The sequence below is a fragment of the Flavobacterium magnesitis genome (assembly GCF_041729735.1).
In the GTDB taxonomy this organism is placed as follows: Bacteria; Bacteroidota; Bacteroidia; order Flavobacteriales; family Flavobacteriaceae; genus Flavobacterium; species Flavobacterium magnesitis.
On sequence record NZ_JBCFQK010000003.1, the window covers coordinates 1 to 115,343 of the forward strand.

At 34.0% G+C, this 115,343-nt stretch carries 90 protein-coding genes and 1 tRNA gene (1 of these 91 running past the window's edge); 48 read left to right on the forward strand and 43 right to left on the reverse strand.

Translation table 11 applies throughout. The annotated features are described in order from the left end of the window. The first annotated feature begins 279 nt into the window (after nt 1-279). The 23 genes from AAGV33_RS02985 (at nt 280) to AAGV33_RS03095 (ending at nt 40,856) form a co-directional block, all read left to right on the forward strand. Complete coding sequence (locus tag AAGV33_RS02985) at nt 280-3,483, forward strand: SusC/RagA family TonB-linked outer membrane protein (RefSeq protein ID WP_373390462.1); 3,204 nt, start codon at nt 280-282, stop codon at nt 3,481-3,483. 17 nt (nt 3,484-3,500) lie between these two features. Beyond that, complete coding sequence (locus tag AAGV33_RS02990; protein WP_373390464.1) at nt 3,501-5,279, forward strand: RagB/SusD family nutrient uptake outer membrane protein; 1,779 nt, start codon at nt 3,501-3,503, stop codon at nt 5,277-5,279. Between the two features lie 25 nt (nt 5,280-5,304). After that, nucleotides 5,305-6,474: an IPT/TIG domain-containing protein gene (locus AAGV33_RS02995; RefSeq protein WP_373390466.1), complete on the forward strand. Its 1,170-nt coding sequence runs from the start codon at nt 5,305-5,307 to the stop codon at nt 6,472-6,474. A gap of 84 nt (nt 6,475-6,558) precedes the next feature. Beyond that, complete coding sequence (locus AAGV33_RS03000) at nt 6,559-7,830, forward strand: alginate lyase family protein (RefSeq protein WP_373390468.1); 1,272 nt, start codon at nt 6,559-6,561, stop codon at nt 7,828-7,830. 94 nt (nt 7,831-7,924) lie between these two features. Continuing rightward, complete coding sequence (locus tag AAGV33_RS03005; RefSeq protein ID WP_373390469.1) at nt 7,925-9,331, forward strand: glycosyl hydrolase family 28 protein; 1,407 nt, start codon at nt 7,925-7,927, stop codon at nt 9,329-9,331. Between the two features lie 469 nt (nt 9,332-9,800). Next, nucleotides 9,801-14,084 (forward strand): DUF4979 domain-containing protein, encoded by a 4,284-nt coding sequence (locus tag AAGV33_RS03010; RefSeq protein ID WP_373390470.1) that lies wholly within the window; start codon nt 9,801-9,803, stop codon nt 14,082-14,084. A 578-nt stretch (nt 14,085-14,662) separates the two neighbouring features. After that, nucleotides 14,663-17,449, forward strand: a complete 2,787-nt coding sequence (locus tag AAGV33_RS03015) for a heparinase II/III domain-containing protein (RefSeq protein ID WP_373390471.1) — start codon at nt 14,663-14,665, stop codon at nt 17,447-17,449. Continuing rightward, nucleotides 17,449-19,380 (forward strand): alpha/beta fold hydrolase, encoded by a 1,932-nt coding sequence (locus tag AAGV33_RS03020; RefSeq protein ID WP_373390472.1) that lies wholly within the window; start codon nt 17,449-17,451, stop codon nt 19,378-19,380. The genes AAGV33_RS03015 and AAGV33_RS03020 overlap by 1 nt, the downstream gene beginning before the upstream one ends. Nucleotides 19,381-19,423: 43 nt before the next feature. Then, nucleotides 19,424-20,836 carry a glycosyl hydrolase family 28 protein gene (locus AAGV33_RS03025; RefSeq protein ID WP_373390473.1) on the forward strand — a complete coding sequence of 471 codons (1,413 nt, stop codon included), beginning with the start codon at nt 19,424-19,426 and terminating at the stop codon, nt 20,834-20,836. A gap of 9 nt (nt 20,837-20,845) precedes the next feature. Beyond that, nucleotides 20,846-22,042, forward strand: a complete 1,197-nt coding sequence (locus AAGV33_RS03030; protein WP_373390474.1) for a DUF4861 family protein — start codon at nt 20,846-20,848, stop codon at nt 22,040-22,042. Nucleotides 22,043-22,103: 61 nt separating this feature from the next. Next, nucleotides 22,104-23,699: a glycoside hydrolase family 43 protein gene (locus AAGV33_RS03035; protein ID WP_373390475.1), complete on the forward strand. Its 1,596-nt coding sequence runs from the start codon at nt 22,104-22,106 to the stop codon at nt 23,697-23,699. 236 nt (nt 23,700-23,935) lie between these two features. Next, nucleotides 23,936-25,216, forward strand: coding sequence for a hypothetical protein (locus AAGV33_RS03040; protein WP_373390476.1), 1,281 nt, complete (start codon nt 23,936-23,938; stop codon nt 25,214-25,216). Nucleotides 25,217-25,322: 106 nt separating this feature from the next. After that, nucleotides 25,323-27,272 (forward strand): glycoside hydrolase family 97 protein, encoded by a 1,950-nt coding sequence (locus AAGV33_RS03045; RefSeq protein ID WP_373390477.1) that lies wholly within the window; start codon nt 25,323-25,325, stop codon nt 27,270-27,272. 11 nt (nt 27,273-27,283) lie between these two features. Beyond that, a complete protein-coding gene (locus AAGV33_RS03050) occupies nt 27,284-28,885 on the forward strand; it encodes a hypothetical protein (protein WP_373390478.1) in 1,602 nt (533 codons plus the stop codon). A 436-nt stretch (nt 28,886-29,321) separates the two neighbouring features. After that, nucleotides 29,322-31,253 carry a glycoside hydrolase family 127 protein gene (locus tag AAGV33_RS03055; protein WP_373390479.1) on the forward strand — a complete coding sequence of 644 codons (1,932 nt, stop codon included), beginning with the start codon at nt 29,322-29,324 and terminating at the stop codon, nt 31,251-31,253. Nucleotides 31,254-31,273: 20 nt separating this feature from the next. Further along, nucleotides 31,274-32,515: a glycoside hydrolase family 88 protein gene (locus AAGV33_RS03060; RefSeq protein WP_373390480.1), complete on the forward strand. Its 1,242-nt coding sequence runs from the start codon at nt 31,274-31,276 to the stop codon at nt 32,513-32,515. A gap of 32 nt (nt 32,516-32,547) precedes the next feature. Then, a complete protein-coding gene (locus AAGV33_RS03065) occupies nt 32,548-33,873 on the forward strand; it encodes a sugar porter family MFS transporter (protein ID WP_373390481.1) in 1,326 nt (441 codons plus the stop codon). Between the two features lie 28 nt (nt 33,874-33,901). Further along, on the forward strand, nt 33,902-34,690 hold the full coding sequence (locus tag AAGV33_RS03070; protein WP_373390482.1) for a gluconate 5-dehydrogenase: 789 nt from the start codon (nt 33,902-33,904) through the stop codon (nt 34,688-34,690). A 47-nt stretch (nt 34,691-34,737) separates the two neighbouring features. Then, nucleotides 34,738-35,253, forward strand: coding sequence for a cupin domain-containing protein (locus AAGV33_RS03075; protein ID WP_373390483.1), 516 nt, complete (start codon nt 34,738-34,740; stop codon nt 35,251-35,253). A 577-nt stretch (nt 35,254-35,830) separates the two neighbouring features. Further along, entirely contained in the window at nt 35,831-36,676 is an 846-nt protein-coding gene (locus AAGV33_RS03080; RefSeq protein WP_373390484.1) for an RteC domain-containing protein, read from the forward strand. Between the two features lie 260 nt (nt 36,677-36,936). Next, nucleotides 36,937-37,230 (forward strand): helix-turn-helix domain-containing protein, encoded by a 294-nt coding sequence (locus AAGV33_RS03085; RefSeq protein ID WP_373390485.1) that lies wholly within the window; start codon nt 36,937-36,939, stop codon nt 37,228-37,230. 99 nt (nt 37,231-37,329) lie between these two features. Continuing rightward, nucleotides 37,330-38,754, forward strand: coding sequence for a DUF3945 domain-containing protein (locus AAGV33_RS03090; protein ID WP_373390486.1), 1,425 nt, complete (start codon nt 37,330-37,332; stop codon nt 38,752-38,754). 20 nt (nt 38,755-38,774) lie between these two features. After that, on the forward strand, nt 38,775-40,856 hold the full coding sequence (locus AAGV33_RS03095; RefSeq protein ID WP_373390487.1) for a type IA DNA topoisomerase: 2,082 nt from the start codon (nt 38,775-38,777) through the stop codon (nt 40,854-40,856). Nucleotides 40,857-40,968: 112 nt separating this feature from the next. Here AAGV33_RS03095 and AAGV33_RS03100 read toward each other — a convergent pair whose 3' ends face one another. Continuing rightward, nucleotides 40,969-41,145 carry a histone H1 gene (locus AAGV33_RS03100; RefSeq protein WP_373390488.1) on the reverse strand — a complete coding sequence of 59 codons (177 nt, stop codon included), beginning with the start codon at nt 41,143-41,145 and terminating at the stop codon, nt 40,969-40,971. Nucleotides 41,146-41,349: 204 nt separating this feature from the next. Between AAGV33_RS03100 and AAGV33_RS03105 the strand changes: the two genes are divergently transcribed. After that, nucleotides 41,350-41,481: a hypothetical protein gene (locus AAGV33_RS03105; protein WP_373390489.1), complete on the forward strand. Its 132-nt coding sequence runs from the start codon at nt 41,350-41,352 to the stop codon at nt 41,479-41,481. A 142-nt stretch (nt 41,482-41,623) separates the two neighbouring features. On the opposite strand, the gene mobC is transcribed toward AAGV33_RS03105, so the two are convergent. The 3 genes from mobC to mobA all read right to left on the reverse strand — a co-directional run bounded on the left by mobC (nt 41,624) and on the right by mobA (nt 45,514). Further along, nucleotides 41,624-43,624 carry a conjugal transfer protein MobC gene (mobC, locus tag AAGV33_RS03110; RefSeq protein ID WP_373390490.1) on the reverse strand — a complete coding sequence of 667 codons (2,001 nt, stop codon included), beginning with the start codon at nt 43,622-43,624 and terminating at the stop codon, nt 41,624-41,626. 133 nt (nt 43,625-43,757) lie between these two features. Beyond that, nucleotides 43,758-45,074 (reverse strand): conjugal transfer protein MobB, encoded by a 1,317-nt coding sequence (gene mobB / locus AAGV33_RS03115; RefSeq protein ID WP_373390491.1) that lies wholly within the window; start codon nt 45,072-45,074, stop codon nt 43,758-43,760. Next, nucleotides 45,071-45,514: a conjugal transfer protein MobA gene (mobA, locus tag AAGV33_RS03120; RefSeq protein WP_373390649.1), complete on the reverse strand. Its 444-nt coding sequence runs from the start codon at nt 45,512-45,514 to the stop codon at nt 45,071-45,073. Before mobA ends, mobB begins: the two co-directional genes overlap by 4 nt. Before the next feature lie 665 nt (nt 45,515-46,179). Between mobA and AAGV33_RS03125 the strand changes: the two genes are divergently transcribed. From AAGV33_RS03125 to AAGV33_RS03135, 3 genes are read left to right on the forward strand one after another with little or no spacing between them, the layout of a single operon-like run. After that, a complete protein-coding gene (locus AAGV33_RS03125; RefSeq protein ID WP_373390492.1) occupies nt 46,180-46,947 on the forward strand; it encodes a ParA family protein in 768 nt (255 codons plus the stop codon). A gap of 3 nt (nt 46,948-46,950) precedes the next feature. Further along, nucleotides 46,951-47,388: a DUF3408 domain-containing protein gene (locus AAGV33_RS03130; RefSeq protein WP_373390493.1), complete on the forward strand. Its 438-nt coding sequence runs from the start codon at nt 46,951-46,953 to the stop codon at nt 47,386-47,388. 3 nt (nt 47,389-47,391) lie between these two features. Further along, nucleotides 47,392-48,018 (forward strand): conjugal transfer protein TraD, encoded by a 627-nt coding sequence (locus tag AAGV33_RS03135; protein ID WP_373390494.1) that lies wholly within the window; start codon nt 47,392-47,394, stop codon nt 48,016-48,018. A 13-nt stretch (nt 48,019-48,031) separates the two neighbouring features. On the opposite strand, the gene AAGV33_RS03140 is transcribed toward AAGV33_RS03135, so the two are convergent. The 11 genes from AAGV33_RS03140 to AAGV33_RS03190 all read right to left on the reverse strand — a co-directional run bounded on the left by AAGV33_RS03140 (nt 48,032) and on the right by AAGV33_RS03190 (nt 65,491). After that, nucleotides 48,032-48,832 (reverse strand): TIGR02391 family protein, encoded by an 801-nt coding sequence (locus AAGV33_RS03140; protein ID WP_373390495.1) that lies wholly within the window; start codon nt 48,830-48,832, stop codon nt 48,032-48,034. Continuing rightward, nucleotides 48,825-48,962, reverse strand: a complete 138-nt coding sequence (locus AAGV33_RS03145; RefSeq protein ID WP_373390496.1) for a hypothetical protein — start codon at nt 48,960-48,962, stop codon at nt 48,825-48,827. Before AAGV33_RS03145 ends, AAGV33_RS03140 begins: the two co-directional genes overlap by 8 nt. An 84-nt stretch (nt 48,963-49,046) precedes the next feature. Further along, a complete protein-coding gene (locus AAGV33_RS03150; protein WP_373390497.1) occupies nt 49,047-49,460 on the reverse strand; it encodes a hypothetical protein in 414 nt (137 codons plus the stop codon). Nucleotides 49,461-49,483: 23 nt separating this feature from the next. Beyond that, a complete protein-coding gene (locus tag AAGV33_RS03155; protein ID WP_373390498.1) occupies nt 49,484-51,043 on the reverse strand; it encodes a nucleotidyltransferase in 1,560 nt (519 codons plus the stop codon). Nucleotides 51,044-51,045: 2 nt separating this feature from the next. Next, nucleotides 51,046-52,200 carry an SAVED domain-containing protein gene (locus AAGV33_RS03160; RefSeq protein ID WP_373390499.1) on the reverse strand — a complete coding sequence of 385 codons (1,155 nt, stop codon included), beginning with the start codon at nt 52,198-52,200 and terminating at the stop codon, nt 51,046-51,048. A gap of 90 nt (nt 52,201-52,290) precedes the next feature. Then, complete coding sequence (locus tag AAGV33_RS03165; RefSeq protein WP_373390500.1) at nt 52,291-55,746, reverse strand: DEAD/DEAH box helicase family protein; 3,456 nt, start codon at nt 55,744-55,746, stop codon at nt 52,291-52,293. A 33-nt stretch (nt 55,747-55,779) separates the two neighbouring features. Then, on the reverse strand, nt 55,780-57,453 hold the full coding sequence (locus AAGV33_RS03170) for an ATP-binding protein (RefSeq protein WP_373390501.1): 1,674 nt from the start codon (nt 57,451-57,453) through the stop codon (nt 55,780-55,782). A 47-nt stretch (nt 57,454-57,500) separates the two neighbouring features. Continuing rightward, nucleotides 57,501-61,322 (reverse strand): YobI family P-loop NTPase, encoded by a 3,822-nt coding sequence (locus AAGV33_RS03175; protein WP_373390502.1) that lies wholly within the window; start codon nt 61,320-61,322, stop codon nt 57,501-57,503. Between the two features lie 42 nt (nt 61,323-61,364). Then, nucleotides 61,365-62,558, reverse strand: a complete 1,194-nt coding sequence (locus AAGV33_RS03180) for a restriction endonuclease subunit S (protein ID WP_373390503.1) — start codon at nt 62,556-62,558, stop codon at nt 61,365-61,367. A gap of 317 nt (nt 62,559-62,875) precedes the next feature. Next, nucleotides 62,876-64,429, reverse strand: coding sequence for a class I SAM-dependent DNA methyltransferase (locus tag AAGV33_RS03185; RefSeq protein WP_373390504.1), 1,554 nt, complete (start codon nt 64,427-64,429; stop codon nt 62,876-62,878). A 60-nt stretch (nt 64,430-64,489) separates the two neighbouring features. Further along, nucleotides 64,490-65,491 carry a helix-turn-helix transcriptional regulator gene (locus AAGV33_RS03190; RefSeq protein WP_373390505.1) on the reverse strand — a complete coding sequence of 334 codons (1,002 nt, stop codon included), beginning with the start codon at nt 65,489-65,491 and terminating at the stop codon, nt 64,490-64,492. Nucleotides 65,492-65,871: 380 nt separating this feature from the next. Here AAGV33_RS03190 and AAGV33_RS03195 point away from each other — a divergent pair, with 380 nt between their 5' ends. The 11 genes from AAGV33_RS03195 (at nt 65,872) to AAGV33_RS03245 (ending at nt 74,743) form a co-directional block, all read left to right on the forward strand. Next, a complete protein-coding gene (locus AAGV33_RS03195) occupies nt 65,872-66,177 on the forward strand; it encodes a DUF4134 domain-containing protein (protein WP_373390506.1) in 306 nt (101 codons plus the stop codon). 11 nt (nt 66,178-66,188) lie between these two features. Further along, complete coding sequence (locus AAGV33_RS03200; protein ID WP_373390507.1) at nt 66,189-66,521, forward strand: DUF4133 domain-containing protein; 333 nt, start codon at nt 66,189-66,191, stop codon at nt 66,519-66,521. After that, nucleotides 66,518-69,016, forward strand: a complete 2,499-nt coding sequence (locus AAGV33_RS03205) for a TraG family conjugative transposon ATPase (protein ID WP_373390508.1) — start codon at nt 66,518-66,520, stop codon at nt 69,014-69,016. The genes AAGV33_RS03200 and AAGV33_RS03205 overlap by 4 nt, the downstream gene beginning before the upstream one ends. A gap of 24 nt (nt 69,017-69,040) precedes the next feature. Then, nucleotides 69,041-69,673, forward strand: a complete 633-nt coding sequence (locus tag AAGV33_RS03210; RefSeq protein WP_373390509.1) for a DUF4141 domain-containing protein — start codon at nt 69,041-69,043, stop codon at nt 69,671-69,673. 2 nt (nt 69,674-69,675) lie between these two features. Continuing rightward, nucleotides 69,676-70,668, forward strand: a complete 993-nt coding sequence (traJ, locus tag AAGV33_RS03215; RefSeq protein WP_373390510.1) for a conjugative transposon protein TraJ — start codon at nt 69,676-69,678, stop codon at nt 70,666-70,668. Between the two features lie 20 nt (nt 70,669-70,688). Continuing rightward, nucleotides 70,689-71,312, forward strand: coding sequence for a conjugative transposon protein TraK (gene traK / locus AAGV33_RS03220; RefSeq protein ID WP_373390511.1), 624 nt, complete (start codon nt 70,689-70,691; stop codon nt 71,310-71,312). A gap of 11 nt (nt 71,313-71,323) precedes the next feature. Continuing rightward, entirely contained in the window at nt 71,324-71,761 is a 438-nt protein-coding gene (locus AAGV33_RS03225) for a hypothetical protein (protein WP_373390512.1), read from the forward strand. A gap of 20 nt (nt 71,762-71,781) precedes the next feature. Next, nucleotides 71,782-72,069 carry a nitrogen regulatory IIA protein gene (locus tag AAGV33_RS03230; RefSeq protein ID WP_373390513.1) on the forward strand — a complete coding sequence of 96 codons (288 nt, stop codon included), beginning with the start codon at nt 71,782-71,784 and terminating at the stop codon, nt 72,067-72,069. Then, nucleotides 72,056-73,375, forward strand: coding sequence for a conjugative transposon protein TraM (traM, locus tag AAGV33_RS03235; RefSeq protein WP_373390514.1), 1,320 nt, complete (start codon nt 72,056-72,058; stop codon nt 73,373-73,375). The genes AAGV33_RS03230 and traM overlap by 14 nt, the downstream gene beginning before the upstream one ends. Before the next feature lie 41 nt (nt 73,376-73,416). Further along, nucleotides 73,417-74,310 (forward strand): conjugative transposon protein TraN, encoded by an 894-nt coding sequence (gene traN, locus AAGV33_RS03240; RefSeq protein WP_373390650.1) that lies wholly within the window; start codon nt 73,417-73,419, stop codon nt 74,308-74,310. A 157-nt stretch (nt 74,311-74,467) separates the two neighbouring features. Continuing rightward, nucleotides 74,468-74,743 carry a molybdenum ABC transporter permease gene (locus AAGV33_RS03245; RefSeq protein ID WP_373390515.1) on the forward strand — a complete coding sequence of 92 codons (276 nt, stop codon included), beginning with the start codon at nt 74,468-74,470 and terminating at the stop codon, nt 74,741-74,743. Between the two features lie 695 nt (nt 74,744-75,438). Here AAGV33_RS03245 and AAGV33_RS03250 read toward each other — a convergent pair. The 8 genes from AAGV33_RS03250 to AAGV33_RS03285 are packed head-to-tail and all read right to left on the reverse strand — an operon-like array spanning nt 75,439 to nt 80,641. Continuing rightward, nucleotides 75,439-76,245 (reverse strand): PRTRC system ThiF family protein, encoded by an 807-nt coding sequence (locus AAGV33_RS03250; protein WP_373390516.1) that lies wholly within the window; start codon nt 76,243-76,245, stop codon nt 75,439-75,441. Continuing rightward, on the reverse strand, nt 76,242-76,955 hold the full coding sequence (locus AAGV33_RS03255; RefSeq protein ID WP_373390517.1) for a PRTRC system protein B: 714 nt from the start codon (nt 76,953-76,955) through the stop codon (nt 76,242-76,244). Before AAGV33_RS03255 ends, AAGV33_RS03250 begins: the two co-directional genes overlap by 4 nt. A 10-nt stretch (nt 76,956-76,965) precedes the next feature. Next, complete coding sequence (locus AAGV33_RS03260) at nt 76,966-78,126, reverse strand: hypothetical protein (RefSeq protein WP_373390518.1); 1,161 nt, start codon at nt 78,124-78,126, stop codon at nt 76,966-76,968. Between the two features lie 17 nt (nt 78,127-78,143). Then, a complete protein-coding gene (locus tag AAGV33_RS03265; RefSeq protein ID WP_373390519.1) occupies nt 78,144-78,362 on the reverse strand; it encodes a PRTRC system protein C in 219 nt (72 codons plus the stop codon). Nucleotides 78,363-78,380: 18 nt separating this feature from the next. Beyond that, the gene (locus AAGV33_RS03270) at nt 78,381-78,917 is read right to left on the reverse strand and encodes a PRTRC system protein E (RefSeq protein WP_373390520.1); all 537 of its coding nucleotides are present in this window, start codon (nt 78,915-78,917) and stop codon (nt 78,381-78,383) included. 3 nt (nt 78,918-78,920) lie between these two features. Next, nucleotides 78,921-79,124 (reverse strand): hypothetical protein, encoded by a 204-nt coding sequence (locus AAGV33_RS03275; protein ID WP_373390521.1) that lies wholly within the window; start codon nt 79,122-79,124, stop codon nt 78,921-78,923. Beyond that, nucleotides 79,111-80,205: a DUF932 domain-containing protein gene (locus tag AAGV33_RS03280; RefSeq protein WP_373390522.1), complete on the reverse strand. Its 1,095-nt coding sequence runs from the start codon at nt 80,203-80,205 to the stop codon at nt 79,111-79,113. Before AAGV33_RS03280 ends, AAGV33_RS03275 begins: the two co-directional genes overlap by 14 nt. A 43-nt stretch (nt 80,206-80,248) precedes the next feature. Then, nucleotides 80,249-80,641, reverse strand: coding sequence for a single-stranded DNA-binding protein (locus tag AAGV33_RS03285; protein ID WP_373390523.1), 393 nt, complete (start codon nt 80,639-80,641; stop codon nt 80,249-80,251). 758 nt (nt 80,642-81,399) lie between these two features. On the opposite strand from AAGV33_RS03285, the gene AAGV33_RS03290 reads away from it, so the two are divergent. Both AAGV33_RS03290 and AAGV33_RS03295 read left to right on the forward strand, forming a co-directional pair. Then, nucleotides 81,400-81,678, forward strand: coding sequence for a DNA-binding protein (locus tag AAGV33_RS03290; RefSeq protein ID WP_140487007.1), 279 nt, complete (start codon nt 81,400-81,402; stop codon nt 81,676-81,678). Further along, nucleotides 81,662-81,979 carry a hypothetical protein gene (locus AAGV33_RS03295; RefSeq protein WP_026713440.1) on the forward strand — a complete coding sequence of 106 codons (318 nt, stop codon included), beginning with the start codon at nt 81,662-81,664 and terminating at the stop codon, nt 81,977-81,979. The genes AAGV33_RS03290 and AAGV33_RS03295 overlap by 17 nt, the downstream gene beginning before the upstream one ends. 13 nt (nt 81,980-81,992) lie before the next feature. Here AAGV33_RS03295 and AAGV33_RS03300 read toward each other — a convergent pair whose 3' ends face one another. From AAGV33_RS03300 to AAGV33_RS03370, 15 genes are all read right to left on the reverse strand, one after another. Beyond that, a complete protein-coding gene (locus AAGV33_RS03300) occupies nt 81,993-83,306 on the reverse strand; it encodes a site-specific integrase (RefSeq protein ID WP_373390524.1) in 1,314 nt (437 codons plus the stop codon). A 281-nt stretch (nt 83,307-83,587) separates the two neighbouring features. Beyond that, nucleotides 83,588-83,672 (reverse strand) — tRNA-Ser (locus tag AAGV33_RS03305). 168 nt (nt 83,673-83,840) lie between these two features. Further along, the gene (gene ribB / locus AAGV33_RS03310) at nt 83,841-84,974 is read right to left on the reverse strand and encodes a 3,4-dihydroxy-2-butanone-4-phosphate synthase (RefSeq protein ID WP_373390525.1); all 1,134 of its coding nucleotides are present in this window, start codon (nt 84,972-84,974) and stop codon (nt 83,841-83,843) included. Then, nucleotides 84,961-86,433: an LptF/LptG family permease gene (locus AAGV33_RS03315; RefSeq protein WP_373390526.1), complete on the reverse strand. Its 1,473-nt coding sequence runs from the start codon at nt 86,431-86,433 to the stop codon at nt 84,961-84,963. Before AAGV33_RS03315 ends, ribB begins: the two co-directional genes overlap by 14 nt. A gap of 8 nt (nt 86,434-86,441) precedes the next feature. After that, nucleotides 86,442-87,083 (reverse strand): outer membrane lipoprotein periplasmic chaperone LolA1, encoded by a 642-nt coding sequence (locus tag AAGV33_RS03320; protein WP_373390527.1) that lies wholly within the window; start codon nt 87,081-87,083, stop codon nt 86,442-86,444. A gap of 4 nt (nt 87,084-87,087) precedes the next feature. Next, the gene (locus tag AAGV33_RS03325) at nt 87,088-89,517 is read right to left on the reverse strand and encodes a DNA translocase FtsK (RefSeq protein WP_373390528.1); all 2,430 of its coding nucleotides are present in this window, start codon (nt 89,515-89,517) and stop codon (nt 87,088-87,090) included. Between the two features lie 20 nt (nt 89,518-89,537). Continuing rightward, the gene (locus AAGV33_RS03330) at nt 89,538-89,912 is read right to left on the reverse strand and encodes a diacylglycerol kinase (protein WP_373390529.1); all 375 of its coding nucleotides are present in this window, start codon (nt 89,910-89,912) and stop codon (nt 89,538-89,540) included. Between the two features lie 10 nt (nt 89,913-89,922). Then, nucleotides 89,923-90,420 carry a thiol peroxidase gene (tpx, locus tag AAGV33_RS03335; RefSeq protein WP_373390530.1) on the reverse strand — a complete coding sequence of 166 codons (498 nt, stop codon included), beginning with the start codon at nt 90,418-90,420 and terminating at the stop codon, nt 89,923-89,925. A gap of 183 nt (nt 90,421-90,603) precedes the next feature. Then, nucleotides 90,604-90,861: a DUF6952 family protein gene (locus AAGV33_RS03340; protein ID WP_161644780.1), complete on the reverse strand. Its 258-nt coding sequence runs from the start codon at nt 90,859-90,861 to the stop codon at nt 90,604-90,606. 58 nt (nt 90,862-90,919) lie between these two features. Further along, nucleotides 90,920-91,228 carry a thioredoxin family protein gene (locus tag AAGV33_RS03345; RefSeq protein ID WP_071186001.1) on the reverse strand — a complete coding sequence of 103 codons (309 nt, stop codon included), beginning with the start codon at nt 91,226-91,228 and terminating at the stop codon, nt 90,920-90,922. Nucleotides 91,229-91,384: 156 nt separating this feature from the next. Continuing rightward, nucleotides 91,385-92,023: a peroxiredoxin gene (locus AAGV33_RS03350; protein ID WP_373390531.1), complete on the reverse strand. Its 639-nt coding sequence runs from the start codon at nt 92,021-92,023 to the stop codon at nt 91,385-91,387. A gap of 134 nt (nt 92,024-92,157) precedes the next feature. Next, nucleotides 92,158-93,753, reverse strand: a complete 1,596-nt coding sequence (locus AAGV33_RS03355; RefSeq protein ID WP_373390532.1) for a glycoside hydrolase family 3 protein — start codon at nt 93,751-93,753, stop codon at nt 92,158-92,160. Between the two features lie 26 nt (nt 93,754-93,779). Beyond that, nucleotides 93,780-94,604 (reverse strand): KilA-N domain-containing protein, encoded by an 825-nt coding sequence (locus tag AAGV33_RS03360; RefSeq protein ID WP_373390533.1) that lies wholly within the window; start codon nt 94,602-94,604, stop codon nt 93,780-93,782. 55 nt (nt 94,605-94,659) lie between these two features. Continuing rightward, nucleotides 94,660-95,919 carry an MFS transporter gene (locus AAGV33_RS03365; protein ID WP_373390534.1) on the reverse strand — a complete coding sequence of 420 codons (1,260 nt, stop codon included), beginning with the start codon at nt 95,917-95,919 and terminating at the stop codon, nt 94,660-94,662. After that, nucleotides 95,906-97,555: a glycoside hydrolase family 10 protein gene (locus tag AAGV33_RS03370; RefSeq protein ID WP_373390535.1), complete on the reverse strand. Its 1,650-nt coding sequence runs from the start codon at nt 97,553-97,555 to the stop codon at nt 95,906-95,908. Before AAGV33_RS03370 ends, AAGV33_RS03365 begins: the two co-directional genes overlap by 14 nt. Before the next feature lie 268 nt (nt 97,556-97,823). On the opposite strand from AAGV33_RS03370, the gene AAGV33_RS03375 reads away from it, so the two are divergent. The 4 genes from AAGV33_RS03375 (at nt 97,824) to AAGV33_RS03390 (ending at nt 104,926) form a co-directional block, all read left to right on the forward strand. Continuing rightward, a complete protein-coding gene (locus tag AAGV33_RS03375; protein WP_373390536.1) occupies nt 97,824-100,766 on the forward strand; it encodes an FAD-binding and (Fe-S)-binding domain-containing protein in 2,943 nt (980 codons plus the stop codon). A 223-nt stretch (nt 100,767-100,989) separates the two neighbouring features. Continuing rightward, nucleotides 100,990-101,721 carry a hypothetical protein gene (locus AAGV33_RS03380; RefSeq protein WP_373390537.1) on the forward strand — a complete coding sequence of 244 codons (732 nt, stop codon included), beginning with the start codon at nt 100,990-100,992 and terminating at the stop codon, nt 101,719-101,721. A gap of 89 nt (nt 101,722-101,810) precedes the next feature. Next, complete coding sequence (locus AAGV33_RS03385; RefSeq protein WP_373390538.1) at nt 101,811-102,827, forward strand: reverse transcriptase family protein; 1,017 nt, start codon at nt 101,811-101,813, stop codon at nt 102,825-102,827. Nucleotides 102,828-103,459: 632 nt separating this feature from the next. Further along, nucleotides 103,460-104,926, forward strand: coding sequence for a glycosyltransferase family 2 protein (locus AAGV33_RS03390; RefSeq protein WP_373390539.1), 1,467 nt, complete (start codon nt 103,460-103,462; stop codon nt 104,924-104,926). Between the two features lie 352 nt (nt 104,927-105,278). Here the strand turns inward: AAGV33_RS03390 and AAGV33_RS03395 are convergent, their stop codons facing one another. Both AAGV33_RS03395 and AAGV33_RS03400 read right to left on the reverse strand, forming a co-directional pair. Then, nucleotides 105,279-106,091 (reverse strand): MORN repeat-containing protein, encoded by an 813-nt coding sequence (locus AAGV33_RS03395; RefSeq protein WP_373390540.1) that lies wholly within the window; start codon nt 106,089-106,091, stop codon nt 105,279-105,281. A 93-nt stretch (nt 106,092-106,184) separates the two neighbouring features. Continuing rightward, nucleotides 106,185-106,991, reverse strand: coding sequence for a DUF2490 domain-containing protein (locus AAGV33_RS03400; RefSeq protein WP_373390541.1), 807 nt, complete (start codon nt 106,989-106,991; stop codon nt 106,185-106,187). Between the two features lie 375 nt (nt 106,992-107,366). Here AAGV33_RS03400 and lpdA point away from each other — a divergent pair, with 375 nt between their 5' ends. Next, on the forward strand, nt 107,367-108,770 hold the full coding sequence (gene lpdA / locus AAGV33_RS03405; protein ID WP_373390542.1) for a dihydrolipoyl dehydrogenase: 1,404 nt from the start codon (nt 107,367-107,369) through the stop codon (nt 108,768-108,770). 73 nt (nt 108,771-108,843) lie between these two features. On the opposite strand, the gene AAGV33_RS03410 is transcribed toward lpdA, so the two are convergent. After that, nucleotides 108,844-109,224 (reverse strand): DoxX family membrane protein, encoded by a 381-nt coding sequence (locus AAGV33_RS03410; protein ID WP_373390543.1) that lies wholly within the window; start codon nt 109,222-109,224, stop codon nt 108,844-108,846. A gap of 346 nt (nt 109,225-109,570) precedes the next feature. Here AAGV33_RS03410 and AAGV33_RS03415 point away from each other — a divergent pair, with 346 nt between their 5' ends. The 3 genes from AAGV33_RS03415 to AAGV33_RS03425 are packed head-to-tail and all read left to right on the forward strand — an operon-like array spanning nt 109,571 to nt 114,226. After that, nucleotides 109,571-110,857, forward strand: coding sequence for an anthranilate synthase component I family protein (locus tag AAGV33_RS03415; RefSeq protein WP_373390544.1), 1,287 nt, complete (start codon nt 109,571-109,573; stop codon nt 110,855-110,857). 16 nt (nt 110,858-110,873) lie between these two features. Next, nucleotides 110,874-112,184 (forward strand): tRNA lysidine(34) synthetase TilS, encoded by a 1,311-nt coding sequence (gene tilS / locus AAGV33_RS03420; RefSeq protein ID WP_373390545.1) that lies wholly within the window; start codon nt 110,874-110,876, stop codon nt 112,182-112,184. Then, nucleotides 112,184-114,226: a protein-disulfide reductase DsbD family protein gene (locus AAGV33_RS03425; RefSeq protein ID WP_373390546.1), complete on the forward strand. Its 2,043-nt coding sequence runs from the start codon at nt 112,184-112,186 to the stop codon at nt 114,224-114,226. The genes tilS and AAGV33_RS03425 overlap by 1 nt, the downstream gene beginning before the upstream one ends. 36 nt (nt 114,227-114,262) lie before the next feature. On the opposite strand, the gene AAGV33_RS03430 is transcribed toward AAGV33_RS03425, so the two are convergent. Then, complete coding sequence (locus AAGV33_RS03430) at nt 114,263-114,628, reverse strand: hypothetical protein (protein ID WP_373390547.1); 366 nt, start codon at nt 114,626-114,628, stop codon at nt 114,263-114,265. A gap of 44 nt (nt 114,629-114,672) precedes the next feature. After that, on the reverse strand, nt 114,673-115,343 hold the 3' end of the coding sequence (locus AAGV33_RS03435; protein WP_373390548.1) for a YifB family Mg chelatase-like AAA ATPase. It continues 865 nt past the right edge of the window; the window shows 671 of its 1,536 coding nt (coding positions 866-1,536); its start codon lies beyond the right edge, outside the window — the gene reads right to left on this strand; it ends in the stop codon at nt 114,673-114,675.

Here is a 115,343-nt window from a genome sequence, read left to right on the forward strand (position 1 = left end):
TTTTTGGGGGGGTTATATTAAAATGGTCTATAAGTTATACTCTTTGAACGATGTGTTATAGTGATGATTTTCTATAATATTTAATATTGTATCAGTATTATTTCGTGATGTAATAATAAAACCAATTTAAAATTATGACCATCTAAATTATTAACCTAAAAAACTATTAAATGTGAAATTAAAAAAAACATAAATTTTATTATCAATCTATACTTAACATAGAATATAACGAAAACAAAAAAACTAACTAAATTAATTAACAACAAAAACAAATTCATTATGAGAATAAATGTTTTGAATAAAACCGAATTATGGAACAGACTTAGAGCTTCTTTGGTGATGTCTTTTCTTGTTTGCGTTTCTTCCCAATCCTTTGCTGCAAATGATGGGGTATTCAACGCTTCAAAAAAAGCTGTACTAAAAGAAGCTGAACAACAAATAACAATAAAAGGAAAAGTAACTTCTGCCGAAGATAATATGGGGCTTCCGGGTGTAAATGTAGTTGTTAAAGGAAGTACACAAGGAGTTATGACTGATATTGATGGAAATTTCTCTATTAGTGTTCCTTCTGATAAATCTGTTTTGGTATTCAGTTACCTAGGGTTTCAAAATCAAGAAATCTCGGTAGCAGGAAAAGCGGTATTGAATGTAATAATGGTTTCAGATTCTAAATCCTTAGAAGAAGTAGTAGTTGTAGCCTATGGAACACAAAAGAAAATGACAGCGACAGGATCTATTGAAACTGTTACTGCTAAATCTTTTCAGGATAGAGCTGTTACAAATCCAGCTTTGGCTTTACAAGGACAAACTCCTGGATTGGTGGTTACAAGAAATTCATCCAGACCAGGAAGAGAAGGTCTTAATTTACAAATTAGGGGGGCAACTTCTATTAATGGTGGTTCTCCACTTATTGTAATTGATGGGAATCCAGCAATCAACAATGAAGCTTTTTATAACATGAATCCAGATGATATTCAGTCGGTTACTGTATTAAAAGATGCGTCAGCAGCGCTTTACGGATCACGAGCATCCAATGGAGTTATTATGGTAACTACTAAGAAAGGGAAATCTGGAAAAATGAAAATTGATCTTGCTACCACAACAAGGATAAATACATTAGGAATTAGACCTCAAACTCCTACTATGCAACAGTATGCAACAGTATGGCTAGAAGCTGCAGAACAAGATGGTGTAAATGCTAATTACTGGGGATGGCAGTCTAAAGAAAATTTAGAGTTGATGAAGACGGGCTATGCAGGAATATATCCAACACAATTTTGGGGTAATGTATACATCTCTAACTCTCCAAGATATGATGAGATGTTTGGTAATTCAGTTTCAACATTTCATACTGGAAGTATATCGGGGGGGACTGAAAATACAAATTACCGAGTTTCCTATGGGTATTCTGAAGATTTGGGTGCGCTTCAAACTGCTTATGATGGAAAAAAACAATATAACGTAAGATTAAATTATGATTATAAAGTAAATGATTGGCTTAAGTTAGAAACGAATATGTCTTATTTAAAGTATGATCTTTCTTCACCTTCTTCTGGTTTAGACGGTTCGGTATCACAAGACCCTCCATTTTTCCCATCCAGAAATCCTTATGGACAATGGTATGCTAACTTTAATATAGCAGGAAATAGAAATCACGTTGCAGCTACAGTTGATGGAGGTAGAGATAATACTACCAGAGATCAAATCATGATGAATTTAGCAGCTACTTTTAAATTATATGATGGTTTAACTTTTCAAACTAAGGTAGCTTACAATAAAGATTTTTTCAATAATCTTAATTATGTTATCACAGTTCCTCAGTATAACTGGTATGGTGATTTAGCACCTGAATCGGTTAATTCAGTTTCTTCAATAAGACAGGAAGAGAAGCAAATAACGTATCAAAATTATGGTGGATTTTTAAATTATGATAAAGAATTTGGAAATCATAATTTCTCAGCTCTTTTAGGAATAACAGCTGAAAAAACAGAAGACACCAGATTGTATGGTTATAGATTAGGTTTCATTGATAACGGAATATATGATATTAACATGGGGTCTATTGAAAATAAGGTAGAAGCAACAGGAGGTAGAGGGCATAATGGCTTGTATTCTTATTTAGCACGATTTAACTATTCTTTTAAGAATAAATATATACTTGAAGTTAGTGGAAGACGTGATGGATCTTCTAAGTTTGGACCAGGGAACAAGTGGAGTAATTTTGGTGGAGCACAAGCAGGATGGGTTGTTACTGAGGAAAGTTTCATGAAAAACATTAAGCCTTTAAGCTTTTTAAAATTTACAACAAGTTATAGTGAAATGGGATCTCAGTCAGGAATAAGCAATTATAGTTACGTCTCTAACATTAGCAATGGTAGTGCTATTTTTGGCACAACAGCGGCACAACAGGCGGCAAGCTGGGTAAATGGGATTACTTCAAATGATAATATGTGGGAACGTGTAGTAATGAAAAATTACGCTGTAGATTACAGCTTATTTAATAGAAAACTATTTGGAAAATTTGAACATTTTACTAAAAAGAATGTTGGAATGTTGACGAATATAATTTATCCAGATATTTTGGGTGGTACTGCACCAAAAACGAATGCAGGTGAACTTGAAACTAAAGGATGGGAAGCCACTTTAGGGTATAGAGGTCAAATAGGACAAGTAAAATACAGTATTTCGGCTAATATGGGGGATACTAGAAATATTTTGCTTAAAAAAGAAAATGCTGAAGCAATTACTCAAGGAGTTGTTGATGGAACTGTTAACCATCCTCATGTTATAGGTCATCCTTTGACTGCAATTTTTTTATACGAAACAGACGGGTTTTTCCAAACACAGGCTGAAGTAGATGCTTACTATGCAGCTAATGACAATGCTACACTTCCTACTGGATTAAATGCATTACGCTCTGGAGATACTAAAAGAGTAGATTTGAATAATGACGGAATAATAGATGTAAAAGATGTGAAATTTATGGGAGATACCGCTGCACATTATGTGTATGGTATTAACCTGAGTGCGAACTATCGTAATTTTGATATTTCAACATTCTTTCAAGGAGTTTTAGAACAAAATGTGCTTAGAACAGGTTTCTTATCGCATCCATTTAATACATTATATGGTAGTCAAACTACTGCTTTTATTGGGAAAACCTGGACGCCTACAAATATTGATGCAGCTTATCCAAGAATGACAGCTAATACAACAAGAGCAGCATGGAACTGGCAAAATAACGATTTTGCTTTGCAAGACAATCAATATATAAGATTAAAATCGCTAATAGTAGGTTATACTTTAAATGACTTGAAAATTGGCAATTTTGGGTTGGATAAGTTTAGAGTTTATTTTTCAGGAAATGATTTGTTTGAATTTTCAAAAGTTAAAGATGGATACGATCCTGAATTTGGAGATAGTTCAAATAATATCTATCCATTTACAAGAACCTTTTCTTTAGGATTAAATGTTTCCTTTTAATTATTAAAACGACTAATATGAAAAATATAGTAACAACATTAGTACTGTCTTCAGTATTATTATTTACAAGCTGTCAGAGTGATTATTTAGATTTAGATCCTCTAGATACGCAAACAGAGGCTTCTTATTTTAAAACTCCTGCAAACTTTAAGGCTGCTTCTAATGATTTTTATAACAAAATGGTGAGCTGGAGAGCCGTTGATGGTAGTAATATATACAACTTCATGGATTTTGGTACTGATTTAACCTCTTTTACTCAAGAAGAAGGAAGAGGAAATACAGTAGAAGCTGTATCTGATATATATTGGAGAAATCCATATAAATATATTAGAGCCAATAATATATTATTAAATGCAGCAGCACAATATCAAGGGGATAAAGCTGCAATTGCACAGTATGTTGCAGCAGCAAAATTCTTTAGAGCTTGGCATCATTTCTTTTTGTTAAAAAGATACGGTGGAGTGCCTATTGTAACCACTGTAGTAGATATTAATGACGAGGTGTTATACGGAAAACGCAACAGTCGTTATGAAGTGATGAACCAAATTTTAACTGATTTAACAGAAGCAATTCCTGATTTACCAATAGAACAAAACATTTCAGCAGCAGATAAAGGTCATGTTAGTAAATGGGCAGCTGAGGCTTTTAAAGCCAGAGTATTATTGTATGAGGCTACTTGGGAAAAATATGTAGGTACTACTACTGATGGAGATGGGATTACAACAGGTGCAGGAAGTGAAGGAGCTGCAGCAAATACCACTGCTTATTTAGAAGAGGTAATTACATTAGCTAAAGATGTAATGAGTAATGGTGGTTACCAATTATGGAATTATAATTCACAGCTAAATAACTTTAGTATGTATTATTTGTTTAACCTTGAAGATGCGGGTTCTAATCCTGCAGGTTTGGATAAATCAACTAACAAAGAGTTTATTCTTTACAATAAATATGATTTTGGTTTATTACAAGCAGGAACAAACTTAAGCCATACTGTAGGTTCAAGATTAGCTCCGTCTAGAAAATTTATGGATATGTTTCTTTGTACTGACGGTTTACCAGTAGATAAATCGCCTTTGTTTCAAGGATATGTAAAAGTAGGGGATGAGTATAGAAATCGTGATTACCGATTAACATCTTATTTTGTTGATTTAGCTACCGATGCAATCCCCGTTTCAGGAGCTATAAAATTATTTGGCCCTGGAGGAGATAGTGGTTCTGGTTATGCTAATAGAAAATTTAGAGCTTATAAATATGGTACTTACAGAGCCGCTAATACAGAATCAGCAGATTATCCACAAATTAGATTGGCTGAGGTGTATCTAATGTATGCAGAAGCTTTGTATGAGTTAAATGGAACAATTACGGATGCTCAATTAAATGAGTCCGTTAATTTAATAAGACAAAGAGCAGGTCTTCCAGCTTTGACTAATGCTTTTGTAACGGCTAATAATTTGAATATGTTAGACGAAATTAGAAGAGAAAGAGCTATTGAATTGTTTGGTGAAAATAGCCGTTATGATGATTTAAAAAGATGGGGTATCGCTGAGCAGGTATTAAATGAACCAATTTTAGGATCGGTTATTCAAGGGACTGACTATCAAGGTAACGCAGCTATTTACAAACCAGCTTCTTATCCTCATGGAGAACTTTCAGTGGCTACAGGAAAAGGGAATTTGAATGCTTTATTACTAGATCCGGCAGCAAATAGAAATTTTCAACGTACACATTATTTATTTCCTGTGTCAACAACACAACAGCAATTAAATCCTAAGTTGTTACAAAATCCAGGCTATTAATTAGTAACCTTTAAAATTATACAAAATGAATCATATTGTAAAAAATAAAATAAAAGCTGTAGTAGTACTATTTAGTATGCTGCTAATGGCTTCTTGTAGTGATCAGGAAAAAGATTTTACAGGAGAACCTCTGGTTACTTATCCAGCTGTAACAGTAAACTCTGTTTCGCCTTCAGTAGGAACTTCTGGAAATATTATTACTTTGACAGGAACTAATTTTGGAGAATATCAACAAGCTGCTAAAATCTATTTTAACGGTGTTCTTGTAGATGAAATTTTAAGTTACACTGATACTTCGGTTACTGTTAGAGTACCTCAAAACGCAGGTACAGGACCTATCACAGTTAATGTATGGACAAATACAGCTACAACTGCTGATTTCGAATACTCAACAGGCGCTACCATTACTTCTGTTTCACCCACTTCTGGTAATGTAGGTGATCAAATAGTGATTACTGGACAAGGTTTTGGTACTGATGCATCAAAAGTGAGTGTTAAATTCTCTGATGGATTGGTTAAAGATGCTTTTACAGGAAGTGTTGTTTCTGTTTCTAATACGCAAATTGCAGTATTAATTCCTAAAGGAGCAGTTACAGGAAAAGTAAGAGTGTGGTTAGAAAATCAAATTATTACCGGACCAGAACTTACTGTGATAGCACCACCCAAAGGGAAGTATATTTTTGAATTTGACGATCCAACAGATTCTCAATGGCTACCAGCCCAAAATGCAACATCTAAAATTGAAGATGGAAAACTAAAAGTAACTTTTGATCCTGTTCAATTAGGAACTTCTGCAAGTAAACGTCGTGCCGATTTATACTATATTATCAATAGTGTTTTCCCTTCTCCTGGTGGAGCTGCAAAAACAAAATGGGTACAATCTCCTGCTTATCCTATTCTTGCTATGAAAATTACTTTTACAGGTACTGGAGCAGTTAAACCAGGAACGGGTAATATAGTATTAGATCCTGCCGTTGCTGGAGGAATTAGTGTGGGTAATAATAAATACAAAACAGATTATGTTGCTCAAAATGTGATTTACTATGATTTGTCTGCTGATTATTTAGCTGATACTGAATTGGCAACAAGACAGTTCAAAATAGCGGATATAGTAGGTTCTGAAACAGGATATGAAGTAGATTGGATACGTACATTTAAAAATAAAGCAGAACTTCAGGTATTCCTTGGTTTGTAATGATAAGTAATTTATAGACCAAGAATAGTATCTCTATTCTTGGTCTATTATTAGAAAATGAAAACACTTCTAAAAATATAAAAAATGATAAATACAAAAATAGCAATCGCAATAATTAGTTCTTTGTCTTTTATTGCCTGCACTTACGAATATGGATTACCAGAAAAAAAGGTAGAGGAAGTTGCTGTAATAGAAGATATTACTGTGCCTGCAAATAAAGTTTTTGCTCATCCAGGATTACTACATTCTCAAGCCGATTTTGACAGAATGAAAACAAAGGTTGATAATCAGGTAGATCCATGGATTTCAGGGTATAATAAAATGATTTCTAATAGCCATGCTTCTGCTACTTATGTGATGAAAGGCCCTGTAGTCACTCTTATTAGAGGAGGAGGTTCAAGAGAAGAACCTTTACCAGATAATTATTCAACAGCTATGGAAGATGCTCATGCCGCTTATTTAACAGCCATTCGTTGGAAAATTACAGGTGATGTAGCTTATGCTAACAAATCTATCCAAATTTTGAATGCTTGGGCCGCTACTTGTACTTCTATCAGTGGTGATTCTAATAAAGCATTAGGTGCAGGAATTTATGGATATCAGTTTGCAAATGCTGCTGAAATCATGCGTGATTATTCAGGTTGGAATGCTACTGATTTAGCCAAATTTAAAAAATGGATGTTGGATGTATTTTATCCGGTAAATAAAGAATTTTTAGATACGCATTGGAATGCTTGCAGTACGCATTATTGGGCTAACTGGGATCTGTGTAATTTAGCTTCTATGATGTCAATAGCGGTATTGAATGATGATGTACCAAAGTACAGCTACGTAATTAACTATTTGATGAAAGGAGTAGGAAATGGTCAATTGATAAAAGCCATTAACCACATCCATACTAAAACAGCAAATGATGATATTGATTTGGGACAAATTCAAGAAAGTGGTCGTGATCAGGGACATACTTTGATGGTTATTGGTTTACTAGGTTCGATTGCTCAAATGGGTAAAACTCAAGGTTTAGATATCTATGGTTATAATGATAATATGATATTGAAAGGAGCTGAATATGTGGCTAAATACAATGCTGCAAGATTAAGTGTACCATTTAAAACATACACTAACTGTGCTAATGTAACGCATACTACAGCAGCTGATGATGCTGGGAGAAGCCAAATCAGACCAGTATGGGAAAGAATTTTTAATCATTATACAAAAGGGAAAGGAATCACAGCTCGTTATATAAAAACGGCTAAAGATGTAGGTTACCCTGAAGGAGGAAGTGGTGATCTAAATCCTAATAGTGGAGGATATGATGATCTAGGTTTTGGGACTTTATTGTATAGTGTAGAGTAAACTTGTAGCAATATGATTTCACTTACCCATTGATATAATTAGTTTGAAAATTATATCAATGGGTTTATTTTTAATTATTTTAATGTAGATAATAATGAAAAGCATTAATAAAACTTTTTTTACTTTTTTAGGATTAGTGATGTTTTGGCAGTTATCGGCTCAAGAATTAATCACTTACAACACACCTGGAGGGTATCAATATTCGGCACATAATGATGATTTTACCGTTTTGGTAAGAACCCCAAAAGGGGAATGGAAAGATTTATTTGAATACAATGTTGAGGTAGATTTAGATACTAAGTCAATTGCCTCAATGACCTATTTTGATTTTTCTGGGGAAGTAGAGGTAATGGTTAAAAAAAATAATGGTTTGATAAATCGGGTTAACATTCGTCCGGCAATTTCAGGGATACAGCCAAAAGTAAACGGAAATACCATTACTTTTTCTTTAGACAAACCTTCTAAATTATCCATTGAAATTGATGGTGATAGGTTACATAATTTGCATCTTTTCGCCAATGCCATAGAGAAAGATAAACCAAATCCTAAAGATCCTAATGTAATTTACTTTGGTCCGGGTATACATCAGCCTAATGATCAACCTGGAGATGTTTATCATATTCCTTCGGGAAAAACAGTATATATTGATGGTGGAGCTATCGTTAAGGCAAAATTTTTAGTAAATAATGCTAATGATGTAACTATTAGAGGAAGAGGGATTGTTATGCAACCAGAACGAGGAGTAGAAATAAGGCATTCAAAAAACGTAACGGTTGACGGTGTTATTTTTATTAACCCATCTCATTATACGATCTATGGAGGTCAAAGTACTGATGTACTCATTCGGAATATTAAATCTTTTAGCAGCAAAGGTTGGAGTGATGGTATCGATTTAATGTCTTGCTCCAATGTAGAAATTGATGATGTATTTATGAGGAATTCGGACGATTGTATTGCTATTTATGGACACCGTTGGGATTTTTATGGAGATGCTAAAAATTATTTGATACATAATTCAATTTTATGGGCTGATGTAGCTCACCCTACTAATATTGGACTGCATGGAAATGCTGAAGGTGCTCCTGAAGTAATTGAAAACATAACCTTTTCTAATATTGATATTCTAGAGCATGATGAAGACGATCGTAATTATCAGGGCTGTTTAGCTATCAGTGCCAGTGATAATAACTTGGTGAAAAATATTCGTTATGAAAACATTCGAATTGATGATATTCAAGAAGGACAGCTGTTTAATTTTAGAGTCTATTTTAATGAAAAATACAGTAATGCTCCGGGGCGAGGTATTCAAGATTTAGTTTTGAGAGATATAAGCTATAATGGTCGTTCAGTAAATTCATCTTTAATAGAAGGCTTTTCAAAAGATAGACTTATACAAAATGTTGAAATTGAGAATTTCAAAATTAAAGGAGAAGTTATTCAAAAGGACAAAGACAATAATTATATTATAAAAGATTTTGTCCAAAATATTAACCTTAAATAAGGTAAGAGTACAATTTATCTAAACCATTACCAATGTTTATACACCAAGATTGCGTTTTATCAAGTGCAGTCTTGGTTTTTTTTTAGAATTATTGGAGAGTTTATTTCTGTTGTAAATGGTTTTAATTGAGTGTTTTACAGTGAAAAAATAAATTGTAAAATTTAACTGTGTTTTTAATCAAATAAATTTAAAAATGGGTGATAGTTTATGCAAAATGGTTGATAATTAGTATTCAGGGAGAATTCGTGTAGGTATTTTTGATTATAGATAAATAAAGAGAACTGAATTCTATAATCAAATAAAAATGCCTATGAGTAAACAAAAAAACTAAACTTGAGTGATATGCCATTCCTATTGATTGCATATCAAAATGAGATGATTAAAAACAAATTCAATTCAAAGACAATGAGTTGGATAATAACCAAAACCAGAAAATATAAATTATGAATTTATATTTAAAAAACAACCTATGAAAAAATTTAATATTATAAATATTGACAAAAACTTTACTTTACTCCAGCCTGTTGAGATTGTTGCTATAGCTGAAACAGTGTATGAAAAATTATACCGTTTGTTCAATTTTGCTACAGTAGCCATTCTGTTATTGCTTTTTTCATTTATAAAAGCTGAAGCTCAAACCGGATTGATAAATGATGATTTTGCTACCGGAGCAACCTACAACTGGGTTCCTGCAACAGCAGGATCTACCGGACAAATTGTAAATGGAAAATACAATGTGAACTTTCCGGCAGCATCGGGAGGAAAATACCGTGCTGACTTTAAAAAAAACGGAGGCATAACTTTTCATGCTGGAAGTTACCCTATCATTGCCATTAAGATAAACAAACCACCGCGTTGTAATTATTTTTTTGATACTAATTTAGGATCTTATAATGGGGTTAATAACAATGGGACCAAAATTGTTACGGATAGTGGTAATGTCTTTTATTGGGATCTTTCAACCGGTAAATTAGGTAGCACTACGCTTTCAACTTCTCAGGCAACTACACTAACTTCATTCCAATTTAAAATTGCCGATATTGTCTTGACAGATGAAGAAATTGCAGCAAATAAAACTAATTATCAGGTAGATTGGATCAAGAGTTTTGCTTCGGTAGATGCACTGCGTACTTTTTTAAATCCTTCCGGAACAACTAATCCCCAATTTGAATTTAGTGGTACTTTTGTTCATCCCGGTTTACTTCATAATGCAACCGACCTTAACAGAATTAAGGATTTAGTAGCTCAACAGTCTGGTCGCCCGTATCAGAGTTATCAGGCTTTGGTTGCGTCAGGAAAAGCTTCTGCAACTTATACAATGAAAGGACCTTATACTGCTCTTACAAGAGATCCTTCTATCACAGTTGGCGGTGTAGCTGGAGGAACAGTTAAAAATAATGTAGAAAGTGATTTCTTAGCAGCCTATTACAATGCGCTGATGTATAAAATTAATGGTAATGAGGCACACGCTTTAAAAGCCATTCAGATATTGGATGCTTATTCTGCGACAACAACATCAATCATTGGCGGTGATGCTGAGTTAAATGGCTTATATGGATTTATACTGGTTAATGCGGCTGAGATTATGCGTTCGGTTTACCCTTCATGGCCGGTAGCCAAAGTTTTGCAGTGTCAAAATATGCTGAAGTCGGTTTTTTATCCTGTAATAGGGAATTTTAGGCCTTGTGCTCATGGTAATTGGGACATCATTTGTATGAAAGCCTTAATGGGAATTGCCGTTTTTACCGAAGATGTTACCATGTTCAATAAAACAATAAACTACTATTATTACGGAGAAGGTAATGGAAGTATTAAAAACTATGTACTTACCGATGCAGGTCAATTACAGGAAAGTAATCGAGATCAGCCTCATACGATGCTGGCTTTAGGTTCTCTTGCTGAATTGGCAGAAATGGCATTGAAACAAGGTGTGGATTTATACTCTGCTAATAATAATGCTATTATGAGAGGTTACGAATACACTTCTCAATATAATTTAGGACAGGATGTTCCTTATCAAACCAGTTATGATTATTGCGAAAAAAATTACCAGGACTATACTCCAACCGCTATTTCTGCAAATGGTCGTGGTCAATTAAGACCTGTGTTTGAAATTGCTTATAATCATTATGTGTATCGAAAAGGTTTGACCATGCCTCAAACAATGGCTGTATTAGGAAGAATGGGAGCTGAAGGAGCTCCTGTTGGAGCGGATAACCCGGGTTATGGATCTTTATTGTTTTATTTGAATTCGTCCAATGATTATCCATTTGTAAATCAGGGATTAATTGATGATAATTTTACCACTTCAACAGGAACGTGGAAAGCGGTAAATACTGGATCAGTTGCTACTGCTGAAGACGGGCAATTAAAGATTACTACAGTAATTCAATCGAATGGAAAAGGAAGGGGAGATATGCAGAATAACATTACAACGGTTCATCCTGGTAATTATCCAATTTTAGCCATTAAGATGAAGAAGCCTGTTAGTTGCAATTTTACTTTTGATACTAACTTAGGCAGCTATGGAAATGCTGCTAACAAATGGACCGGAAAAGTAGGAGAGGAGATTTATTATTATGATCTTTCTAAAACAGGTTTTGGTGCAACACCTACCATGTTGTCAGCTACTGCTGCTGCTACATTTTCAACTTTTCAATTTAAAGTAGCCGATATTGCCTCTGGTGAAACAAGTTATACTGTTGATTGGGTTAAAACGGTTAAAACAGTAGCAGAGCTTACAGCCTTTGATCCTGTAACTGGTCTGATTAATGATAATTTTTCGACAACAACAGATGGATGGAGCGTTGCTACCAGTGGTGCTAATTCCTTTGCCGATAACGGCCATTTACGGGTAGGACTTGCTAAACAAACCAACGGATCTTATCGTGGAGATATCAAACGTACCGCTGGTGCAACATTGTATCCTGCCAATTATCCTATTGTAGCCATTAAATTGAAAAAGCCAATAGTTGCCAATATTATTTTAGATTCTAATTTAGGTTCTTTCGGTAATGGTAGTAACAAATGGACAGGCAAAGTGGGGAATGATATTTATTACTTTGATCTTTCTAAAACGGGTTTTGGTTCAAGTGGTATATTAACTACTCCAACCGCTTTAACAACTTTTCAATTTAAAATAGCTGATATTACATCAGGCGAAACTGATTATCAGGTGGATTGGGTTAAAACCGTGAAAAATGTTGCCGAGTTACAGGCCTTGGTTGCTCCGGCTTATCAAACAATAACTTTTGCTGCTATAGATGTTATGAAAGTGGGAATGGCCGATTTTGGCTCAGCTGTATCCAGCTCGGGATTGCCAGTAACTTTGTCAAGCTCTAATTCAGCTGTAGCAACTATAGTAAATGGAAAAATGCATATTGCAGGAGCGGGAACTTCCGAGATTTCAGCTACCCAGGTCGGAGATGCTAATTATTATGCTGCCGACGTTGTAAAACGAAATCTTGTTGTGGTTAAAAACGATCAGAATATTATGTTTAATAGCTTATCAGCAAAAACAATAGGGGATGCAGATTTTGATGGTGGTGCTATTGCAAGTTCAGGATTATTAGTGAATTATACCAGTTCTAATCCGGCTGTAGCAACTATTGTTGATGGAAAAATACATCTTGTTGGAGCTGGAACAGCAACAATTACAGCTTCACAGACAGGAAATGAAATCTACAATGCTGCAATTTCAGTTACACAACCGCTAACTGTAAATAAGACATTTTATGTAGATGCAGATAAGGATGGTTTTGGATCAACTATAACTGCTTTGCTTGCTGTTAATGATGCTCCTGAAGGATATGCTACTAACAATACCGACTGTAATGATAACGATGCGACTGTTCATCAGCCAATTCAATATTATGTAGATGCTGATAAGGATGGATTTGGTTCAACTACAACGGTAATGTTATGTTCATCAATAGCACCTGAAGGATATGCAATTAATAATACTGATTGTGATGATACTAAAATATTGTATGCTGATGATGATGGTGACGGACTCGGAGCTGGATTTCCAACTGCTTGCGGTGTAGAAAACAATAATGACTGTGATGACACTAATCCGGTTCAATTGACCGCAACGATTCCTGATGTGTATGCGCTTAATTCGGCGGTAGATGAGAAGAATACTATTTATATTGGTTATGGAACCCCGTCGCTTACTATTGCTGCAACTCCATCCGGAGGTACAGCACCTTATACATATCAATGGAATGTAAGTACAAACCAAAACAAGCAAAGTGTTTCAGTGTCAGCAGCGGGAACCTATACTGTGGTAATAACTGATGCTAAAGATTGTCAGACAACAGCTTCTATTGTTATTAAAACACTCAATGTACAATGTGGCAATTCGGGTGACAAAGTGATGGTTTGCCATAATAACCAAGCAATTTGTGTGAGTTCAAGCTCAGTTCAGGCACATTTGAATCACGGAGATAAGTTAGGTTCATGCACAGTTGCCGGTAAACAAACCAGTAAAAATTTAATTACTGATGAAGATATAACAGAAGCTGTTGTAGTTTACCCTAATCCTGTTAGTAGTGATTTGAATATAAAAGTAAACGAAGTGCATACTGCTGCAAAATTAGAGTTGTTCAATGCCTTAGGAATTAAGCTTCGTTCTCAAGCTTTGATAAATACTTTGGAAGTGATGTCTTTGGAAGGATTAGCTACGGGAATTTATTCATTGTATATTACAAATGGAACTGAAATTACCGTGAAGAAAATTATTAAAGAATAACGTTATTTATTAAGTTATAAGCCGGCTACTTTTTTACAGAGTAGCCGGCTTTATTATTTATAGAAATTGATTTTTTAAAATAATGATTTGTTGAATTTTGTTAAGATTATGTATTTAATATAAAAAGGCAACAAAACAGAGGGTTTTCGATTGTTTATGGTTTATAATTTATAGAAAATGAACCATAATTTATCTTTAAAAACAGAGATTCTTAGTAATATTGAAAAACGGTTCAAGCTGTTTTATCCTATTCTAAAGACGGTGTATGCAGAGTGAATTTATAATAGAAATACAGGTTTGGTTGACTTGTAATTAGTGTGTTTATGATGTCAAAAACAGTTGCTGAATTGGTTACTCAGTAACTGTTTTTTAGAATTAAATAAGAACACAAATTGAAACTTAGATAAATGATTCTTGTATTTTTAGAACGAATTTAAACGTTTCAAAAATAGGGATGAAACAATACAAATTTTGGTTAGTTTGTAATTAGTTTGATTACTGTAGTATAGTTGCCAAAAATTACTTTGGCAACTGCTAATCAAATTTTCTGTAACTTGATAAAATAAAAAGAAATTAATATGCAAAATAAAATTCTGGTACTTCTTTTTCTATTGCTTTCAATAAGTAATGTGAAATCTCAAAATCTGCCTGTACCTCAAAATGTTGGGACACAGCATCCGCGTGTTTTTGGGAAAGAGATGTCTTTGAACCAGGTGAAACAATTGGTGCAAAAAGAAGATTGGGCTGCAGCTATTATTACAAAAACCAAAAATAATTTAGCACCTTATATTACTCATTACAAAACAGATAAAAGCTGGTTAGTTTCCCGACTTCAGATGTATTGGAAAACTAAAGCAACTCAGGTTTATATAAAAGGAGGAATTTATGATCATGCTGACGGGGAAGCACCAGTACCTACTGTTAAATTTATAGGAGGACGAGGAACACCTACAAATTATAAACATCCTAAATTAGTGGATGTTAAACCCTATATGGACGATCCAAGAGGATTGTATCTCCAAAACAAATCGACAAATGTATGGGAATGGGCACCAATACCTGCTACAAGTGGAATTTTAGGGGCTATTAACAGAGAGATTATGAGTATTGCCAGAGATGCTGCATTTATGTATTGGTTTACTGGCGAACAAGTGTATGGTGATTTGGCCTATTCCGTTTTGGATACTTATTTAGAAGGAATTTATTATCGTAAAGAACCAATCGATTTGAGTCATGGTCACCATCAAACCTTAGTAGGTTATGCAGGTTTTGAAGTTATTCAAGAGCATATTTTGAATGAAATTAGTCAGGGGTACGATTTTCTTTATGGGTATATCAAAAAACAGCATCCTGAAAGATTGGATTTGTATGCTCAAACTTTGCAAAAATGGGCCGATTTAATCATCAAGAACGGAGTGAGTTTCAATAATTGGAATTTACTCGAGGCAGCTCACATTTCCCACATAGCATTGGTTTTAGAAAATAATTCGGCGTATAAAAACGGAAAAGGAGCGCAATATTATTTGGATCAAATTATGAATCAAACATCAACCAGACAATGGTCGATGAATAAGTTAATGGATTATGGTTATGATAAAAAAACAGGAATCTGGAACGAAAGCCCGGGGTATTCAATGAATGTTCTTGCTGATTTTATTTCGTTTGCCGAGTTTTATGACCGCAATTTTGATATCGATTTATTAAAAGAAATGCCCATATTAAAACAGTCGGTAAAGTCGAGTGCTCAATATTTGTATCCCAACAAATACATGGTTTCTTTTGGTGACGGGCATTATAAAAAATTGCGCGTTGAGCCTATTCTTTACATGATTGAAAATGCTCAAAAATATGGCAAGAAAGAAGACGAGGAATATTTTACCCGAATGTATAAAACTATTTATGATGATAATGCAACCGAAGGAAAATTTATAGGTAAAAATATCCAGGATCTTTTTGCAGAAAAAGCATTGACATTTAATAAAAATAGTGTAGCCGGAAAATTAACCGATTATACTAATCCGTTGTTTTATGTACCTCATAACAGTTGGTTGGTACAACGTCAGGGCGAAGGTGATTCAGCTTTAATGATTAGCGAAATAGGATCCTTAGGAAATCATATGCACTCTAACGGAATTGCAATGGAGTTGTATGGTAAAGGATTGCCATTAGCTCCAGAAATGGGACATGGATCCAGTTACTTTTCTATAGAATATGCCGAATATTACACCCAGTTTCCTGCCCACAATACCGTAATTGTTAATGGGAAGTCCAAATATCCGGAGATGAAAAGCAATCATGCTTTTGATGTAAATGCCGCTTATCCTAAAAGTGGAGTAAACGAGGGAATTGTTCCCGGAATTACTTTTTCGGATGTTTCTTTTTTAGAACCGGAAACCAATAGTAATCAACGAAGAGTAATGGGAATTGTAAAGAATGGTACTGATGAGGGCTATTATATAGACATCTTTCGTTCTGCGCAAAATAAAGGCGATAATGTGAAAAATGAATACTTCTTTCATAATCTGGGACAGAATTTAGAGTTAACAACGACAGTTGGAACTCCTTTAGATTTAAAACCTACCAGCAAATTAGCTTTTGGTGATGGCGATTTGATGGCTTATGATTATATGTGGGATAAAAAATCGGTTGAGACTAATCAGGATTTTAAAGGGAAATTCAATCTGGCTTTAAAAGAGAAAACAGTAAACATGAACCTATGGATGCAAGGACAAGAAGATAGGAAAGTTTTCTCGGTGCTGTCGCCAAAATCAACTGCTTTAAGTCATGATTTATTGCCTGATGATATTAATAATAATCCAATACCAACATTAGTTGTAAGGCAAAACGGTGAAGCTTGGAATAGACCTTTTGTAGCTATTTATGAACCAGCTTTGAATAATGAAACGAATATTCAGTCGGTGGATTACTTTGGGAAAAATGAGTTTGTCGGGATTCATGTGAATAATAAATCAGGTCAAGAAGATTTTATTTTTTCGAATACTACTCCCGATACAAAATTTACTGAGAAACAATTTTCGTTTACGGGAACTTATGGTATTATCAGTAAAAAAGCAGCTGATTTTACACTCTTTTTAGGTAATGGAAAAAATATTTCGAATGGAAAATATACTATTGATTTAGGGAACGAAATTGCTTCAGCAGTATTGAAAAACCAAAACGGAACAATGTATTTCAGTGCCGATGCTGCTTCGGTCTTGACCGTATCAGTAGAAAGAAAAATCAAGAACGCTACTTTGACTGTTCCAGGTGCTCAATGTAAAGGAACATACAATAGTAAGGAAAAAACGGTAAGTTTTGAGGTTCCCCCATTGCCTTATCAAATGATCAAAATTGAAATCGATTAATGAAAATTATATTGTGTATTCAAAGAAATTTTTTTGCTATTGCAATAGTGATTAGCCATTTTATAGGCGCTAGTAATCTGTCGGCTCAGCTAAGACACAAAAATAAAAACGGATATGATTTTTCGGCAGTTGAGCATAAAATCCAAACTTGGGTCGATAGCAGTTATTATTCAGGTGCATCAATTATAGTTGCCAAAAATGATACTGTTGTTTATGAAAAAATCTTTGGGAATTACAATAGAGATACCCAAGTGTTTATTGCTTCCGCAGGAAAATGGTTAGCGGCAGCCACGATAGCTTCGGTTGTTGAAAAAACAAAGCTTTCGTGGGATGACAAAGTAAAAAAATGGCTGCCTGAATTTAAAGATATAAAAGGAGAAGCTACTTTAAGACAGCTTTTTTCACATACTTCCGGTTTTCCGGATTACCAACCTAAGGATTCGGTTACGGATGATTACCAAACATTGGAGGAATCGGTAAAACATATTGTTAATTTACCGGCTGAATCTCAACCGGGAACTTCATTTCATTATGGAGGATTGGCAATGCAGGTAGCCGGGAGAATGGCCGAATTAGCTACCGCGAAAGATTTTGAAACTATTTTTCAGCAGAATATTGCGATGCCTTTAGGAATGAAAAATACCCATTTTGTTCCTGTGGACGATAGTGGCGGGCATAGTCCGATGTTGGGAGGTGGTGCGAAAAGTACATTGTATGATTATGCCCATTTTTTAGAAATGATTAGTCATGATGGCAATTATAAAGGGAAACAAATTTTAAAACCGGAATCTATTGCTGAAATGCAATCAGACCAATTGGGAAATGCCAGAATTGTTGAGCCCGAATATGTTGAAAAAGTGCGAGCCGAAAAACATAATGGGATTTATGGACTTGGCGAATGGAGGGAAGAAGTAGATGCAAAAGGCAATGCCGTATTGATTAGTAGTCCAAGTTGGGCAGGAGCCTATCCCTGGATAGATAAAACAACTAATACCTATGGCTTTTTTTTAACCCATGTAAATGTGGATAAAGCAAATAAGACTGGATTTTCCTCTTTTTACAACAGTCCTGTTTTACCAATAATGATTCGGGATGTGTATAAAAATAGTGCTTTACCTAAGGAAGTGAAGACTGGTTTTGTCGATGTGGGTGATGCAAAATTGTATTATGAGGAATTGGGAAAAGGAGGACCCTTAATTTTTATTCATGGACATTCTTTTGATCACAGCGAATGGGATCCTCAGTTTTTTGAGTTTGCCAAAAAGTACAGGGTTATTCGATATGATTGCAGAGGATATGGCTATTCAGATAAACCGAAAGAAGACTTAGCCTTTTTACATGCCGATGATCTTTTAAAGTTGATGAACAAGCTCAAAATCAAAAAAGCACATTTCGTCGGACTTTCGATGGGAGGTTTTATCGCTACGGATTTCCTGGCTTTACACCAAGACCGTCTTTTATCCATAGTTGCTGCCAGCGGAGATATTTTTCCGGTTCCCGGTCCGTCTGAACCTTGGACAAAGGATCAATTGGCTGTTCGGAGAGCCGAAATTAGAAAACTGGAGCAAAAAGGAACTATGAGCCAAAAATGGGATTGGTTAAACGGTTTAATGAGTAACGGTGGAACTAATTTAGAAGAAATAAGAAGAGCTCTTTGGGATATGATTTATAAATGGGATCAATGGCAACCATTGCATGCAGAACCACGTTTGGTTTTAGGTAATGATGCGGTTGCTATTTTGAAGAAACAAAAAATAACAGTTCCGGTAATGGTTTTGACAGCTGAAGCCGACAAAAATGGTATCAACAAATTAATGGAATGTGTGCCAAGTGCCACACAAGTCATTGTTCCCAATGCAGGTCATGTGAGCAATCTTGAAAACCCAGTTGATTTCAACCGATTAGTTATGGGATTTTTAAAAAATAAATAAAGAAACAATGGTATTTAAAGAAAAAAATTGGTCAAAAATTACAATGCTACTACTGGTATTCTGTGGAATATTTAAAATAACAGCTCAGGAATTAGTAGTTTACAAAACAACAGAAGATATTCAAAGAAGCATGCACAATGATGATTTTTCAGTAAAAGTCAGAAAGCCAGGAGGAGAATGGAAAGACTTATTTGAATATGGGATAAAAGTAGATCAGGTAATAGGAACTGGGCATTCAGTACAAAAAGCTTCGATGGCTTCATTTGATTTTTCAGGAACCGTGGAAGTTTCGGTAACTTCAAATAAAGGCGCAATTAACAGTGCTAAAGTTAGACCCCTGTCTTACGGTATAGTCCCAAAAATAAATGGGAATACTCTAAGTTTTTCGTTGTCTAATCCGGCTAATTTATCGGTAGAAATCAATGGGGATATTTTTCATAATCTGCATTTATTTGCTAATCCAATTGAAAAAAAAGTTCCAAATCCAAAAGATCCAAACGTGATTTATTTTGGACCAGGAATTCATGAAATCCCCAACCAAAAATTAAAAGTAGCTTCTAATAAAACCGTTTATTTGGCTGGTGGAGCTGTAGTTAAAGGACGAATAGCATTAGATAATGTTTCAAATGTGAGCATTCAAGGTAGAGGAATGGTGGATCAGGAAATCAGAGGAGGTATTCATATCGCTAATTCTAAAAATGTGAATGTAGAAGGCGTTTTCGCTTCTCAATGTTTTACCGGTGGATCTGATGGCGTAAAAATAACAAACTTTAAAACTACTAGTTTTTATGGATGGGGAGACGGAATGAATGTAATGTCAAGTAATAATGTGTTGTTTGATGGAGTTTTTATCCGTTCTTCTGATGATTGCACCACTGTTTATGGAACCCGAATGGAATACACAGGAAGTTGCAAGAATATTACAATGCAAAATTCCACACTATGGGCAGATGTTGGACATCCTATTTTGATCGGCACACATGGAAACAGTAAAGATCCGGATGTTCTTGAAAATTTAAAATATATTAATATTGATATCTTAGATCAAAAAGAAATGCAGGTTGATTATCAGGGCTGTATGAGCATTAATGTAGGAGATAATAATTTGGCTAAAAATGTCCTTTTTGAAAATATAAGAGTAGAAGATTTCAGGGAAGGACAATTGCTTAATTTGAGAGTGTTTTATAATACCAAATATTGTACTGCACCGGGTTTGGGTATTGAAGATGTAGTTTTTAGAAATATAAAATACAATGGTAAAAACGCCAATTTATCTATAATAGCCGGGTATAATGAACAAAGGAAAATTAAGAACATCACTTTTGAAAACCTAATGATAAATGGAGTCATAATTCATGATGAAATGCAAGGAAAACCCAAATGGTATAAAACTTCCGATATGGCTCGATTTTTTATTGGAGAACATGTAGAAGGAGTTTCTTTTAAAATTAAATAAAATAATACAATGAAAATACATTTCAAATCAAGTGTCATCATGGCTGGAGTTTTTATTCTTGGATGTACTTCTGCTTGTTCTGTAAAAAACAAATTCAACGAAGTTGATGTTGAAGTGAAAAATAATCTGGAATTCAACCGTAAGGAAATTGTGAGTATTCCAAGTGCTAAATTGTCGGGTTTATTAAAAAACACTTCCGAGAAAAATGTTCGGGTTAAAATTCAGGGTACTAAGGACTATTTAAGAACCCAGTGGATTGATTATAACCATGACGGTAATGGAGATGAGTTGCTTTTTGAAGTGGATATAAAAGCCAATAGTGTAGTAAATTATTCAATAGTTTCAGATACTGTGAAAGTTCCCGAAAGTAAAATAACAACTTATTCCCGTTTTGTTCCGGAGCGTATTGATGATTACGCCTGGGAAAATAACAAAGTAGCTTTTAGGGCTTATGGCCCAACAGCCCAACAATTAGTGGAAGAAGCTAAAGAAGGAGGAACACTATCCAGTGGGATTGATCTTTGGCTTAAAAAAGTGGATTATCCCATTATTGACAGTTGGTATAAAAAAAATGTAGAAAGCCCGGGATATTATCACATTGAACACGGCGAGGGATATGATCCTTATCATGTGGGAGCGAGTAGAGGTACAGGTGGAACAGGAATTTGGGAAGAGGACAGCTTGAAGGTAGCTAAAAATTATATCAGCTATAAAACAATCGCAACAGGGCCATTACGAACCGTTTTTGAATTGACTTATGCACCCTGGAGCAGTTATGGCGTTAGTGAAACTAAAAGAATTTCATTGGATTTGAATTCTAACTTTTCAAAATTTGAGATTAACCTTCGTTCTGATAAAAAGATACCAAATTATACACTGGGAATTACGCTGCATGAGAAGAAAGGCGAAGTCAATATAAATAAACTCAACGGTTGGTTCCGTCATTGGGAAGCGATAGATAATTTTTTTGTGGGTGAAGGAATTGTTTTAGCTCCTGAATGGGTTGAAACTGCTTTTGCCAATGATTCCAAGACGCCAGACCAAAGTAATTTATTAATTGTCACTAATCCAGAGGCTAAATTAACCTATTACGCCGGTTTTGCCTGGACAGGAAGCGGTCAGGTTTCGGATGTTAACCAATGGGACGAAATGCTAATTAAGCAAGCAAAAATTATTGCAAATCCTTTGCGAGTGATTATTAAATAAAACTGATACAATTAAAATGCGTTTAACTATTCAATATATAAATTTAGTTATACTATTTTTTATGGTTTTTACTTCTGTTAAGATGTTCAGCCAAGAAAAATATGTTTCCCGGGTTTGGCAATCTGACCGTGGTGACGGGACTTATACCAATCCTGTTTTGTATGCTGATTATTCTGATCCTGATGTCATTCGGGTAGGAAATGACTATTACATGACCGCCAGTAGTTTTAATTGCACTCCGGGTTTACCCATTTTACATTCTAAAGATTTGGTTAATTGGGAAATCGTTAATTATGCTTTGGAAAAACAAATTCCGGAAACTGTTTTTAATATTCCTCAGCACAGTAAAGGCGTTTGGGCTCCTGCAATTCGTTTTCATAAAGGAGAATTTTATATTTATTGGGGCGATCCTGATTTTGGGGTTTATATGGTAAAAACCAAAGATATTTTCGGTAAATGGGATAAACCTGTTTTAGTAATGGAAGGAAAAGGAATCATCGATCCATGTCCGTTATGGGACGGTGAAAATACTTATTTAATTCATGCTTGGGCAGGAAGCCGTGCGGGAATCAACAGCGTACTTGTTATAAATAAAATGAATTCAGAAGGAACAGCAGTACTGGATGAAGGGCAAAACGTTTTTGATGGACACGACAAACATCATACAATGGAGGGACCTAAATTGTATAAAAAAGACGGCTATTATTATATTTTTGCCCCTGCAGGCGGAGTAGAAACGGGTTGGCAGGTAGTGATGCGTTCTAAAAACATCTATGGACCTTACGAAGATAAGATTGTTCTCGAACAAGGCAGTACCGCTATTAATGGTCCACATCAAGGAGCTTGGGTAACTTCTGTTGATCATAACTCATGGTTTTTACATTTTCAGGATCAGGGAGTTTACGGTAGGGTATTACATTTACAACCCATGGAATGGAAAGACGGCTGGCCTGTTATTGGAAAGGACTTCGATGGGAATGGTATTGGCGAACCTGTTAGCAGTTATAATAAACCTTTTTCTAAACTAAAATCAGCTCTGGTTCACCCTGCTGAAAGTGACGAATTTGAAAATGGCAAATACGGTTTACAATGGCAATGGTATGCTAATGCTTCTATAAAATGGTCTGCCCAAATTCCGGGAACAGATTATTTGAGGTTATTTACTATCAGTCAAAAAGAAGAACCTAATTTATGGGACGTGCCTAATTTGCTATTGCAAAAATTACCGGCACCTAATTTTACCGCTACCACTAAAGTAAAATTAACAACCGAATGGGAAACCAATGGTAAAAAAGCAGGATTGCTTTTAATGGGGCAATCCTACACTTATGTGGCAATTGCATTTCACGATAATAAATATTGGGTACAACAAGTTGTATGTGCCAACGCAATAAATGGAGTTGCTGAGACCATTATTGAAGAAAAATTATTGAAAACAAATGAGGTGCAATTGCGAATGAAAATCACTGCGCCAGATGCGGCTTGTGAGTTTAGTTATAGCGAAAATGGAAATGATTTTAAGCCTATTGGAATAGCAGCAAAAGCAACCAAAGATTTATGGATTTCGGCAAAAATAGGAATTTTTGCAATTAGCGATCCTAAGGTTAGAATGGGAGGCTATGCCGATTTTGACTGGTTTAAAGTGGATAATAAATAAAACTAGCGTTGTTTAAGATGTATCGTTTAGGTAATACACTATAATTTAAAACGATAGAATATAATAATAATTTAAAAAAAAATGTAATGAACATGATCAGAAATTATAAATGGTTGTTAATCGTTTGGTTGTTATTTTTTAATTGTATAACAGTGTCTTCAAAAAATAAAGTTAAAGAAGTTGAAACACTTGAAACTTTAGAAAAGCTTGCTTCAAAGGATGGACAACTAATCCGTATGAAACCCGGTGTATATTCGCTTGCGGATTATCTGACCCCAGAACGAATAGCGAAGCTACTAACGGAACTTCCTGCTCAAACGGAGCAACAGAAACGTCCGCCACGCTGGTTTTTGCGTTTTAATGGTAATAATAATACTTTTGATTTTACAGGTGTAACTATCGAAATTAATACTGAATTATACCGCACTTTACCTTATGGTTATATGCGTTGTGTTTTTATTGACGGAAATGGCAATACAATAAAAGGTTTAACGATTAAAAATACGGGACCAAAAGATATAGGTAGCAACGGTAATATATTGTCCATATTCGGTAACAATACTTTGCTGGAAGATATTAAGGTTTTTGTAAGTGGCTCTTCTTATGGTTATGGTGATTTGTTTGGGAAAGGAGGTCCTAATTTGACTAACCTTCAAAAACAAAGTGGTATCATGATTGCTGGTCAGAATAATATTTTAAAACGATGTAAAGTTTTTAGCCGTGCATTTGGGCATTGTTTTTATATTCAAACCCAAGGTCACGATACTCGAGATATTCTATTGGAGGATTGCTATGCAGAAGGTGAAGTGCGTACTACAAACGATATATTGGCAGAGAAAGCGGGTCTTGCTGAAAAATTAAATTATCAAAGTGTGTATCAAAACAGAGAAGGTCGTTATATGATTAGTCCGGGATATACAAAAGCACTTTGCGAGGATGGTTTTCGTACCTATGGAGGTGTTGGGAAAGTAACACTTCGCAATTGTACTGCTAAAAATACCCGTTCTGGATATGAGATTGGTGGTACAAATGATGCTGAAAACCGTACAGTTCTATATGGCTGTCAGAGTTTTGGTACTGAACGTGCTTTTTTATTTGGCTCTAACGTACTGGCTCGTGACTGTAGAGGTGATATTCAATATGGCCCACTATTATATTTACGAGAAAACACCATAGGTTCTGATGTAGAATTAGAAGTAATATCCGGTACACCGAAATCATTGGTACATACTATAGCAACTATTGCAGGGAAAAATCATCGGGTGAGGCTTTTTTCCAATGATTCTCAAATGACTATGCCAGCATTACCTATTATGTTGGGATTTGGTATGCCTGCTCATGCAGAAATGAGTTCTGTTATCCTGCCTATGCAGACAGAAAATATAGAATTGATTAATGAATTAGAGTATAATCCGATAGTAAAAGATGATAAAGTTATAAATGTTAAAATTAAATCCTCGTCAGCTGAGTTGTTAAATAGTACCACACAAAAAATGAATGGAAAAGGTAAATGGTAGAAAAAACATTATAAAGAAGCACTAATTGAATTATTTGCTAAAATAAAAAACTTAATAAAAAATCTTGTATTAATAGATTTTTTGACAATAAAAAAAATATATAAAAATGAAGACAAACATATTTTATCATTTGCTGGGTCTTTTCCTTTGTACATTAACTATTCAGGCACAGTCTATTCTTGAAGCAACGGTTCAAAAGTTAGAGTCTCCAGATGGAGCATACGAGTTTACCTTTTACCAAAAAACAAATAGTGCTAATGACAAGCAGATGTATTATACACTTTCCTATAGAGGAAAAACAGTTGTGTTAGAATCAGAATTAGGGGTTTTAATAGAAAATCAAACTTTCGAATCAGCTCTTGCCATACCCAATGATACTTCTAAGGTTTGGGGGGAGAATTTGAATTTTATCGATGTCCAACGAAATGCAACAAATGAAACATGGAAAGCTGTTTATGGTGAAAATAGCATTATTCGGAATCATTATAAAGAGATGGTAATTTCATTTCGTAAGGGTGAAACATCTGTAGAAGATTTGGATAATGGTTATGATAAGAACAAAAGCTATTTTATGAATGTGATAGTTCGTGCTTACAATGAAGGTGTTGCTGTTCGTTATCATTTCCCGGAGCCAACCAACGGATTGTTTCTTCATATTGTAGGAGAGCAAACGCAGTTTACAATGCCCGAAGGAACTATGGCTTATTATGAACCTTGGGCACAGGGACCTTATTCTTTGTTGCCATTAAAAGATTGGAAAGGACAGAGCGAACGGCCACTTACAATGAAATTGACAAATGGTTTAACGGTGGCTGTTACAGAAGCTCAAATGACCGATTATGCCCGAATGAAATTTAGTCTTAATGCCGTAAAACCCAATACGCTTCAAGCAACACTTTATGGTAGTGTTGATGTAATTCCAGCTTATTCTACGCCATGGCGAGTGATTATGGCGGGAGAAAAAGCGACAGATTTAATGACAAATAATTCAATAATTCTGAATTTAAATCCTGAAAATCAAATTAAGGATGTATCCTGGATTAAGCCGGGAAAAGTAATTCGTGTGGCTAAATTAACTCAGGAAGATGCCAAAAAATGTGTTGATTTTGCTGCCGAAAGAGGTTTGCAATACATTCATCTAGACGCAAGTTGGTACGGTCCTGAAATGAAAATGAGTTCAGATGCTACCACTGTATCAGAAACAAAAGATTTTAATATGCCTGAATTAACTGCTTATGCAGCTACTAAAGGAATTGGGCTTTGGGTGTATGTGAACCAGCGTGCTTTGATACAACAATTAGATTCTATTTTGCCTTTGTATCAAAAATGGGGCATCAAAGGAATAAAATTTGGTTTCGTACAAGTAGGAAATCAACGTTGGACAACTTGGATGCATGAAGCGGTTAAAAAATGTGCCGAATATAATTTGATGGTCGATATTCATGATGAATACCGTCCAACAGGTTTTAGCCGTACGTTCCCTAATTTGATGACACAGGAGGGAATCCGAGGTAACGAAGAAATGCCTGATGCCAATCATAATACGATCTTGCCATTTACCCGTTTCTTAGCAGGTCCAGCCGATTATACCATTGCTTATTATAATAATCGTATTCAAAATACTCATGCCCATCAATTGGCTTTATCGGTGGTTTATTATAGCCCAATTCAGTTTATGTATTGGTATGACCAACCTTCGGCTTATCAGGGTGAACCTGAAATTGAGTTTTTTGATAAGGTAAAAACAGTATGGGATGAAACAAAAATATTGAATGGGGAAGTGGGTGAATATATTACTGTGGCAAGAAGAAGCAGTAAAGATTGGTTTGTGGGTGCCATAACCAATACACAAGCCCGAAAAGTAAGTATTCCAACCACTTTTCTTGTAAAAGGGAAGAAGTATATGGTAAAATCGTATCAGGATAATGATAGCATTTCAACCCGTACTAAAGTATCGGTTTCAGAACAAAAAATAAAAGGAGGAGAAACATTAACTTTTGACTTGAAAGCTAGTGGTGGTATCGCATTAATTATTTCTGAAGTTCAAAAAAAGTAGATTAATTTAAGATGAAAAAGATAAATTATATACTTCTTTGTTTAAGCTTTTTTTGCGTTAGCGGATATGCTCAGGTTTGGCAATGGAGTGTAAAGTTGAATACTACTATTTCTCCCGAAACCGATGACCATCCCCAAGCTTTTTTGTGGGTGCCCGAAAATTGCAAGCAAATTAAAGGGGTAGTGTTTGGACAGCACAACATGATAGAAGAAGGAATCCTAGAACATTCCTATTTCAGAAAAGTAATGACTGAACTAGGTTTTGCTGAGGTTTGGGTTACTCCCGTAGTGAGTTGGACTTATGATACCGGCAAAAATGAAGATAAAATCATTGCTGCAATGTTCAAATCATTGGCTGAGGTTTCGGGTTATCAGGAGTTAGCTTACGCTCCGATTATTCCAATCGGACATTCGGCAATGGCAAGTTTTCCTTGGAATTTTGCCGCTTTTAATCCGGAACGAACACTTGCTTTGGTCTCCGTCCATGGTGACGCACCCCAAAGTAATTTAACAGGAAGTGGAAAACCCAATCCCGATTGGGGAAAGAGAACTATTGACGGAATTCCGTCCCTATTTATAATGGGAGAATACGAATGGTGGGATGCACGAATTGAACCTGCTTACAATTACATTGCAAAACATCCGGAAAGTGTGATTACTTTATTTGCCGATGCCGGACACGGTCATTTTGATTATTCGGATGCGATGGTTAAATATGTGGCGGACTATATTAGTGAAGCTGCTAAAAGACGACTTCCCGATAAAATGCCTTTGACAAATTATCCTAATTTAAAGAAAGTGAAACCGGAATCGGGTTGGTTGATGGATAAATGGAGGCAGGATTCGATTCCAAAATACAAATCAGCGAGATTTAATGAATTTGTAGGAGATAAAAGAACGGCTTCTTGGGTTTTTGATCAAAAAGCAGCAAGTGCAACAGAAGCTTTTTATGCGCAGGCTCGTGGAAAGAAAAAGCAGAACATTGGTTTTAAACAAAATGGAGCAATAGTAAAACCAGATAAAAGTCACGCTAATTTTCAGCTGAATTTCAAACCTTTAAATGATGGGGTAAGTTTTGTAATAACGTCTTTTTTTTCGGATAGTTTAAGACTAAAATCAGTTAGTAATTTTGCAAAAACGAAATTGTTTGTTGACCGAATTTGTGGTCCGGTGACAAAAATAAACGATAGCACTTTCCAGATTAAATTTGATAAACTAGGTTTTAATAATACAAAACGAAGCAATGATATTTGGCTTTTAGCTCACAATAATGGTGATGCTGTCTATAAAAGTGCTGTTCAGCAATTGCATTTGCGATTTCCTATCATCAATAAAGAAGGCAAACCACAAACGATTGATTTTTCTTCAATGTCTAATGTGAAAGTTGGTACAAAAACAATTGCGTTGAATGCCAAATCGAATGCGGGAGTTAAAGTGAGCTATTATGTAAAAGAAGGACCTGTTTATATAAAAGACAATATACTGCATTTTACTAAAATCCCGCCAAGGACAAAATTCCCGATAAAAGCTACTGTTGTTGCCTGGCAATATGGAATAGCGGGAATATTACAATCAGCTCAGCCAATTGAACAAAGTTTTTTTATTGTAAAATAACCGAATCCAACAGGATGTGAAAAAGCAGCTAATCTTACTAAGATTAACTGCTTTTTTATTTTAGAAAGACAGTATTTATTGCTGTATAAAAGTCAATTAATCCTGTTTCCTTTTTTTAAATTTCAATTTTGTTTCTCTTAATAAAAATAACTCATAAAAATAAGAGTGAAGATAGTTGTTTTTGCATGCATTTGTAAATCAGGGAATAATGAATCTTTTAAGAGCCGTGTTTTTTCCGTTTTTGTCTAATAAGAACTATAATTTATAGCGTTTGAATCATGATTTATCGATTAAGTTTTTAATTCTGACTAACATTGAATGTTTTTATCATGGTAATAAACCGGATGTAAATGAATGAGAAAATTTCGAATCAGAAATTGATAAATTTTACTATTTAGAGCTTAAAACTAGAACTATAAAATAATTTGAAAAGTATATGAAATACGGCAAGATAAAGTGTTTAGCAATGGTTGTTGGATTGTCAATAAGTATGCATGGACAATCACACTATCCTGGACAACACGAAGGGAAACTGAAATTAGATGATACCAAAAATGTAAAGGTTTTGGGATTTAATCTTCAGGATGTAAAGTTACTGGATAGTCCTTTTAAGGATAATATGATGCGCGAAAGTAAATGGATTTTGAGTATCGATGCCAAACGGCTGTTGCATAGTTTCAAAAACAATGCAGGTGTTTTTAGCAGTAATGAAGGAGGGTATTTCACGGTTAACAAACTTGGGGGCTGGGAATCCTTAGATTGTGACTTAAGAGGACATAGTACAGGGCATATTCTTTCAGGTTTGGCGTTATTATATGCTACAACTGGGGAGAATGTGTACAAAGTTAAGGCCGATAGTTTGGTTACAGGATTAGTTGAAGTACAAAAAACTTTGAATCAAAAAGGTTATTTAAGTGCATTTCCACAAAATTTAATAGATCGAGCCATTGCAGGCAAAAGTGTTTGGGCACCTTGGTACACGCAGCATAAGCTTTTTTCGGGCTTAATGGATCAATACCTTTATTGTGATAGTAAACCAGCATTGGAAATCGTTAAAGGAATGGCTGATTGGGCTTATGAAAAGTTGAAACCTCTAACTGATGAAGAGCGGAAAAGAATGCTTAAAAATGAGTTTGGAGGAATGAATGACTCTTTTTATGCTTTATATCAAATTACCGGAGATAATAAATATAAATTCCTCGCCGAATTCTTTTATCATGAAGATGCATTAGATCCGCTATTGGATAAAGTGGATAATCTCAATAAAAAACACGCTAATACTTACATTCCGAAGTTAATTGGAATTTCTCGTAATTATGAATTAGAAGGAGGAAGTAAAAATCGTGAAATTCCTGAGTTCTTCTGGAATACGGTTGTCAATCATCATACATTTATCACAGGCAGTAATAGTGATAAGGAGAAGTTTTTTGAACCCGATCACCTTTCAGAACATCTAAGCGGTTATACAGGAGAGTCTTGTAATGTGTATAATATGTTGAAACTTACTCGCCATCTCTATGGATATAATCCGCAGATAAAGTATGTAGACTATTATGAAAAGGCACTCTACAATCATATTTTAGGACAACAGGATCCTAAAACGGGGATGGTTGCATACTTCCTGCCTATGAAACCGGGAGCTCATAAAGTTTACAGTACGCCGGAAAATTCGTTTTGGTGTTGTGTAGGAAGTGGTTTTGAAAATCAAGCTAAATACGGAGAATTTATTTATTATCATGATAATAAAGGACTTTACGTAAATCTTTTTATTCCATCTGAATTGAATTGGAAAGAAAAAGGGATTCGTTTAAAACAAGAAACGAGTTTTCCAAATGGGGGTAGTACCAAACTTAGCCTTAACACTACTAGTTCTGTTAGTATGCCAATTAGCATTAGATATCCATCTTGGGCAGCGAATGCAGAAGTGAAAGTAAACGGAAAAAAACAAACAATTAAAGCTAAACCAGGAAGCTATATTGTATTAGACCGTAAATGGGATAATGGAGATACAATTGAAGTTGCATTTACTATGGCAATCAAAGTTAATCCAACATCTGATAATCCCCAAGTTGCGGCTGTAACCTATGGCCCTATAGTGTTGGCTGGTGCAATGGGAACAGAAGATATGATTGAACCAGCACCTTATAGTAATCCAAAGCTATATAACGATTATTATACCTACGATTATCATATTCCTGCAAGTGTTTCTAATCAGTTGAATTTGGATGCGAAAAAATTAGAGAAAAGCATCATTAAGGAAAATGGCAATACTCTAAAATTTAAAATAAAAGGGACTCAGAATATTTTGAAACCAATTTATAATATACATCGTGAAAGGTATATCGTTTATTGGAATTTAAACAAATAAGGATTTATATATAATTTACTATGAATATTAAACAACAATTTTTAGGTTCCATTTTTGCAACTTTAATGTTGGTGGGCTGCGGAAGTGCTATTACTAATACTAAATTGGATGATCAATTCGATGTGGATGCACAATTGGCTTATTGTGCAAAACAATCGTCCAATGCTTTAAAGTTAATACCCAATGATGGTTCGATTCCAAGGAGTATTCCATCTGATAGTAAACAATGGAGATTTGTCGATTATAAGGATTGGACCAGTGGTTTTTGGCCTGGTGAACTTTGGTATATATATGAAGCTACGGCAGACCATAAATGGGAAACTGCTGCAGATAAATTTACCAACTATTTAGCACCGCTTGCAGTTACTCCGGCTTTGGATCATGATTTAGGTTTTCAGGTTTTTAATAGTTATGGGAACGGTTATCGTTTGACAAAAAATCCGGAATACAAAAAAGTAATTTTAAAAACAGCCGATACTTTGGCGACACTTTTTAATCCAAAAGTGGGAACTATTTTATCCTGGCCCAGAGAAGTTCCTAACATGGAATGGCCACAGCACAATACCATAATGGACAACATGATTAATTTGGAATTATTGTTTTGGGCATCTAAAAATGGAGGAAATAAATCATTGTATGATATGGCTGTTAGTCATGCAACTGTAACAATGAATAATCATTTTAGACCTGATTATACTTCATACCATGTAGTGGTTTATGATAAGGAAACAGGTAAAAAAATAAAAGGGGTAACACATCAGGGGTATAGTGATAGTAGTATGTGGGCTCGTGGTCAGTCCTGGGCTATCTATGGTTATACAATGGTTTACAGAGAAACAAAAGATCCTAAATTTTTAGATTTTGCACATAAGGTAAGCCGTGTTTATCTAGACCGATTGCCAAAAGATTTAATTCCGTATTGGGATTTTGATGATCCAACGATTCCAAATGCCCCAAGAGATGCTTCGGCAGCGGCAGTTGTGGCTTCGGCTTTGTTGGAATTGTCAACTTATACTCAGGATACAGTGTTGGCTAAAGAATATTTAGAAAAGGCGGAAGGAATGCTGAAAGAGCTTTCGGATAATTACCAAAGCAAAAATACGAATACTGCACTTTTATTGCATTCCACAGGACACAAACCAGCTGATTCAGAAATTGATGCTTCCATCATTTATGCCGATTATTATTATGTTGAAGCTTTGTTGAGATATAAAAAAATAAAAGCAGGTGAGAAACCACTATTGACTTATAAATTCAATTAGAAAGAATAAAAATTAACCAAACAAAAATTAAAATGAAAAGCAAAAAAATTATATACTGGTCTATTGTTGTAGCATTGGCTGGATTTCTATTTGGTTTTGATACCGTAGTGATTTCTGGAGCCGACAAACAATTACAACAATTATGGGGCTCTTCTGATTTGTACCACGGATTGGTGGTGATGTCTTCGGCACTTTGGGGAACGGTAATTGGGGCTATTTTCGGAGCTATTCCCACTAATATTTTGGGTAGAAAGAAAACATTAGTATTAATAGGTGTTTTGTTTTTCCTTTCGGCTGTAGGAACTGCTTTCGCAAATGATTCAATCGTTTTTTCCATTTTTAGATTTTTAGGAGGACTTGGAATTGGAGCTTCAACTATTGCAGCACCAACTTATGTTTCTGAGATTGCTCCTGCAAAAGATCGAGGAAAATTAGTTGCATTGTACCAGTTTAATATTGTATTTGGTATTCTAATTGCTTTTTTATCGAATTATTTATTACAGGATATTGGCGAAAATTCATGGCGATGGATGCTAGGAGTTCAAGCGGCTCCGGCTTTAATCTATACTTTATTGGTTTTCGGAATCCCGGAAAGTCCGCGTTGGATTTTTGAGTATAAAAAAGACCGTGAAAAAGCGATTGCTATTTTGAAACAAGTCAATTCAGATGAAGAGGTTGCCAGCGAAATTGCGGCAATGGAAAATGAAAAACAGCATGAAGTGCTTGATGAATCGATTTTCATGAAAAAATACAGAAAGCCATTGCTATTAGCCTTCTTTATTGCCTTGTTCAATCAGTTTTCAGGGATTAATGCTTTCTTATATTATGCACCACGTATTTTTGAATTGGCTGGTCTTGAAAAATCAGCTTCTTTCTTTAGCAGTATCGGAATTGGTATAGTAAACCTAATTTTTACGCTCATTGGAATTTCATTAATTGACAAATACGGAAGAAAGACCTTGATGTACTTAGGTTCTGTTGGTTATGTAATTTCTTTAGGCTTAGTGACTATGGCTTTTTATTTTGAATGGAAAGGTATGGCTGTACCGTTGTTTTTCTTTTTATTCATAGCATCTCATGCAGTAGGTCAGGGTTCAGTAATCTGGGTATTTATTTCCGAATTATTTCCTAATAAACTCAGAGCAGCGGGAACTTCTTTTGGAACATCTGTCCACTGGGTTTTGGCAGCCTTGATTCCGTCTTTTATTCCTTTTTTATTTAAAGAAATTGGTTCGACTACCGTATTTGCCATTTTTTGTTTGATGATGGTCTGGCAGTTGCTATGGGTTTTCTTTAAAATGCCTGAAACAAAAGGAAAAACCTTGGAAGAATTATCAGAAAGTCTGGCAGCTAAATAACTATTTAAACTAAATTTCTAAAACTATAATGATGAATTTATTTAACCTCGAAGGTAAAACTGCTTTAATTACAGGAGGAGTACATGGATTAGGCATGGCGATGGCCAAAGGATTAGGACAAGCTGGTGCTAAAATTGTTGTAAATGAGCTCAACTCTCAGGAGGCCGTTGATCATGCTGTTGCAGCATACAGATCTGAAGGAATTGAAGCTTATGGGTATCTGTTTGACGTAACCGATGAAGAGGCGGTTATTGCTGCAATCAAAAAAATTGAAGCCGAAGTTGGACCAATTGATATTTTAATCAATAATGCGGGTATTATTAAAAGAACTCCAATGCTTGAAATGGAAGTCAAAGATTTTGCAGCTGTTGTCAATGTAGATTTGATTAGTCCTTTTATTGTTTCTAGAACAGTTGTTAAAGGGATGATTGCTCGTGGTGGTGGAAAAATCATTAACATCTGTTCGATGATGAGTGAATTGGGTCGTGATTCAGTTAGTGCTTATGCAGCAGCAAAAGGAGGTTTGAAAATGCTGACCAAAAACATGGCTACAGAGTGGGCTAAATTCAATATTCAAACTAATGGTATTGGTCCGGGGTATTTTGCAACTAGCCAAACAGCTCCAATTAGGGTGGATGGACACCCATTTAACGAGTTCATCATCAGTAGGACTCCTGCAAACCGTTGGGGTGAACCTGAAGATTTACAAGGAGCAGCTATATTCTTATCTTCAAAAGCAAGTGATTTTGTAAACGGCCATATCCTTTATGTAGATGGTGGAATTTTAGCCACTATTGGTAAGCCCTCTAATGAGTAATTTATTGGTTTAATCAATAGCTTTTTCAAAATTTTAAAATAATTAAAATGGATTTAAATATATCTAATGTAATAGATAAAAAAGTAATTTTTGAACAGATTGAAGCAGAATTAAAGAAAGAGAATTTTACTATTGTTCAACAAGATGAAACAAGACCCTGGGGTGGTTTTTTCGTAATTGATGAAAGTCAGGCAGCTACTTTTGCAGCTAAATTTTTTCCGCATCTGGAAATGGATAAAATTAAGATAACAAACAAACTAAGCCCTAAAATATTAATTGTTGCTCCGGGAAAACGTTTGTCGTGGCAATATCATTTCCGTAGAGCTGAAATTTGGAAAATTGTAGCCGGGATAGTGGGCGTAAAAACAAGCCCAACAGATGAAGAAGGAGAAATTCAACAGCTTATACCAGGAGATTTTATCCAAATGGATAAAGGAGAACGTCATCGTCTAATTGGTTTGGATTCATGGGGTGTTGTTGCCGAAATCTGGCAGCATACCGATCCTGAAAATCCTTCCGATGAAGAAGATATCGTTCGCTTGCAGGATGATTTTGGGAGATAATAAAGTTCAGAAAGGGTTTTCTTTTTTTGATAAAAACAAAATCCAATTCTTAAACTATTGATGTTTAAGGGTTGGTTTTTTGTTGGTACAAACTACCGGTATAAAAATGAAAAACCCTAGTATTACTGGTTTTTTAGCTTTTAAAGTGACCCCGTCCGAACAAATGTCTCACCAATTCTTAGAGTATTTAGAACGATTAGCGAATATGAAAAATGAATATTAAAATACAATTAAGGATTTATTTAGATTTAATAAGTAAAGTTGTGTTTGTGAGTAATTGTTCTTGGATTATTTTATTTTAAGATTTTTTTTACTTTAGTATGGCAATATTTTTTGCAAAATTGTGTTTTGTAGTATGTAAAGTCTTACGATACTAAGGTGTTTTTTTAGAAGTAAAATAGCCGAAGTTTTCAAGACTATAAATTTATCTTAAAACAATTATAAACACATGCAATCTTTTAATGACATAGCTGTTTAGTATCCCCCATTTGTATCTGTTTTGAATTAATAGACACATTGATAAAATTAATTTTGTTTGTATAGGCTATATTTTTATGAGGTTAAAAATAAACGTACAATGAAAAACACTTTAAATGATATACTGGTTCAAATAAAGAAGTATGAGAAAAAAGTTTCTGACGAAGCAACTAATTTAATAGATGAATCTTATAAAATAAGTACCTATCTAAGGGAGTTGCTATTTGAGATAAAAAATCAAATTTTAAAAGTTGGTTTTAAAGATGATTCTGAGGAGATAAACTTTTTCAAAAATATAAAACCTCAAATACTTGGCAAATTAATTTATTACAATAAAGTATTTCGAACAGAGACTTCTTGTCCTGTAAACGACGGAAAAATGTACCATAATTTCTTCTCGAATGAACTGGAAGAATTAAAGTTAGAATATAAAGAGCACATTTGCAATTCTGATTTTCACAGGTATTATCGTTCTGGAAGGACGGATAGAGATAGTGAGTATTTCATGTTGGGTAAAATAAATTATCACAATGGACTCAATAGCTTTGTATTTGAAATAGATCCCAGTTTTTCTACCTATTATGATTACAAAGTAGCCCGAATTATAGCTAACGAATTGCTTTATACTTATTTGTTAGAGAAAATAAATCCAGATCAAAATTCAAATTCTATTTTGCAAAATCCGGAATCGGTTAAGGAAATCTTTTGGACTGATTCTAAAAACGCACTTATAGAATTAATTTATGCTCTATATGCTTCAGGAGTTATTTCACATGGTAAAATTGGGATTCGAAAAATTAGTCTTGCTTTTCATATTTTATTTAGAACGCCTTTAGGAGACATTCATCATGCTTTTCATCGAATGAAAGAAAGAACTGGTTCCAGAACAGTTTTTCTGGATAAACTTAAAGTAGCTTTAGAAGAATACATGGATAAGGATTTATAGTTATATTTCAAATTGTTAATAAGAACAGCGTTTTTACCACGCTGTTTTTTTATGCCATAAATACCCATTGGTATGCCCATATTTATCAGTTGTTGGCTTTCGATGTTATCAACAGAATAGTTGTTTTACCGCATTTGTAAAATTACGAAAGTTTAAAAATCGTCATTTTCAATTGGTACATCTTGGCGGAAAATTACACTCATACTTTTCAAATTTGTACAGCTATCATATGTAATTGTGTAATGTATTAAAATAAAAGTATGAATATCGACAGAATGGAATTTATAGCGTGGATGGAGCGCATCATGGATCGTTTCGATATCCTGAATGAACATATAAGTGATGTTCAAAAGCAACGGAATAACATTGATGGAGAAGAATTGTTAGACAATCAGGATCTCCTTCAGATGTTGAAAATTAGTAATCGCTCACTTCAGCGTTACCGCTCATCAGGTAAGTTGCCCTATTATACAATTAGTGGAAAGCTTTATTATAAATTATCAGACGTTCATCAATTTATACGTGATAGTTTTAATGCTCCTTTCAAAAAGTGACAGACAAAAAATGTCAAGTAAAGCCATTGAAAGTCATTTGGTATATGCTGTTATTTCATCTCATTATTTTCGGGTTTATAAATTAAAAATGCTATTGTGATGAGCGAGCAATCTATAGATGCACCAAAAGTTGAAGATCAGTTTTCTGATATTTTATTGGTACTTGACACGAAAAAAAAGAGAATAGAGGCAGTTAAAGGAATAGGTGAAAATGGTGAATTACAAACGGTAACTGCCAACAAGAAAAATGAAAACCAGTTTATGCGTGTCGATAAGCATGGTGATTTTTTTTTCAAATTTTTTTCAAATTTTCTGAACCAATTAAAGAATCCAACTCATTTTAATTTTTTTAAAGTAGCTGTCCATGACGGGATTAATGTAGCCAATAAAATGCAAAAAGAAGTTGATAATCCAACTCAAGAAGGAGAAAAACTATTTAGCGAACACGAGATAAAAATTAATAATAAACAAGAAAATAAGAATATTATGGAAACAACACAGCCAGCAACGGAAACGAGTGAATACCGCTTTAAATTAGAACAGATTGATTGGAATGCGATGTCTAATCTCGGATTAAGCAAAGAACGACTTGAAAAAATGAAGCTACTTGATCCTTTATTAAAAGGATATAAGACAAATGAATTGGTTCCTATAAGTCTTGATTTAGGAACTTCCATTACCCGTATGGATGCCAGACTTTCGCTGCAACAGAATGATAAAGGCCAGGTGGTTGTTGCTATTCATGGAATCCGCAAAGAACCACAGTTAAATTTTCCATTTTTTGGACACGAATTTACCAACGAAGATAAGGAAAACTTGCTCCAAACAGGAAATATGGGACGAGTGGTTGATTTGACCAATCCTAAAAATGGAGAAACAATACCTTCTATTATTAGTGTGGATAGATTGACAAAAGAGCTTATTGCTTTGCGTACAGATCGTATTAAAATACCTGATGAAATAAAAGGTGTGAAGTTAGATGAACAGCAAAAGCAGACTTTGGCGGAAGGCAAAGCTTTGTACCTAGAAGGTATGATTTCTAAAAAAGGAGAACCTTTTAATGCGGCTGTTCAATTTAATGCAGATAAATGTTACGTAGAATTTCTTTTTGACAGAACTAATAATACACAATCTGTAAACCAACAACAGGAAATACCACGCATATTTAGAGGAAAAGAACTAGATGATCAACAATATCAAAAGTTCAAAGAGGGGCAAACAGTTCATGTAAGTGGTTTGGTTGATAAAAAAGGCAAAGAATACCAAGGCTATATCACATTGGATAAAGAAACTGCAAAAACTAATTTTTCTTTTGATAACCCAAATAAATTAAAAGAAAAAGCACAGCCTAAAGAGGAAAATAAAACACAGGTTGCTGTTAACTCTGAGGGTAAGACGAATGAGGCTACAAAGAACACCAAAGAACCTTTGAAAACCGAACAGAATCACTCGGATAGTAAAAAGCAACAACAAGAGCAGGAGAAACCTAAAGCAGCTGCTAAGTCTAAAGGGAGGAGAATATAACTGTCCTAAAGACTCAATCGATGAAAGTAGTAATTGCAGAAAAACCAAGTGTAGCAAGAGAAATAGCTATATTGTTGGGAGCTAATGAGAAGAAAGAGGGTTCCCTGATAGGGAATGGATATCAGGTGACCTGGGCATTCGGACATTTAGTTACGCTGGCAATGCCGGAGGATTATGGTATTAGTGGTTTTCAAAAAGAAGGTTTACCTATACTACCTAAGCCTTTCTTATTGACTGCTCGTAAAATCAAGACAAATAATGGCTATGTAACTGATCTAGCCACATTGAATCAATTGAAAATCATTGAGAAGCTTTTAAAGAACTGTGAAAGTATTATTGTTGCTACAGATGCTGGGCGTGAAGGGGAATTGATTTTCCGTTATATTTATGAATATCTAAAATGCGACAAACCCTTCGAAAGATTATGGATAAGCTCATTGACAGAAAAAGCGATTCTCAAGGGATTTGATAAGCTGAAACCAGGAAAGGAATTTGATGGTTTATATTTTGCGGCTCAAGGGAGAAGCCGTGCAGACTGGCTAGTAGGTATTAATTCCTCACAAGCTTTGACAGTTGCTTCCGGAAATGGAATTTATTCTTTGGGAAGAGTGCAAACCCCAACATTGGCACTTATTTGCAAAAGGTTCATAGAAAATAAAGCATTCACAATTAAGAAATATTGGCAAATTGAGTTAGAGCATAGAAAGGATTTTATTGATTTCAAAAGTCTTTCTCTAACTAAATGGGATGATAGTAAACAGGCTGGTCATGCACTGAAATTCATTCAACGACATGGAATGGCTACGGTCACAGCTCTTGAAAAGAAGACAGTTAATGAACAACCACCCTTATTATTTGATCTTACAGGATTACAGAAAGAAGCCAATATAAAATTGAATCTTTCAGCAGAAGAAACTCTTACTATTGCTCAAAGTCTTTATGAGAAGAAATTTATCAGTTATCCACGTACCGGGAGTAAGTATATTCCCGAAGATATTTGGGGAGAAATTCCCAACTTAATAGGGATATTAGAAGAAATGGATAAGTTTCGAGAAATAGTGCCTAAAATGAAAAGGGGACGTTTGAATAAACGTATCGTTAACGACCTAAAAGTAACCGATCATCATGGTTTATTGATTACAGATAAGATGCCTTCAGCTTTAGTTGCAAAAGAGAAAGCTATTTATGAAATGATTGTCTATCGTTTACTAGAAGCTGTTTCACCTGTCTGTATTAAAGAAATAACAGATGTTGTATTGCAAGCGGCACATAGTGATTTTTTATTAAAAGGATGTAAAATTATTGATGCAGGCTGGAGATTCATTAAGGGAAGTTTTATTGATGAAGATAACAATCCCGTTCAGGATTTACCGGAACTAAAAATAGGTGATGAGCTAAAAATAAAAGGAGCGAAAGCTTTACAGAAACAAACCAAACCACCTGTTCTTTATACCGAGGCCAGTTTATTGGGAGCAATGGAAAATGCAGCTAAGCAGATTGAAAGTGAACAAGAACGAAAGGCTTTACAAGGAATAGGAATTGGAACTCCGGCAACAAGAGCGGCTATTATTGAAACACTTTTTAAAAGAGAGTATATTAAACGAGATAAGAAGCTTTTACTACCTACAGAAAAAGGATTGAAGGTTTACGAATGGGTAAAAGATAAAAAGATCGCTGATGTTGCTATGACAGCAGAGTGGGAATTAGCTTTACAAAAAATCGAAAATAAGGAAGTAGATGTTGCCGTATTTCAAAAAGGAATGGAAGATTATACTAGAACTATCACAAAAGAAATACTCGCTTTATCTGTTGAAAAAGAGAAACAGCTGGAACTAATTTGTCCCAGATGTAAAATTCAGAGATTAGTGATTCGGGATAAATTAATGAAGTGTCCGGATGAAAGCTGTAATTGGGTTCAATTCCGAAATATATGCGGCATACAGTTGAATCTGGTCGATTTAGAGACTTTGATAATTAAAGGTAGAACCGGTCTTCTAAAAGGTATGACTAGTAAATCGGGGAAAAAATTTGACGCTTATATCGAAATGGATGAAAAAGGGGAGACCTCTTTTACTTTTCCTGAAAAGAAAAAAAACAAATAGAGAATTTTTTTGATTCAAAAAAAGATATTAATTCATTGATTGCTTTCGGTTTTGATCCGAATTATAAAACTAAAAAAATGGCTGTTTCAAGGTAGAGACAGTCATTTTGATTTTATTTTTTAGACTCGTTTAAAGAAGTTTTTCTGAATTCTTTTAAAAGCTTTTCTATTTCCAGAGAAGCTTTACGAGCTCTGGTCCCTGCCGCTTTATTTCCTTTTTCTGTTTGTAATTCTGCATCCGATTTGAATGTTCCAAATTCTGTAGCGATTTTTTCGATTAGTTCTTTCATAAGAGATTTTTATTTAGTGAAAAAAGTAAAAATAATAATTACAAATGTAATTTAGTCAAGACAAAAGAAAATTTTATTGAACATTGATTCATAATAGACTTTATCAAAGCAGAAAGTATGGAATAAAGAGAAGAGATTAATGTGTTTTTTCTTATTTTAAAATTAACTATCTTTGAAAGATACAACCAATAAAATTTTTAAATTATGGCACTTAAACCAGGACCAAAAAGAATAGCAGATTCAACAGGAAAACCTGATCAGCGTCAGCGGGATAACAAAAGTACTCCAGGGAACACGCCCTCGTTGAAACCGTCTAAAAGTACAGGGAAAAAGTAAATCACACTCGTTTTAGTTTGTCCTTAGATTTGGCACTTGCTTACAGCGTGCTTAATAAGTAAAAGATAAATTGTAGCTTTTTAATGTGGTTAAAATAACAAAAGTCACTTCAATAACTGAGTGACTTTTGGTTTTAAAGAATTTAATCTTCCTGCACCAAATACTGTAAATCAGGATCATTTTTGATGCGTTCCAATTCACTTTCGATAATCAAAACGATATCTCGCTTTACTTGCCTATAATTGGCTTCAATTTCGGTTTTCATTTTATCCTCACCATTTTCATTAACGAAAGATAAAATCTCTGGAATCTTTTTATAAGCCATGGTTTCTGAAGCTACATTTTCATTATCCACTACAATTTCGGAATGGAAAATTTTCTGTTCAATACGTTCATCAAAATTGTCTGAAACAGCTCCCACAAACATACCTTGCGTAAGTGTTGAAATTTTTGAAGCAGGTATTAGACTGTCTAGTTGTGTAGATATAGAGGTTGATTTATCATTTCGATTAATGGTCATACTTTGCCTTTTCTGCAACACTTTTCCAAAGCGTTCTGATAAGCTCTTGGCGGTTTCTCCTACTACTTGTCCGCTAAAAATATTACCCACCGTATTTTGGATAACCTTACTTTCTTTGTCACCGTAATCGCGTGTTAATTGAGAATAATCCTGAAACCCCAAACAAACCGCTACCTTATTACTTCGGGCAGTCGCTATCAGATTATCCAATCCTCTAAAATAGATGGTTGGCAACTCATCAATAATAACCGAACTTTTTAATTGTCCTTTTTTATTGATTAGTTTTATAATTCTCGAATTGTACAAACCAAGTGCAGCCGAATAGATATTCTGTCTATCCGGATTATTTCCAACGCAAAGTATTTTAGGTTCGTTCGGGTTATTGATGTCCAATGAAAAATCATCTCCGGTCATTACCCAATACAGTTGAGGTGAAATCATCCTGGACAAAGGAATTTTAGCGGATGCGATTTGTCCTTGTAACTGATCCTGTGCGCCACCTTGCCAGGCATCCATAAAAGGGGATAGGTAGTTTTCGAGATCAGGATAGGAAGTAAGGATCGTAAATACATCTACATATTTTTTATTGAGTAACTCAATAGCATGAGGGAATGTACAGTATTTTCCATTATCATATATTTTCAGAAACCAAATGATGGCAGCTAACAGAATTATAGGAGATTCAACAAAAAAGTCTCCCTGTTTTTGTATCCAACTTCGGTTAAGATTCAACATAATAGTATAGGCCGATTCATAAGCATCGGATATATCAGTCATAAAATCTGGATTGATGGGATTACAACGATGGCTTCTACGTGGATCATCAAAATTGATGATGTAGAATTTTGGTTTAACCTTATACTTATCGGTATGCTTTAACAAATGATTGTAGGCAATGGTAGATAGGTCATCGAATTTAAAATCATAGATATACATCGAAAATCCCTTTTCGATATGCTGCTTGATGTAATTATTTATAATAGCATAACTCTTGCCAGAACCAGGTGTACCTAATACTATGGAGGCTCTAAATGGATTTACTACATTAATCCATCCTTCATTCCATTTGCCTTTGTAATAAAACTTGGTCGGTAGATTAACGGAATATTCATTTTCCATCAATTTAGTTTCTTGCATGAAACTTTCGTTTTCGTTATTGAATACATCGTCCATCAGATTGTTTCTTAGCAAACGGCTAATCCATACACCAGCCATCATCAAAGCAATGTAGCCTATCGAGCTTGTTAGAATGTATAATGAAGTCGCTAATTTTGGAGATAACTTAAGCAAGAATGTATTTAGAAAGAAAAGTATAAAGCCGATAATTAGAGCTGTATAGATTTTGGTCCAGGTTATCTTTTCGTTTTTTACTCCTTTTGTTCCCAAACAACTTAACGCCAGTAAAACCAATGCAAAAACTTTGGTATATAAGGCATGAGAGAATAGACTTGCTGTTCGTTGGAAATTACCTAGAATTTTATTGATGACTTGTAATGTCCAACCTCGTTCTAGAAAAAAGCTATAACCAAACCAGTAAAAGTGCATTAAAACCAGAAGTATGCTTACTGCACGCATGAAAGCCATTATTTTGGCTAACCCTCTTAAATCGTCTTCTCCTTGCATGTTTAAAATAATTAAAAATGTTGCAAGTGAATTTAGGAGTTAAGCAAAATCCTAAAAGCGAACGATCTTCAAATGGCTTTTATTGGCGTTATTTGTCTATGATTAACTGAAAACGGAATTGTATAAGCAAACTCTATTTCTTATTTCCATTTCTTCGGTGTTTTTTATTTTTCTTCATTTGCTTAGCAAACGCCTGTTCTTCATAATCCTCTCCTTGTGTTTCTGGGAATAAACCACCAAGACTTCCGATAAAACCAAAATCAATATTAGTCGGGGTTGATTGATTTTTATTTAGAAAATCAAAAAGTGCATGTGGTTTTTCTGTTTCTGATTTTGTATGGTTTGTGCTTTCGGAAGATGTATTCTTTATGTTGTGATGTATTCCATCTTGGCGTTTTTGAGTGTTTTTTTTATTCCAACAATCATTAAAAATGTTAGCAGAAAGATTTTTACCCAATTGTGATCCGTTCCAAACACTGCGGGATTCATGGTCAATAAATGTGATTCCGTAAATACGTCCCTGATCATTCTTACGAAAAACTGTATTAATGCCTTGCTCTAACAATTGTTTTTTAAATTCGGTTTCGTTAGGAGTCGTATGAATTGCAATTTCGATTGTTTTTTTTAGGATTTCTTTTGCTGGTTCTACTTTCATTTTTTCTTTCGATTGCTCGAAATGTTTTTGTAAAGCATCCAGTCCTGCCTGTTTACCAAAACGTGAAGCTTTAAACGGATTGCTTGCTTTTTCTCCTTGTTCATTCAGAGCAAAATAGACCAATCCTTGTTTGGGTTGTCCGTGTAATTCGCCTTTTACTTCTTCTGCGGTAATATTAAAAAGTGAAAGGAGTGCATTATAAGCACCTAAACTTTGATAGTGATAATACTTTGGTAAATGCCGAACTACTGAAGCTATCTGGCTCTTTACATTCGCTGTCTTGTAGTCAATTGGTTTGAATATTTCTTCTTTTGGATTCCGGTTTTTTTCAGTTGCCAGTATTAGTTTGTATTCTTGTTCCAATGCACGGCAGGCATTCATGGAACGTAATTTTTCATAGTTGTCAGCTAATTTTTTACCGTTACAATCTACACAGGTTGATACAATATGAATGTGAGTTCGTTCAATATCGGTATGTTTAAAAACTACATAAGGCTGGTCTCCATAACCCATGTGTTCCATATAATCTTTTGCTATCTGTTTGAAATCTTCATCGCTCACTTTGTCTCTCGGATCAGGGTTGAGAGATATATGTAGCACTGGTTTTTCTGTTCGTTTATTTGCAATCAGATAAGGTTCAAATGAGTGATACAATTGAGTAATAGTATAATTACCATTGACTGTTTCTCTTATTCTATGGGTTGTTAATACTTCTCCGTTTTCTTTATCAACTTTGAGTTGGTTGTAAGAAAGTGCTCCAATAATATTTGCTCCACGACCAATTTTTGCTATCATTTATCTTCATTTTTAATCAAATGTTTGGCTTCAAATTCCTCGGTTAATTTTATAATTTCCTGACATAATTTTGCCAATTCTGTTGTTAGTTTTTCCAATTTGAAGAGATAAGCTGCTGCTTTCTTTTCGGAAAAATTGCGGTATAATATCTTAACTATCTGATTGTAATTAACTCCAACGGCACGAAACTGACCATACAAAGTGGTTAGTCGCATGTAATAATCCATTGCAGCCATATCTACTTTTACGGTTTTTATTTGTTTTTCAAACAGAATAGAGGTAATAAAATGGGCTTTATTTTCTGATCCTGAAGTATCGAACATCGAGAGAAATTTGACATTTTCTTCGTCAGTAAGGCGAAACACATAACGGTGAATGCTGGGATTCTTTTTGGGATTCCTGCCGCCTTTATGCTGTTTGTTGTTCTGTTGTCCATTCATCATTAATCCATTTTAAATTCTACAAAACACCGACTTCGGAGGATGTTTTCAGCCCCTGCAAGGGCAAGTTGTTTTGAGGCACGGAATTCATTTCGAGTGCCTCAAAACACAACTTGCTCTGTTCTGGCGAACAGATAATCCGCCCTTCGGGACGGATTTAATAAAGCAGGGAAAAACGGCTTCATGCCGTTCCAGTTTTTATCCCAATATTGATTTAATCTTTCCACTGAAATATCTGATTACTGTTTTATACAAAGTAAATGATTGAATATAGAATCATTATAGTGTGAAGAATAGCCAAGAATTACCAGTTAGTGCCAATTACTACCACGAGAATAAAAGCAAATACATAGCTGTATTTCTTTGTACTTATAAATAGACATAAGGATATAAGTAGGTACGGAGGTAACAACGTACTTACACAAATAGAAATGTAGAAAAGTACAGTTATACGAATATAGATAGTTGTATAAGTAAGTTGATAAACGGCTACTTATCTAAGTACAGTAATGAAGACATATTTGGATAGGTAAACAGTTTGGTATGTACTTCCCTGAATATATAAAGTTGTACAGAATGACAAACCTATATGCAGAAGTGTGTAGATAACTGCGGATATACATAAATAAGTAACTGGATATATAAATAATTTAAACCTTTTAAATATGAATGCAAAACACAAAGCAATATTTATCGCCTTTTCTTCTCAAAAGGGCGGTGTCGGAAAAAGTACCTTCACAACACTTATTGCCAGTACGATGCACTATCGATTGGGCTACAATGTTGCTGTGTTTGATGCCGATTTTCCACAACACAGTTTGATGAAAATGAAATCCCGTGATCTGGCTATGGTAATGGAAAATGAGCATTTGAAAAAGTTGGCGTACAAACAATTTACCACCATTAACAAAAAAGCCTATCCCATTATGCAACACAAGGCAGAAAGCGTATTGGAAGCGGCTCACGAATTTTTGAATAGCTCTTCAGTACCTATTGATCTTATATTCTTCGATCTTCCTGGAACGGTGAATACTCCTGGTATATTGAAAGCTTTAGCAGGAATGCACCACATTTTTACGCCTATTACAGCAGATCGTTTGGTAATGGAAAGCACGCTTGTATTTACCCAGCTTTTGCAGGATGTGATTATGAAAAAAGGAACAACTTCCATAGAAACCATTAATCTGTTTTGGAATCAGGTGGATGGCAGGGAAAGCACTCCCTTATATAATGTTTATAACCAACTTATCGAACAATTGGGATTGAGCCTGATGCAAAGCCAAATCAAGAATAGCACTCGTTTTCGTAAAGAAAGCGAAGAGAATAGTAAAACTGTATTTCGCTCTACGGTTATGCCGCCTGAAGAACGTTTGATGAAAGCCTGTCAGCTGGATTTATTTGTAAACGAATTTTTAAAAATCATTCAATTATAGTTTATGGAGAAGGATAATAAGAGAAAAGTGGCTTCTGAAATTAACGAAGAGTTGATGATGAACCTGATGGTGGATGGTATTAAAAAGGAAGGCTTACAACTTCCGTCAGACTTAACCGAAAAATCACAAAAAGAAAGTTTTAAGCCTAAACAATCGCCTTCTGCAAAATCAGAAATTAAAGAAAAGACCAAAATCAAAAAGACAAGCGAACCATATTATGAAAGCATTTTTTTTAAAAGACCGGATACCAATGCTCGTGATGGAAAAACGGTGTATATCAGACCTGATTTTCACGAAAAACTATCCCGAATTGTTCAGGTGATTGGCGAAGACAAGATAACTATTTATGCTTATTTAGATAATTTGTTGAGTTACCATTTTCAGGAATTTGGAGAGCAGATAACCAAGAGTTTTAATGATAAGTACAAACCTATTTTATGAGTTATGGAAATAGTAATTCTGATATGTTTACTGATTGTAATTGTTCTGCTTTTGCAGGACAAGATTGTTATCAAAATAGGGGTGGAGCAAAAGCCAACTAAGAAAAAACCAAAGCTACCCGACATTATGGGACAGCCTAAAACACTAAGAAGCCTTTCAGTGTCAAACCATGCCCATGAAAGTCAAAATAAAAAGCAGGAAGATAAAACAGATAATTTTGACATTGAAATTGAAGATCAAGATATTGATAAGCAAATTCCGCAGGAAGAGCTGGACGAAGTTTATGAAATTATACCTGATTTTGAGGACGAGGCAGAAGAATGGAATAGTTATGGAATATACGATGGTGATAACGGTTTTGCCCAAGGCGTTACCTTTGAAGAACTAAGCTCCGTTGGGATGTTGTTGCAAAAAGAAAAATTGGAGCAATCTCAAAAGGAAAAAGCAATTAGCATAGTTCAGAAAATACAAGGAACCGAATTATTCGACCTACTGGAAAATTCTATGGAAAGTGCCTCTCGTAAAATAGCCGAGCTATTAGAGAGTAGCCTTTCTTCTGAAGCAGAAAACAGTTCTTCCACTTTGCGGAAAAATGATTTCGAGGATTTTGATATTGGTGAGTTTGTGTGAGACGTCTATAATATTATATTGCTTTATCAAGTCTTTTATGAATGAATGATATTGTGTTTAGGATATCTAGGGCTTCATCTTCGGTGATTTCAAACCTAATTTTAGGTTCATGCGCTGTAGGGTTTCTAATTAAACCAAACATACCTTTAATAAGATTACATAATCCTAAATGCTCGCTTCTGTCCGTATCTGTTTTTAGATGATTGATTTTAATCAATGGATTACTGGTTGAAAATGAAGTTTCAGCTAATGCATTACCATCTGCGTATAGTCCAGTCATAGTTCTTAAGCGATCTGCAATACTTTTGGTAGCTTCAAAGACTGAATGAAAGTAATTTTCAACCAATAATTCAGATTTACAATATTCAAATACAGCAGAATGAACATTTCTGTTTTCCAACTTATGCTTTAAACGGCTTGCACGCTGTTCAGCTTCTGCGATTGTTGTAGCTTTTTCAACTAACCTGAATTTGCCTTGTTCTGTAAGCTCTGTACCAATAAAATATAAACGTTTATTAACTTCCAACCTACGGTTATGAAAAATGTCTTCTTTTCCAATGTATCTAACGGGTTGTAAAGTGTCCTGAACAAATCTTAGAATATTATTTGAGCATTGATTCTTATTTTGCCAATCAGCAAATGCAGAATATAGTCTTTTCCATTTTGTATTTTGAGCGTCGATATCTGGAATCTTAGAATTCAATAGGATTTGGCCTATCTCTGTACCCGTCAATCCATCTGAGGTGTCTCCTATAGTTCTACAAAGCTCTTCTAATATGTGCGCTTCAAACATTGGTCGTTTAGTATTAGCCATATTTTCTACTTTTCTTGTTCATAATAGATTTTATAGTATTTCCTTCCAGGTTTTTCCACTCCTTTTCGATTAGTTTTTTATTTTCTAACATATAAATATCAAAAAAATATTCTGTATTACTTGATTTCATAACTTAATCTTAACCTTTGTATTAATTTAGTCAAAAGCTACTGTTTTCTTATAATTAAAAAAGATAATTTCCAAAGGGTACAATTTATGGACTTTGCTTTATGAGTGGGTAATTTATTTTTCCATTCTCTTTTTCGTCATATTCACTTTCTAATTCAAAAGGGTAATATTTTTTCTTTTTCCAAACACCATTTTTGAATTTGAAGCAGTATGTTCTGCACTCTTTTTCCGAATTATTGTTTAACACAATTTCTAATACATCATTATTTTTAAATTCTAATTCCGTATCAAAAGTATCTGTTTCCGTTAGACGTTTTAAAATTGTATTTTGATTGTTTTTGTACTTCGGATCAAATTCATCATATTTTGCAAAAACCTCACCAACAATCATTATGTATTTATCCTTATTGTATCGATGCCAAACCCAATAATGTTTCAACTTTTGAACATTATTAGTGGCACAACTGCAGAACTTTATTTTATTGGATACTACGCACATTATTTTTCTTTTAATCTTTGTAACTATTTAATATTTACAAAAAACTCAGAACTACGAGCAACACAAATTCCGTTTTTAACAATAAAACATTCAACCCAATGTAAACCTGTATAGCCAGAATGTTCTTTTTGGACCAAGCCACCACGTCCAAGTGTTTGCGCCTGAAAAATTCCTCCACGCAATCCCATAAATGTGTTTTTAGCTTCTTCACCTGTGTTTACAACCTGCCAATATACATCATAAGGTTTTGGGACATTGGTTGTAGCTGTAAAGTAAATTTCACACCCTTTGGGAACAATTGTTTGAGTTGTAATGGATTTTGATTTTTTGTAATCAGTAACGTCATTAAACCTTCCATATACATCACAATTGTATTTTAGACCAACGGGCCATAATGGTTGAATACGATGTGGAACTGATAGTAATTGAGAAGAAAAATTTACTGGTTTTAAATCTTCTGTAATTAACTCATCATAACCTAAGTTTCTTACCGCCTCGTTTACTGCTCTAGTTCCTAAAATATTTTTTAAAACTCTATAAACATTAGTATGATCCAAGTTTTGTAATGCTCCAAAATCAGCTTTTGCTTTTTCTAACCAAGTAAAAAAATTATCTTGTTTTTGTTTTTCAGAAGGCCATTTGTCTGCAAAGTTTTCTTCTTCATTCACAGGATTACTAATCCTCCAAATGTTTTTATTAAGGTTTGGACAATACACTTCATGCATGTGTAAGTGCATTGTGTTTAAAATATTAATTAATGCACGTATAACATTGCTTTCTTTCTGATAAGCTTTTGCAGCCAAGGTTGTAATTATGATAGAAATTGGTTTGTCGCAATCACCACCAAACATAATGTCTCTATGTCTTTTTAGTATTTGAACTACCCTAAGTAGGGGAGGCTTTGCTTTTTTATAGCTTGGTAGTGGAGTAATACTTTCACTTAACAAAACGGATTTTAAAACATTAATATTACTTCTTTCTTTGAACCAAGCTGCATAACCAAAAGGATTACTCTTTAACCAATAGTTTGGATTAGTTTCCGAAGGATAATTATCCTCCCTTTGATCTGTTATTCGAAGAGAGATGTTTTCTAAATCCGTTTTATCTAATTTATTAAAAGATCGTTCGCTTAAATTGATATGATTATTATTTCCAACCAAAGCTGGCAGTATGTCTAAATGAAATTTTTCATCTGCATATACAAGAGTCCAGCAACGATTACCTTCTTTGTCTAACATTCTGTTGTAGTTTTCATTTTTGTCAATGAGTTGATTTTTTACAGCATGTTTTAAATGGATTTGAGCCCAATTAATACCTTTTCCAGTTAGACGGCAAACTAAATCTACATCAAGTTCATCGTCTTCCATAATTGGTCTAATCATTGTGCCCAATAGGAATGAGCCTTGGGGTAAAATTTCTGGTTTATAAAGACTTAATCCTGAGCCTTCCTTTGAAAGTTGTTTAGCAACTGCGGTATACCTTTGTTCAACTAATTCATGTTGTGCTTGCGTAATATCTAATACTTGTCCGATATTCTCTAGCAAGTCGTTTATTTTGTTTGGTCTGTTAGTTAATTCGAACATACTTATTGGTTTTTAATTTCTATTGCTTTACTGAAACCATTATTATTTGAGTTTTGGTCGTATAAAATTAATGGTAAATCTGCTTTTTCCATCCATACTCTACCTGTTTCTATAGCACATGAATTTGGCATAACTGGAAAAATATGAATTGGATGATCTATTGAATAGTGAAGCTTAATTTTACTATATGCATTTCTAACTTGATTTTTAAAATTATTGAGTGTTTGTCTGCTTTGCAAAACATTACGATTTGGATTTTCAACAGTAATTTTCCAAATAGAAACATCATTACCTAAAGTTTCGAATATTCTTTCGTCCATAACATTATCACTTAAGCTTATTACTAATGCCGCATTAGAAAGAATTTTTTGTGGTTCATATAATCTCACATCTAACGCATCTTCTTCATTATTCCATTTCCATGATTGCTTTGGTTCACGGTGGAGTTGGTATATTTCACTTATTGATAATTCAGAAAATAATGTTCCTAACTTGATCAGTAGTGGTTGTGGAGCTAAAGCAAAAATTGAAAAATGAGTTTTTTTATCTTGAGTTATTAAAGGTTTAATATTTTGCTTTACCATATCCTCTAACTGATTAGAGTGAATGTCCCAATAGCTTTGTTTATTATCCTTAATAGCCAAATTTGAAGTGCCAAGTTGGATTATATTATCACTAACTGGATAATAAGCTGGTAGTATTGCTTCAACACAGTCATTAAAGTTAATGGTTGGTTCAAAAGTGCCAATTTTAGCAGTAAATGAAACGATTTGACTTTTTTTATCAGGTGTTAAACCTGTTAATAATTCTATATTTCGTTCCTGCTTTATTTTCATAGCAGTCAATGATTTTCTTGTATGAGTAACCACTTCACGTTTATCAATCCTTCGATGACATTCATCACAAAGGAGTAATAAATTATCAAAGCTAGTTTCTAGTTGTTCAGACAAAATAGCATCTCCACGTGGACCGTCTTCACTGGCAGCTACAATATGAGAGATATATGATTTGTTTAAGTCTTTTTGCATCAAGCTATCTTTCCAAAGAGGAATGTTACAGCCATCATATTGGCATCGACCACCTGATTTTACCCAAAGTTTTCTAGAAATACCTTGTGGTATTGCTTTACGCGCCCTTACAACTAGATTTTTATTCATTTTACAGTATTTAAGATTTAATACTGCAAATATTATATAGATGTATGCAATACAACTGCACAGTATTGAAGTTTTTATTTTTAGGACAAACTAACCAATCAAAGCATTTTGATTTACCACTTTTAGTAAATGGATTATTTTATGAATTTTCTCGTCTTCATCTTGAAAAATTCCAATTATTCCATTGTCATTTTGTGCATTAAATGGACTTTGAGTAAGCATTTTTGTGTCAAGAATTCCATTTTTATTGAGGTAATCAATGATAGTGTTTACAAAAGTAATTTGATTGGCATTCAAATTTTCTTCTTGAATAAATGAAGCAAAATGTTTGTTAGCAGCTTCTATATCCAAACCTAATATTTTTCTAATGAACATGCCTAAAGGTTGCTCTTCATATTCTTTAAACAATCGTTCTTTACTTTCAGCTTCTTGCATCAAGAATTGTTCTAATAATTCCAATTCTGAAGGTGTGATTGGGATATTTTTATATAATTTATCAATTACCAAATGGGTTCTGTTTTTTCGTATAAAGGATTCTACACGATCTTTATAACTTTGTAATCGGGTGTAACTGGCTAAAATATCCGTTTCTTGAACATTAGCTTCGATTAATTCATCGTCAAAATCAGAATAAATGGGTTTCTCTTTGTTGTCGTCTTTTAAGAATTGAATTAATCCTCTTAATTCGGTTCTTAGTTGCTCTAATTTATTCAAAGAAATCGTTGACCAATACTCTTCAGTTTTGATTTTATTGATGGTGTCAATATGTTGATTGACTGCCGGGATGTTCCTTTTTACAAATAATAATTCACCAATGGTAACCATGTTTTGAATTAGTGAAACTTGTCTTTTGGATTGTTTTAGTACCGCCAATTGCAACTGATAAACTAATTTGTCAAATTGCTTCGCAAATTCATCTTTGTCTTCGGTATAAGCAATTAAATTTGATAAATGCATTTGAATATCCAACACATCTGATTGATTTAAACTATTCCAATTTTCTCTTTTACAATATTTAAGGACAAATTCCAGATGCTTTTTTACTTCAAATCGGGTTTGGTCTAATTCAACTATTTTGTGATGTAAAGCATTGGTGTATCCTTTTGCAATCAAATCATCACTTTCCGTAATATTTTGACTGTTTTGAATGACCGTAATAATTTCTAATTGTGCTTCAAATAATTGTTGGGATAGCGGTTTGGCTGTCGTTCCTTCATAACCATTAGGAAATTCTTCAAAAAATTCAAAATTACCACAAATATCAAAGATTAAAAAGAACTCTTTGTCTAATCCTTGACCAAAAATATCTGGACATTTTCGCGTGCCTCGTCCGATCATTTGCCAATATTTGGAATAGGATTTCACTTCTTTAAAGAAAACCAAATTCAATGCCCTTGGTGCATCCACACCTGTGTCCATCATGTCTACGGATACGGCAATTTGTGGTTCAACTTCGTCACCTTTAAAGAAACAGAATTTTTCTAATAAATCTTGAGCTTTGTCTTCATAATTATCGATGACTCTCAAAAAACTACCGCCAAATTCAGGATAGTTTTTATTGAAGCGTTCTTCTATAAAAACAGCATGAGTATGATTTTTTGCAAAAATGATGGTTTTACCTAATTTATCCCCGCTTTCTACCCGTAAACCAAAACGCATTAGATAATCTAAAACGGTATCGACAGTGTCGTTATTAAACAAGAACGAATTGATTTTTGTTTTAGCTATTTCGGCTATTCCAGTTTCTTTTTCATCGCCTGGAACGCCGAATAATTCTTCGTAACGTTTTTTGTCTTTTTCGCTTAATTCAGAATATTTAACTCCTTTTCGAGGGAATTTAAGAGGAACTTTATAGGATTTTGGCGGTACCAAATGTTTCTCTGCAACGGCACGATCCAATTCATAAGAAAACGTAGGAACATCATCCTCAATCTCAAAAAGACTGTAGGTGTTTTTATCAATATCTTTTTTAGGTGTTGCCGTAAGTCCAATTAATATGGAATCGAAGTAATCGAATATGGCTTGGTATTTTTGATAAACGGAACGGTGTGCTTCGTCGATGATGATAACATCAAAATGTCCGATACCGTAAAAACGTTCGTCTTCATTTTTTAATGAATCAATTTTATTTAGAATCGTAGGGTAGGTAGAGAACACTACACGAGTTCCTAGCTCTTCTTTTTCTTTAGTCAGATTAACTGCTGAAAGATGGGGTAAATGTTCTTTGAAGGCATTTTTGGCTTGGGTTACTAAGGCATTTCTATCCGCTAGGAATAAGATTCTTTTTGCCCAGTTGCATTTGGTAAACATATCTACAATAGCCGCAGCAGTTCGGGTTTTTCCGCTGCCGGTTGCCATTACTAATAATGCTTTTCTGTTTTTACCTTTTAATGTATTATTATGCGTAGTTACCAATGTTTCGGCAACACGTTTTACGGCTTCTAATTGATAGGGTCTTTCAATAATGCTAGTATTCACTACAAAGTTTCTTATATCCTGACGTTCGTAACGGCGTCTGATTAGTATTTGTAGTTCTTCTTTAGTATAAAATCCCTGAACTAATCGATCGGGATAAAATTGGTTGTCCCAAAGGTGGGTTTCAAATCCATTAGTATAAAAAATTACAGGACGTTGACCAGTCATTTTTTCTAAACAATCGGCATACAAACTCGCTTGATGTTTTCCTTTTCGGGCATCATGGAGTGTACTTTTAGCTTCTATAACCGCCAATGGTTTGCCGTTATCATCCCATAATACATAATCAGCAAATCCTTTTCCAGTAGGATTAGTCGTTAATGGCATTCCAATTACTTCATACTCCAATTCTTTGTGTTCACGAAGATTGTCCCAATCCGCTTCTTTGAGTAATAAATCGATTAAAACTAGTCGGGTTTGATGTTCGGATGTTAGTTCGGGAACGGCTTGCTCAAAAGTAAATTCCTGACTTCTATTCTCTTTACGTTCGGCAATAAGTTGTTTTTGCTCGTCTAGTTGCTTTTTAAGTGCTTCGTTTTCTTCGGCTAAGAGTTGCTGTTTTTTTTCTAAGCGTTTGGCTTCCTCTCTTTCTTTTTCTATAGCAGTAGCCAATTCCTGTAATTGTTTGGCGTTTTTATCGTTACTGTCTCCATAGGGAATATAACGTTCGTCAAATAAAGCAATATCAGGATTGTTAGCACTATAATATTTACTTAACCAAGATAGAAAACGAAAGGTGTTTTTTAACGATTGTAAGGCTTCTAAAGCTCTTACGGTTTTTCCATGGGCGGCATTGTTGCCATACAAACGCACTACATCCAGCTCTACCAACATGCTTGGTTTGAGTATGGCTTTAAAGCTATCATTGTGTAGCAAAGCTCCAAGTTTAGTGTCATAAGGCAACTCTAAATCCTCATCGTTTTTATACAACCAGAACAGGGTTTTCTCCAGAGTACTTCGGCATAACAGAGCGGCATAGCGAGGTGCTGTAAAAGTATTTTTTTCGGCTTCCTGTACCTCTTTGAAGATTTCCGGAAACTCTTTTTGAAGAAAACTAAAGTTACTATTCATAACGACTGTAATATTTGCCTCTAAAATACTATATTATTTTATACCAGAAACCAAATTGTAAAGTATTTCTCCTTGAATGCTACGTCTGTATTTTTGGTCTTGGTGTGTTGGCTTTTCGGGAATAGTCATTTCTATCCATCCTAAATTAAGTAAGGGATCCAAGTATTTTTCCCTGTTTTTGGTTTGGTTACTTAAACCTAAGTTTTCCAATATTTCCACTCTCTTTTTTGGTTCGCTTACTATATCTAAAATAGCCAATGCTTTGTCATGAAGTTCACTTTCTATAATTTGGACAGCTTGGTTACCAGCTTGGTTACTAGCTTGGTCGTTCCAATTGTTTAAAACCTCTAATACCTTGCTTTTATTGGGTTTATCTTGGTCACTAGCTTGGTTACTCAGGCTGTTCAAAAAATAACTAAGCTCGTCTAAATTGATAAAAGGTACCGCAGTTTTGGCCACAGTTTTTTCTTCATTTGCGAATAAAAGCGTTAGAAAATATGTGCTTTGCTCGTCTGTTTCAAAAACAGGTTCTGGCGAATTGTTTTCCTTCATAGCGTTTCTGATGGTTGGGAAACCCGTGCCTCGACCTTCGGTCAGGTGCAATTCTTTGAGTAAATCGCCAATTCTGCGGTTGCGATAATCGCGTGCTACAATGCGTTTGTTTTGTTTTAGTATTTGTGCATCTACTGGAGGAACCGGGCCAGGAAAACTTAGAATTTCAATTCTGTCCGGCCATATTTGTACTTCGATGGGTTTTTCCATTTCGTAGCTTTTATGATAGACCGCATTAGACAAGGCTTCTTCAAGAGCCTCATAAGGAAAATTAAAATAGCGGTTAGCTTCGGCTTTATAGGACACTTTTTCTACTACTTCTTCAATCACGTTGTTTTTGAAATAATCTAAAACAGCTCTCAGTTGATGGTGAATAGGGCCTTTGAAATATTTTTCGGAAAAATTTTTACCGGTTTTGTCTTTATGAATTACCAATTCAATCCAGGAACGATCGAGATATTTTTCGGGATTGCGGGAAAAAAACAACAATCCCACATTTAGCGGACGCAAAGCCTCTTTAGGTCCATTTACAATTTTCATATTAAGGCATAAATCTGTAAAAGGGATTTGTTTACTTTCTTCGTATAAATCACTCTTTACTTCCTGAAGAAAAGCCTGAATTAATCCTAAATCTAAATCATCGATAACGGCTTTACCGTTTATCCTGTCGTCAAATGGAATACGGGCGGTTAGTTCTTGTAATCGTCTTAAATTATCTTCTTTGGCAATGATACTGCGGGAACCAAAACGAATATAAGGAGCACGTTGCGTTCCTTTTCCCTGGGTGATGGGTGCGGTGTAAGGGCGGTTGTCACCAGCGGGACACCATAGTACTAAAATGTGTTGTTCTTGCAACACATAAGGTTGTATTAACGGGAAATAGTTAGGTAACAGTTGGTAGGCAAGGCTTAGTACTTCACCTTGTATTTTATCTAAACTCTCAGGGGTTAAACCTATCGGAGGCAGTACAGGTCTTCCTTCGTTTTCAGCAATACCCACAATAATGTAGCCACCACCCCAATTATTAATGTCATTGGCAAAGGCACACATGGTATGTACAATTTCTTCGGGATTCCAGCCTTGTTTGAATTCCAGTCGTTCCCATTCTATGGATTGTCCGTTGACTAAATCGCTTATGTTTATTGGTAGTGCCATGATTATATTTTTTTTACAATTGAAAAAGAGTTCTAAAATTAAGGTTATTATTTTCTTTTATGATTCACCATGTAGTGTTTTTCTTTTTCTGAATACGAAGATATATATCCTTTATGCTTAATTATAAATAGTAATTTATTATGGTCTTCTGACTTTACAAGTTTTGCTTTTAGACTTGTATTTGTGATTTCAGCGTAATCACCTCCCAGACTTTTAAGGAATGAATCTATAAATGCGTTGTCGTACTTAGAGGAATATTTTATAAAAATTTTGATTTTGTTATCAGTGGGAACACTCCCGTTAATGAGTATGGATTTTATGATTTCATCATCTACAGTAAAAGAAGCATCTTTTAATAAAATCGAAGCTATTAGCTCTAAGTTCGCATTAGTTTTTATTATGTCAGTAGAACAAGTATTTATAATTTTTAATTTTTCAGGATTTTCAAAGATTGTTGAGAGTAGCACTAATTTTAAATCGCTACTATCGAAAGTTAGTTCATTGAGAATTTTAAAATAATCTGTTTTACGCTTTTCAAACAATTTAATATTAAAACCATCAAAGTGTTCTTTTATTTTATCATAACTTACTTTTACTGGATGAATGCAATTATTATTTATTAATAATATTATTTTTTCTTGAGATAGTTTTTCAAATTTTAATGAGCTGTACCACCAAGAACTACTTTTTGTAATTAAATTGTATGACTCATTATCCATTTCATTTGATTCGAGTATTTTTTTCCAAAATATTTTGTACTCTTGTGTTTCTTTTGGGATTTTGGTAGTTGCTAGCTCTTGTGCATTTTCTAGGATGTTTATAAAGTTTATGATGGAATTGGGAATTTCTTTTTCTTCTTTGCCTTCAGTAAGATTTTCGCTATTGTAAGCAAATAAAAGATTCTCCCAAGTTGCAAGTATTTTATTATTATCTAATAGTATTTCATATAAATCTTCGTTAGTTATTTTTGAGAGTTTCTCAATTTTGGTATTAACTTGCGAAATAATCAATTCTTTATGGCTAATTTTTAAAGTAGTTTCATTAAGCAATTCAATTAATGATTCTAACTTTTCATTACAGTTAGTTGGAATTTTGATATAAATGTTTTCAATATATTTTTCAAAATTCAGTTCTAAGTATTGTATTAAACGTTTGGCTTCAGAATTTTTTATTGCATAGAAATTTGAATTATCAAAATCTATCTGATTAAATTTACCAAACTTTTTAATAATCGAAGCAATAGTTTGAATATCAAATTCATAAAGATTATTTTGGTAAATGTAAGTTAACATTTCATCATTAGAGTTTTCAAAATCAATTTTTGAAAATGATAAGTTCAATTCCTCTATGATGTTTTTGAGCTTGGTAGTATTTTCAATGCTATTTAAAAATAATGAATCGGATAAAATTTTTGTTTTGAATGAAGATTGATCAGCAATCTTTATAATAGCATTTACATCAGCAAATTCCAGTATGCTTTTGAAAATACGTGTTCTTAATTCATCTGAATAATCTGGACTCGATGCTATAAATTCCCAAATATTAGTCCATTTATCACACAGTTTTTGTATAAATTTTTCAAGATTTGGCGTTATTTCATAATATCCTTTAATAAAATCGGATGTAATTTTAGATTCGTCTTTAAGCCTAGTAAAAACTGAATTTATTTGTATATTATAATTACCAGAATTTAAGAGTAAATAATCCAATAAATCGTAATTCAGTGTATATTCTGTTTGAAAATCGTAAGCACTAATCCTAGCTGTTAATTTTTCAAGTTTTGACAGTTTGTATTCAAATGGTTGCCTGTTTTTATTTTTTATATTAATAAGGAATTGGTAATCGGTACGTGTAATACTTTCTTCATGAAATAACGAAATATAATCGGTGTAATCTTCGGCGATATAACCATTTCTTAATAAAATCAACATAAGATCTTTATTAAGATTTTCACTAATCTGAATTTCAGATAATTGATTAGATAGTATTAGTTCTGATAATTTATAGTTTCTCGCTTTTTGTTTTTGAAGTTCTAGTTCCTGTACATTATTTTTTAAAGCACTGATTTTACCATTTTTAATTTCAGTAATCTCCTTTTCTCTTTCTAAGTATAATTTTGAAGGATGAACTAATTTCTCAATTGTTGTAAATCTTAAATTTGGTTGTTTTACTTGGATTCTCTCTATTGCATTATAAATATCCCACGTAGTTTGCTGATATGAAAAATTAATAGACTTTATATATTCAAAGTTTTCATCAGTTGTTGCAAAACTAATGTCAACAGCAACACTATTGATTACGAAAGAACTAAATCCAGGTAATTGAGAAATTATTTGCGCTAGGTATAATTTGCGTAAGTCCGTTGTATTATCTAAAAATATTTCTTCAAGATAAGTAATTTGTTTGTTATATTCTTTTATTTTGAGATCAGTATTGGTAACAATTTCTTTTATGTAATTAGATTTGACTGAGAATATATCGTAGAGATCTCCTTCATTTTTACTCAACTTCATAAAATCATTTGGATAAATGTTTTTATACATGATTATCCCGAATAATTTATCCTGAATTAATTTTGGTTCTAGTTTTTTGGAGTATAGATGGAATTCGTTAGTGATATTATGAAGCAACCGCATATCGTCGATGAAGAAAGAAATGTCTTCAATGAATGCATCAGTAAGTTCTAAATTGAATTTATTTCTTTTCCTTAATAAAATCTCACTTGAATTAGACGAGTTGATTATAGGTATTACGGGAATAATAAAATCAAAGAATTTGGTACGTTCTTTGTCTGTAAACATATTATCTCTTACAGCGTATATGAATACAATATCTTTTTTCTTTGTTTTTTTTGAGTTGTTTAGTAGTAAGTTAAGTTCTCTTAACTTGGTGAATATTTCAGTTTCTTCGAAACGGTCTAAATCTTCGATAATGACTACATTATAAGGGCAAACTGAGAAAAAATAGAGCAACTCATCAATGTGATGGTTAAGAATTGACTTATTTAGACTATCACCAATACTTATTTCAGCATTTTGAATTTTAAGTTTACTAATTGTAATAGCGCTTATAAGTCGAATTGATTTTCGAATTATAAAATAGATTCCAATAATAATTATTACGATGCTAGTATAATGAATAATATCGCATACAGAATTGTTTATTGGGAAATCCTTTAGAATGCTTTGAATAAAATAGGGATTAAAATAGTTGTAAATAGCAACTATAAAAAGTAAGTATCCGATTGAAGTGAAAAACAATGTTGTTTTACTAAAGCTTTTTATTTTTTTAAATTGGGAATCGGGAATCTTGCTGTCCTTTTCGTGATAAAAAATTTGTTCTAGAATACTTATTTCTATTAAACGTAATAAGTCAGTCGTATTAACATTCTGGTCATTATATTTCTTTTCATCTTTATCCTTTTTCTCATCCGGTTGGTCATCGATTTTTTTCTCTTCTTGTATATTGTTGACTTTTTTCTCTTCCTTGAAAGTAGCTAAAGAAATATTCAAAAATTTTAAATCGCAACCATTATAATTTTTTTGAAAGGTTTTAAGAATACTACTTTTTCCAGAACCATAGGGTCCTGTTAAGGCAATATTTTTAATATCTTCTTTTTTTCTGTTTTTTAAGGCCCAAAGTAATGCTTCTGAATATTTACCGTCTTCATCACTATTATCAATAGGAGATAATGATGAGTATGCGTTATTTTCCGGTTTGTCATTAGAAAATGAGGAATGAATGGATTGTAACCAAGTAATTGTTGTATCTAAAAAAGTTAGAAATAAAACTTTAAAAGAAAATTTTTTGAAAAATGATTTAACCCATTCGAATATTCTTTTAAAAAAGTTGATAATCTTATTTTTCATAAATTATAATGGTTGGTTAGTATTTTTGTTGGTTATTCTATTTTAATTCAACTCCCCCTTAAAAGCCCGTTGCAACAAAGACTGAAACAATTCCTCACTTTTTGCTAAGGCTTCTTGGGCTTGTTGTCTTTGGCCTTCTATGAGTTGTACTCGTTCTGCAAATTGGTTTTGGAGGTTGATAGGTGGATATAAAATATCTAAATCTCTTAATGCTGTTTTAGTTATAGATTTAGTAGTTGCTCCATTTAATTTTGAATTAATAATTTTTTTTCCATAATCTGTAGAAAAGAAGAAAAAGAAAAATATTTTATCGAGATTATTAAAAGTCATCATTAATTGATTCAATCCCAAAGAAACAGGTTTATTTAAAATAGGCATTAACCAAAAATCACCTGCACTTCCGATTTTATTCATTATAATTTCACCTCCAAACACTTTTGTCTTTTTAAATAAATCATACGTTTCCTTAGAAACATACTTTAAATTATTTTTAAAATCATTTTTGTTTAAATTGGTTGTTCTTATCATTATAGCATAATCCTCTTCATCTTTCATTTTAATATTAGCTGAAACCCAATCATTCCCTCCATTTGAACCAACATCAACTAATACTTCTAAAAACTCATTCAATTTCCTTTTCTCCCAACCCTTTTCATTCATCACAGGATCTCCAAACATCTCCAAAAACAAAGATTGCGTTAGCGCATCGTATTTCTCTATGAGTTGTTTGTTGTATTGGCGTAGTTCATCGGCTTTGTCGAGGATGGTTGCGATTTTTTGTTGGGTGGGGAGAGGAGGGAGAGGGATTTCTAAATCCTTTACTATTCCTAATGAAATATTAGCCAAAGCTGCTCCAACTGCTCTATTTAATAATTGCTCTTTTATTGTTGTAAACCAAAATCTAAGATATCTAACATCTAATTTTGCTTCATCTTTAATGTTTATTCCAAGAATTGCTTGATTTGTAGACAAATCAATTTTAGCAATAGCAGTTTTTCCAACAGAGCCATACATTGCCAAAAGAAGTGTACCTTTTTTGAAAAAACGATTATTTATTGATTTTAAGCCTTCAGTTGTTATATGTTCTTCAGTTTTATAAATGTATCCATCATTACTTTTCTCTAAATCACTAATTTTTGACCAAGGAATAGTTCCATTGTAATATTCTGATTTGCTTCTTGAAGGAGTCCCTCCACTTTGCATAGTACAAACTTCAGCTATTTTAACTTTTTGCATTAATTCTTATTTTATATATTCGCATTAATTATTAATTCAACCGCTCGTAAAGAGCACAATTTTAGAGCACCTGCCTTCTAAGCAGTCGGTCGAAGGTTCGAATCCTTCTGCATTTACAAAGGTTACCGGTTTGCCCTTCAACAAGCTCAGGATGCTGTCGAGGTCACAACTAAAATTTGGGGTTTTCAGTTCGAACCTCTCCGCGGTCATAGTACTTTGACAGGGCGCAGGATTCATAACCCAGAGGTCATTGTTAGCATAGAATCCCTTGTTCTCTATAATTTACTACTTTGTGTAGAATCCGGTATTCTCCACTTTTAGCCTAACATTTTTTCAAGATCTTTCATTGCTTCCATACGTTTTTGGTCAATTGCTTTGATGTCAGCTATCAGGGTTTGTGGTTTTTCATACACCACTTCGTCATAAACAATCTCTTTGTAACGGTTAATACTTAAGTCATAATCATTAGCTACAATGTCAGCTTTTGGGACTAGGAAGGATTTTTGAGTTCTGTCACCAAAGTTTTCGGTTGGTCGTTTTTCATTGATGCTTTTCCAATCCAACAAAATGTTTGGGATGTCACATTTACCTCTGAACTCTTCTAAGACACTTTCAGGATTGTTGAAACATTGCTCAAAAACTTCTTCTGAAATTTGAGGGTTGCGTTTGTCATCTAAGCTAAAACCATCGGCTTGCATATCGTAGAACCAAACCTTATCCGTACCGCCTGAGTTGGTTTTAGTGAAAAGTAAAATAGCGGTACTTACTCCGGCATAAGGTTTAAAAACCCCACTAGGTAAAGAAATAACACCTTGTAACTGTTGGTTTTCGACCAATTCTTTACGAATGTTTTTGTGCGCGCCTGAGCTTCCAAACAATACACCATCAGGTACAATCACTGCTGCTCTTCCGCCTAATTTTAACATACGTAAAATCAAGGATAAGAACAATAATTCGGTCTTTTTGGTTTTGGTAATTTGCAACAAACTACTTTCTACTTCGTCATAATCTAATGCTCCTTTAAACGGAGGATTGGCTAGTACTAACGAATACTTTCCGTTAATCGTATTGTTTTCCGCCAACGCAGAACCGCCGACTAATTGCGGTGATTCGATACCATGTAATTGCAAGTTCATAGAGGCAATACGCATCATGGAAGGGTCAATTTCCAGTCCGTTAAACATGTTCGTATTGTAATGTTCACGGAAGTTTTTGTCTAAAAATATCTTATCGTGTTTGTCGTGAAAGTATTGTCCAGCCGCTACCAGGAAACCTGCTGTACCTAGTGATGGGTCACAAATGGTATCGTCTGCTTTGGGTTGGGTTAGTTCTACCATCATGCGAATGATATGGCGAGGTGTACGGAATTGTCCGTTGGTACCCGCTTCGGCAATTTTGCCCAGCATGTATTCGTATAAATCGCCTTTGGTATCGCGATTGCTCAACGGTAGTTTGTCGATTTGCTGTACTACTTTGTCTAACAACTTAGGCGTGTCTATCATAAAAGTAGCACCTTTGATGTATTCGGTAAACTTACCACCATCTGCACCTAATGTTTTCATAAAATCAAAGGCTGTTAAATCGTTTAAATGGCGTTGTGGCTTTCTGAACAAATCAAACATTACCTCAGGATCTTTGTCCTTGAAGTAACTCCAGCGTAATTCCTTTTGGCTATCGGCATAAATCATTTTCTTGGTGGTACCACCCAGCATTGCAATTTCTTTTTCAATCAGGATTTGCTTATCGTCTAGTTGTTTTAAGAAGATAAGGTATGTAAATTGTTCGATTACAGTCAATGGGTTGGAAATTCCTCCTGTCCAGAAGTCGTTCCATATACGGTCAATTTGGGATTTTAATTCGCCTGTTATCATGGGGTGTTAATTTGTTTTGTAAAGCTATGTTTTTATTGTGCATTATACATGCACAGTAAATCAGTAATTATTTAATTGTTTTTGTATTCGTTCTTTTATTTGGATTATTAGTGAATCAGGGGAAATTACTTTTACTTTTTCGCCAAAGGAAAGAATTCGCATTTCTAATTCGTAATTAATGATAACATTTATTCTGACTTCAAGTGTTCCATCCTCTAATACTTTACTTTTTTGAGACCAGTGTAATGGTTTTGTTTGAATGTAAGGAGCTTGTTCTTCACTAAAAACCAATTTGACTTCTTCAGTTTGTTTATTTGGATCTTTTGAAACTCCAATAATATCATCAAAAAACTCTTGCCAGTCGGTATCGTCGTTTCTATATTTTTCATTTGTAGTTTCAATGTTGCCATTGATTCTGTCTAATGCTAAATTCCAATGCGGATTTTGATTGAATTCGTTATATCCAAAAAGAAACCAACGGTTGTTGTATTGTTTTAGAAAATAAGGATGGAATATTATATTATAAGACTCTTTACCAAAAGGTTCATAATTAATTTTAATTACTGTTTTATTAATAATTGCGTTAAATAATGGTGTGATATAATTATAGCCCTTATAGTCGATATTGGATTCTAATGACATCACTTTTTTATCTTGGTTTTTTAGACCAAATTTATCATTAATAAGTGGTCCTAATTGATTAGCCCATTCAAATTCAGGACTACCCTCAAAACGTTGTAAAATGGATACCGCATTTTTTAATTGTTCAGCTTCGGTGTCATTTAATGGGCTATTATTGATAGAAAATTTTATATCATCATAACGATAATAAAAACCATTTGAACCACGAATTGCTTCAATAGGTGCATTATAAGCAGTTTTCATGAAGCTTATATCTTTACGCAACGTTCTTATTTCTATGCCTGAACTGGCTGAGTCATATTCTAATATAGCTTCATTGACAGCTTCTAAAAGATGTTCAATGCTATATTCCTTACCTAAATTTTTAAAACAACGATCCAGTCTATTGTATCTGATTATCTGATGCTTATTTATTGCCATTTAGTGTTTATTGAAAGTTGAATTACTTTTATGTAGTGTAATTCTATATTCTGGTAAAACTAAATATTTTAGATCTTAAAACCTATTCATTTTTGAACTAGTTTATAGGAATTTATCCGCTTACTTTTAAATCATTAGCCGTATTATTTAGTCTTTGATGATTTGAAATATTTCTTCTCCAATCGCATATTTCGATTTGCGATATGTAGATGTTTATTGGTTTAAATTCAATCTTTTATGATCATAAAATAAATGAATACGTCTTCTTCTGCCAAATAACTCCACTTAAGGACAATTTATTAGTACACTCCTGTTTCCAAAAGACATTTGCTCCAAAATCCTGCAACGAGCAGGAATGTCTAACAAATTAATTCAAAATCATGGAAAAACAAAGAAAAAAAAAATTGCTGATGGCTATGTCAACGCTGTCAGCTTTTGGTGTGATGGCACAGGGAAACGGTGCTGCAGGAATCAATGAGGCGACTCAAATGGTAACCTCTTATTTTGATCCAGCTACACAACTCATCTACGCCATCGGAGCGGTAGTTGGTCTTATCGGAGGTGTCAAAGTGTACAACAAGTTTAGTAGCGGTGATCCTGATACCAGCAAGACTGCGGCAAGCTGGTTTGGAGCCTGTATCTTCCTGATTGTGTCGGCTACCATTTTGCGTTCGTTCTTTCTTTAATTTTTTGGCTGATGAATAATTACAACATCAACAAAGGCATTGGGAGGACGGTAGAATTTAAAGGTTTGAAAGCGCAATACCTGTTCCTCTTCGCTGGAGGATTGCTTGGGATTCTTATCCTGATAATGATTTTGTACATGGTCGGAGTCAATTCCTTTGTCTGTCTATTTCTGGGAGCTGGTGGTGCTTTGTTAATTGTGTGGCAGACTTTTTCGCTGAACAAAAAGCATGGAGAACATGGATTAATGAAAATAAGTGCCAAGAAAAGGCATCCTCAATATATCATCTGTCGCAAGCGGATACACCGTTATTTCAAGTTCAAAACTAAATCCAAGTACGCATGAGAAATAAATCAAAAGCGACTACATTGGAAAGTAAGTTTCCATTGTTAGCGGTAGAAAATAATTGCATTATATCAAAGGATGCGGATATCACAGCTTGTTTTAGGGTTGGACTTCCAGAACTTTTCACTGTTGCTTCTGCGGAATACGAAGCCATTCATTCTGCTTGGCATAAGGCTATTAAGACTTTACCGGATTTTACGATAGTTCACAAACAGGATTGGTACATCAAAGAAAATTATGCTCCTGATATTGTTCAGGAGGATTTGAGTTTTTTAGCAAAATCCTACCAGCAACATTTTAATGAGCGTCCATTTCTGAATCACTATTGCTATTTGTTTCTTACCAAAACAACTAAAGAACGTATGCGAATGCAGAGTAATTTCTCTTCGCTTTGCAAAGGGGTACTTATTCCAAAAGAAATAAGAGATAAAGAAACAATCCATCGTTTTATGGAATCCGTTGCGCAGTTTGAACGAATTATAAATGACAGTGGTTTTGTAAAACTAGAGCGATTAAGTGAAGAAGACATCATTGGAACGGATGACAAGCAAGGAATATTGGAGCAATACCTGACCCTTTCAAGGGGATTAGAAACTCCCATGCAAGACATTGCTCTAGGAGCAGAAGAGGTTCGTATTGGAAACAAAAGACTTTGCCTGCATACCTTATCAGATACAGATGATTTACCGGGAACAGTTTCGGCAGATACTCGTTATGAAAAACTGTCTACAGACAGAAGTGATTGCCTTTTGTCTTTTGCCGCACCAGTAGGATTGTTGTTAAGCTGCAATCACATCTACAACCAATATCTTTTTCTGGATAACAGCGAAGATAACCTGCGTAAGTTTGAGAAATCAGCAAGAAACATGCACTCGTTGGCACGTTACAGCAGAGCGAACCAAATCAATAAGGAATGGATAGAACGCTATCTGAATGAAGCACATTCTTTTGGGCTTTCATCTATTCGGGCTCATTTCAATGTAATGGCTTGGTCGGAAGATCCTGCTGAACTAAAACAGTTAAAGAATGATACGGGTAGTGCTTTGGCACTGATGGAATGCAAACCAAGGCACAACACCACAGATGTAGCCACACTCTACTGGGCAGGAATGCCAGGCAATTCAGGGGATTTTCCGAGTGAAGAAAGTTTTTACACCTTCACAGAACCAGCTCTGTGTTTTTTTACTGAAGAAACAAATTATCAAAGTTCTCCATCACCTTTTGGGATTAAGATGGCTGACCGGCTTACAGGGAAACCCATCCATTTGGACATCTCCGATTTACCAATGAAGCGTGGAATTATCACTAATAGAAACAAGTTTATACTAGGGCCTTCAGGTTCAGGAAAGTCATTCTTTACCAATCACATGGTCAGACAATATTATGAACAAGGTGCTCATGTGTTGCTGGTAGATACAGGGAATTCTTATCAGGGATTGTGTGAACTCATCAAAGGGAAAACAAAAGGGGAGGATGGCGTTTATTTCACTTATACAGAAGACAATCCTATAGCCTTTAATCCTTTCTATACCGATGATGGTGTGTTCGATATAGAGAAAAGAGAAAGTATCAAAACGTTAATATTGACCTTATGGAAACGGGATGACGAGCCACCAACCCGCTCAGAAGAAGTAGCATTGTCCAATGCCGTGAGTGGCTACATCGAACGCATTAAACAAGAGGATGAATCTCCTTCGTTCAATGGATTTTATGAATACGTGAAGGTTGACTACAGAAAGGTATTAGAAGAAAAACAGGTACGGGAAAAAGACTTTGATCTTGCCAATTTTCTCAATGTATTAGAACCTTATTACAAAGGTGGTGAATACGATTACCTACTGAATTCTGACAAGCAATTAGACTTACTTTCTAAACGATTTATTGTGTTTGAAATTGATGCCATAAAGGATCATAAAATTCTTTTTCCGATTGTAACCATCATTATAATGGAGGTTTTTATCAATAAAATGCGTCGTCTGAAAGGAGTACGAAAACTAATCCTTATCGAAGAAGCCTGGAAAGCTATTGCAAAAGAAGGAATGGCGGAATACATCAAATATTTGTTTAAAACAGTAAGAAAGTTTTTTGGAGAAGCCATCGTAGTAACTCAGGAAGTGGATGACATTATTCAATCACCCATCGTAAAGGAAAGTATCATCAATAATTCGGATTGTAAAATACTGTTGGATCAGCGAAAATACATGAACAAATTTGATGATATACAAGCCATGCTTGGCCTCACTGAAAAAGAAAAAGCACAGGTACTTTCCATAAACATGAATAACGATCCCAGAAGGTTATATAAAGAAGTTTGGATTGGGTTGGGAGGTACTCATTCAGCAGTATATGCTACAGAAGTGAGTTTGGAGGAGTATTTGGCTTATACGACAGAAGAAACCGAAAAGTTAGAAGTGATGCGCCTTGCCAGAGAACTGGATGGAAATGTAGAACAGGCTATCAAACGGATAGTCCTTGAGAAAAAAGAAAATAAATAATAATCATTTTAAAAATTGAAAACAATGAAAAATTTAATGTTCATGGTGTATATAGCGTTGCTATTTGCTGTTACACCAACCGTTAAAGCGCAGTGGGTGGTAACAGATCCGTCTAATTTGGCTCAGGGTATTGTCAATACTGCGAGACAAATTGTACAGACTTCTACCACAGCGACCAATATGATTAACAACTTTAAGGAAGTCCAAAAAGTGTATAATCAGGGAAAAGAATATTATGACAAGCTAAAGGCGGTAAATAATTTGGTTAAAGATGCCCGAAAAGTACAACAGACTGTACTACTTGTTGGAGATGTTTCAGAGATTTATGTAAAGAATTTTGGAAAAATGATGAACGATCCTAATTTCAATGCACAGGAACTTTCAGCAATTGCCAATGGATACTCTGTCTTATTGAATGAGAGTGTATCACTTCTGAAAGAGCTTAAACAAATTGTAAATGCTTCTACTTTGTCCTTGAATGATAAAGAGCGTATGGATATTATTGACGGTGTTTATAAGGAGGTAAAGGAGTACCACAATCTGGTTCGTTACTTTACCAACAAAAATATTTCAGTCAGCTATCTCAGAGCTAAAAAAGCCAATAACAGTAAAAGAGTATTGGAACTTTATGGAACAGCTGACCAAAAATATTGGTAATCATGGAATTCAATAACCTTCATGAAGTACTACGTACGCTCTATGATGAGATGATGCCATTGTCAGCTGATATGGCAGCAGTAGCTAAAAGTCTGGCGGGATTGGGAGCTTTATTTTATGTAGCATTAAAGGTATGGCAGGCACTTAGCAGTGCAGAACCAATAGATGTTTATCCGCTCCTCAGACCTTTTGCTTTGGGACTTTGCATTATGTTTTTCCCAACGATGGTGTTGGGGACACTCAATGCAGTATTGAGTCCTGTGGTTAAAGGGACACATAGTATCTTAGAAAATCAAGTTTTGGATTTGAATGCCTTACAGCAACAGAAAGACCAACTGGAAAGAGAGGCAATGCTTCGCAACCCTGAAACCGCTTATTTGGTTTCAGATGAAGAGTTTGATAAGAAACTTGATGAACTGGGTTGGTCTCCTTCAGATTTGGTTACCATGTCTGGAATGTACATGGAAAGAGAAATGTACGGAGTCAAAAAAGAAATTCGTGATGGTTTTCGGGAGTTTTTGGAAATACTGTTTCAGGCTGCTGCGCTGGTCATTGATACGATACGGACTTTCTTCCTGATAGTCTTATCTATATTAGGCCCGATAGCTTTTGCCATTTCAGTCTGGGATGGATTTCAATCGACATTGACGCAATGGCTTACCCGATACATCAGTGTGTATCTCTGGTTGCCTGTTGCTGATCTTTTTAGTGCGATGTTGTCCAAGATACAATCCTTAATACTACAGAAGGATATTGAAAGTTTGTCAGATCCTAATTTTATTCCTGATTCATCCAATACGGTGTATATCATTTTTATGATCATTGGCATCATTGGATATTTCACAATTCCTACCGTAACGGGTTGGATAATTCAGGCTGGGGGAGCAGGTAATTTTATGCGAAATGTAAACCAAACCACCACAAAAACAGGAAATATTGTAGGGGCTGGTACGGGAGCAGTTGCGGGCAATATCGGAGGAAGACTAATGAAGTAATAATATTAAATAGTGTTAAAATGGAATTTAAAACCTTAAGGAATATCGAAAATAGTTTCAGGCAAATCAGATTGTATGCGATTGTATTTGCATTGTTGTGTATAGGAGTAACAGGATATGCCGTATGGCAATCCTACTGTTTTGCAGAGTTGCAGAGACAAAAGGTGTATGTATTGGACAATGGTAAATCATTAATGCTGGCTTTGGCACAGGATGCTTCCATCAATCGCCCTGTTGAAGCCAGGGAACACGTCAGACGTTTTCACGAGCTTTTCTTCACTCTGGCACCCGACAAGGATGCAATTGAAAGCAATATGAAAAGAGCTTTTAATCTCGCCGACAAAAGTGCTTTTGATTACTACAAAGACCTTTCTGAAAAAGGCTATTACAATCGCATTATTTCTGGGAATGTACAACAACGTATAGAAATAGATAGTGTGGCGTGCAATTTCGACAACTATCCTTATGCTGTAAGAACATACGCTATACAGTTTATTATTAGATCCAGTAATGTAACTAAGCGCAATCTAGTAACATCATGTTATCTCGTGAATTCAGTTCGTTCAGATAACAATCCACAAGGCTTCAACATAGAAAAGTTCAATGTAGTAGCCAATAATGATATCGAAATTATGGAACGTTAAAGTCAAAGAATATGGAACAGCAATTTGATTTAGATACATTCTCAAAAATCCTCACAGATAAAGGATATGACGGCTATTTCCATACGGAGGGTTGTTGTGCAGGCAAACTAAAGGATAGCATCGGTGAGTTTTTGGAAGCTTGGGACAATGGTAAAGAAGTTCCATTGTTAGAAAATCATCTGCATTTATCTACTTATCTCCAATGGAATGGTGAAGACAAACCAAAGATTAAGTGTAATATGTGTGTAAGATATCAGAACGGGAAATTCGATTTACAGCAAATGGAAATGTATGTAAGAAGAATAGATGGTTATGGGCAATTACTAAAGCAATCTAAACTGACCTCTCTTACAGCTAGTTCAGTTCCGACAGCAAAAGAGGCCATCGCTCAGGTGTCAGATACATGTAAACAGCAATTGTCTTCCCGAAGCAGGCGGTTTAAACTGTGAAATCCGATAAAAATTAAGGTATGAAAAAATTACGAGCAAATATAAACACTTGGTTTGAAAAGCTTGATAAACAATGGAGGGAACTTCCTGTGCAACAACAGTACAATTATCTTTTATACTGTTTTCTGGGTTATCTGATTCTTACTGTAGCTGTAATTCTAAAGGTTTGGTATGATACAGGTAAATCCAATCACAGTCTGGTTATCGAGCATATTGAAAATCCAGTTGTTAAAAAGAAAGAATCCGCTATATCGATCCAGGATTCATTGTTAAAAATCATAAAAAATAAAAGTCATGAAAGAAAATGAAAATAAAAAAAATACCGTCTTTGTTACAGATGGTAGTCAAAATAATACTTCGGATATAGTGCTGGAAAGCAGTTTAAATAAAGTCAATAAATTTAAAAAGCCACTTATTTTTTCGCTGATGAGTATTGTATTTCTAGGGTGTATGTATTTAATATTTAAACCATCCGAGAATAGGAAAAAGACAGAAGATATAGGTCTCAATGATTCGGTTCCTGAAGCTACTGATAATGGTTTACAGGATGATAAGCAAAAAGCCTATGAAGAGGCAATGTTAGAGCAAAAGAATCTGGAAAAACGTAAATCATTATTGTCTCTTTCTGATTATTGGAAAGAAGACGATATTGATAGTACAACTCCAGTTCTTTCAGAAGATGGGAATGAAGCTTCGAATACTATTGCAGGAAACACAAATTCTTCTTTAGACAGTTATCGTAATGCACAAAATGCAGTGGGTACTTTTTATCAGAATGATAATCCGGAGACATTGCAACTGCGTAAACAACTGAATGAGCTAAAAGAACAGCTGGTTAAAAAGAATGAGACAGCAATTGATCCTGTGGAAAGCCAATTGGAATTGATGGAGAAATCGTATCAGATGGCTGCAAAATATCTTCCAACAAATGGGGTTTCAGGGGAACAACCAAAGGAACAAAAAGCAGCACTTTCTGGTTCATCAAACCAAAAAGAAACTTTTGTTGCATTTGTTCCTGCCAGTAAAAATGTCGTTTCTTCTTTATATAGAGTACCTACGGATAGCATATTTATAGATAATTGGAGCGAAAATCACAACCTTGGATTTTATACGGTTGGGAAAACGGAACAGCAAATACAACCCAAAAATAGTATCCGTGCTGTTGTGCAACAAACACAGCTGCTAACAGAGGAGAGTAGTGTTCGTTTACGTTTATTAGAATCAGCCAAAATAGGAAATCATATTATTCCTCAAGGTACAGTATTGACTGCAAATTCAAAATTCCAACAAGGACGTGTCCAAATGAAAATTACTTCGATAGAACAGCATGGCAATATTATTCCGGTTAACATTATAGTGTATGGACTGGATGGGCAAGAAGGTTTGTTTGTGCCTTATTCTCCCGAAATGAGTGCTTTCAAAGAAATGGCTGCTAATATGGGACAGACTTCGGGAAGCAGTATTATGATGACAAATTCTGCCGGACAACAAATAGCGGGAGACTTGAGTCGTGGGTTGGTACAGGGCGTTTCTGGATATTTTTCTAAAAAAATGAGAACTCCAAAAGTAACACTCAAAGCAGGACATCAAGTGTTCCTTGTTTCTAAAAAATAAATATTTCAATTCTTTAAACTTTATACAATATGAAAACAACAATGAAAAACATCCTAATAGTATTGGTTTTAGTATTTGGCTATGCTATGCCCTCTCAAGCGCAAAATAGTGTTCACAATATCACAAAGTTGGACTTGGGAAAAATAGAGCCCTACCAGATAGAAGTAACTTACAGTAAAACTTCCCACTTAATATTTCCTGCTGTTATCCGCTACGTGGATTTAGGAAGTGATTATCTGGTTGCAGCCAAAGCGGAAGATGCAGAAAATGTATTACGAGTAAAGGCAGCAGTTCGCGATTTTGATGAAGAAACTAATTTTTCGGTGATTACCGATGATGGACGTTTCTATAATTTCAATGTGCTTTTCAACTCTTTTCCAGTTACTATGAATTACAATCTTTTGGAAATGCAAAAGGGAATAAGTAGAGAGAATGGTAATGATGTTCTTTTTGAGGAATTAGGAAAAAATGCTCCATCATTAGTAGGTGAGTTGATGGAAACGATTTATAAAAAAGACAAACAACTCATAAAAAATATTGAGACTAAGAGTTTTGGGATTCAATTTTTATTAAAAGGAATCTATATCCATGACGATAAATTCTATTTCCATACCGAGGTTAGTAATCTTACCAATGTGCCGTTCCGAATTGATTTTATTGATTTCAAAGTAGTAGATAAAAAGCTGGCTAAACGTACTGTAATACAAGAAAGAATGTTAACTCCATTGCGAATATATAAACCGCTGGATGAAATTATAGGTAATACAATAGAGCGAAATATATTTCTGTTGGATCTATTTACTATTGCCAATGACAAAGTACTCCTTATAGAAATTTTCGAAAAAAACGGTGGCAGACATCAGCTATTAGAAATTGAAAATTCTGATTTGGTTAAAGCAAAGCTTATCAAGGATATGAAGTTAAAGATTAATTGATTTTAATAGAAAACATAAAAGGGGCTGTTTCACCATTTGGTGAGGCAGCCTCTTGCTATTTGTTGAATATATTTATTTCTTAACCTTTTAAAAACAATAAGTTATAGGTAAGAAACGTTTTTTAAAATTAAAAGAGTGAAATATAAACGTACTCATTATGAATCCAACATTGTTTTTAAGCACCTTAGCTTTGTTAAGTGGTTTTGGTCTTCGTTACTGGATTAACAGAAGAAAATTTTATAGAAGAAGCCCAATGGGAGCGGAAGGCTTTTCGAGTTATGAAAAATCAGTATTGATTTCTTTTCTGGAGCGTACCGGAAAATGGATTGCTTTTATTTTGATTGTTTTTGGACTTTTGTTCTTCTGGAGTTATTCAAGACAAAAGAAAGAAAAAGAAGAAGTGGTTTTAATTGAAAAGCAAAATCCAAAATAATCAAGCGGCATTCTTTTGCTTCTTTTCTTTGGTCGCTGATGTAGAAAGAAAAGAAGTTAAACCAAACCAATAAAGAGGATAATGAATATTCTCATGCAAAATCCGCAAGCTTTTTGGTAAAATGGGAGGATTCACATTTTAGCAAAGTGCTTGTATCCTTTTTCTGCAAAAAGACTTTCCTGACCATCGAGAGGGAGTGTGTTTTTACTCTGATTTCATCATAAATAATAAAGCGACGTTCTTTTGCTTCTTTTTTTTGGTCGCTTATTTGGAAAGAAAAGAAGTTAGACCAAATTAATAAAGAGGATAATGAATATTCTCATGTAAAACTCGCAAGCTTTTTGGTGAAATAGGAGGATTCACATTTTAGCAAAGTGCTCGCACCTTTTTTTCTGCAAAAAGACTTTCCTGACCATCGAGAGGGAGTGTCTTTTTACTCTGATTTCATCATAAATAATTCAGCGACGTTCTTTTGCTTCTTTTCTTTGGTCGCTTATGTGAAAAGAAAAGAAGTCGGACAAAATAAATAAAGAGGATAGTGTGTATCCTCACGCATAATTTACAAGCTTTTTGGTGAAATGGGAGGATTCACATTTTGCCAAAGTGCTTGCACCTTTTTTTCTGCAAAAAGACTTTCCTGACCATTGGAAAGGAGTGTCTTTTTGCAGCCCGCCCCGATAACTATCGGGGTTGGCTTAGCCAACTGGGATGGGCTGTGACCTAAAGTCTTTCAAATTGAGAAAAAAGCCTCTGTATTGGGTTAGTCCATTGCGAAACAAACCCCATAAAAGAGAACTTCCCATTTGTGCAAGTGCAGAATTAATATATAAATCTTGTTTTTCCAATGCTTCCGCAAGGGAGCAACTTGGAGTGTCATCTGTAATTTCGGACTGTTTCAGCAGTTCGGGAAATTCTTCGGTTACAAATGGTAAGTTAGCAACGGTTTCGTATTTCTCTGAATTGGGTTGTTTAATAGTACCTATAGACGATAGTATCACTTGTCCTGTGTGTTGGCTATTGCCAAAGTCCATCCAATAACGAGGACGATTAGCATAAGCTCTACTGTTATTAAGTTGTTTCAAAATATCAGCAATTTCAAAACGAGCTTTCACGCTATCCACACAGCTAATAAAAATAGTTGCTCCCGCATTTTCGGGTAATCTATCCAAACTGTCTTTTTCAAATTTTATGGTTTCCGCTTTCCAGTTTGTACCCGACCAACGGTTGGCACGGTTTATCAATGCCACTGATTTGTACAGTCCTGTTTCAGAATCTGCAAATCGTTGTCTGCCTAAATTGGCTTCCGTTATAATATCATCATCCCAAAGACGAACATTTAAACCTGCATGACCTAATGCAATAAGGCTGTGATTCATTTCCATAAGGGAAGTTAATACTTTTGATCCTGTACCACCTGCACCGATAAGATTTACCACTATTGGGTTTGTGGGATTTATTAAATAGTTGTCCGTTAAATGAACTTTTGTTTTTTCGATATTCATGACAATATATCTTTTAAGGTTTTATCATTCTTTTTTAATACTTCTTTTGGAAAAGTGTTGTTTGTATTGACAAGGCTTTCCCAAAGTATTACACAGTTTCCGTTTATCGGATTATAGTCCTGCATCAAATGACTGAAGTAGCTGTTGAAAAAATAACTTTCCCATGCGGTTGTAAACTCTTCTAATGAAGCAATTTTCTTAATTTGAACATCTACCGTTCCCATACAAACATTACCATTTTCATATACATTAAAAAAAGGAGCATTGTACAATTTTGTATTTTCGTTTGGTCTGCGGCTGCTTCCCAAAGCAAAAACAGAAAGACTATTTTTGTTGGCAATCCATAACATAGGAGGGACATTTGCCTTGCCATTTGGAATACCTAGATTTTCTGTAAAACACAGTTCTCTTTGCATGGCTTTGGTAAACCAAATTACCTTATTTTGATTAAGGTTAATATGTAAAATAGCATTGCTAATTATTCCGTCTGATTTTAAACAAGGTTCTTTTTCTTCTTTGGCTGTCTTTAATGTTTTTACCAGTTGGTTTGCTTCTCTTACAGTCAAGGGATGGGCATTAATAGGATTTCCATTTTTATCCATATCAAAAGATTCTACATAGGTGTCTGAATTCATTCCTTTAGTCTGGTAGAATACTAATGCCAATTTAGGATGGTATAGCGTTCCAAAATTTTCTGTAATGTCTTTCATCACTATTGTTTTAAAAATTGTTTAATAGGTAAATTAATTCTCCGATAAGGGCAAACAATCTATTCTCAAAATCAAGATTGTTTGCTGTGATGTCACTTCCATCGAAACGCTTAACGATACTAGGCTCTTCAATTTGTCCGTATTCTTGTAATTCGTTATTTACGCATTGAATAATATTTTCATTTAGCCAACCTTTTCCATCAGCATAAAAAGATATGTAGTAATCCATTGTTAAAATGTTATCTGTTTCTTCTTCGTTTTCGTCTGCTTCATCGTTGGGTCTTGCATTTCGAAATACATTTTCATTTGGATATTGCTCTAAAAGGGCATAGGCTTCTTGAGCTAATTTTAAACAATCCTGTTCAAAAACGTCCTTAAATTTAAAACGGTTTAAACGTTTTTTGAAAAAAGTTAGATTGGCAGTATTGAAGGTTTTTTGTTCCATTTTGTCGCCAATCCATTCTGCTTGTTCGAATTCACTCAAATAAATGGATGTTTCTTCGGAATCATCATCAGTTAGTTGCCATTCTTTTAACATCTCGTATTGATAATAAAGAAAACTATTTTCCTGTCTGTAATAAGGTATGTTGACACTATGATAGAGATAACTACAAACCGATAATAAAAGCTGTGCACTGTGTTTTCGTTTATTGTTTTTTAACAAACGATAAAGCGGTACTACTGGAATATAATAGAGTGTAGAGTTAGTATTGTATCGTTCTTCACTTGTAAAAAAAGTTTTTTGGTTATCCTGTACGAGTTTGATTTCTTCCCAATCCCTCACCTTATCTTTTAGTTTTTCTTTGGTGTCCCATAAAGCCAAAGCGATATTGTATGGATAACCAAAAGGTTGGGTGTGAATGGGGTTAATATTATAATGTGTTGCAAGTTGGGAAAGAGATTGGTAAAAATCTCTTTCCGTGTTTGCTGTTTTCTTACAAGCTTGTGCAGTTTTCGTTTCTGCCAAAACTGGCAGGAATGAAGTTCTTAAAAAACCATTGGCAACATTGGTACTGGTACGGACTGCTGTTTGTCCTTGCGGATTTCGTTTGCATCCTTTGTTCGTTTCATCCGGTTTGCGAACTCTCCTAATTGACGGTGTAGTTGCTTTTGTTTGGATTCTTTGGGTAGCTGTATCGTACCCGCTATGATATGTGATTGCATAAGTCATTTTTTATAGTTTTTGGTTTAACCTTTTGTCCCTATAGCACTTTCAAAGCGGTATTGTACCATATCATCCTTTATTACATGTGTGCTAATTTTTGCAGTTGTAAGGATGGGATAAGTATTCGAATAAAAGTTTAACACGGCTTGTACACTCCATTTTGGTTCGGGGTCTGTGAGTTTGATTTCTTGTCCTTTATCGTTAAACAGAAATACTCTTTCTAATTGTGTGGCTAATAACATAATGATTCAATTTAGACGTTAAACATTTTCTTGCTCTGCTCCGAAAAGACTAGGCGAAGCGAATTTATCGGATAGTTCTTTTTTACGTTTGTGTATGACTTCGGCATATTCAGGATAATCGTTAGGATTAGGTACTTTCATCCAGGCATCACGGGGTTTGCCATCGTTGTCCAATTCATCAGCCTTTGCCATAGCTTCTTTGTATTTCTTTTCTTTTTCGTCCTTTGCTTTTTTCTCCTTATCGGTTTTTTCCTTTTCCATTGCCGATTGTTTTTGGGCATTTTCCAATTGCTTCATATAGGCTTCCATATTGACCATTAAACCCGAAGCAGTTTGTAAGGGTACTGCAATACTTTCAAAAAATCCCTCGTCTAGTTCTTCTGCTGTCCCTCTAAGATTAAGAGGTGGGATTAGTTGTTTGGCATTGTCTCCGCATTGTTCGTTTTGCAGTAGAATAGAAACGACCAGTTTGTTTTCTACTCCTCTTGATATAGTTAGCTGTAAGTCGCCAGTGATTTCTAATTCTGCTATCTGATTGAAAAAATTAGTATTCATCTTTTAAATTTTTAAAGTGTTGTTTAATCCGTTTTTAATTGCTGTTAACTTTTCGTGCATATCCAGCCAATAGGCTTTTTGTCTTTCATTGAAATCTGAAAAATCGTTACCCTCTTGTTGGTAGTCTTTGTATTCTGCCGTTATTTTGATAGCTTCATCAAGGTCGGTTACCTCAATAGCGTAACCGTTCAAATCAATTACTTCCATTCATCAAAAAATTTATGTTGATAGCGTTCGCACCAATTTTTGCAAATGAGCTACATAGTTCGAATGTTTTTTGGGACTTTATCTGTGCCGTACCACCTAATACAATGGATTGTAATTTGGCTTCATCATCCTTATAATTGCGTACATTTTGGTAGTAGCCAGTCACAGCGTTATAAGCCCCAAATAAAGTTCCTTTTGTGGTTTCTATTTGTTGGGTCTCATTAGTCATTGCATAAGCAAAAGCACTTTCAACAGTATTTTTGAACACGGTGGAGATTTCGTCATTATTACCCTTTTTGATATGCTCTAGGGTTTCTTTATTGGGACAAAGTGCCAACTGTATCAATTTTTCTACCTCCTTATCACTTACTTTTACTTTCGCCCAGTCATTGAAGATGTTTTCCAATTGATTGCTAAACTCGTTAGCCAATCCCATTACTTTGTGGGCATTGTCCAAACGTTGTTTAGCTCCCGAAGTATGGCGGATGCGTACCACGTTACTCATATTGCGAAGTGAAGCGTTAAGCGTATTTTGACAAACAATTCGAACAGGGGTAAAGGCTGCGGTAATACTTCCGCTACCATCGTGCGAAGTAGTGAGAAAAATATATTTTTCTGTTACATCATCGCCATTACCAACACGGATATAATCAGGTAGTTTTGCAGTTATGAAAATACGCTCTCCATTACCTAAAGCTCCTGCGGTCTCGTATAAGATTCCATCAGTTCCACCCACAATAGCATCAAAAAAACTAAAAGCCTCACGATTTTGTACAATATGGTAGTCTTTGCCTACCACACCCAAAACGGTGTTGTTATCAGTACGCATAGTAGCAAAATAATTAGGTACGTTTAGTTCGTTGTCTCTAATTTCTATGGTGTTTGTGTTTTCAATAATTCCTGAACCTTTAGTGTATAGCGGACTTTTGATTACCTCATAATCCAGTCCTGCGTGTTGGATTGCTTCTGCACTTGTCGGATAATCTTGTACAATTTGTCCTAAACCGTGCCATGCTTTTTCCTGAACGCTTAAAAAAGAATAACGTCCAGTTCTTTCGTTGAAATTTAAATTATGTGCCATGATGTTGAGATTTTAAAATTTGAAAAAGATTAAATGACTTGTGTTAGAAAGGTAAATCGTCTCCATCTTCCTGATTTGGAGTTTTAGTTTTCTGTTCCTTGGTGCTTGTCTGAGCGTTTTCTGTTTTCTTACCGCCTCCATGCAATTTGATAGTTGAGGTATGGAAGTTTAAACTTGCTCTTATTTCTCCGTTACTAGCTGTCCACGGTCTTGTGCTAACTCTACCTGTAAGCTCTACCAAAGTGCCTTTAGTTAGTATCTTTACTACGTTTGGACTTATCCAGTAAGAGCAGTCGAAATAGGTAGTTTGTTCTATACGTTCGCCTTGTTTGTTGCGATAGCTGTCGTTAGTAGCTACTGAAAAGTTGACTACTTGTTTTTCCTTTGACGTTGTGCGTATTTCCGCATCCCTTGTCAGTCTTCCGATAATGTTCATAATCTTTACTTTTTAGAGTTAAATTTTTATTTTATTTATTCGGTAATGAGAGGAGGAGCTGTTTCGTTTCACTCTATTACCATTTCTAATGCTTTTGTTTTCCATTATTGACATTTTTTTTATTCGTCTAAAGAGCCGGAGTATGCTTTGTTTCGTTTCAGGAGCATAAAAGGTTAGTGTTTAGCAGGAGCAAGGTTTTGTCAAACAAATACAACCCGAATGGGTGGAGATTTTTTGACAAACCCGTAGGGCATGACCTTGTTTCTGCGTTAAGAACACTAGTATACCTTTGCTCTTGAAATGGGACAAAACAGCATACTGGCTCTTGAATAAAAAAAACAGTGGAAGCGATGAAAAAGGCATTGAATAAATAGTTCAATGTGATTTGAAAAAATCAATTAATGAGATTTTCTAAAAACTTTAAGTGTCATTATTTTCTAAATATATGGCTATGAAAGCCATGTAAAAGGATCTTGAAAAATACTGTTTGGGTGAAGATTTGGATTTTTAAAGATGCTTTTATTAGGTATCCGATTAAGCTCTTTTATGAAGTAGAGTAGCGGATGAATAAATGTGCTTTGAGGATTTGATGTTTATATGTTGGATATACATTATGGTAGGAGTCAATTAAAGCCAAAAAACTCCATTCAGAACACCATATCGATTATTTATTTGTTACTCTATTACATTAGCTATATGAATGGCTGATAAAAAAGCTATTGTTCCAAAAAAGAAAAAATAAAAACAATAGATATGTTATGGGGGAAATTGTAACTAAAGAAGATTTAAGACAGTTTGGTATATTATTAATTGATAGTATGCGAACTATTATCCAAGAAAATAATAATGATAAAACCGAAATATTAGAGCTTGAATGGCTGAAAAGTAAGGCTGTGAGAAAGCTTCTGGATATTTCTGCAGGTTCAGTACAGAATTTAAGGATGACGCAGAAAGTCCGATTTAAGAAAGTTCTTGGTTCTTATTACTACAATAAAAATGATCTGCTAAAACTTTTTAAAGATGAATCAAACAAATAGTAAAACAGAAGACCAAATAATAGATCAATTATCCATTTATATGGATGATCCACAGCTAAATGTTTGGCATTTGGCTATTTTAACAGCAATTTTAAGTTTGGGATATAGGCAGAAAGAAAGGCATAGGATTAGAGTCAGCCGACGTAAGATTATGTTATTGTCACATATTAATACAATTCCAACTTATCATAAATATTTTAAACAGCTTCAGGAGTTGGGGTATATTAAGTATAAACCTTCCTACCATCCAGGTTATAGAAGTGAAGTTGAATTAAATCAAAAGAGGTTATCGATGAGATAACCTCTTTTCTTTTTTAGGATAGTGTCGAAATATTATATTTCTCTTTAATTAATTCTATTTCATTCTCCAATCTGTTAAGTGTACTTAAATCTTCCTGTGATATTTCAGTTTTTTCAAGCTTTAGTTTTTTATTTAGAAGTGTCATTTCCCGACCTATAGTAGCTTGTTCTGTGATAGCGTAAGCTTCCGTCTGTTTCACTGATGAATGCCCTAACATTTCCTTTACAACATTAATAGGGACGTTATTATTTAATGTTACTGTACTCCCAAATGTTCTGCGTGCCATATGCGTATTGAGCGTGAAGGGAAAACCGCATAAATCAGCAATTTCTTTAAGGTATTCATTCATTTTCTGATTAGAAGAAACAGGCAGTACGGTTCCGCGCTTAAGGCATAAGGGATGGTCTTTATATTTTTCAAGAATTTTGATAGCCTTTGGAAGAAGCGGAATTCTTGCCGTAGAATTTGTTTTCTGTCTTTCATATAAAATCCATTGATTTCCGTCAACACCATCTTTTATGTCGGCTCTCTGAAGCTGAAAAGCGTCAATGTAAGCAAGTCCGGTATAGCATTGGAAAACAAAAATATCACGCACAGTATTGAGTCTGTCTGTTGAAAATTGATGTCTTTCAAGTTCAGCTAATTCTTTAGCAGAAATAGGCTTCTTTACAATTTTAGTTTTCTTTCCTTTAAAACTCTTAAATGGATCTTTGATAATGATTTCTTTATCTATGGCTCGTATTACAATTTTCTTGAAGTTGGAAATATATTTAAGTGTGGTATTATTTGAGCATTTCCTTACTGTACGAAGATAGAACTCAAAATCTTTTATAAATTCAAAATTTAAATCAGCAAATTCAAAATCACTGGCATTGTATTTTAATTTAATGAATGCTGTAACGTGGTTTTTAGTGATACTGAATCTCTCTAGTGTGGCTTCTGTATATCCGTTACCAATTAGGGCTTTCATTTCATCATTGTGTTTTTGAAATTCTTCAAGTACCCGAGCTCTGGGTGTTATTCTTCCCATAACATGATCCATAATCTTTTGGGAGGTTATGGGTTTTCCTGTATACATAATTTCTGTTTTGATTTCATGGATTTTCGTAGTGAGTGAATCCAGGAAAAAATTCAGCGATTTTGCATCTTCTTTTGTTCCTACTGCTCTCTCAGTTTTCTGATTCCAGCGCTCAATGTCCCACTGGCGTCTGGTTGATGCTTCTCTTGGGATACCATCAACGGTAATTCTGAAATAAACGGTTCTAATGTTACTTTCATGGCGGGGTACTTTCAAAAAGAAAATTAGCCCAAAGCTTTTCTCTAGCATAATTCAACTTATTAGATTAGTAAATGTAGAATTATAACTTAATTTAGACAAGATGTAAACCTGCTTAACCCCTCTGATAATAGGACTTAAGATAAAATTTTGTGGCACAATTTTAAAATCTCATACTGTGCCACGAATGTGCCATAAAGATTTTGCGTGATTTTATAAATATTGAAAAGTGGTATAAAAGAAAAAACCCTGCAAATCGTTTGATTTGCAGGGTTTACCGCTTTTTTAAGGCTTTTTTGAAAACTTTGAAAAGTCTCTTTTTTAGCCTTCAGCGGAGAAAGAGGGATTCGAACCCCCGGACCTGTTACAGTCAACAGTTTTCAAGACTGCCGCATTCGACCGCTCTGCCATTTCTCCAGTATGTTGCTATCATTTCCTGATTGCGAGTGCAAATATAAGGCGTTTTTTCGTTTAAATCCAAACTATTTCGAAAAAAAAATCAGCTATTTTTTGATAGCTGATTTAATGATTTTATTTTGTGATAGTTAGCTTATAATTGTTTTTAAATTTATTTTAAAATAGGAACTAATAGTTTACATAATCAGTTATTTCTAGGCCATAACCAATCATTCCTACACGTTTGGTTTGAGCAGTATTGGATACTAATCGGATTTTTGAAATATCAATGTCGTGTAATATTTGCGCGCCAATTCCGTAATCTTTAGTATCAATTACTACTTTAGGAGCTTTCATTGTTCCTTCGGCTTGAAGTGATTTCAATTCGGTGATACGATTCAGTAGGTTTACAGCCGACATATCTTGGTTGATGAATATAACTGCCCCGCGACCATTTTCATTAATTATTTTAAACATGGAATCTAATTGTTGATCGACATTATTAGTCAATGTTCCCAACAAATCATTATTTACCTGAGAAGAGTGGATTCGGGTTAAGATAGGCTCTCCTAAATTCCAAGTCCCTTTGGTTAAAGCAATATGGATTTGTTTGTTTGTTATTTGCTCGTAAGCTCTTAAACGAAAAGTTCCAAAACGAGTATTGATATCAAAATCTTCTTTTTTAACAATGATACTATCATGTTGCATTCTATAAGCAACAAGCGCTTCTATAGAAACTACTTTGATATCGAATTTTTTAGCAATTTTAACTAACTGAGGCAAGCGTGCCATCGACCCATCTTCGTTCATTACTTCTACAATAACACCAGCGGGTTTAAAACCAGCTAATCTTGCAAAGTCTATCGCTGCTTCAGTATGCCCCGTTCTTCTTAACACACCACCTTCTTTTGCAATTAAAGGAAAAATGTGTCCTGGTCTGGCTAAATCATGTGGTTTTGTAGCAGGATCTGTTAATGCTAAAATAGTTTCGGCTCTATCTGAAGCAGAAATTCCTGTTGTAACTCCTTTTCCTCTTAAATCGACAGAAACGGTAAATGCAGTTTCCATCGGATCTGTATTATTGCCCACCATAACGTGAAGTCCTAATTCTTTACAACGGCTTTCAGTTAAAGGAGCACAAATTAATCCGCGACCGTGTGTAGCCATAAAATTGATCATTTCGGGAGTTGCTTTTTCGGCAGCTGCTAAAAAATCACCTTCATTTTCTCTATTTTCATCATCAACAACTAAGATTATTTTTCCTTGGCGGATATCTTCGATTGCTTCTTCAATTGTATTTAATTGTATTTTATCTTTGACCATTATCGGTTATTTTTTTCTTGTTAACTATAAGTTTTTGTATTAATTTTTGGAGTGGTGCTAGTACAGCATCCATGTTAATCAAACCAATGTCATTTGTGGCTCTATACGTCAGTAAAATGGCTAATGGTGTTAATATGATAGAGGACATCCAAGCTCCTAAAAATGGAGTAATTCCGTTTTCTTGTGCAAATCTTTTTCCAAAAGTATTGATGAAATGAAAGGTAATAAAAATCAATACTGCAAAAATAATAGGAAGTCCAAGTCCTCCTTTTCGAATGATGGCTCCAAGTGGTGCTCCAATAAAAAACATCATAAAACAAGCATAAGCAATGACAAATTTATCATATAATGCTAATAAATGACTGTTGATGTTTTTTTGCTTTGCTTTTAAGTTGGTTCTGCTACCATCAATACTGTAACCAATACTACTCAGGTTAGTACTGGCTATCTTTAAAATTTCTGCTTTTTTGTGTTTATCAAATAATGACAAAATATCAGAAGGAAGTGCTTTTCTTTTTTGAACTAACTCTTTATTGCCAATATCATTAAAAGTCCTATTTTCGATAATGGTTCTTAAATTGATATTTTCAGAGTAAGAATCAATTTCGGTTTTATAATTTTTTTGTAATGAATCTAAGGTATAATTCAGTTCATTTACAGTTAACATGGAATTGGAATTGGTTACTTGTTCATCATCTACATCCACATTGTTGAGTTGGGATAAATCAATATTTATTCGATATTTTTTAAACGAACTCTTAGCAAATGGAAGTTTTTTTCTATCCGTATATTTTTTAGGAGTAATGTCTTCGTAATAATTACCATTATTTAAAACAAGTTGTAAAATACTAGATTGTTCGCTACTTATTAATTCGCCATTTTTTGCTTTTATTACGGTTTTACTTCCATCACTATTGATTGATTTTTTGTGGATTGTAATTCCGTCTAATTTGTTTCCGTTTTCGCCTGATTTTTTATTGACTTTAATGTTGTAGAACCCTACATCACTAAATTGGCCTTCAGTAATTGCCATTGCTGGTTTAAGTTGGGCAATGTTTTTTCGAAAATTAATGAATTTATATTCGGCAAAAGGAATTACATTGTTTGCAAAAAAGAAAGCAATGATGCTCAAGACTACAATAAAAACGGTAAGACTTCGCATGGCTCTTTGTAAAGAAATCCCTGAAGATTTCATTGCAGCAAACTCGTAGTTCTCAGCCAGATTACCAAAAGTCATGATGGATGATAGTAAAATAGAGAGAGGAAGTACCAACGGAATAATTCGCGGCATTGAAAAGAGTAAAAACTTGATGATTAAAGGAAAGTCTAAATCTTTTCCAGCTAGTTCAGCAATAAAAAGCCAAATCGTTTGAAGTATGAATATAAAAAACAAGATTAGAAATACCGTAGTAAATGTAATCAAGAATGTTTTTAATAAGTATTTGTCGAGAATTTTCACGTAATGAATTAATCTAATTTATTGATGTAGTAATTTGGATATTTACTAGCTACAAAGGTAAATTGATTTTTTGACAAAGGTTGATTGGTTTTAAAAGAATTAACGGTCAAAGTAGTTTTTGTTCCTTTTTTTCCTGTTTCAATCAAGTTGTAAATGTGTTTGGTTTGTACATCAATACCTAACAAGATTTCTTTTCTTTGATCTTTTGGATTTGTAGGGATCAATTTGATGTATTGTATTTTTCGACCTCTAACATTTTGTAAAATATTCATCGAATATTTGTAACCACTGTTAAAAAACGTTAGCATTTTTGATGGTGTAATTGCGCTATCGTCATTTTCATCTACAGTTGATATGTTTATTTCTTCATCTTCAGGAACAATAGTATAGGTTTTCTTACCGTCAAAAATCTTAGTCATACCCATGAAATTTAGAACATATTGATTTCCTTTTAAGGTTACATTTCCTTTGCTGTCTTGATTGATGTTTTCTTTACTGTTATTAAGTGAATATTTAAAATCGATTACAATATTATTATAACTTTTTACTTTAGCGGTAACTTCATCTAAAAGGCTTTTAGCTTTTTTGTCTTGCGCTTGAGTAGAAAAGCAAATTAATAAGATAAATGCAATTTGGATAATCTTTTTCATTGTATTAGTTGTTTTCTTCATTATTAAAAAATTGATCCAGAGCATGCATGTCTAGAATGTTTACGCTGCGGGCTTTACTTCCTTCAAAAGGACCAACAATTCCAGCGGCTTCTAATTGATCAATTAATCGACCAGCTCTATTGTATCCTAATTTTAGTTTTCGCTGTAACAAAGAGGCCGAGCCTTGTTGTGCGTTGACTATAATTTCGGCAGCTTCTCTAAACAATGTATCTCTGTCGGAGATATCCATATCAAGATTGATGCCATTTTCCTCACCCACATATTCTGGAAGCAGGTAAGCGGTAGCATACGCTTTTTGAGATCCAATAAAATCAGTAATTTTTTCTACCTCGGGAGTATCGATAAAAGCACATTGTACACGAACTACATCATTACCATTAGTGTATAATAAATCTCCTCTACCAATTAATTGATCAGCTCCTTGTGTATCCAAAATCGTTCTGGAATCAATTTTAGAAGTTACCCTAAAAGCAATTCTGGCAGGGAAATTGGCTTTAATTAAACCTGTAATTACATTTACCGAAGGTCTTTGAGTTGCAATAATTAAGTGAATACCAATGGCTCGGGCTAACTGCGCCAAACGTGCAATAGGAACTTCGACTTCTTTTCCTGCAGTCATAATCAAATCGGCAAATTCGTCAACTACTAATATGATGTAGGGCAAAAATCGGTGTCCGTTTTCAGGATTTAATTTTCGTGATTTGAATTTGTCATTGTATTCTTTTATGTTTCGAACCATTGCATCTTTTAATAAAGTATAACGGTTGTCCATTTCCACACAAAGTGAATTTAAAGTATTGACAACTTTTGCATTATCAGTAATAATGGCATCTTCGGTGTCCGGTAATTTGGCTAAATAATGTCTTTCAATCTTGTTGAAAAGCGTAAGTTCCACTTTTTTCGGGTCAACTAAAACAAATTTTACTTCAGCTGGATGTTTTTTGTATAAAAGTGAAGTCAAAACCGCATTCAATCCAACCGATTTTCCTTGTCCAGTTGCACCAGCCATCAATAAGTGAGGCATTTTTGCCAAATCAACAACAAAAGTTTCATTAGAAATGGTTTTTCCAAGAGCAATTGGTAATTCCATTTCAGCTTCTTGAAATTTAGCCGAACCAATAACCGATTTCATCGAAACCATAGTAGGATTCTTGTTTGGAACTTCAATACCAATAGTTCCTTTTCCTGGAATAGGTGCAATGATACGAATTCCAAGTGCCGAAAGCGAAAGCGCAATATCGTCTTCTAAACTTTTAATTTTAGAAATTCGAATTCCTGCTTCAGGAACAATTTCGTATAAAGTTACCGAAGGTCCTACTGTCGCTTTAATTTGGGCAATTTCAATTTTATAATTGCGAAGTGTATCTACAATTCGGTTTTTATTTTCTTCTAATTCTTCTTGATTTATGGTAATTCCACCCGTAGAATACTCTTTTAATAAGTCAATTGTTGGGAATTTATAATTCGATAAGTCTAATGTTGGGTCAAATAATCCAAAATCAGAAACTAGTCTTGCGGCCAGATTTTCTTCTATTACTTCTTCTTCGGCAGTAGTTTCAATTACAAAATCATCATTGACAGCTACAACTGGAAGTGGCTTTTCAACTGGAATTGGTTTAGGAACAGGATTCAAATCAATTTCAGAGGAATGACTAATTGTTGGCTTAAGTGATTCTTTATTAATTTCGAATTGAGATACTTTTGGCTTTGAATTTTTTTCTAATTCAGATTCTTCTGTTATAGCAAATTCTTCTAAGTTATATGCACTGGAAGTAGAGGTAGCATCGTTGTTTTCTACAGGAATAATTGCTTTTTTGTTGCTTTCAAAAAAAGATTGAATCTTTTCAGGAGATAATTTCATTTTGAAAATAACATAAATAATCAGTCCGAAGATTAATACTAACAGCGTACCTGTTTTTCCAATGTAATCTTGAAATAAGATATTTAATTCGTAACCAATAATTCCGCCTAATTCAGGTAGGGAAGTGGCAAAAAAACCGAATAAAACCGATAAATTAATCATAACAAATAAATCCCAAAACCAAATGTTTTTTAGTTTTCGGTTCGAAATGCCTAATATTAAAAAGATTCCAGTTAAAAATAATAAGCGAACAAATAGGAAAGAAGCCAGTCCAAAGCCTTTATAAACAATTAAATCAGCCAGGAAAGCACCAAACTTTCCTAGCCAATTTTTTACAGTTTCTGTTCTGTCAGTTAATTCTAAAACAGCACTTTGGTCTTCTTGCCCATAAACATAGAAAGAAACAAAAGCAACTAATAAAGCAATAGAAAATAGGACTAAAAGGCAGCCTAAAATTGTTTTATGCTGTTTAGACATTTCCCATGATTTGAAAACTTTAGGGTTTGGATTATTTTTCGAATCTAAAGTCTCTTTTTTTGTTGTTTTTGCCATTCTATAGTGTAACTAAACCTCTAAATAAAGTGAGGTACGTATATGATTAAACCAATAATTATTGCCGTAATTGCTGAGAAAAATACTGCTCCAGCAGCAATGTCTTTTATAAAACCAATTCTTTCATGATAATCTGGATGAATAAAATCGGCTACTTTTTCTATTGCAGTATTCAATCCTTCAATACTCAATACTAAACCGATAGCTAAAGTTTGAAAAAGCCATTCGGTAGTAGTAATTCCTATAACAAATCCAGCCACAGTTAATATAACTGCTAATGACGTTTGAACCATTATACTGTGTTCCGTAGTGATCAGCTTGATACAGCCTTTTAGAGCGTAGCTAACACTTTTTAATCGTCCGGTAAGAAAGGTATTGTCTTTTTGAAATGCCATCAATAAGAAATTAAAGTACTGCTAAGGCAGCATCGTAATTAGGCTCGTTAGCAATTTCAGCAACTTGTTCAGTATGTAAAATTGTTCCATCAGCATCAGTAACAATTAATACTCTTGAATGCAATCCTGCTAAAGGTCCATCAACGATTTCTAATCCGTTTGCTTTACCAAAACTTCCTTCTTGAAAATCAGATAAGTTAACTACATTTTCGATTCCTTCTGCTCCACAAAAACGTTTTTGAGCAAATGGTAAATCTCTTGAAATACATAAAACAGCAGTATTTTCTAATTTGGCAGCAGCCTCATTGAATTTTCTTACTGATGTAGCACATGTTCCAGTGTCAACACTTGGAAAGATATTTAAAACTAATTTTTTACCTGAGAAAGTGCTTAATGAAGCTACTGATAAATCGTTTTGTACTAATTTAAAATCAGCAAGTTTTGAACCTACTTTTGGTAATTCTCCTGCAGTGTTTATTGGATTTCCTCCTAATGTAATTGAAGCCATAATTATTTTTTTTAATGAGCCTCAAAAGTATGAAAATTATTTAAGAATTAGGATTTCTGATTTAAGATTTTAAATCATTGAAGAATCATTTTTAATGCAATGTTTCTTTTAGAAAGAGCATTAAATGCAAAAAAATGCAACTGATTGAGATGCATTTTACTTGCGATTTTTATATAAAAAGTATTATTTATCGATAGAGCCCAAAACTCTTTTCATAAAAGTATTCAGTGCTTCTTTTTTATCAGTTCCATTTTGAACTAGTTTATGTACTTCAAGTGCGCCGTACATATTCGAAATTAATTCGCCAATAACATCTAATTCTTCATCCTTAAGTGAAGAAATCTCAGTCATTGCTTCTAGTACTTCTATAGTTTCGATGATATAATCCTGGTCGTTTTCTTCGATAAACTGAGTTAATTGTTTTATTACGGGTAGTTTCATAAAGTTAGAAGTTAGAGGTTGGAAGTCAGAAGTCAGAAGTTTTCACCTCTATTATTTATTAAACGATTTCGTTAACCAATTCGATTAAGACTTCTTGCTTGTTCGTTTGTGTTTCGTTTACCAATTTCCCATTTACAAAAGTGGCAAAAGTTGGTAAGTTACTTACATTAGCTAATTTTCTGGATTCTGGAAAATTTTCAGCATCAACTAATGCAAAAGTGATGGATTCATTTTCGGTAGCTAGTTTTTTGAATTTTGGTTTCATAATACGACAATTGCCACACCATGATGCCGAAAATTGAACCACTACTTTTTCATTTTCATTAACTAGATTAGCTAATGTATCTTCGTTTAATTCGATTAACATATTTTTTAATTTAAATTCCAATAATTTAAATTCCAAATTCCAAATCTTACGATTGAACTTAGTAAATTTTAATTTTTAGAATGTTAGTGATTCTTTTAGAAAAAATTCCAAATCCCAAAATTGGAATTTGGAATTTTAAAAATTTGAAATTTATTTTTAGTTAGCGCTCAAGTAAGCAGCAGTACTGTTTCTGTCAGCTGACATTGCTTCTTTTCCAGCTTCCCAGTTTGCAGGACAAACTTCACCTTTTACTTGAATGTGTGTGTAAGCATCAACCATACGCAAGTATTCGTTTACGTTACGACCTAATGGCATATCGTTAACACTTTCGTGGAAAATCTTTCCAGTTTCGTCAATTAGGTAAGTAGCTCTAAAAGTTACGTTTGAACCTTCAACGATAACTGAGTCTGTTTCTTCGCTGTATTCTGTAGAATCGATATCTAAAATTCCTAAAATGTTAGATAAGTTTCTGTTTGTGTCAGCCAAAAGTGGGTAAGTAACTCCTTCAATTCCACCATTGTTTTTTGCAGTGTTTAACCATGCAAAGTGTACTTCGTTAGTATCACAAGAAGCACCAATTACAATTGTATTTCTTTTTTCAAATTCTGGCAAAGCAGCTTGAAAAGCGTGTAATTCAGTTGGACAAACAAAAGTAAAATCTTTTGGATACCAAAATAAAAGTACTTTTTTATTCTTGTTTACTGCTTCTTCAAAGATGTTGATTTTTAAATTATCACCCATTTCAGAAATGGCGTCAACTGCAATGCTTGGGAATTTTTTTCCTACTAAAGACATAGTATTTATTTTTAAAGTTATTATTTGTTGGTGCAAAAATAAGCCTTAAAAAAGGTTTATGGTAATAGTAGTTGATTATTAATATTTATTTAATAATAGTGTTTGGTTATAGTTAACAAAATTGATACTTTAAATTATTGAATGTCAATTAATACGGGTAATTTTCCGCTACATTCATAATTGAATAAAAATTGATTTGCAGCCACAATTTGAAATTCGCTAAAATCCTGATACGCCTGAATAAGTCTTGAAGCCTTGTTTAAATTAGGAATTAAAGGCAAAACATAGGGGTTTCCAAAAACATAAACGATACATTTTTTGGTAGCCAATAGTTTTTCTAATAATTCAAAGATAATAGCATCAATTTCAAATTTATTCAGCGGTTTTGCTTTTGGAACAAACAATGAAATAATTAGATAATCAAAAGATTCTAATTCTTTTTCGAAAGCTAAAATATCAAAATTCACTATTGATTCAATTGCAAATTGTGGTGATTGCAACGAAGAATGAATGGTTTTTGAAAAATCATTTGCTACATTTTTGTATAAAGATAATTGTGCTACTTTTTGTTCTTGATTTGCTTTTTGAATGGTTTCAAAATCAACAGTATCAATCATTTTTGTAATGCTATATTTGGCAATTTCAGCATTTAACACTGCGGCTTTTTCGAAATTTAATTCGGTATTATTGTTTTCTGGTTGGAATAAACCAACTTTTTCTTTGCATTTCCAAATTCGATTAAAACTTTCGTCAATGCGTTTCGCAGAAGCATTTTCTAAAATAGCCTGAATGCCTTCGGGAACATTTTCGGCAAAACACAATACATCATTTCCAGCATTAAAAGCTTCCCATTCCAGTTGGCCTTTAATGTTGTATAATTTAGAAACACTGTGCATGTTCAAAGCGTCTGAAATGACCAAACCATCATAACCCAATTGCTCTCTTAAAAGTGTTTGGATAATATTTTTAGACAAGGTTGCCGAAGTGTCTTTTCCTTCGTTCAAAGCTGGAACAGCCAAATGTCCTATCATAATCGAATCGACATTATTTTCAATTCCTTTGATAAACGGATGCAATTCGTTCCCTAATAATTGTTCTAGGTTTTCTTCTAAAATAGGCAATCCTAAATGCGAATCGACATTGGTATTTCCGTGACCTGGAAAATGTTTTAGACAGCCTAAAACGCCAGTATCATTCATTCCGCGTAAATATTCTAATGCAAAATTGGCAACTTTATTTTTGTCTTCGCCAAAAGAACGATAACCAATAACTGGATTATTTGGATTATTATTGATATCAGCCAAAGGAGCCAAATTATAATGAATTCCCGCTGATTTTAAGTCTAATGCTATTTGCTTTCCAACTTCGTAAACCAATCCTTTTTGTTCTTCTGGTAAAACACCAAGCGTAATGGCATAAGGATATTGTGGTGTTTTTTCGACACGCATAGCTAAACCCCATTCGGCGTCAATACTCATCAAAAGTGGAGTAGAAGCACATTTTTGATAACGGACAATTAATTCTTTCAATCGAAGGTAACTGTCATCGTTGAATTCAATTTTTTTCTTCGATTCGTAATTTGTCGCAGCACTAGCACGACTGTGAAAAAAAGTCAATCCACCAATATTGTATTTTTTAATTAGTGCTTCGGTTGCCTGGATATTTTCTTCATTGTCATTGATAAAAACAGCTGGAAAAAAGAATTGTCCTATTTTTTGTTCTAATGTCATTGTTTAGAATTTGGCATTGGTAAAAATTATTTCAATTTACTTAATGCGTTGGTATTGATAAGGGATTTCATTTGGCTAATAGCAATTTCATTCAATTTTATTAACCGTTCTTGTTGTATTATTTCTTGTTGTATGAGCATAGCATTGATACTCTCAAGATTTGATAATACGACTAATTGTTCGATTGTAGCCATATCTCTAATATTTCCTTTCTCGTTTGGATTTTCGGTGCGCCACTCTTTAGCTGTTTTACCAAATAGTGCTACATTAAGTATATCGGCTTCATCAGCATAAATAAAATTCTTTTGGTTTGTTGATAAACTTAACGGAATTAGATTTTCTTTTATAGCATCAGTATGTATTCTATAATTGATTTTAGAAATGGTTCGTTGTAAATTCCATTCAAGTTTTTTACTGCTATTTTCTTCTTCCTTTAGACGTTGAAACTCTTTAATGATGTACAGTTTGAATTCAATAGAAATCCAAGAAGCAAATTCAAAAGCAATATCTTTATAGGCATAAGTCCCTCCATATCGTCCAGATTTAGATATTATTCCAATGGCATTTGTAGATTCAATCCATTTTTTCGCAGTCATTGTAAAACTATTCAAGCCTGCTTGTTTTCTAAACCCGTCGAATTCGACGGGTTTAAAATTAGGATTATTTAGAATTTCCCAATAGCCTAAAAGTTCTATCGTGTTTCTGTTTCGTAACCAGTTTTTTATAATATCATCAATATGTTCTGGATCTTTATGCCTAGCAATGTCAGTAATGCAAATATAATCTTGCTCTGAATTTGAAAGTATATTGATTTCGCTTCCTTTTACTTCTATTTTATTTGATTTAGCCATACTATTTCTATTTTATATTTTTAATTCCATCGAATCTGATGGAATTAAAAAGACATTATTCAACCTTCTTCCCAAAATCCTTTGGAAAAATCAAAAATCGGGATAAAATAATTCCTGGAATAGTAGCCAAGAAAACCCAAATAAAGAAGTTACCATATCCTAAATATTCCTGAATGTATCCGCTCAGCATTCCCGGAAGCATCATTCCGAGTGCCATAAAACCTGTTGCAATAGAGTAGTGGGATGTTTTTGATTCGCCTTCGGCAACATAAATTAAATACATCATAAAAGCAGCAAAACCAAATCCATAACCAAATTGTTCCAGAATAACGACTACATAAATATAATAAACCGAAGCGGGATGAAAATGAGCTAACAAGACAAAACCAAGAATTGGCAAATGCATAATCAAAATCATAGGTAACATCCATTTTCCTAAACCTTGTTTAGAAATAGCAATTCCACCTAATATTCCGCCTACAGTAAGGGCAATTAATCCGAAAGTTCCATATATGATTCCTACGTCTTCCGTTTCTAATCCCATTCCGCCAACAGCTGTTTTATCGACTAAAAAAGGAGTCAGCATTTTAAGCAATTGTGATTCTCCTAAACGAAATAAAAGGATGAAGGCAAGGATTAATCCAATTTGTTTCTTTTTGAAAAAACTGGCAAAAACAGTAGCGAAATTTTTCTCTTCGGTTTCTCCTATTTTAATTGGTAATTCAGTTTTTGGAGTAGCAAAATAGTTGTAAACCGTTAAAAATGACATTACCAATCCAACCAAAATCATGGTGTAGGACCAAGCTTTTTGATTATCGCCGTATAAATGTTCTAAATAACCCGCAAAAAGAATGATTAATCCATTTCCAGTCAACATCGATGCTCTGTAAAAAGTGCTTCGAATTCCTAAAAAGAACGATTGTTGGTCTTTGGTTAACGCCAATAAATAAAAACCATCACTGGCTACATCATTCGAAGCAGAAGCAAAGGCAGCAACCCAAAAAATAGCCAAACTCATCATGAAAAAATGGCTTGTTGGGATAATAAATCCAACAATTAGAAATGCTATGGAAATGAATAATTGCATACTCAAAAACCATTTTCTTTTGGTGCCATGCAAGTCAATAAACGGACTCCATAAGGGTTTAATAACCCAAGGCAAGTACAATAAACTGGTGTAAAAACCAATGTCTTCATTGCTGATACCAAGGTTTTTGTACATCAAAACCGAAACAGAAATGATGATTACATACGGAAAACCCGATGCAAAATTTAATAAGGGAATCCAATACCAGGGTGTATTATCTGCTTTCATTGGTACTTAGGTTTTGGTTGTTTGCTTTCAGTAAAGTAGCCTGACTTTCATTTCCAAAATAATCCACAAATGTTAATGCACAGTTATTGTGCTTTTCCAGATATAGTTTTGGAATACTGATAGCAATACTGTCTTTGGTTTCTTTGAAAGCAATTTTATCAATAATCTGGCTTGGATCATTAATATTAATCAGGTTTTTGTTAGTCGTGCCATAAACCATTACATAACGAATTTTACTTTGGGTTGGAAAACGGAGTGTAATTTCGGTATTCTCACTTTGGTTATTGATGTTAGTTACATTAGGTGTATCCTTAACTTCTTGTCTCGAATTAGGAACAACATATGGTAAGGCTGGATAGCGGTATTGATTTTCTTGGAGCAATTGGGTTACTGCTTTGTTTTTGTTTATAAACCATTTGGCACTAAAAAAAGCATTTCCGTTAATGTTATCATAGCGACGAGTTAAATCAATTTGGTTTGGAATTTCGTTTGGATTAGACCATTTTTTATCCGAATCATTATTGATTTTATACGTTCCGTTTCCAATATAAAGCGCCACATTTTTTGTGTTTTCCGACCACCATTTTGATAATTTAGCATAAGAAGCCGTTTTGTGTTCGATACTCCAATACAATTGTGGCAAAAGGTAATCAATATAGCCGCCTTCCATCCACGCCATTGGATCGGCATACAAATCGTCATAATTAGTTTGTCCAGCCTGTGTGTCCGAACCTCTTGGATCTACAGATTTATTTCTCCAAACTCCAAACGGACTGATGCCAAATTGAACCCAAGGTTTTAGTTTTTTGATAGCAGCATTAGTGTTTTTCAAATAAACATTGACGTTATCACGACGCCAATCTTCCACGCTCATGCCTTTTCCATATTTTCTAAAAGAGGCATAATCATTAAATTCTTCGCCTTTTATTCTGTACGGATAAAAATAATCATCAAAATGAATGGCATCAATGTCGTATTTCGTAACTACTTCGTCAACGATATTAATTAAATGCGTTTGCACTTCTGGAAGTGCAGGATTGTAATAGTATTTTACACCGTGTTTGATCATCCATTCTGGATGTTTGATCACATCATGAGTTCTGCTTAATGCAGTAGTATTCAAATCCATCGTTGCTCGGTAAGGATTCAACCAAGCATGAAATTCAAAACCACGATCGTGGGCTTGTGTAATCATCCAGTCCAAAGGATCGTAAAAAGGATAAGGCGCCAGTCCTTGTTTTCCAGTTAAATATTTAGACCAAGGTGCTAAATTTGTAGGATACATAGCATCGCCTGCACTACGAATTTGGACAATAACTACATTGTAATTCAGTTTTTTATAGGTATCTAAAATTTCAATAAAATCGGCTTTTTGTTTTTCTACAGCATCGGTATTGCTTATTGGCCAGTCAATATTTGCCACTGTTGCAATCCAAACGGCTCTGAATTCATTTTTAGGATTTGAGGTTTTTAATTGTGCTTGGCTGTAGCCAAAAGACAGTAGAAAGACAGAAACAAATAAGAAGATTGGATTTTTAGGATTCATTGAATGATGGATTTTATTGCTACCAAAAATAGTTTTTTTAGTGAAGTTTCCGAGATAAATCAGCATTAATTTTCTCGATGCTATTGGCATCACAATTTTTTTGCCAAAATCGAAACGACAATGGTTTTTATTAGAGTTTGTTTAAAATTCATCAAAATTAATTTCCCCAAACCCTAAAGGAGTAATTTTGATAAATTTCAAGAAAATTTCCACCTTTTAGGGACGGGATAAGAAAATTTCTTTTTTAAAATAAATTAAACAGGCTCTTTTGTTTTAAATAGTTTATTTATCATTTTTTAAAAATGGATATATTTATATTTGTCAAATAATTTTTCAAATACCCTAAGATAGCCCTAGTATGTCTCATTCCCATTCATTAAAGCAATTGTCTGATTTGTTAGAAGGAACACTTTTGTACGACAATCTTCATAAAACCTTATACGCTACGGATGCTTCGGCGTACCGAATTGTTCCTTTGGCGGTGGCATTGCCTAAAACAACTGAGGATATTGTAAAATTAGTGCGTTATGCTATTGAAAATAAGACAACTTTAATTCCCAGAACGGCTGGAACTTCCTTAGCAGGACAAACTATTGGCGACGGAATTGTGGTAGATGTTTCGAAATATTTTACAAAAATCATTTCGCTTAATGCCGAAAAAAAGACGGTTACGGTTCAGCCAGGTGTAATCAGGGACGAATTAAATTTGTATTTAAAACCACACGGATTGTTTTTTGGACCTAATACTTCTACTTCTAATCGTTGTATGATTGGTGGAATGGTGGGGAACAATTCTTCGGGAACAACATCTATTCGTTATGGAGTGACGCGTGATAAAATTATTGAAATCAAAACCGTTTTGGCTGATGGTTCTCAGGTGGTTTTTAATACTATTACTTCGGCTAATTTTTTAGAAAAAACCAAAGGCGATTCGCTCGAAAGTTCGATTTACAGGAATTTATATGAAGAATTATCGAATGAAGCCAACCAACAAGAGATAAAAAACGAATTTCCAAAACCAGAAATTCATAGAAGAAATACTGGTTACGCCGTTGATATTTTATTAAAATCAGATTTATTTGGTGGAACTGAACCAACCATAAATGTGGGGAAATTACTTTGTGGAAGCGAAGGAACGCTGGCTTTTACAACCGAAGTGACTTTACAATTAGACGATTTGCCTCCAACGAATAATATTATGGTGGTGACTCATTTTGAGAGTATTCAAGAGAGTTTAGAAGCGGTAATGATTGCGATGAAACATCATTTGTACACCTGCGAAATGATCGATGATACCATTTTAGATTGTACTAAAAACAATAAAGAACAAAGCAAAAACCGCTTTTTTATTCAGGGTGAACCCAAAGCGATTATGATGTTTGAAGTAGCTTCCTATATCAATATGGATGAGGCTGAAAAACAAGCCGATGCTTTGATTAAGGATTTAGAGGACAATAATTTTGGTTATGCCTCGGTAAAATTATACGGAGCAGATGTTGATAAAGTAAACGAACTTCGTAAAGCTGGTCTTGGACTTTTAGGAAGTATTGTGGGTGATGACAAAGCGGCCGATTCTATTGAAGATACAGCGGTAGAATTGAGCGATTTGCCTAATTATATTGCTGATTTTTCGGCTATGATGGAACGTCACGGACAAGAAGCCATTTATTATGCACATGCTGGAGCGGGAGAATTGCACCTGCGTCCCGTTTTGAATTTAAAGACGAAAGAAGGTGTTTACCAATTTAGAAATATCGCTACCGAAGTCGCTATTTTGGTCAAAAAATATAGAGGTTCATTGAGTGGAGAACACGGCGACGGAATTGTAAGAGGAGAATTTTTGCCTTTTATGATTGGCGAAAAGAATTACGAATTATTAAAGCGCATCAAATTAGCATTCGACCCGAATTCGGTTTTGAATATGGGGAAAATTGTCAATGCGTTAAAAATGGATGAAAATTTCCGTTTTGAAACCGGTAGAGTAGAACCTGATATTCAAACTATTCAGGATTTCTCTGATAGTATGGGAATTTTAAGAGCTGCCGAAAAATGCAATGGTTCCGGAGATTGTCGAAAATTGCCTTCGGCGGGCGGAACTTTATGTCCGAGTTATCGTGCTACCCGCAATGAAAAAGATACGACTCGTGCCCGTGCCAACGCTTTACGCGAATATTTAACGCATTCGGAAAAAGATAATAAATTCGACCACAAGGAATTGTACGAAGTTTTCGAATTGTGTGTAAGTTGTAAAGCCTGTGCCAGCGAATGCCCGTCAAATGTAGATGTGGCGACTTTAAAAGCCGAGTTTTTGTACCAATACCAAAAAGCAAATGGTTTTTCGTTCCGCAATAAAATCTTTGCTAATAATGCGAAAATGAATAAGATGGGAAGTCTTTTTCCGTCGTTGACTAATTTTATTTCTAATCTTTCTTTGGTGAAAAAAGGAATGGGAGTGGCGCAACAAAGAGAAGTTCCGTTGTTAGCCAAACAGACTTTTAGAAAATGGCTTGAGAAAAATGGCAATAACAATGTCAATAGCAATGACAATGACAATGGCAATAAGAAATATACAAATGGTAAAGTAGTTTTGTTTTGTGATGAGTTTACCAATTATTATGATGTAAATGTTGGGATTGATACTTTCGAATTGCTGACAAAATTAGGTTACGAAGTAATTGTTGTGGAGCATGAAGAAAGCGGAAGAGCTTATATCTCGAAAGGATTTCTGGAAGAAGCCAAAATGATTGCTATTCAAAACGTCGCTACTTTTGCACCTATTATTTCAGACGATTGCCAGTTAATAGGAATTGAACCTTCGGCAATATTGACTTTTAGAGACGAATATTTACGATTAGCAGAAGACAAAACCGCGGCTCAAACATTAGCTAAAAACGTTTTGACTATCGAAGAGTTTTTCAAGAAAGAAATTGGAGCAGGGAAAATTCATGCAGGACAATTTTCGACCAACGAAAAGCAAATTAAAATTCACGGCCATTGCCACCAGAAATCATTGAGCGCTGTAGAAGCTACTTTTACAATGTTGAATCTCCCTAAAAACAATTCGGTTACTATTTATAATTCGGGTTGTTGCGGAATGGCAGGTTCTTTTGGTTATGAAGAAGAGCATTACGAAATAAGTATGCAAATGGGCGAAGACACTTTGTTTCCAAAAATCAGATCCACCCATGAAAATGTTGCTATTGCCGCAGCAGGAACTTCTTGCCGTCATCAAATTTATGACGGAACGAGCAGAAAAGCTCAACATCCAGTTTCTATTTTAAAAGGTTGTTTGAGGAATTAAAATTCAATTGCAATAACAATAACAATTTCAAAAATCAATAGTAAAAGAGCTATTCTTCATTTAAGGAGTTTAGCTTTTTTTTGAGTTACATTTGTGTTTTTATAAATGAGAATAAACTTAAATTTTGTTTTGTATATTGAGAAAAGTTGTATAAACTTGTGTATGTTTTTGGTTGGTCAGAAATTTTATAAAAATCTGCAAAAGATAGAAGTCAAAAGAAGAAATGAAAAAAACTAATTATTTCTATATCGATGAAGCGGGTCACATAAATAACGACTCAAATATTTTTATACACGGATGTATAAAAACAGATTCACCAGAAACCTTATTAAAAACAATAAATGAAATAAAGGAAGAAATTCTAAATGACGACTATTTTATTGAAGATATTGAAGCTATTCAACTTCAAGGTTTTCATGCTGTAGAAAATCATCCTGATGTAAGGAAGCATTATTACAAGCGTTTACATTATTTTAATTTTAGAGCATATTTTGTTGTTGTAAATAAAAAAACGGATTATTTTAAAAATTTAAAAACAGACAAAGAAGATTTTGAAATATTTGAAATGTTTTTAAGGAAACTAATAAATGACAGAATAGAAAGTAATAAGAACGATAAAAATATTTTTTATTTTGAGAATATTGAGATTGCAAAGAAATCGTTAAGAAACATTGTGAAAGATGTTTTTGAATCTTTTGACGAGACATTTGACCTTGAATATCACATTGCAGGTAAAGAATTAATTAACCTTTCAATAATAGATTACCTAAATTACATTCTGTATAGCATTTTAAAAAGTGATAAAAAAGATGATCGAATGGAAAAAAACTTCAATTTGATCTCTCCAAAAATAGGAGTTATTAATATCTTGCATAAAAATGTTTTTTTAGGAAGAAAAAAAACTGATAATAAAAAAATCAACATAACCAATTTAAAAAGAGAATATAGTGGGTAGTTAGGGTAAAATTATGGATATGAGTTCGTATCCGATTATTAGAATAAATTACTATCTACCTTACCCTAACGCCCACTTATTTATTAGAAATGGATTTACTTCAAATAGAAACGAAAAAACAATTTTTATTCTTTTTAAGATGTCGGGAATCTTTTTTAGATTCTGTCAATTTAAGAGAATATGTGATAATTGACCATAAAAAGAATGAGAATGTTGATTTCGAAATACTTGAAAGTACAATAGTTATTGAGAAATTTTATATCGAGAAAAGAAATCCAACTTTAGGTTATCGAACGATACATAATTCTTTAAATCACGAATTAGAACATTGTCAAAAAATATTAAATACTGGACTATCGAATATTTATAAACCTTTAGATTGTGTCCAAGGTTTTGTATCTAAAAAAAACATTAAAACAAATGCTTTTGCACATTTAGCAAAAAAACAAATTCTTACTTTAGACATTAAGGACTTTTTTGAAACAATCACCCAAAATCAAATTATTGAATCACTTATTAAATTGGGTATAAATATTCAAGTTTCTGAATGGGTTTCTAATATTGCTTGCGTAAATGGATATTTAGTACAAGGTTTTAGTACAAGTCCAATTCTAGCGAATATTGTTGCTTTAGAAATGGATTTGGAAATTCTTGAAAATATTGATGAAACAATTAATTATACTCGTTATGCAGATGATTTATATTTTTCAAGTAATTCAACTCAATTCAACCTCGAATTAATCACAAAAATCATTACTAAATATGGTTTTGAAATAAACAATTCAAAAACCAAATTGATGAAAAGGGGACAAAAACAATATGTTACAGGACTTTCTGTATTTGATGATAATTACCCGAGAATTCCTAAAAAAATAAAAAGAGAATTAAGATTAGAAGCATATTATATTGGAAAATATGGATATGAAGAACATATTATGCGGAAATTGAAAATTAAAAAACATCAATTAAAACATCAAGAAATCAAAAGTTTAATAATTAATGAAATAGATATTACTCGTGATAGAATATATGGGTGGTTACATTTTATAAATTCCATTGAACCTGAATTCAGTATAAAGATCACAAAAAAATTAAAAAAAAATTAAAAAAGAATTCTGCAAGTAGTGGTGATTTTTGCACGAATTTTTTTAAAAAAATCCGACTGTCTTGTCCTAAAATAGGTTTACACTTTTGTGTAAACCTATTTTAGGACAAGACAAGGTTCTATATAGAAGTTTAAATAAAAACGCAAAGTTTACAAAGCTTTGTGAACTCTGCGTTTTATCAACATGATTATTATGAAAACCTTGCGAACTTTGCGGTAAAATTCTAATAAACAAGACCTCAAAAATTTACCACAATCATTAGTCTGGTTAATATTCTATTTGAAATTAATTGTATGTTTAAAAGGATTGTAATTACTGTAAATTGGTTTTTTTGCTGTTTAAAGTTTATATAAGCTACAGAAAAATAAAAAAGTTTTATTCTGGATAATTAAGACAACCAACTAAGTTAAAAGTGTGTAATTTTTACACAACTGTATAAAATAGTATACACTAAAAAAATATTGATTTTACGTAATTCGCTAGTTTTCAGATGTAAATTAAAACGGTACAACACTTGTTATTGAGTATGGGAATGATTTTCTCTTCATTCTGTTTTTCTAAAAGAAAAACAAATTAAAAGACGAAAATTTGACATATAAGCCATTTTAATAAAATCAATAATAAGACCAAAAATGAAAAGTGAAACAATTACTTCTAAACAATTTTTTTCATCCACTGAAAATATAACGGATACAACTGTAACTCGTGCTTCTATTTTCAATGTAAAAGAAAAAAAAGAAAAAGCAGTTAAAAAAAATGACACAAAAAAAGCAAGACCTTTAAACTTAGTAGTTCTTATAAGTACTTTTATAGTAATGATTGTGGGAGCTTATTCTGTTTACTTGTTACAACCCGATTTTGATCAGTTTCATACTAATAGAATCAATTCTAGTTTTGGATTTTATTTTCTTATAGTAACGCTTGCGTTGTTCTTTTTTCACGTGGGACTGTTTTTATACAATGTTTATCTTTATTTTCAATATAAGCCTATAGAATCGGTTACTGATGATTTGTTGCCAACAGTTACCGTAATTGTTCCAGCTTACAACGAAAGCAAACAGGTTTGGGATACTTTAATAAGTTTAGTAGCAAGTGATTTTCCAGCTGAAAAAATGCAGATATTAGCAGTTGATGATGGAAGTAAAGACGATACTTGGTACTGGATGCAACAAGCAAAAATTAAGTTAGGAGATCGTTTGACTATCTTTCAACAACCAGAAAACAAAGGAAAGCGTCACGCACTTTACCGTGGATTTCAATTAGGAACAGGAGATGTTTTTGTAACAGTAGATAGTGATTCGATTGTAGAAAAAGATACTTTGCGAAATTTAGTTAGCCCATTTGTAGTTGATAAAAACTGTGGTGCTGTGGCAGGAAATGTTCAAGTTTTAAACAATTCGCAAGCAATAATTCCTAAAATGCTGAATGTGAGTTTTGTAATGAGTTTTGAGTTCATGCGTTCTGTAGAAAGTAGTTTAGGATCAGTATTGTGTACGCCAGGAGCAGCAGCGGCTTACAGTAAAAAAGCAGTGTTTGGATGTCTTGAAGATTGGATTAATCAAACCTTTATGGGGCAACCTTCGGACATTGGCGAAGACCGAGCCATGACCAACATGATTTTAAAACAAGGACATCATGTTTTATTTCAAAGAAATGCAATTGTACTTACAAATGTTCCTGAAGAATACAAAGGTTTGTATAAAATGTTTATCAGATGGGGAAGAAGTAATGTACGTGAAAACATTATGATGGCAAAATACGTCTTCAAAAACTTTAGAGAAGGTTCAAAATTTGGCTCAAGATTGCTGTTTTTGAATCAGTCGTTTAGAATTATTATGACCTATCCGTTCTTGTTGTTTATGTTATTCCTTATAGTGAGCTATCCATTATTGTTTTTAAGCTCCACCTTATTGGGAATATTAATACTATCTAGTTTTCCAGTTTTATTTTATGGAAAAAGATACAATTGGTCAGAATCCTTTTGGGCATATTCGTATAGTATTTTTTATACTTTCGGTTTGTTTTGGATTGCTCCTTACGCCATTGCTACAGCAAACAAAAGAGGTTGGTTAACTCGTGGATTATCAGAAATAAAATAATATTTTCATAAATTGGTTTAGTGCTAAACTTAAGAGTCAAATCTTGAGTTTAGCATTTTTTTTTGGCTATAATAAATATCTCTTATTTGCCTGTTTTAATTCGAAAACTAATTTGACCGACGAGAAAGTGTAAAACTTGAAATCGAAGATTCATGAATACCAAAAAGTAATAGGAACACATGAATGTTTTTTTGTTTCTTTTTTGATCAGGCGACAATGTCCCAAAAAGTGTATAAGTTGAAAAGTCAGGGCTTCGATTTTATGATCGGAGCCTTTTTTCAAATATAAGGGTAAATTGATTTAAAACAATTTCAGCCAACGAGCTTCTAAATAGTATTACTAGTGTATGATTTTACGAAGATTTGAATTCATCATTAATCCAAATCCCTTCTTTTTTTAGTTTACCATTTTTTTTGAACAACTTACCGGGACCATTGCGTTTGTCATCTTGCCATTGACCTTTGAAAATCTCGCCGTTCTTCCAATAATAATTCCCTTCGCCATCTCTTTTATCTTCTACATAATTTCCTTCGTAGCGTTCACCATCCTTCCATGTAAAGACTCCTTTTCCTTGTCGTTTATTATCTTTCCAAAAGCCTTTGTAAACACTTCCGCTTTCAAATAGTCCGATACCATAACCGTTAGCGTTTCCTCTTTTAAATTGTCCGATGTATTGAAACTTTACTCCCTTGGAACTTACTAAATCTAGCATCGCTTTTGGGGTTTTCAATTCGTCTAATTCTTGTTTTACTAACGCTAATTCGCTTTTAACTATACTGTTTTCAGCTAAAACAACATCAACCCAATCATTCTTATCCTGGGATAGCTCGTGTATTGTGGGTTGGTAACTTTTTTCAACAACTGAATTTAATGTTTTGAATCTTCTAGTGTGTTGAATTAGATTTTGAATAGAATCTGGAAGTTTCCCATAAGGTTTAAGTATTTCTATAGCTAATGAATCTTCATTTTTTAAAAAGTAATATTGCGCTTTTTGCACCGTTTGGTAATAGTGACATAAAGAATCTGTTTTTTTATTTTCAAGAACAAGTTTTTGGTAAGCTTCCTTTTGAAGTTCATCTTTCTTATTGTATTGGTGATGTTGAAACCAAATTAATAATAGTAATGCCAAAATTACGCTTGATAGTATAATAATGTTTCTTTTCATGTATATGAAGTTTATTTTATAGAATATATCCGTTGTTGCTTTTTTTTTTAATTGTTTAGCAATAAACTGATTTAATGATACTGTAATATTTTATTAATCAGCATATCGAACGCCTTGTTCATGTGGTTTCCATAAACCGCTCAATTGGTCAATGTAAAAGCCAATCATTAATCCTTTTCCATGGTCGAATTCTATGCCTGTGGAACCTCTAGTCCTGAATCTGTCCACATAACGAACTTCTAAACGTGCTGCATTCAGGAAGCGATATCCTATACCAACATACAAACGATTTTGATTGAATGTGTTATAAGTTACATTTTTGCCAATATTTAATCCAATTTCGTTTGAAACTGCAGCGTATAAGGTGTTGTTTTCGTAAAAATCATTCGAATTAATCATGTAGCGCAAACGGTATCGAAGTCTAAAACGTGTTAGAAAACGATAATCATCACTATTGGCCTGTTCTTGCCATCTTAGTTCATATCGATAACGCCAAGTGTGCATCCATTTTCCGTTTTCGTGTTTATGATGATGAAAAAACTGGAAAGTGGTTCGTAATTCATGGTAAGGTTCTCTCGAATAATCTTCTTCTTTTCCTATATATTCATTGGTGTACATATATCCTAAAGGAGAAATAGACAATCTTGCATTTTTACTGAATTGATAGTTTATCCAAGGCCTAATGCTTGTTCGAAGGTGACTATCAAACATACTACCTGAATTTAATTCATTTTTACTGCGATAAACAAAATCAGCACCAACACCCCAATTTTCATTGAAAAATTCATTTATTTCTGTTTTGTGCCAGAAAACTTGGTGTGGATAAACTATTTTGGCGTCTTGTGCATAAATGCATTGGGTTAAAAATACAAATGATAAAGTTCTAAATAGTAATTTCAAAAGATATTTGATTTTGAAGTGATGGAAGCTTTTTTGATTGAAGCGAAAAAGTTTAAAATCACTTCTTTGTTAAAAACAACAAAAATACTGCTCCGTATTTAAAAATAAAAGTTAAGAGTGTTAATATAAATTAAAAAATCAAGATTTTATTACAAATGGTAGCGTATTTTTTAAATAGAGAAGCTAAGGATTGACAAAAAAAACGGTTATATGTTTTGATTTAAATGTTATCCAAAATTAGTTGTAATTTCTATGTTAAAAAGATAATTGAATACAAAAACCTAACAAAATATCTTATTTTTTAAACTTTAAACAAAACTTAATTCCTTATTTTTGCTCTTCGACATTTTAAAAAATAATAAAAAACAATATACTATGAATTCATTTGACGTAGTCGTTATAGGTTCTGGACCTGGAGGATATGTATCAGCGATTCGTTGTGCGCAACTGGGCTTTAAAACAGCCATTATCGAAAAATATTCCACACTTGGAGGAACTTGTCTTAATGTAGGATGTATTCCTTCAAAAGCTTTGTTGTCTTCTTCTCATCATTATGCCGAAATTGCTCATTTTGCCGATCACGGAATCGAAGTTTCTGGTGAAGTAAAAGTAAATTTAGAGAAAATGATTGCTCGTAAGCAAGCTGTTGTTGATCAAACTTCTGGTGGAGTAAAATATTTGATGGACAAAAATAACATTACAGTTCTGGAAGGATTAGGTTCTTTTGTTGATGCTACACACGTTGCAGTTGCAAAAGCAGATGGGACTTCAGAAACTATCGAAGCTAAAAATGTAATTATTGCTACAGGTTCTAAACCATCTTCTTTACCATTTATCTCAATTGATAAAGAAAGAATCATTACTTCTACTGAAGCTTTAAAATTAACTGAAGTACCAAAACACCTTGTAATTATTGGAGGTGGAGTTATTGGAATCGAATTAGGACAAGTATATTTACGTTTAGGTGCTCAGGTTTCGGTTGTGGAATTCATGGACAGAATTATTCCGGGAATGGATGGCGCTTTGTCTAAAGAATTGACAAAAGTCTTGAAAAAACAAGGAATGAAATTCTATACTTCTCACAAAGTTCAGTCTGTTGAAAGAGCTGGTGATGTAGTTACTGTGAAAGCAGAAAATGCAAAAGGAGAAATAATTACTCTTGAAGGAGATTATTCATTAGTTTCTGTTGGTCGTCGTCCTTATACAGATGGATTGAACGCTGAAAATGCAGGAGTTAAAATTTCGGAAAGAGGTCAAATTGAAGTGAACGATCATTTACAAACTTCAGCTTCTAATATTTACGCAATTGGTGACGTTGTACGTGGTGCAATGTTAGCTCATAAAGCGGAAGAAGAAGGAACTATGGTTGCTGAAATATTAGCAGGTCAAAAACCACATATTGATTATAACTTAATTCCTGGAGTGGTTTATACCTGGCCAGAAGTTGCAGCTGTTGGACAAACAGAAGAGCAATTGAAAGCGGCTGGAGTAGCTTACAAATCAGGAAGTTTCCCATTTAAAGCTTTAGGACGTGCAAGAGCAAGTGCTGATTTAGATGGTTTTGTGAAAATCTTAGCTGATGCTAAAACGGATGAAGTTTTGGGTGTTCACATGATTGGAGCTAGAACAGCAGATTTAATCGCTGAAGCAGTAGTAGCAATGGAATACAAAGCTTCTGCTGAAGATATTTCGAGAATGTCTCATGCGCATCCTACATTTGCGGAAGCAATAAAAGAAGCAGCATTAGCAGCAACTGATAACAGAGCGTTACACGTTTAATAGCTAGTTTATAAAACAGAGAAACCCGCCTCGTTCTAGTGAATGAGACGGGTTTCTTGTTTTTTTATTCTTTTTAGCCATTCATTTTAAACAATCCTTTATAGTTTTCCCAATGGCTGTAAATCAAGAAAATATTGGCTAGAAAAACTCCAATAGCAAGTGGTAAATTTTCGGGTGTTAAAAAGTAATTAATTAATAAAATATTGATGATTACCGGAAAAATGATAATATTGGCTAAGGTGGTAAATTTTCCTGTTACAAAGGATAAACCACAAAGCAATTCTATTGATTTGGCTAAAGGTATCAAATAGGTTGAAGCAACCAGACCCACTTGGAATGCTTTAAAATCTCCTGTGGAAGCGGGCTCAGGGTTCAGGTGTAAAAAATAACTAACCGAAGTAAAGAGAAATAATATCCCTAGTAAAGAACGAACAATAAGGGTTGCAATTTTCATGATATATAGGTTTTATTGGTTAACAAATCAAAAAAATTATATTGCGGTCCCACTTTCATCATTAGTAAAAACTCTCCCTAGATAACCGTTTTAAGTAGAAAAGATAGTTTGTCGTTTTCTAACTCCTAGTAAATTTACAAAAAAGCGAACTGATTTTTCTTATATAAGAGAATTATTATTCATTAAATTGTTAATTTAATAATCAATTTATCATCCAAATAAGGATTTGAATGTGAAATTATGATTTTTTAATTCGGTTTTGTTTTTAAAAGGAATCGGCTAAATCATGAACACCAATAAAAATAAGTCCTATTTTTATTGTAATTTTACTTTTTAAAATTTTACTTTGAGAACATCCTTTTTACAAGACATAACACATCTCGTCGATTTCAAAAAACAGCTTTTATTGTGGTCACAACAATTTAGAGAAGTGACTTTTATGGATAGCAATCAGTACCAACAAGAGTATTCAAATTACGATTGGATTCTGGCTGTTGATGCTTTCACGTCTATAAAAACAGACTATTTTAATGCGTTTGAAGATTTAAAACAATACCAGCAAACCAGCAGAGACTGGATTTTTGGTTATTTGTCTTATGATTTAAAGAATGATACAGAAGTATTAACATCGAAAAACTTTGATGGTTTAGAATTTCCTGATTTGTTTTTCTACCAACCTAAAAAGCTTTTTTTAGCCAAAGGAAATCAACTCGAAATTCGGTATTTGTATTGTTGTGATGATGAATTTGAAACCGATTGGGAAGAAATTAAATCCGTTGCGACTGATTATGAAACATTAGATATTAAGGTCAATATCCAACAACGAATTTCGGCTGAATCCTATCAGGAAAAAGTGTCTAAAATGCTAGAACACATTCATCATGGCGATTTGTATGAGGCTAATTTTTGTATGGAATTCTATGCCGAAAATGCGCAAATTGAACCCGTGGAGACTTTTTTGAAGCTGAATGAAATTTCGAAACCACCCTTTGCTGTATTTTTTAAAAATCACAGGCAATTTTTATTGTCAGCATCGCCAGAACGTTATTTGAAAAAAGAAGGCGATTTATTGATTTCTCAACCAATAAAAGGAACAGCCAAACGATTTTTAGATCCCATTGAAGACGAAGAATCAAAAAATAAATTAGCCACCGATGCTAAAGAACGTGCCGAAAACATTATGATAACCGATTTGGTTCGCAATGATTTATCGCACACGGCACAAAAAGGTTCGGTGCAGGTAACAGAATTGTGTGGCATTTATTCTTTCTTGCAAGTCCACCAAATGATTTCTACTATTACTTCAAATTTAGATCCACAATATGCTGCTGTTGATGCTTTAAAACATACTTTTCCAATGGGAAGTATGACTGGAGCACCCAAGATTTCGGTGATGAAAATTATCGAAGAACTGGAAGAAACTAAAAGAGGTTTGTACAGCGGTGCCGTAGGTTATTTTACACCCGAAGGCGATTTTGATTTTAATGTGGTGATTCGAAGCATATTGTACAATCAGCAAAATCAGTATTTGTCTTTTTCGGTAGGAAGTGCCATCACTTCACTTTCAATTCCTGAAAATGAATATCAGGAATGTTTTCTGAAAGCCAAAGCGATGTTTGAAGTTTTAAAATAATTTCTAAATTTTAGTCATGCTCAACAAGTTCAAAAAACATATCGATCAAAACTTTCCTTTTTTAGAAAAAAGCAAATTGCTTTTGGCTACAAGCGGAGGAATTGATAGTATGGTAATGGTTGATTTGTTACATCAATTAAACTATTCTATTGCATTGTCTCACTGCAATTTTCAATTGCGTGGTGTGGAAAGTTTTGGCGACCAAAATTTTGTTCAGGAATATGCTAATGCAAATGAAATTTCGCTTTTTTTAACTCAGTTTGATACAGAAGCTTTTGCGAATGATTACAAACTTTCGACTCAAATTGCAGCCCGGGAATTGCGTTACAACTGGTTTTATGAATTGTTAGAAACCGAAAATTACGATTACATTTTAACAGCACATCATGCCGATGATAATATTGAAACCTTTTTAATTAATCTGAGTCGTGGAACTGGATTAGAAGGTTTGGTTGGAATTCCAGCTCAAAACGATAAAATTGTACGACCACTTTTGCCTTTTTCGAGAGAAGAAATTTTGGCTTATGCCGAAGAGAATAATATAGAGTGGCGAGAAGATAGCAGCAATGCTTCGGATAAATATTTGCGAAATAAAATCAGGCATCATTTGGTTCCATTGTTGAAAGAATTGAATCCGCAGTTTATGGAATCGTTTCAAAAAACACAATCGTACCTGAATGAATCTCAGGAATTAGTTGAAGATGCAGCTATTATGGTCTATCAACAAGTAGCCAAAGAAGCAGGAGAAACCATAGTTTTTGATTTGAATCAATTGCTACGATTACCCAATTATAAATCCTATTTGTACCAATGGCTACATGAATTTGGCTTTACTGCCTGGGAAGATGTTTATGCTTTGGTAGAAAGTCAATCAGGGAAACAGGTTTTTGCTCCAAATTATCGTTTATTAAAAGACAGAGAGCAGTTAATTTTAAGTCCGATACTGCATCAGGAGGATAATGAGCTCTATTTTATAGAAAAGGATGTTAGAGAAGTTAATATTCCCTTAAATCTTACTTTTTCTACAGCAGACAACATTTCAGGAGCTTCAAATTCAATTATATTTGTTGACCAAGATAAATTAGTCTATCCATTGGTTTTAAAAAAATGGAATGAGGGCGATTCTTTTCAGCCTTTTGGAATGAATGGAAAGTCTAAAAAGTTAAGTAAGCTTTTTAAAGACGAAAAATTATCTTTATTAGAAAAAGAGAATTGTTGGGTTTTATGGTCTGAAAATCAAATTGTTTGGGTAATTGGTATTCGGCAAGACGAACGATTTAGAATCGACAGTTCTACAAAAAATATATTAAAAATAGCATTGCAATAATGAAAAAACTATTCTTTCTACTTACCGCTTTTTTGGTTTTCACCAATGTAAATTCTCAAATTCTGGATCCAGTAAAATGGACGACTAAAATCGAACAAAAATCAGAAGGCGTTTTTGTATTGACTTTTAATGCCGTGATTGAAAAAGACTGGCACATGTATTCGCAGTTTACTCCCGATGGAGGACCGCTAGCTATGGAAGTTATTTTTAAAAATCAGGCGGGGAATTTTAGTTTAACAGGCAAAGCCAAAGAAAGTAAAACCAGAACGGCTTATAACGATATTTTTGAGGTAAATGAAACTTTTTTTGAAGGAAAAGCGCAAATCCAACAAGAAATTAAGTTAACGAATTCAAAGCTAAATAAGGTTGAAGTAGAACTTAATTATCAGGTTTGTAAAGAAGTGTGTATTAATCAATCTAAGAAATTTACTTTCCAAATTCCTGCTACTAAAATGGCAGCTGTTCCAGCAATAAAAAAAGATAGTATTCAAGGAGCAGCTCAGAATGCAAAAATTGCTGATGGTACAAAAATAGATTCCATTCCAACACCAAGTCTTGGTGCAAGTAATGTGGTGGAAGCTGTTGAAAAAAACGCTTTGCCTGAAACTGCCGAAACCGCTCCAAGAAGCGTTTGGTCGATTTTTTTTATTGCTTTTTTATCTGGGTTTGCAGCTTTATTGACTCCTTGTGTTTTTCCAATGATTCCTATGACGGTGAGTTTTTTTACCAAACAAAGTAAAACCCGTGCTAAAGGAATTAGAAATGCAATTATTTATGGTGTTTCAATCATCGTAATTTATGTTTTGTTAGGGGGTCTGGTTACTTGGATTTTTGGTGCCGATGCTTTAAATGCTTTGTCAACTAATGTTTGGTTTAACCTGTTGTTTTTTGTGTTATTGATTGTTTTTGCAGCTTCTTTTTTAGGAGCTTTCGAAATTATGTTGCCTAATTCCTGGGCGAATAAAGTAGATAGTCAAGCCGATAAAGGTGGAATAGTTGGGATTTTATTTATGGCTCTAGCCTTAGCAATTGTTTCATTTTCTTGTACTGGACCTATCGTGGGAACTTTGTTGGTAGAAGCAGCATCTAATGGCGGAATCGCTCCAATTGTTGGTATGTTTGGGTTTTCATTGGCTTTAGCCTTACCATTTATGTTGTTTGCGTTATTTCCAAGTTGGTTGAATTCATTACCAAAATCAGGTGGCTGGTTGAATACCGTAAAAGTATTTTTAGGATTCTTAGAATTGGCTTTGGCCTTTAAGTTTTTATCGAATGCGGATATGGTGTTGCAATTGCATTTATTAGAAAGAGAAGTCTTTTTAGCGATTTGGATTGCAATTTTTGGAACTTTAGCCTTGTATTTATTTGGAAAAATCACGTTGCCACATGACAGTCCGTTGTCTCATATTTCAGTGGGACGATTAGGAATGGGATTATTGGTGCTGACTTTTACCATTTATTTAATTCCGGGACTTTGGGGAGCTCCTTTAAAGATAATTAGTGCTTTCCCACCACCAATGCAATATAGCGAAAGTCCAATGGGGTTAGGTGGTTCAAGTAGAAGGGATGCCAAAACTGATTTGCCTGAAGGGGCAAAATTAGGGCCACATGGATTAGTTGTTTTTGAAGATTATCAATCGGGTTTGGCTTACGCCAAAAAAGTAAATAAACCCATTATGCTTGATTTTACAGGCTATGCTTGTGTAAATTGTCGAAAAATGGAAAATAACGTTTGGTCGGACGCAACCGTTTTACCTATTTTGAATGACCAAATTGTCTTGATTTCACTTTATGTGGACGACAAAAGAAAATTACCAAAAGAACAACAATTTATTTCTCCAACAACAGGTTCTGAAATTGAAACCATAGGGGATAAGTGGACTGACTTTATGATTTCTAAATATAAAACCAATACGCAACCGTTGTATGTACTAACCGATTTAGAAGGAAATAGTTTAAACACCGAAAAACCAACAATTAGTTATGTGGGTGTTGAAGAATATTATAATTGGTTGAAAGCGGGAATTGCAAAATTTAAATAAAAAGAGGCCACAGATTGCACAGATAAAAAAACGGATTTATTTTTTCCAATGTTGAATTTCATAATTTTCAACCAAAGAATCTTTTGATAGTGTAATAATTAGAATTTTTGTTTCGACTGGATCAATATTCCAGCCATAATCTTCCATTATTAAATAAACTACTGTGTTACTTTTCTGTGTTCCGTAATTTTGAGGTTCTCCAATTAAATCAGTTAGTTTTTTATATTTCATTCCTTTTTTTAAATGATTTTTAAAAAGATCATTTACCATATTTTCACGGTTTTCATAAAATCCATCAAATTTTTCATTCCATTGTTGTTTGTTAAATTCAACATCTGTTTTTCCGCAATTTGATAAGACAAACAATATTATTAAATATGATATTTTACTTATTTTTTTCAATTGTTAAGTGTTTTTTCTATTTGTAAATTATTGTAATGTCTAAATTATCCCAACCAACCATCTCGATCCAAACTTCTGTATTGAATGGCTTCGGCAATGTGAGATGCATTTACTTCTTCGGAAGCTTCTAAATCAGCGATAGTTCTGGCTACTTTCAAAATTCTATCGTAGGCTCGAGCTGAAAGATTCAATCGTTCCATGGCATTTTTTAATAAGGTTTTGGATTCTTCCTTTAAGACGCAATATTCCCTAATGTGTTTGGTATTCATTTGGGCATTGTAATGAATATTATCCATTTTTTCAAATCGTATGGATTGAATTTCTCTGGCTGCAGTTACCCTTTTTCGAATGGTCATGCTGTTTTCAGCCTTTTGATTATCAGATAATTTTTCGAAAGGAACAGGAGTTACTTCAATATGAATATCAATTCGATCCAATAATGGACCTGAAATTTTACTTAAATAACGTTGCATTTCATAAGGAGAAGCAGTTTGTGCGGCACTTGGATCGTTGAAAAATCCGCTAGGACTTGGATTCATACTGGCAACCAACATAAAAGAAGAAGGATAAGTTACCGTAAATTTAGCTCTGGAAATAGTTACTTCTCGGTCTTCCAGCGGTTGACGCATTACTTCGAGTACATCGCGTTTGAATTCGGGTAATTCGTCTAAAAATAAAACACCATTGTGAGCCATCGAAATTTCGCCAGGCTGAG

Excerpts from the sequence above, each read along its gene's own strand:
- AAGV33_RS03225 (WP_373390512.1), top strand. The coding sequence starts at position 71,324 with ATGGAACAGCAATTTGATTTAGATACATTCTCAAAAATCCTCACAGAT.
- AAGV33_RS03170 (WP_373390501.1), bottom strand. The coding sequence starts at position 57,453 with ATGGCACTACCAATAAACATAAGCGATTTAGTCAACGGACAATCCATA.
- AAGV33_RS03245 (WP_373390515.1), top strand. The coding sequence starts at position 74,468 with ATGAATCCAACATTGTTTTTAAGCACCTTAGCTTTGTTAAGTGGTTTT.
- AAGV33_RS03025 (WP_373390473.1), top strand. The coding sequence starts at position 19,424 with ATGCTACTACTGGTATTCTGTGGAATATTTAAAATAACAGCTCAGGAA.
- AAGV33_RS03045 (WP_373390477.1), top strand. The coding sequence starts at position 25,323 with ATGAAGACAAACATATTTTATCATTTGCTGGGTCTTTTCCTTTGTACA.
- AAGV33_RS03300 (WP_373390524.1), bottom strand. The coding sequence starts at position 83,306 with ATGCTAGAGAAAAGCTTTGGGCTAATTTTCTTTTTGAAAGTACCCCGC.
- AAGV33_RS03060 (WP_373390480.1), top strand. The coding sequence starts at position 31,274 with ATGAATATTAAACAACAATTTTTAGGTTCCATTTTTGCAACTTTAATG.
- AAGV33_RS03125 (WP_373390492.1), top strand. The coding sequence starts at position 46,180 with ATGAATGCAAAACACAAAGCAATATTTATCGCCTTTTCTTCTCAAAAG.
- AAGV33_RS03275 (WP_373390521.1), bottom strand. The coding sequence starts at position 79,124 with ATGGAAGTAATTGATTTGAACGGTTACGCTATTGAGGTAACCGACCTT.
- AAGV33_RS03195 (WP_373390506.1), top strand. The coding sequence starts at position 65,872 with ATGGAAAAACAAAGAAAAAAAAAATTGCTGATGGCTATGTCAACGCTG.
- AAGV33_RS03020 (WP_373390472.1), top strand. The coding sequence starts at position 17,449 with ATGAAAATTATATTGTGTATTCAAAGAAATTTTTTTGCTATTGCAATA.
- AAGV33_RS03065 (WP_373390481.1), top strand. The coding sequence starts at position 32,548 with ATGAAAAGCAAAAAAATTATATACTGGTCTATTGTTGTAGCATTGGCT.
- AAGV33_RS03105 (WP_373390489.1), top strand. The coding sequence starts at position 41,350 with ATGGCACTTAAACCAGGACCAAAAAGAATAGCAGATTCAACAGGAAAA.
- AAGV33_RS03230 (WP_373390513.1), top strand. The coding sequence starts at position 71,782 with ATGAAAAAATTACGAGCAAATATAAACACTTGGTTTGAAAAGCTTGAT.
- ribB (WP_373390525.1), bottom strand. The coding sequence starts at position 84,974 with ATGGTCAAAGATAAAATACAATTAAATACAATTGAAGAAGCAATCGAA.
- tilS (WP_373390545.1), top strand. The coding sequence starts at position 110,874 with ATGCTCAACAAGTTCAAAAAACATATCGATCAAAACTTTCCTTTTTTA.
- AAGV33_RS02985 (WP_373390462.1), top strand. The coding sequence starts at position 280 with ATGAGAATAAATGTTTTGAATAAAACCGAATTATGGAACAGACTTAGA.
- AAGV33_RS03015 (WP_373390471.1), top strand. The coding sequence starts at position 14,663 with ATGCAAAATAAAATTCTGGTACTTCTTTTTCTATTGCTTTCAATAAGT.
- AAGV33_RS03040 (WP_373390476.1), top strand. The coding sequence starts at position 23,936 with ATGAAACCCGGTGTATATTCGCTTGCGGATTATCTGACCCCAGAACGA.
- AAGV33_RS03200 (WP_373390507.1), top strand. The coding sequence starts at position 66,189 with ATGAATAATTACAACATCAACAAAGGCATTGGGAGGACGGTAGAATTT.
- AAGV33_RS03070 (WP_373390482.1), top strand. The coding sequence starts at position 33,902 with ATGATGAATTTATTTAACCTCGAAGGTAAAACTGCTTTAATTACAGGA.
- mobB (WP_373390491.1), bottom strand. The coding sequence starts at position 45,074 with ATGATAGCAAAAATTGGTCGTGGAGCAAATATTATTGGAGCACTTTCT.
- AAGV33_RS03050 (WP_373390478.1), top strand. The coding sequence starts at position 27,284 with ATGAAAAAGATAAATTATATACTTCTTTGTTTAAGCTTTTTTTGCGTT.
- AAGV33_RS03360 (WP_373390533.1), bottom strand. The coding sequence starts at position 94,604 with ATGGCTAAATCAAATAAAATAGAAGTAAAAGGAAGCGAAATCAATATA.
- AAGV33_RS03090 (WP_373390486.1), top strand. The coding sequence starts at position 37,330 with ATGAGCGAGCAATCTATAGATGCACCAAAAGTTGAAGATCAGTTTTCT.
- mobC (WP_373390490.1), bottom strand. The coding sequence starts at position 43,624 with ATGCAAGGAGAAGACGATTTAAGAGGGTTAGCCAAAATAATGGCTTTC.
- AAGV33_RS03140 (WP_373390495.1), bottom strand. The coding sequence starts at position 48,832 with ATGGCTAATACTAAACGACCAATGTTTGAAGCGCACATATTAGAAGAG.
- AAGV33_RS03340 (WP_161644780.1), bottom strand. The coding sequence starts at position 90,861 with ATGAAACTACCCGTAATAAAACAATTAACTCAGTTTATCGAAGAAAAC.
- AAGV33_RS03425 (WP_373390546.1), top strand. The coding sequence starts at position 112,184 with ATGAAAAAACTATTCTTTCTACTTACCGCTTTTTTGGTTTTCACCAAT.
- traM (WP_373390514.1), top strand. The coding sequence starts at position 72,056 with ATGAAAGAAAATGAAAATAAAAAAAATACCGTCTTTGTTACAGATGGT.
- AAGV33_RS03325 (WP_373390528.1), bottom strand. The coding sequence starts at position 89,517 with ATGGCAAAAACAACAAAAAAAGAGACTTTAGATTCGAAAAATAATCCA.
- AAGV33_RS03080 (WP_373390484.1), top strand. The coding sequence starts at position 35,831 with ATGAAAAACACTTTAAATGATATACTGGTTCAAATAAAGAAGTATGAG.
- AAGV33_RS03290 (WP_140487007.1), top strand. The coding sequence starts at position 81,400 with ATGGGGGAAATTGTAACTAAAGAAGATTTAAGACAGTTTGGTATATTA.
- AAGV33_RS03010 (WP_373390470.1), top strand. The coding sequence starts at position 9,801 with ATGAAAAAATTTAATATTATAAATATTGACAAAAACTTTACTTTACTC.
- traK (WP_373390511.1), top strand. The coding sequence starts at position 70,689 with ATGGAATTTAAAACCTTAAGGAATATCGAAAATAGTTTCAGGCAAATC.
- AAGV33_RS03320 (WP_373390527.1), bottom strand. The coding sequence starts at position 87,083 with ATGAAAAAGATTATCCAAATTGCATTTATCTTATTAATTTGCTTTTCT.
- AAGV33_RS03175 (WP_373390502.1), bottom strand. The coding sequence starts at position 61,322 with ATGAAAAATAAGATTATCAACTTTTTTAAAAGAATATTCGAATGGGTT.
- AAGV33_RS03030 (WP_373390474.1), top strand. The coding sequence starts at position 20,846 with ATGAAAATACATTTCAAATCAAGTGTCATCATGGCTGGAGTTTTTATT.
- AAGV33_RS03375 (WP_373390536.1), top strand. The coding sequence starts at position 97,824 with ATGTCTCATTCCCATTCATTAAAGCAATTGTCTGATTTGTTAGAAGGA.
- AAGV33_RS03005 (WP_373390469.1), top strand. The coding sequence starts at position 7,925 with ATGAAAAGCATTAATAAAACTTTTTTTACTTTTTTAGGATTAGTGATG.
- traN (WP_373390650.1), top strand. The coding sequence starts at position 73,417 with ATGAAAAACATCCTAATAGTATTGGTTTTAGTATTTGGCTATGCTATG.
- mobA (WP_373390649.1), bottom strand. The coding sequence starts at position 45,514 with ATGAATGGACAACAGAACAACAAACAGCATAAAGGCGGCAGGAATCCC.
- AAGV33_RS03100 (WP_373390488.1), bottom strand. The coding sequence starts at position 41,145 with ATGAAAGAACTAATCGAAAAAATCGCTACAGAATTTGGAACATTCAAA.
- AAGV33_RS03285 (WP_373390523.1), bottom strand. The coding sequence starts at position 80,641 with ATGAACATTATCGGAAGACTGACAAGGGATGCGGAAATACGCACAACG.
- AAGV33_RS03210 (WP_373390509.1), top strand. The coding sequence starts at position 69,041 with ATGAAAAATTTAATGTTCATGGTGTATATAGCGTTGCTATTTGCTGTT.
- AAGV33_RS03380 (WP_373390537.1), top strand. The coding sequence starts at position 100,990 with ATGAAAAAAACTAATTATTTCTATATCGATGAAGCGGGTCACATAAAT.
- tpx (WP_373390530.1), bottom strand. The coding sequence starts at position 90,420 with ATGGCTTCAATTACATTAGGAGGAAATCCAATAAACACTGCAGGAGAA.
- AAGV33_RS03095 (WP_373390487.1), top strand. The coding sequence starts at position 38,775 with ATGAAAGTAGTAATTGCAGAAAAACCAAGTGTAGCAAGAGAAATAGCT.
- AAGV33_RS03165 (WP_373390500.1), bottom strand. The coding sequence starts at position 55,746 with ATGAATAGTAACTTTAGTTTTCTTCAAAAAGAGTTTCCGGAAATCTTC.
- AAGV33_RS03345 (WP_071186001.1), bottom strand. The coding sequence starts at position 91,228 with ATGTTAATCGAATTAAACGAAGATACATTAGCTAATCTAGTTAATGAA.
- AAGV33_RS03075 (WP_373390483.1), top strand. The coding sequence starts at position 34,738 with ATGGATTTAAATATATCTAATGTAATAGATAAAAAAGTAATTTTTGAA.
- AAGV33_RS03385 (WP_373390538.1), top strand. The coding sequence starts at position 101,811 with ATGGATTTACTTCAAATAGAAACGAAAAAACAATTTTTATTCTTTTTA.
- AAGV33_RS03370 (WP_373390535.1), bottom strand. The coding sequence starts at position 97,555 with ATGCCAATAGCATCGAGAAAATTAATGCTGATTTATCTCGGAAACTTC.
- AAGV33_RS03150 (WP_373390497.1), bottom strand. The coding sequence starts at position 49,460 with ATGTGCGTAGTATCCAATAAAATAAAGTTCTGCAGTTGTGCCACTAAT.
- AAGV33_RS03330 (WP_373390529.1), bottom strand. The coding sequence starts at position 89,912 with ATGGCATTTCAAAAAGACAATACCTTTCTTACCGGACGATTAAAAAGT.
- AAGV33_RS03265 (WP_373390519.1), bottom strand. The coding sequence starts at position 78,362 with ATGTTATTAGCCACACAATTAGAAAGAGTATTTCTGTTTAACGATAAA.
- AAGV33_RS03410 (WP_373390543.1), bottom strand. The coding sequence starts at position 109,224 with ATGAAAATTGCAACCCTTATTGTTCGTTCTTTACTAGGGATATTATTT.
- AAGV33_RS03350 (WP_373390531.1), bottom strand. The coding sequence starts at position 92,023 with ATGTCTTTAGTAGGAAAAAAATTCCCAAGCATTGCAGTTGACGCCATT.
- AAGV33_RS03180 (WP_373390503.1), bottom strand. The coding sequence starts at position 62,558 with ATGCAAAAAGTTAAAATAGCTGAAGTTTGTACTATGCAAAGTGGAGGG.
- AAGV33_RS03145 (WP_373390496.1), bottom strand. The coding sequence starts at position 48,962 with ATGAAATCAAGTAATACAGAATATTTTTTTGATATTTATATGTTAGAA.
- AAGV33_RS03260 (WP_373390518.1), bottom strand. The coding sequence starts at position 78,126 with ATGACTTATGCAATCACATATCATAGCGGGTACGATACAGCTACCCAA.
- AAGV33_RS03035 (WP_373390475.1), top strand. The coding sequence starts at position 22,104 with ATGGTTTTTACTTCTGTTAAGATGTTCAGCCAAGAAAAATATGTTTCC.
- AAGV33_RS03085 (WP_373390485.1), top strand. The coding sequence starts at position 36,937 with ATGAATATCGACAGAATGGAATTTATAGCGTGGATGGAGCGCATCATG.
- AAGV33_RS02995 (WP_373390466.1), top strand. The coding sequence starts at position 5,305 with ATGAATCATATTGTAAAAAATAAAATAAAAGCTGTAGTAGTACTATTT.
- AAGV33_RS03250 (WP_373390516.1), bottom strand. The coding sequence starts at position 76,245 with ATGAATATCGAAAAAACAAAAGTTCATTTAACGGACAACTATTTAATA.
- AAGV33_RS03190 (WP_373390505.1), bottom strand. The coding sequence starts at position 65,491 with ATGGCAATAAATAAGCATCAGATAATCAGATACAATAGACTGGATCGT.
- AAGV33_RS03280 (WP_373390522.1), bottom strand. The coding sequence starts at position 80,205 with ATGGCACATAATTTAAATTTCAACGAAAGAACTGGACGTTATTCTTTT.
- AAGV33_RS03390 (WP_373390539.1), top strand. The coding sequence starts at position 103,460 with ATGAAAAGTGAAACAATTACTTCTAAACAATTTTTTTCATCCACTGAA.
- AAGV33_RS03270 (WP_373390520.1), bottom strand. The coding sequence starts at position 78,917 with ATGAATACTAATTTTTTCAATCAGATAGCAGAATTAGAAATCACTGGC.
- lpdA (WP_373390542.1), top strand. The coding sequence starts at position 107,367 with ATGAATTCATTTGACGTAGTCGTTATAGGTTCTGGACCTGGAGGATAT.
- AAGV33_RS03155 (WP_373390498.1), bottom strand. The coding sequence starts at position 51,043 with ATGTTCGAATTAACTAACAGACCAAACAAAATAAACGACTTGCTAGAG.
- traJ (WP_373390510.1), top strand. The coding sequence starts at position 69,676 with ATGGAATTCAATAACCTTCATGAAGTACTACGTACGCTCTATGATGAG.
- AAGV33_RS03295 (WP_026713440.1), top strand. The coding sequence starts at position 81,662 with ATGAATCAAACAAATAGTAAAACAGAAGACCAAATAATAGATCAATTA.
- AAGV33_RS03205 (WP_373390508.1), top strand. The coding sequence starts at position 66,518 with ATGAGAAATAAATCAAAAGCGACTACATTGGAAAGTAAGTTTCCATTG.
- AAGV33_RS03395 (WP_373390540.1), bottom strand. The coding sequence starts at position 106,091 with ATGAAAAGAAACATTATTATACTATCAAGCGTAATTTTGGCATTACTA.
- AAGV33_RS03355 (WP_373390532.1), bottom strand. The coding sequence starts at position 93,753 with ATGACATTAGAACAAAAAATAGGACAATTCTTTTTTCCAGCTGTTTTT.
- AAGV33_RS03185 (WP_373390504.1), bottom strand. The coding sequence starts at position 64,429 with ATGATAACAGGCGAATTAAAATCCCAAATTGACCGTATATGGAACGAC.
- AAGV33_RS03255 (WP_373390517.1), bottom strand. The coding sequence starts at position 76,955 with ATGAAAGACATTACAGAAAATTTTGGAACGCTATACCATCCTAAATTG.
- AAGV33_RS03130 (WP_373390493.1), top strand. The coding sequence starts at position 46,951 with ATGGAGAAGGATAATAAGAGAAAAGTGGCTTCTGAAATTAACGAAGAG.
- AAGV33_RS03055 (WP_373390479.1), top strand. The coding sequence starts at position 29,322 with ATGAAATACGGCAAGATAAAGTGTTTAGCAATGGTTGTTGGATTGTCA.
- AAGV33_RS02990 (WP_373390464.1), top strand. The coding sequence starts at position 3,501 with ATGAAAAATATAGTAACAACATTAGTACTGTCTTCAGTATTATTATTT.
- AAGV33_RS03135 (WP_373390494.1), top strand. The coding sequence starts at position 47,392 with ATGGAAATAGTAATTCTGATATGTTTACTGATTGTAATTGTTCTGCTT.
- AAGV33_RS03160 (WP_373390499.1), bottom strand. The coding sequence starts at position 52,200 with ATGAATAAAAATCTAGTTGTAAGGGCGCGTAAAGCAATACCACAAGGT.
- AAGV33_RS03000 (WP_373390468.1), top strand. The coding sequence starts at position 6,559 with ATGATAAATACAAAAATAGCAATCGCAATAATTAGTTCTTTGTCTTTT.
- AAGV33_RS03365 (WP_373390534.1), bottom strand. The coding sequence starts at position 95,919 with ATGAAAGCAGATAATACACCCTGGTATTGGATTCCCTTATTAAATTTT.